The organism is Rhizobium sp. ERR 942 (genome assembly GCF_007828395.1).
GTDB lineage: Bacteria > Pseudomonadota > Alphaproteobacteria > Rhizobiales > Rhizobiaceae > Rhizobium > Rhizobium dioscoreae.
On sequence record NZ_VIUA01000002.1, the window covers coordinates 916132 to 1029881 of the forward strand.

Here is a 113750-nt window from a genome sequence, read left to right on the forward strand (position 1 = left end):
CCGGCTGCGCAAGATCCGCTCATGGCGTCCGGCCGGCCTGATTGTCATCCCCTGTGATGGCGCCTTTGGGGAACGCTTGCCGAACGGCTTCTTTGCGCCGGTGGTATTGGCCGACCGTATACCCGATGCGACCGGCTTCGATTTGATCGCGGTCGACAATGGCCCGGCTGCCGGCGCGATCGCCGCCCATCTCGACAGGCAGGGTTATGGTGATTGCCTGGTTCTGGGCAGCAGTCTTTCGATCACCAATGTTCGCGAACGCTGGGAGGGCGTGCGCGCAGCGGCCGGCCGTATGCATGTCGAAATGCTGGAAATCGGCATAGATGATGCCAATGGCGCGCAGCGCCTTGAGGAGCGTCTGCGTCAGCGCCCTTTGCCTGGCGCGCTGTTTTCGCTCGACCACGGCACGACGCTTCTGACGTACCGCACCATAGCGGAGATCGGGCTTTCCGTGCCCGGCGATCTCGCCTTTGCGAGCTTCGACGAGATGGAATGGATGAGGCTGGTCGCACCCGGCATTACGGCGGTGCGCCAGCCCGTTGAGGAAATGGCCGAGCAGGCCTGGGCGCTGTTGTTGCGACGCATGACCGGCTCCGGAGGAAAGCCGGTTACGCGGCGCCTGCGCTGCGCCGTCGAGATCCGCGGTTCGACGCCGCGGAGCCCGCTTGAGGAGGCGGGTAACACGAAACTGGGAGGAGAAAAATGGAAGTTACAAGACGAACCCTACTCGCCGGAATAGGTGGAGCTGTCGTCGCCGGCACTCTGGGCGGCACGATCGGCGTCGCACAGGCGGCCGAGCCGCAAGTCGGCGTCGTGGTCAAGATTGGCGGCATTCCATGGTTCAATGCCATGGAAGTCGGCATCAAGAAGGCGGCACCGGAATACAAGGCCAACGCCTGGATGGTCGGGCCGACGCAGGCCGATGCCGCCCAGCAGGTGCGTGCGATCGAAGATCTGATCGCCCGCAAGGTCGCTGTCATCGGCATCGTGCCGAACGACTCCGCTGCCCTCGATCCCGTTCTCGGCCGTGCGCGGGCCGCAGGCATCAAGGTGCTGGCCCATGAAGGGCCGAACCAGAAGGAAGCCGATTGGGACTTCGAGCTGACGACCATCGAAGGCTATGGCCAGGCCCATATGGACCTGCTTGCCAAGCAGATGGGTGAAGAAGGCAAATATATCGTCTATGTCGGTTCGCTGACGGTTCCCCTGCATAATGCCTGGGCCGATGCCGCGATCGCCTATCAGAAGCAGAAGTACCCGAAGATGGAAATGCTCGGCGACCGCTTCGGCGTGGCCGAGAGCCTGGATGACAGCATCAAGACCACGCAGGACCAGCTTCGCGCTCATCCGGATCTCAAGGGCATCCTGACATTCGGCTCGCAAGGTCCGATCGGTGCGGCGCGCGTTCTCGACGATCGCGAAAAGGCGAAGTCGATCGCGCTCGTCGGCGGCTTCTCTCCGGGGCAGGGCGTCAAATACGTCAAGTCTGGCACCATCCGTGGTGGCTTCATCTGGAATCCGATGACGGCGGGCGAAATCTTCGTTCAGCTCGCCTCCCTGCTGGCGGCTGGCAAGGAGCCCACCGACAATATGGAGCTGACCGGCGTCGGCAAGGTGCGTGTCTATCCAGACAAGAAACTCATCCAGGCCCAGAAGCTCGAGTCGCTCGATAAGGAAAATATCGACCGGCTCGTAGCGCTTGGTCTCTAAAGCATTTCCGGGAAAAGTGCGCAGCGGTTTTCCGTCAGGAATGCGTAAGGAACCAAGAGGATAGAGCTTTTCCGCGATGAGAAGAAAAGCGGAAAAGCTCCGACTGTTCCTCCCGAGGGCCGGCGGCAGGCTTCAAGCCGCCGCCGGCCGATTCATGGCAATCGGAGTGGCTCGATGAGCGACGAAATTCCGTTTCTGCGTTTGACCGGACTGTCCAAACGGTTCGGCGGCGTGCGCGCATTGGAAGAGATCGACTGGGACGTGCGGTCTGGCGAGATTCATTGCCTGGTCGGCGAAAACGGCTGCGGCAAGTCGACCCTCATCAAGACCGTGGCCGGCGTGCATCCGCCTTCGGCGGGTATGATCGAAATCGAGGGCGAGGCTGTTCTTCCGCTTGATCCAGCACGCGCCAAGGCTCTGGGAATTCAGGTGATTTTCCAGGACCTGTCTCTGTTTCCCAACCTGTCCGTTGTTGAAAATATCGCCATCGAAAGTCATCTCGACCGGCTGGTAAAACCGGTCAACTGGAAGCGAATGCGGGAGAAGGCAAGCGCTGTCCTTGCCAGGCTCGGCTTTGCGCTCAACCTCGATCTCGTGGTTTCCGATCTTTCGGTGGCCGAGCGCCAGATCGTCGCGATCGCACGTGGCCTAGCAGCCGAGGCACGACTGATTTTCATGGACGAACCGACAGCGTCGCTGACGCGGGCCGAGGTCGACCGCCTCTTGGGGATCGTCGGACGGCTCAAGGCGGACGGTATCGCCGTCGTCTTCGTTTCCCACCGGCTCGACGAAGTCGTCGAGATCGCCGAGCGGGTCACTGTCATGCGCGACGGCCGCAAGGTCGGCACCTGGCCCGCCGATCAAATGAATGAAAAGAAGATCGCTCATCTGATGACGGGGCTCGATATCGATCACGCGATCGTTGCCCGCAATATGGGTGAGGCGGCGCCTATTCTGGAAGTCCATGGTCTGTCGCGCCGCGGTGAGTTTGCCGATATCGATTTCACTCTGCGCCGCGGTGAGGTGCTCGGCATCTCCGGATTGCTGGGATCGGGCCGCACCGAGCTTGCACTGACGCTGTTCGGCATGCATCGGGCCGAAAGCGGCAGCATTCGTCTTGAGGGCAGGGAGCTTGTGCTTCGCTCCAATCGTGATGCCGTACGCGCGGGTATCGCCTATGTCTCCGAGGATCGTCTGAGCCTCGGCGTCATCCTGCAGCAGTCGATCGGCGACAACATCATGCTCGCGATCATGCGGGGCATGGCAAACCGGCTGGGGCTCATTCCCGATAAATCCCGCAGGCAACTCGCCGAGGATTGGATCAAGCGGCTCGCCATCAAGGTTCCCTCGGCCGATCGTGCCGTGCAGACCCTTTCGGGCGGCAATCAGCAACGTGTCGTGCTGGCGAAGTGGCTTGCGACGCGGCCGAAGGTGCTGATCCTCGATTCCCCGACAGTCGGCGTCGACATCAAGAACAAGCAGGGCATCTATGATGTGGTGGCCGAACTGGCCCGCCAGGGCGTCGCCATCATCCTCATCTCCGACGAGGTCTCCGAGCTCTTTGCGACCTGCGATCGCATCCTGCACATGCGCGCCGGCCGCATCGTCGGCGAAGCGGTGCCGGGCGACGTCAGCGAGGCCAACATGAAGGAGCGCATCTATGCGTGAGCACAGTCAAACGGCCGGACCATCCTTTGTCGCGCAATTGAAGCGGCGTCCCGAAGCGTGGCTTCTGGCCGTCATTGCCGTGGTCGTGATCGTCTTTTCCCTGACGGCGCGCGATTTCCTGACGCTCGCCAATATTATCGATCTGCTCGAAACCTATTCCGTGCAGGCGATCATGGCGATGGGCCTCTTCGTCGTGCTGGTTTCGGGCGGCATCGACATATCCTTCGCGGCAACCGCCTCCGTAGCGCAATATTGTGCGGCGCTGCTGGCAACGCAGTTCGGCTTCTCCGCGCCCATCGTTATCGGTTTTGGCCTGGCGATCGGCGTTGGCCTGGGCTGCCTGAATGCACTTCTGGTTCATTATGTACGCATCACCTCGATCATCGCCACGATCGCCATGATGAGTGTCAGTTTCTCGCTGCTGATGTATTTTTCCGGTGGCAAGTCGATTTATACGTTGCCGGATTGGTGGACGAACCGCATCGTCTTCTGGCGCATGGAAACGGCATCGGGCGACATCGTTCGCGTGACGTTGCCGATCGTCGCCATGGTGGTGGTGACCCTGTTCACCTGGGCATGGATGACGCGCTCATCGGTCGGGCGGCAGCTCTACGCAATGGGCGGTAATGCGGAGGCTGCACGGCGCATCGGCATGAACATCGGCCGGCTGCAATTCGTCGCCTATGGCTATCTCGGGCTGATGGCGGCGGTTGCCGGCCTGCTGCAGGCCCATCGGGTCGGCGAAAGCGTGCCCAACGCCATGTACAATACGGAGCTTGCGGTACTGTCCGCCGCTGTCCTTGGAGGTGCCAGTCTAACCGGCGGCATCGGCACCGTGCCCGGCGTGCTGCTCGGCATCGTGCTTCTGGCCGTGCTGCAGAATGGGCTCAATCTGCTCGGCGTCTCCTCCTATTTCTTCCAGATCGTCATCGGCATCACCATTCTGGTCTCGACCTCGATCACCGTTATCAGCTCGCGGCCGGGCCGCCGCCATCGCATCATCGCGGGAGCGTCGTCCAATGGCTGAGCCTCCGCTTCTCTATAACATCAACAACAGCCTGGCAGACCTGATGACGCGTATGCGGACAGGCATTCCCGGTGCCCCCACCGGGCTTGCCGTCCTTCTGGTCTTTCTGGTTGCCGGCTTCTCCCTGTTCATTCCGAATTTTGCCTCACTCGGCACGCTGCAATCCTTCATGTACCAGCTGCCGCTGCTGGGCCTTCTGTCGCTGGCGATGATGGCGCCGTTGATCACGGGCGGCCTCAATCTTGCGATCATCGCGACGACCAACCAATGCGCGCTGCTGATGGCCTTCATCATGCAGAGCCTGATCACGCCCGATAGCGGCACGGGAGCGGCGCTCGCCGTGATCATACTGGCGCTTCTGGCCGGCCTTGTGCTTTGCCTGCTCATCGGCCTTATCACTGGCACGCTCATTGCCTATACCGGCGTTCACCCCATCCTCATCACGCTCGGCACGAAATCGCTGATCGACGGCATCAGCATCTATCTGACCCGCGGCATGGCACTGTCTGGCATACCGGACGGCTTCAGCCGCATCGGGACGACGACGATAGTAGGAGTGCCGCTGATCTTCCTGCTGCTGATCGTGGTTGCTGTCATCGTCAGCCTCATATTGCGACGTACCGCCTTCGGCATCGCCTGCGCCATGATAGGTTCCAATATTGAGGCGGCGCGCTATTCGGCGATCGATACGCGCCGGGTTCTGGTTGGCGTCTATGCCATGTCGAGCCTGATCTGCTTCTTCGCCGCCCTGGTCATGCTGGCGACGTTCAATTCGGCAAGCGCGGATTATGCGCAATCCTATCTGCTGGTGACGATCCTTGCGGCTGTGCTTGGCGGCGTCGATCCCTTCGGCGGCTTCGGCACGGCCGGCGGGTTGATGCTGGCGCTGGCGATCCTGCAGGTCATCTCCTCTGGCTTCAATCAGTTCGGCCTCAGCAATTACCTGACTGTTGCGATATGGGGCGGCATTCTCATCTTCGTCGCTGCGGTTCAGACGGCTCGGCCCTACCTGATGTGGCTGCTGCCGACACGTTTCTTCGGTCCAAAATGAGCATCGTTGCGGTTTTCGACATCGGCAAGACGAATGTGAAGCTGTCGGCGGCAACGGATGACGGCCGCGTATTAGAAGCGCTGTCGACGCCGAATATCGTGAAGGATGGTCCGCCCTACCGCCATCACGATCTCGACAGTCTGGAAGACTGGCTCATCGATAGCCTGACGGAGCTGGGACGCAGGCACGATATAGGCGCGATCATTACCTGCGCGCATGGGTCCGGCGGCGTGCTGGTCGACCGACAAGGTGCTGCAATGCCGATGATCGACTATGAGCAGCCGATCCCCGCAGATGTCGATGCGCGGTACAGGTCAATTGCCGGCTCCTATCGCGAGAGGGCAAGCGCCATCATGCTGGGCGCGGCGCATCTCGCGCGGCAGATGCTGTGGCAGGAAATGTATTGGCCGGAGACCTTTGCCGCGGCCAGCGCCTATCTCGCCACGCCGCAATATTGGGCGTTTCGCCTGTCCGGCGTGCTGGCAAGCGAGGTGACGAGCCTGGCGGCGCAATCTCATCTGTGGGCATCGGCCGATGGCCGGCCGGCATCGCTCGTTGCAAGCCGCGGATGGCAGCGTCTCATGCCGCCGATGCGGCGGGCATGGGAAACGCTCGGCCCGCTGAAGCCTGAGCTTGCTGAGCGATGCGGCCTGAAAGCGACGACGCGTATCCTATGCGGCGTGCATGATTCCTCGGCCAATCTATACCGTTATCAGGCGGCCGATGTGTCTGATTTTACCGTTGTCTCCACAGGTACCTGGATCGTTGCATTGAGCGATCGCGGCGATGTCGATTTCAGCGTCGAGCGACCCGGCCATTCCTGCAATGCCGATGTCTTCGGAAACCCGACACCGGGTATGCTGACTATGGGCGGTCGGGAGTTTTCGACCGTCGCCGCAAAGGCTTCGGGTCCCGCCTCGTTGCAGGCCCTTCGGAGGATCGTGGCGTCAGGTACCTTTGCACTTCCGACATTCGGCTCGGACGACGGGCTCTTTCCCGGCACGGCCCACCGCGGCCGTCTCGAAGGCCCTCTCGCGGAGGAGGAAGGCGTCCGGTTCACGCTCGCAGTGCTCTATTCGGCGCTGCTGACAGCCGCCTGCATTCAGGACCTTCCGCCTACGGAGACGGTCGTGCTGGACGGCAATTTCGTCGTCGATCCCCTTTATGGCGCCATCGTCGCGGCCTTCCTGCATAATCGACGCGTGCTCGTCAGCCGCAGTACGACCGGAACGGCGACTGGCGCCGCCATGCTGGCATCCCATGAAAAGCGTGCCTCACCTGCAGCGCTGGCGGCCGAAGCCCCCGATATCTCCAGCCTTCCCGAACTTTCATCCTACCGGCAACGCTGGCAAACCCTGATCAAGACAATGGAGTGAGATCGTGACGACTTATGACGACAATGCCTTGCGCGAAGACATGGTGGCGATCTGCCGCCGGATGAACGCATCCGGCATCAACCAGGGAACGGCCGGCAACGTGTCGGTGCGGAATCCCAAGGGATTTCTGGTCACGCCAACCTCTCTGCCCTATGACATGATGCAGCCAAAAGACCTGGTGCAGATGTATTTCGATGGCAGCTACGAGGGCGAGCGCCGGCCATCGTCCGAGTGGCGATTCCATCGCGATATTCTCGCATCCCGCGAGGATATTGATTGCGTGCTCCATTGCCACTCGGTTTATGCGACCACGCTCGCCGTACACCACAAGACCATTCCGAGCTTTCACTATATGACCGGTGTAGCGGGCGGCACGACGATCCGCTGCGCTCGCTACGCCACCTTCGGCACCCAGGCGCTTTCGGATGCTGCGATCGAAGCGCTGCAGGATAGGCTAGCCTGCCTGCTCGGTCAGCACGGACAGATCTCGCTCGGGAAGACGCCGGCCGCCGCCCTTGCGCTTGCCATCGAGGTCGAAACCCTCTCCCGCCTTTATGTGCAGGCGCTGACACTTGGCGAGCCGCCCATTCTTGACGACGAGGAAATGGCGCGCGTCATCCAGCAGATGAAGAACATGAGCTATGGACAGGCGCCGGATTTGGATGGGGTCAACGATGTGGCAAAGCGGCGGCAATAATCCCTCATCGCCTTCAATCGTCTCGCCGCGAAGTCTTGACATGTGTGCGACTGAGTAGCACCTTAGGCGCCTGAAGGAGATTATCCCGTGAGCGTCAAGTCGTCGATATCGTTGACCGATCAGCAGGATGCATTTGCTCGCTCGCTTGTCGAGACGGGCCGCTATTCCAGCCTGAGTTCGGTTCTCCAGCAGGGCCTGGAACTGCTGCGACAGAAAACGGAAGCGGAAGCGGCCGAGACGGAAGGGCTGCGCAGGCTCATTCAGCGCCGCGTCGACGGACCGAAGATTCCGGCTCAGGACATGGAAGAGCGGATCGAGAGCATGATCGAACGCAAACGGCGAGCTCTTCGTGTGGAGCCTTGAATATTCCAGGGATGCCGAGCTCGATTTCGAACTGACCTTCGATCATCTGTTTGCGGCCTATCTCGATCTTGGAGACTCGTCTGGGGAAGCACTAGAGCGCGCGGCCAGCCGTATTGGCGAACTCCGTCGGGAAATCGATCGGTTGGTCGAGACCCCATATATCGGAACATTGCGGCCGGATATCTATCCTGGCATCCGCTTCCTGCGGCGCGACAAGGCAGCCGTCTGGTTTCTGCCGATCGAGGAACGCAAAACGATCGTCGTTGCGGCGATTTTCTTTGGCGGTCAGGATCATATCAGGCGGATGCTGGCGCGCATGCTGCAGCGATAATGCTTCAATTGTCTGCTCGAATGGGGTTTCCGGCTTCGAGTAGGGTCATTTCTTATTGGTTGCGACCCATTGGCTCCATCCTGATGCCACTTCCGCAATCTGCGTGTAATGTAGCCGCAATCTTTGGCTGTCAGTGGGGGCGAAGGACGGCAATCGCCGTCCTTTGGGGAAAAGTCATTGCGAATTCTGCTGCTTGAGGATGAGCCCGAAATGGCCCGCGCGCTGCTTGAAGCGTTGCGGCGTCGCGATGTGCTCGCCGACCATGTCCGAACGATTGCGGATGCCGATGCCATGGCCCGCGTTGGAACCTATGACGTCCTCGTGCTGGATCGTCGCCTGCCTGACGGCGAAGGACTGGATCTCGTGGCGGCGCTGCGTCAGCGCAAGCATCCCGTCCCGATCCTCGTGCTGACGGCGCTTGGCAGCGTCGATCACCGCGTCGACGGGCTCGACAGCGGTGCCGACGACTATCTTGCAAAGCCTTTCGCGATCGAGGAATTGCTGGCGCGCTTGAGAGCTCTCCAGAGACGAGGGCCGACGGTTTCCGACAGATATCTGACTTTCGGCAATCTGAGCGTCGATCCGCGCACCAATGAGATCTTCGTCGGCAGCGCGCTCGTCGAGTTCCCGCGACGCGAATATCTGGTGCTGGAGACGCTGATGCGCCGTCCGAATCGCATCGTGACGAGACCGAACCTGATCGAAGCGGTTTACGCCCTTGAGGACGAAATCGGATCGAACGCTCTGGATGCGCACATCTCGCGCATTCGAAAGAAGCTGCTTCTGGCCGAAGCCACGGTCGAGATAAGAGCGGTGCGGAACATCGGCTATCTGATCCGGGCGAAGGCATGAACCCGGAACGCAGCCGATCGCTACGCTGGGGACTGATAAAACGCCTGATCGTCCTGCAGGCCTTTCTTCTTGTTCTTTTCTTCGTCCTTCTCGTCGCCTGGCTCTGGATCATCAATCCGGAGCTGGAAGATGCCAATGAAGAGGCCGTTCGCGTTGTCGCTCAGCAGATTACAAGGGATGATGACGGGCAGTTGCAGGTGGCCGAGACGCAGGAGGTGATAGAGCTGAAGCAGCGCTATCCGGACCTCTGGTTCATGATCCGCGACCATAAGGGAGTACTCTTCCAATATGGAGAGATGCCGGCCGCCGCTCTCAATGAGAGCTTTCCGTGGACGATCGAGCGGGTGAGGGTAGAGGCAGCCAACGGGGTGCATGCCACGGTCGAAAACCGGGAGACGTCCATCGGCCAGCTGCAGATCATGGCGGCTACCGAACGCGGCTTTGACAATGATGGCTTGAATGTGTGGATCAACATGCGCGTCGAGATGGCCAGGGGACCCCATGGCGAAATCGAATGGCTCAAAGTATTGCCGGCGCTTGCATTCGTCACCTTGATCGGCGTCGTTCCCATACTGGCGTTGACGGGCGTCGCGACGCTGCTCGTCACGCCACGTGCCGTCGGCCGGTCGTTGAGCGGGCTGGTGGAGACGGCAACGCAGGCGCAGGCGATCGATTTCGACAGCCGTTCGGCCCGCCTCGAGCGCTCGAAGGTGCCGACCGAGATCATCCCTCTGGTCGACGCGTTCAACCATGCCCTCTCGAAGCTGGATGAAGGGTATAACAGGCACAATCGCTTTCTTGCCGATGCCGCCCATGAGCTGCGGACGCCGATCGCGATTGCACGGACACGGGCGGACCTTCTGCCCGATGCCGAAATCAGTCACCAGCTTCGGGACGATATCGACCGGCTGTCCCGCGTCGCCCATCAACTCCTGGAGATGCAGGCGATCGGCGTGGTCGAATTGCGTGCAGAGAAGAAGGATCTGAATGTGCTGGTCGAAACCATCGCCGCCGATCTTGCGCCGATTGCGATGGACGCCGGCTATGATTTCGACTTCGAGCCGAGCCCCGAGGAAGCGGTCTTCGTGATCCAGACCTCGACGATAGAAATGGCCGTGGTCAATCTGATCCGGAATGCGATCGACCATGCCGGAGGGAAGGGCTCGATCGTCGTTCGCGTCGGCGCCGGCGGCACCATAGATGTCTGCGACGAAGGTCCCGGCATACCGCTGGCGGAGCGCGGTCGCGTCTTCGAGCCGTTTCGCCGCATCAACGCCAGTTCATCCGGCGCGGGGCTGGGGTTGAATCTGGTCAAGAAGGCCGCCGAACTGCATGGTGGACGGGTTTCGTTTCTAGACACCGGCCATGGTTTTTGCGTGCGGCTGCAGATCGGCTCCATACCGCCGTCGGTCGTGGTGGCGGACATGGGCTGGCGACAACAGCGCTAAATGTCGATCCTAAATCGCGGATGCCGGCTATTGCAGCGCAAAATCCTGAAACTGTTTTTATTTTCTCAGCGGTCAGGGCTCGGATATTTGATTTTCCGACGCCGGGTTCCCTGCTAGGTTTCGGGGAGAGGCACCACCGGGATAAGGCATGTTGAAACTTTTATTGTCGGCTTTGTTCTTCCTGACGGCTGTCTGCACTTCTTTTCTTGCCTTCGGCGACACGATGGATCTTCGACTGCATAAGGCTGCCGCAACCGGTGACGTCGCGGCCATCCAACAATTGCTCGATAGCGGTGCGGCCATCGAGACGCAGGATGCAAAGGGCGCGACGCCGCTGTTGGTCGCGACGCACGGCAACAGGGTGGACGCTGCGCGAGCGCTGATCGAGGCGGGTGTCAATGTCGATCACGTGAACCGGCTGGGGTGGACTGCCCTGATCGAGGCCATCATTCTCGGCGATGGCGGTTCGCGTCATGTTGAGATCGTCAGGCTGTTGATAGATTCAGGCGCAAACGTCAATCTGGCCGACAATGATGGCGTGACGCCGCTGCGTCATGCCCGCAGTCGCGGTTATGATGGGATCGTGAAATTATTGGAGGTGGCGGGAGCGACGTAACGAGACGTTCCGACTTCCGGCACTATGCAATACCACGGGGAGGCACATGCCTTGGTCTCCCGAAACGATGAGAATGAAGGGCTTGGACAATGGAAAGAAAATACTATTCCTCTCTTGGCGGCCATCCGCCGCAGAGCGATCTGCTGACGGGGCGGGCCGTATTCACGGAGGCCTATGCGGTCATCCCCAAGGGAGTGATGCAGGATATCGTCACCAGCTATTTGCCCTTCTGGAACGATACGCGCTGCTGGGTGATCGCAAGGCCGCTTTCGGGTTTTGCCGAGACCTTTTCGCAGTATGTCATGGAAGTGGCGCCGGGCGGCGGCAGCGACCGGCCGGAGCAGGATGCCGAGGCCGAAGGCGTGTTGTTCGTTGTCGACGGCGAGATCGAACTCACCTTGCCCTCCGGCAAGCATGTTCTCCAGCCGGGCGGCTATGCCTTCCTGCCACCGGGCCTGAAATGGTCGCTGCACAACCGCTCCGGCGCTCATGCCCGTTTCCACTGGGTGCGCAAGGCATATGAGACAGTCGAGGGGCTGGCTCATCCTGAACCGCTCATCTTGAACGAGAAGGATATTACGCCGTCCGCCATGCCGGGCACGGAGGGGCGCTGGGCAACGACCCGCTTCGTCGATCCGTCCGACCTGCGGCATGACATGCACGTGACGATCGTCACTCTCCAACCCGGTGCTGTCATTCCCTTCGCGGAGACCCATGTCATGGAGCACGGCCTCTATGTACTGGAAGGCAAGGCCGTCTATCGCTTGAACCAGGATTGGGTCGAAGTCGAGGCCGGCGACTTCATGTGGTTGCGCGCCTTTTGCCCGCAGGCGTGCTATGCCGGCGGTCCAGGTCCGTTCCGCTATTTGCTCTACAAGGACGTCAATCGCCACATGACGCTTCGTCCCTTCGGCGCGCGCCGTTAAGCCATACGGTTTTACGACAAGCTCGGCGCCCATGGCGCCGGCTTAGGGTCATCGATACGGCCGGTCGTCAGCTTGCCGTCGCATCAGTTCGTGAGGCGCACGGCATCGCCGTCGGCCGAGGAACATTGCGACGAGATCGTATAGAAAAAGTCCTGTCGATCCCAACCGCCGCCATCTTCCCAGGCGTGCTTTTGTGCGGCCTGGCAGCCGAAATAATTCTCGATCGGCAAGGTGACGCCTTTGGGAAGTTGGCTACCGTCGACGAAGAGATAATTCGACGTATTCGGATCATCTGTCCGCAGGGTCAGATCGTATTTTGTGCCGGCCGAGTTCTTGCTGTTGCAGTTCACGGCGTTGTTGTTCGAGATGGTCGCGGCCTGGCCAGGCGGACAGCCATCATCCTTGACGTCCATCTGCAGTACGAGCTTGGTATATTGGCCCAGCGTAATCGGGCCGGACGGGACGGCCGTCATGGTGCCCTGGCCATCGTTGTTATGGGTTGTCGGCTGATAGGTTACGGTGCCGACCACGGTTTCGGCCGTTGCATTGGGTCTGACGACACGGATCGTGATGACTTTGTAGTACCATCCCTGCGCCTGTGTCGGGGTGATAGTCACGATGTCAGGCTTTGCCGGCGCCGTGGCTTGGGAGTTCACGCCGATGTCGACGCTGTTGATATTGACGATGCGCATCAGATTTGTCGGCACCGCTCCGGTCAAATTGACCGAAAGGATGCGTCCGTTTGCCGTGATAGTATAGCTAAGGTTGGCAGGTGTCGTGTCAGCATAGGCGGTGATGAAGCGTGTGGCTTCTGCCTGCGCCGCGGCAAGGTTGGTACCATCGAAGATCTTGCCGCCGGCCAGAGCGGCACCATCGGCGATTTCCTGCAAATTCGTTCGCTGATGTACCGCAGATGCGTAATCCATTGCCAAGCCTGCAGCTGCAGCCAGCGGGACTGCGATCAACGCCGTCAATGTCGCGAAATTGCCAGCACGATCCTTTGTCAGGCGGTCAAATTGCTGCAAAAAGCGAGTGCTCATTATTCCTACCAGAAAAAGCCTGAACTTTGGTCGGAGAATGGGCAAAATATATAAAGACGTGGTTTAGAAGGAGACTCAAGTTGTAGCCATAGGCAGCATTTTTATGCTGATGTTCAGGTGAAAAAGACTTTCTGATACTTTGATGATGCCGTGTCTACGGGGATTTATCTAGGGTAGATACTGAACATCTCGGCAATCTGCGGCACGCATTCGCCATACATTCTTGTCAATTCGGGTCGTCTGGTTTTTGCGCTTCGTCGTCAGCCGGCAGGCCGAGATCGATCAGCGTTTGGCTGATGTCCCGGCGCGCTGCGAGGTAGATCGGGCTGGTATTGCGAGCGGGCAGGGCGATATTCGCGGCTGTCGAGCCTGGCCTCAGTTCCAACCCCTTCGCCAGAGCTAGTCTGGCTTCGTCAATTCGGCCCAATCGTTGATAGGCGGTCGCCAAAAGCATATGCGCCCGGCCCGTCCCGGAGGTGATCGCGATGGAGCGTTGCAGCCATCCAATGGCATCTTCATTGCGATTGAGAAGAATATCCGCCCATCCCGCGCCCAGCAGCCACCATGGGTGCTGCGGTCGTCCGAATTTACTTACGGAAATTCTTCTTGACCGGTACTGACGTGCAATTCTCCAATACAACCTTAGAATAACGGGAAAGTAAGCTTTCCCGAATAAATGTAGTTCCCAGGCCTCAGAAGCTTCGCCGATGCTGCGGCGGATGGGAGCGTCATGCCGTCGATTAATATCATCGTGCCGAAATCCGCGCCTCGCCGCTGGCAGGAGATCGTGATCCGGCGCCTGCAGGCAGATGGACACGACATTGCCGTCTCGCACGCAGCCGGGCCGGAAGTGTGGCCGGCAGCGGTCAATGCCGCTTTGGCTCTCGAGCGAACGATCTTCCGCCGGCGCGATCCGGCGCTTGCCGCTCCTCTATCGGAAATTCCCACGAGCATTCGCATTCGCCCTGCTGCATTTCGGCTGGATCTTGCCGGCAATGCTGCGCCATCGGATATACCGACCATCACGTTGCAGTTCGACGGATCGCGGTCGGACCTCTCGGTCCCAATATCCGTCGCCGCCGGCGCCTTGCCCGCCATCGAAGCCGTCCTGGATGGAAAGAGGGTGATAGGCCGAGCGCGGCCGATGATCGACAAGCGGGAATCCGTCTCGCTCGGTGTCGAAGATGTCTTGGCGCGTGCTATCACGCTTGCCGTTTCCACCGTTCGTGCCCTTGCCGAAAACCGGCTCGCTATGAACGAACCCGTATCCACAGCGCCTGAAAACCCTGCTGCTGGAATGCTGGAGTTTGCATCTTCATATGCGGCCAGCGCCCTGCCACGCCTGAGTCGGGAGGTGATACGGCGCGCACGTTTTCGTCATGCGCATTGGCGCGTCGGCTATCGCTTTACCGACGGGCCGGGTGTGGCAAGCACCTGTGGCCTCGGCGAAGGCTGGTCGGTGTTGCCGGATGCGGGAGACCGTTTCTATGCCGATCCCTTTCCATTTCAATGGCAGGATCGTTCCTTCCTGTTCGTAGAGGATTATCCGCATGCGACAGGCAAGGCAGTCATCTCCGTCATACCGTTCGATGCCGCCGGGAAGCCTGGAGAGCCGCAATGCGTGCTGGAAGAGTCTTACCATCTCTCTTATCCGCAAGTCTTCGAACGCGACGGCGCAATCTGGATGCTGCCTGAAGCAAGTTCGGGCGGAAAGCTCGTCCTCTATCGCTCCATCCAATTTCCGGATCGCTGGGCCCCCGAAGCCGTACTCATCGAAGGCGAGATTTCCGATGCGACACTCCTCGAGCATGGTGGCCGACTCTGGCTGTTTGCGACTGACCGCGATGGTTATGGCAGCACCTCCGATACGCTCGCGGTCTTCCACGCGCCCCGGCTTGCCGGTCCTTGGACGCCGCATGTGCTGAACCCGATTCTTATCGATCGTCGCATGGCGCGCCCGGGCGGTGCTTTCGTCCGCGAGGGGGATGGCATCTATCTGCCGGTCCAAGACGGAACGCTCGGCTACGGCGGCGGGCTCGGTATCTCGCAATTGCTGGAGCTGGATGAAAAGACGGTTCGACTGTCCTCGCCCCGACCCATCGCGGCGCATGGTGATTGGCCCTATCCGAAAATCCATACGCTCAATCGCTCAAGCCGACTGGAGGTTATCGACGGGATTGCAGCCGTGCGGAAGTGAGCGGGAAAGAAGCAGCGCTTCGTAGCCGGCGCACATGCGCGCCGGCGAATATTGTTCCTTCAGCTGCCGTCCGGCAGCGGCAAGCCGAGCTGCAAGGTCGGGCCTGGCGATAAGTTTAGCAAGTCCATCAGCCATGCCCTTGGCATCGGCTTCGACGAAGAGCGCGGCGGCTTCGCCATCATCCGTGGTCAGCACTTCCCGCAGCACATCGAGCTTGCTGGTGACCACCGGCAGTCCGGAAATGGCTGCCTCGACGGCGGCAAGGCCAAAGGTTTCCGTCAAGGACGAAAAAGCATAGGCGTCTCCCGTTGCGAGGAATTCGAAGATACGCGAGGGAGGTACCTCGCCGACGAGATGCAGCCTGTCGGCGACGCCATTGTCCTTAGCAAAAGCGACGATCGCATCCTGCTCGGGGCCGGTGCCGGCGATAGCGATATGAATGTCGGGCAGATGGGCGAGGGCACCGACGAGCGCGATCTGGTTTTTCGATGGCGCCATGCGGCCGGAAGAGACGGCGAGCCAGACTTCTTGAGGAAGACCGAAGGCCGCACGCGCCGCCGCCTTGTCGAGGGCGATCGAGGGCGCAGAAACGCCGTGGTCAATGCGTGACGTCCGGCGCCGATAGGCTTTCGGGAAGGTGTCGAACTGTGCCTCCGTCCAGCGCGAATTGACGACGTTGGCATGATAGGCGCCGAGCGTGCCCATCAACTTGTCAACCTGCGTCAGGATCCCCCTGACGCCTCGGGTCTGCGGGGCGCCGCTCTGGTTTGCAATGATGAGGTGTGCACCGGCGAACCGCGCGCCGATGGTGCCGAAAATATTGCCGTAGTGCTGGAAGGTGATGACCGCCTCCGGCCGAGCTTTGCGCAAATAGACGGCAAGTCCAATCGCCGCCCGCATCTGGCCTGGAAGACCATGTGGCGGCTTGGTGAGGATGAAATCGGCGTATGGATCGCCGTCGTAGACTTCGGTTTTCCTATACATGAAGACTGTCCGCACATCATGGCCACGCGCGCGCAGTCCCTCGCCGACCATATCGGAAATCCGCTGTGCGCCACCGGCTTCCGCTTGTGTCTGGACCTGGATGATTTTCATGAGCGGCCTTTCAGGAAGGAGCGAGCGGCAAGCGCGTCTTCGCCGGCAAGAAAGCCGAGGATTGACGGGTTGATGCCGATGGTGCGGCGCGCGATGAACACGGCGGTCACGCACCAAACGATGATCGTACCGGCGATGGCGAGCGCTGCGCCGATCGGGCCGAGCCAATAGGTCAGCACCGCCGTTGCACAGAGCCCGAACGTGTTGACGATAACAAGCAGCTTGAAAAGCGCGTGCTGGAGGCCTGTCAGCTGCATGAGGATTTCGGTTGGCCCGCAGGCGGTGCCGATGGTAGCGCCGATGCCGAAGATGATCAGCGTCACCTGCATCGTCGGCGTGGCATAGGCGTGATTGAAGATCGACAGGATCAGGTTGCCGAAGACCAGGAAGGATACCAGTACGCATAAGGCGATGATGAAGCCGCCCAGAGCTGCGAGGCTGGTGATACGCTGCACATGTGCCCTGTCCCCAGTGTAGAAGGCGGCTGAGATCTGCGGCGCCAGCGCCTGGTTGATGCCGTTGAGTGCGAGGACGACCAGCCGCATCGTTCGATCCGCGACGAAAATCGCGCCAGCGGCCTCTGGGCCTAGAATGGCCGCGACAAGCAAGGTGCTCGCCTGGCTGAGCGCAGGCGGCAGCGCCGTGACGCCCCAGAGCCCGAACGTCACCGTCTTGAATTCATCCTTCTGTTCTTTCGTAAGCGGGCCGCGCTGCGCGCGCATCGTATCGCGAAAAAGCACGAATGTTTGCGGCGCGATCATGAGGAGCAGCAACCCGGCGGTCAGGTAGGTTGCGGTAACCGCGCTCATCCTCATCTGCATGAAATGGGCAAGCACGAAGACAGGGATTGCCACGGCCCGCCAAATGACATCGCGTGGCAGCAGCGCGAAGATAAGCGCATTCTTGGCGCGAAGGGCGCAGGCGACGAATTCCGACCAGCCGAGCGCGAAGGCCAGCACCATGGTCGCCACGCAGATCGCCAGCCATTCGGGCGTTTGTGTGCCGACGAATGGCAAGAAACCGATGACGAGAATGAACAGGCTGAAGCTCGCAAGTCCTATGAGCGCGACAAGGATGGAACGGGCCATCATGCCGTTTGCCGAATTCAGATCGTTATTGCCTGCATATTGCGGCCAGAACCTGAGCACTGCGCTTTGCTGACCGACGATGGCGAAGAAGGAGACTAGGCTCGCTCCGGCATAGGCGGCGCTATAAAGACCGAACTGCCGCTCATCGGTCGTCATGGCGACGGCGACGAACATCAGGAACGAAAGGCCGGCACTGGCGAGCTTGATGGCACCGGCAACGGCGCCGCTCCTGGCAAGCGCGCCGATCGACAAGCGCAGGTTGCTCGCAGGCGGCGGCGTTTCGGCCGATATCGTATCGCTGCTGCCAGCTTTCTCACCCAACGCAATGACCCTGTGTTGATTGCTGTCGACCAAATGGTCTGCAATGCCTGAAATAGAATGTATCTCTAATATCGTAAGTACTGATGCTTGCGCCAGAATGAAGTCGCAACATGGTTACTTGCGATGTCTCAAGTCGATCACACGCTCTGGTGTAAATTCAACGGATGATTAACATTATTCACTAATACTGAATTTAGTGATGTGCGATGAGCCGGAGACCCGCGGCCCGCGGAGAGGAACAGGATGAAGCCGTTTAACATTGACGAGCGCTCGCTTCCGCCGCTGTTCGATGTCGGTGCCGTGTGGACCATCCTTTGGCAGCGCTGGCTGACCGTGTTGACGTGCACCGTTGCCATGTTTCTACTAACGCTGGCTTACCTCGCCGTGGCAAAGCCGAGCTATACCGCGACAGCTTCCGTTATGATCGATCCGCGTGATCCGCGCGCGACGAATCTCAACAATGTCCTGCCCGGCATCGGCAGCGATAGCGCGGCCATCGCAAGCCAGGTGTTCGTCATTGAATCGCGTGACCTTCTGATGAGGGTCTTTGAGAGCGAGAACATCGAGAACGACCCTGAATTTTCGGCAGGCGGCCTCCTGTCGCGTATTGGTCTCGCTTCACATCCCACGAAGGATTCAATCTTCAAGAATTTCCAACGTGCCGTTACCGTAGAGCGTGCCGGGCTTACCTATGTCATCGATGTCAGTTTTGCATCCCGCTATTCCGACAAGGCGGCGCGGATCGCCAACGCCATCGTCAATCGTTATAGGGCCGGTCTGTCGGGCGAGCGGGAGACTGCAAACAGCGACGTGAACTCCCTGCTTGCGAGCCGGATCGGCAATCTTCAGAAGAACGTCAGCGATGCCGAGCAGGAAGTCGGAGATTTCAAGGTCTCGCATCAGATTCTGGATGCTTCCGCCGGAGGCACGCTGCAATCTCAGATCGACAAGCTTACGGATCAGCTGATCGGAGCACGAAGTGAGGCCGATCAGGCCAAGGATAAATATGCTCAGGCAGTCGCCGCAGGCACCTCGCCGGCTGGACTTGCCAAGCTTTCGGAAATCCTTTCCTCCGAAGCCACGGTCAAACTCCGTGAGAACTACAATCAGCGGGCCGCCGATCTCGCCAATTACGAGGCCATGTATCAGCCGCGTCATCCGATCGTTAAAAGATTGCGATCCGAGCTGGACAGAATGCAGGGTCTTATGGCCGTCGAGGCGCAGCGGATTACTCGGGAATTGAAGGCAAAGTCCGATCTCGCCACGCAGAACGTCGTAGCACTCCAGGCAAAGCTCGATGATCTCCGCCAGAAGCTGGACAGTTCGAATGCTGCGCAGGTGCAGTTGCGGCAGCTGGAGGCGAAGACGAAAGCGGCACGCACGGTCCTCGACGATTTCCTGAAACGCGCCGAGGAAACATCGCAGATGCAGGGCCTGCAGCTGCAGGAGGCCCGGGTGATCAGTGCCGCCGCTCCGCCGGTACAGCCGACCTGGCCGAAGCCGCTGCTCCTGTTGCCGGTCAGCGCCGCGCTCGGTCTGATCATCGGCTGCGGTCTTGCCCTGGTGCGCGGACCCAAACATCAGCCGGAACAGGATCCGACAGGCCCCATAAGACGTAGCCTTCTTGACGTCGAGCCCCATAAAGACCCTTCGCCGGAAATCGCAAAGACGGAGCCGGCGCCGGTCCATCTTGGTGAATATCGGCTTCCGGGCGTTGCCGGCATCGGTGCCTATCTCAGCATCCGCGCGATGCGAAGACGCTTTTTCCAGGCCGGAAACGAAGCTTTTTCGCGGGATGTGCTGCAGCTCATGCGGCGCATCATTCTGCATCTGAGAGAGCATCCGAAGCCCTATGTGCTGCTGGTCTCCTCGCTGCACACGCCGCTGGCGGCGAGACTTGCGGGCGCTATGGTCGGCCTTGGCCTCCAACAGGCCGAACAGAATGTGCTCGTGGTCGAGTTCGGAGACCTGCCTGGCTTGGGAGCGCCGGCGCGCAGCGGTAACGGCGTCTTCATCAGCGGGGCGAGCGGCCTGCGGACCGTCGTGTACAACAGGCCCGTGGCCGAGAATTCGGAACCGTCGGTGCGCCTTGGACTCGACGATATATTGACCACTGCCGGCTCGTTCGACTTCGTGCTTCTGATGGGGCCCTCCATCGTCGATGACAATTGGGATCCAGCGCTTTTCGCTGAAGCGGATCTCATGCTTTTTGCGCTCAACCCTGCCGAGGAAGCGGCGGAAATCGCCAATATGCTTCGTCAACGGCTCGACGCCGATCAGATTGGGCGCAGCGCCACGCTGACAATTGCGCCGGAGAACATCGATACGCGCCGTAGCCAGATGGTGCGACCCATCCGCTCGACTGACGATGGAGGGCAGGGTGATCGAGTCTCTGCAAGGGGATGAACGAGGGACGCGGCTCGCGATCGACGATGATATCACGCCGAAGCGCTCTCAAGCTGGCAGGCGGCTCTATTCTGGCTGCTCTCCCGGCTGCCGGCGCGGCGCGTGCGGCGGCCAGGCCCATCGTACCCTCGCGGGGCATCAATCTGCCCGGCTGGTTCGATAACAGCGATGGATTGGCGCCAAGCGAGCCGGTCCTCGAAAAGCTTCGCCAAGCGGGATTCGAGACGATCCGCTTGCCGATCAATGGCGATCTCTTGCCGGCAACTGATGCGGCCGCGCTCCGTCGCATCGAGGCCGGCGTGACCGACCTTAATCGGCTGGGTTTTTCGGTCCTTGTGGACATGCATCCCTCTGAAAGTCTGCACAAGGCTCTTCGTCAAGATTTCGAGGCCGGCTCGCAAAGGGCGGCCGCCGCCTGGATGGCGTTAAGCAGCGTTGTCGCGAACCTCCCGGATGATAAGGTCTATCCGGAGCTCTTGAATGAGCCGCCCATGCGGAGTGACGCGTGGCTGCAACTGCGGGATAGGCTTGCCGAGGTCGTACGATCCAAATGCCCGAACCATACGCTGATCTGGGGGCCATCGCCCTCTCAGGGCATCTGGGAAATAGGTGAGACACCACCCCTTGCCGACGATAATCAGATCGCTGCCATTCATTTCTATTCACCTACGGCCTTCACCCATCAATGCGAGACTTGGGATGCGTCGCCACTGGCGCGGATTTCAAATCTGCCTTTTCCGGCTACCATCGAAACGCCTCTCGTGCAGGAGAGCATCGGCAAGCTGCGCGCCAACGGGGATGAGCAGGCCGCAAACCTCATCGAGGAGCAATTGGCGACGCCCTGGACAGAAGCGGCGATCGCTTCCGAATTCGTGAGGCTGAGGCGCTGGTCCGAGACGCATGACTGCCCCGTCATGATGAATGAGTTCGGCGTGCTCAACTTCTGTGTCGATGCCGAAAGCCGCAGGTTCTGGGTTCGGGCCGTGCGGCAAGCGGCAGAGGCCAATCAGGTCGGCTGGGCCTATTGGGAGCTCGATCAGGGTTTTGGCATCATCGAGAGCCGGCGCAGCGCCGAAGGTTTTGACGTCGGCATGATCGCGGCACTTCTGGATGGCCGTCGCGGAGGCTGAAATGCTGAGGAATATGGCAGTGAGGAACGACAACTGATGCGGACGAATGGAGTTTGGCGATGAGCATTACGGGACATCGCGCCGGCTTCGCGGCGGGAGGCGTTAGTTCGCTGCGCTCGGATGCGGTCTTCCACCTCTGCATCGCCATTCTCGCGGTCATTGCTACCGTTTCAGCCTTCGCCGTCTGGACGCCTTTTGGGGTTGCCGCGACATTTGCCTTGACGCTCGTCCTGTCCGTCGCTCAGCCCGGCTGCATCCCGATCGTCATCGCCTGCTCCTTTCTCTACCAGAACCTCGTGGTCGCCTGGTTCACCCCCTTTGTGCCGGATCACAACACGTTCGATGCGCTGCGCGGCGCCAATTTCGTCATTCTCATGACTGCGTTTGGCGCCTTCGTTATGGCCTCTTTCCAATACCGCGTGCGGGCTCTGACAGAATTGCGGCCCTGGCTGATGTTCAGCTTTATGCTGTGCGGCATTGTTTGTTTCTATCTAGCGCTTGGGGCTGTTCACGGCGGACCGAAGGATGCCGTCATCTATTTCCGCAATACGATCACGCCGCTTGCATGCTTCCACATCGCAATTCTGGCAGCCAGTCTCTATCCCATTGATCTGCGCAAGGGCATCTTTTGGCTCTGCGCCATTGCCATCATATACGGCTATCTGGAACAGATCTTTCGGATGGATTTCCTGAGCCTGTTTCACGGCGATCTCTATATTCATCGTGGCCTAAAAGCTCAGATCGAGGCCGGTGTATGGGAAAAGAAGCTGCGAGAGACTGGCTTCGTGCTTCGCGGCATCGAAGACACGATGATGACGACCTTCTTCAACATCAAGCTGTTCAGTGACCTGTTTCCGCCGATCTTCCGCAATGGCGGCCCGAACTTTCACCCCATCAGCTACGCCTACGGCTTGAGCATCATGTCTGCCTGGCTCCTCTTCAGAGGCCGTTGGCTGCTGCCGATTGCTGCCCTGCCACTATTGCTTGTCATAGGCTCGAAAGGAGCGACGTTCATGTTGCTGGTGGCGATCGGTGCTCGATTGATCTATCGCCCCTCGCGCGCGGAACTGACGCTACTTGCCGTCATCGCGCTTGCCGTCGTCTGGACGGCCGCCGCTATCCTCTTCGGCGCCACCCATGGCGATTACCATGTTCTCGGCCTGATCGCGGGCGTTCGCGAATTCCTGCACAATCCGTTCGGACAGGGCCTCGGCATCGGCGGTAATCTTTCGAGTACGAGCCTCAATCTGGATTGGGACCGGGCACAGGACGAGGGTGTTGCATCCGTGCCCGTCGAAAGCGCGGTCGGCGTCATGCTCTATCAGATGGGTGTGGGCAGCTTTGTCTTCTTCGGTTTTCTTGCCGCGCTGGTCCTATCGGCACGCAAGCAGCTGATTGCCACCAGCGATCCGGATTTTCTCTTCGCTTTCGTCGCGGTCGTCACGATCGCATCCAATGCCGTATTGCAGGAGGAGGCATTCTTCTCTCCGCTTGCGCTCGGCTTCTGCCTCCTGCTTGTCGGTGTTTCTTTTGGAAAGCGCTGGCGCTCGCTCGGCATTTCGCGAAGAATGGTCAGCCAGTCGGGCGAACACATGCCATCGCCCTCGCCGTAATGCGGTTAATCTTCAATCGGCCTGAGCCAGCGTAAACTCCAAAATGCCGCCGATGGCTCATTATCAGAGATCAGGAGCCGAAGATGACGAGTTCCGTGAATGTCAGGTCACCAAGCGATGGCGGTTTCGGACCTTTGAAATATTTCGTCCCGCTTCCGGCGAAATAACGCCCGATGAGACCGGGCACCGGCCCGTTCGCATCGACGACGCAGAGAAATATGCCTTTTCGCAGGAGATGGCGCCCGAGCGCGCCGGCGCACCGGCTAAGCTCCTCAGGGGTGCGGCTGTAAATCACCTGGGCACTTGGAACGATGCCGTGGAAGATACGGCGTGTCTTGAACACGAAGGGAAAGGCTTCGTCACCGTCGACACAAATCAACGACAGGCATCCGAGCGCCGCATGCTGGAGAAGGATCTCCCTATCGCCTTCCGAGAGCATCGACATTTCCGGAAGATCGGAGCGGGCTTCAAGCACACGATAAGTCCGCCTCGCAGCACTCAGCATCGGCAGAAAGGCGAGCTGCCCGTCCGCATAGCGGCGAAAGCCGAGCGCTTCGTTGACCTTTATCGTCCCTGGCGCCGGAGAAACGTTGATGAAGGTGACGTTCTTTCGTCTGAGCGCCGCAATCACCATCTTGCCGGCGAAAGCGCGATATTCGGGATCGACGGACCAGCTCGACAAATTGCAGCGGAGCTCTTCTCCTTCCAATCCCTCGTGCCGAAAATAAAGCGCCAGCAGGACACCGACGATGCGTCCGGACATATCCAGAACGAAGCCGTATTTCGGCAGATCGGGCACGAAAGGCCGCTTTTCCATGCGCGCGACGGCGCGCTCCCAATAGCTTCGATCGCGTGTTGGAAAATTTCTGCGAAGACAATCGATGATGCCATCCCAATCGCTCTCTTCGATTGGTCGGCAAGTAAGTCCAGGAGGAAATGCGCCTAAAACTGCCATGATCAACTCCGTAATATTATCGGTATAGGATTGCGTTTTCGCATGTTGGAAACATGCACTATATTTCCCGAGACGGCATTTCGCGCTTGCGAGCCCGGCTATGCCATCGGTTCCGAGTTCAGTGCGGCGGATCGCAGTGCAGGCTTGGCGCGTATCGCCTTCGCCGTCAGCTGATGAAGCTTTGTCGCAAGAGCGGGGCTTATGTTTTCGATGCCGTATAGGATGCGTCGCCGCGTGAAATGGAACTGGCGGCGCAGATGCCACCCGACATCGGTCTTCGCCGTTAGATTGAAGTGGTGATCGGCCATTTGCACCGAACTGATGTCCATATCAAGCTTTTCTGGGTCGTCATAATAAGCGGCGATCTTGGTGTGATCGATGGCGGTTTCTGTCATCCATTGCGGGATATATGTGCAGCATAGACGCTCTACATCGGTCAGAAGCCGGCTGACGCCGAGTCCGCTTGCCGGACAGGAGGTCAGATAAGCATCTCCGATCAGCACGACGCCATCCTGCCGGCAATTGTCGGCAGCTGTTATATCGGTCAGCCAGCTATCGACCCGGCTGCTGATTTCAAAATCGCCAAAGGCGTCGACAAGTGACGGGAAGGCGGCCGTGAGCATCCCTTTCGGATCGTCATGCAGCGACTTGACCCATGGATCTCGCGGGTCTCGGAACAGAAAGAGATTGGCTCGTGTCGTTCCAGGGACTGGAAATAGATTGAGATGGTCGATTTCGTCGCCGTCGCCATGATAGGTCAGGGCCGTATGGCGAAATCTATTGGATCGCAGCGGACGAATGTTGAAGCCGAATGCCAGCGGGCGCCTATCGCTAATCTGTCGGTGCAGAATCCCGAGATCCCGGCGCAGGGTATCGCCCATGCCCGTCGCGACCACCAGCAATCGCGTGGTGATTTCGTCCTGACCAAGGATCGATATCCGTTGGTGCGCTGCTCCGATCCGCAAAGCGCGGACCTGGCCGACGACGAAATTCACCGTTTCAGGCAGCGCGCTCCGCATCGCCATGACGAGCCTGTTGTAGAAAAATCCATAGTGCTGGCCGTATGTCCGGTCCACCACGTGCCCCTTATGCATGTTGACGATTTCATCGAAGGGTACGGCGGCAGTCGACAGAGGTGCAAATAGCTGAAGTCGCTGAAGTTTTTCGATCGCCTCGCCGGCTATTCTTTCAACGCGGAATTCCTGGGGAAAGACGCGATGACGATCGATGAGTGTCACCCGATATCCCGCTCGGCCGAGCAGGCAGGCTGCTAGCGTGCCGGAAAGCCCGCCGCCGACAATGGCTATGTCTGTGTCCGTTTCGCTCGTCGGCAGTTCGGAATATCGCCTATTCATCATTTCGAATACCTCAGGATCGCATAGATGGCGTAGGGGTTGGTCGTCAGGTAGCGCCAGAACAGGCGGCGAGGTTCCATCAGCATCCGCCAGAACCATTCGAAACCGGCTCTCTGGATCCAGATGGGCGCCCTCTTCGTTCTCTCCGCCAGATGATCGAAGAGGCCGCCTGATGTCTTGATGATGCCGACATTGGCAAGTCGCGCAGCAAAATCGTGCACGAAAATCTGCTCGCGCGGCACGCCAAGGCCGATCCACAATATGTCGGGGGCGAGTGTGTTGATCTCGTCAAGCTTCCGTTCCAGGGCTTCTCCGGCAAGGTAGCCGTGGCAATGGCCCACGATGCGCAAGCCGGGATAGCGGGTTTGCACGGCGGCGACGGCTTCACGGTTTGCCGTCTCGGTCGCTCCCAGGAGATAGAAGCTTATGCCTTCCCTTTCGGCCAGTTTGGCGACATCGTGAAAGAGATCCGTTGTTGCCACGCGCTCGGGAAGCTGCACCCTGCAGAGTAAGCGTGAAGCCATCACGAGGGGTTGGCCGTCGGCCAGGATCTGATCCGCCTGCTGGAAGAGTTTGGCGATATTGGCATCGGCATGAACGCGTGCGACGACCTCGCCATTGGCTGACGTAAAATAATAGGGCCGGCTGTCGCGGCGGCGTCTGCGCGCGACATCGATCATGAAGGAAGCAGCATTGCGTCGATTGACGACAGTGATGGGCAACCCGCCGATCAACACGCTTGGAAGCGCGGGGGGATGGTCTTGCGCAGGAATGGCGGCTCCATGTTCGGGCGCGTCTGCCGGCTGCATTTGGCTCTCCTGATTTAAGATCTGCTCTTCGGAAACAAGATGCGCACCAGTAGCGTCCGACCCGTTGTGGTTGGGTTTTTGAACGCCATTCGTGATTGAGTAAGCTCTTCCTGAATATCTTTGAGAGTCTGTACCAATATCTTGCACAACCATTACCTCCGCTTGCGTAATGGTTAGCTAATATGAGTCGGAAAGTTAAGGCGTTTATTAGTATTCAGTTAATATGTAAATTTCTAAATAAATAATATGCGCATAAACTGAACTTAACGTGAAGTTAAATCTCTCGTCACACAGCGAGTATTTCAGAATTATTTCAACATGTTAATTGGTTGCTGAATAATTCCGTTCGCGTGGGAACATCGGAAGCATCGCAGCGGCTAGCTCATGGACGGAGGAGCGCGTCAGCTATTCCCCTCCCTTGAAGGGTTATGTCGCGCGTTCCAGATTCAAACAGTATACGACCTTAGCGTTAGTCTGCCTTCGGATGGCAGCGATGTGTAAAGGCCGGGACTGCTCGATGAGTACAATCATTGAGATCGTATATCCGTATCCTCTAAGTGACCGCCAGCGGGCTTGATTGCAATTGAATAACGCGTTATATAACAATTTATGTAAATGGAGGAATGGGGGTCGATTTGACTGAAGATATTGTGAGGGCGATGGGGTTCCTCTGTCTTGGCAGCCGGTTTCGCCGGATCGGCGAGCGTCTGCAGGCCGATACGCAGCAGATCATGGAGGAGCTGGGCGTCTCTTTACAGTCCGCCCAGTATCCATTTCTCGCCGCCATCGATCGCGCCGGGCCGCTGACGATCGGCGAACTTGCCCAGGCCGTCGGCATCACTCAGCCGGGCGCGACACGCACCGTCTCGCAGCTTCTGGAAGCGGGCTATGTCGACATGCAGGCCTCGATCGAAGACCAGCGCCGCCGTCTGATCTCGCTGACTTCCAGGGGGCAGGAGCTCGTCGACTATTCGAAAAAATTCGTCTGGCCGCGCATAGAACAGGCGGTCCGAGAGCTCTGCGGTGACCTTTCAGGGCCGCTATTGCAACAACTCGCCGCGATCGAGGACGGACTTGCGGAAGCTCCGCTCAGGCGACGCGGCACCCTCGGCAAGGAGCAGCAATGATGAGCCATGTTCTCGATCGTCCGATTTGGAGTGCTCTTGAAACTGTCCATGCATCACTGGCGGAGGGCAATGCGCTTGCCCGCCGCTATCCACCTTCCATCGTGCCCTTTGCGGCGTCCGCGGACAATTCGCCCGAAAGTCTCGAAGCCCTGGCAAAGCTGCCTTTGGGAGAAGAGGTCATGGCGATCGTCGAGGCGGAGCCCATCATCGTTCCTGAAGGGTTAGTGACCCATTCCAGTGCCAGGCTCGTGCAGATGATGGCGGAGCGCCCTTCCGAGCGAGTCTCGGACAGTCGGGTCGTGCCGCTGACGGAGGCCGATGCTACGGATATGCTAGCGCTTGCTACGCTGACGAAGCCAGGCCCCTTCACCTTGCAGGCCCAAAGCCTCGGCTCCTTCTGGGGCGTGAAGATCGATGGGCGCCTTGTCGCCATGGCAGGTCAGCGCATGCGCCAGACAGGATTTGCCGAGCTGAGCGGCCTCTGCACTCATCCCGATTTTCAAGGGCGCGGCCTCGGCACCTTGCTCTTCCGTTTCGTGGCTGGTGAAATCGCGGCCCGCGGCGAGACTGCCTATCTGCATGCTTATACCACAAACACGCCGGCCATCGGTCTCTACGAAGCGATGGGCTTCCGCATCCGCTCGGAGATGAACTTGTCAGTCGTCAAGCGGCAGCAGCTTTGATCTTCCGGTTGTCGCCGTAAGGGCGGTCACTGCTGTTGCAGCGCGAGCCTCAGGCCCAATGCCATATAGATTGTGCCGATGACCTTTCCCTGCCATCGGCCGATGGTGCGGTTGCGCCGCAGCCAGCCACCAATCGAGCCGGCACCGACCGCCAGAAGCGAGGTCACGCCGATGCTGAGGGTCACGAAAATGGCTCCCAGAAGCGCGAATTGCGCAATGACGGATCCGCTTTCCGGATGGATGAACTGCGGCAGGAAGGCCAGGAAGAAAAGCGCAGTCTTCGGGTTGAGTATCTCCGTGAAGAAACCCTGCCGGAATGCGCGCATGGGGGTAATAGCCTGCGCAGTCGGCAGATCGATGCTGCCGCTTTTCTCGATAAAAGCCTTGAAACCCAGATAGATCAGATAGATGACGCCGGCATATTTGACGATCTCGAAGGCCAGCGCGGATGTGGCCAGCAATGCCGACAATCCGAAGGTCGCCATCATCGTATGGAAGAGATCGCCGGCGGCTATTCCAACGCCCGTTGCCAATCCCACGCGCTTGCCGCCACTGACTGCCCTGGCGAGCGTGAGTAACGTGGCAGGTCCTGGAATGACCATCAGACCAAGCACCACCAATATATAAGTCGTCAAAACACCGAGGCTGATCATCGATCTCTCTAAAGTTGAGTGCCGTTTCAAAGTCCCCGCGACATGGAACTTTGTATCCGCCGTTGTTAGCTGGCTTGAAGACTAGTCGTTTTAGAGATCGTTGCAACGAACATGTTGGCGATGTCCGCTGGCGGGAATCCGGCCTCTTCGGTGATCTGGGCTTTCTATCGGCTGTTCTATTCCTCCAGCATTGCCATCTGGTCTATAGTACGGGGTCGATTTGCTTCCTGTGGTTAAAGACAGGTCGTCGAAATTGTTCATGGAAAAAGATCCCGACGGGATTTCAAGGTTTAGCGCTTCGCAATGGAGTTTGAAATTGAGCACTGCGTTCATGAAGGAAGAAAGCGCTGAAACGGCCGCCGAAACCGTGTTGCCCGACCGGCCGATTTCTCCGCATCCGAACCACGTCACCGAGGCGGGACTGAAGGCTCTGGAATTGCAGCTTCAGGACGCGCGCAAAGCCTATGAAGCAGCAAGCGCGATCGAGGATATCAACGAACGCCGGCGGCAGACAGCTATTCCATTGCGCGATGCGCGCTATTTCGCGGAAAGGGTCCGAACCGCCGAAGTCATGCCGGCGCCGGCCTCGTCCGAGGTCGTCGTTTTCGGAAGCACGGTCACCTACAGCCGTGAGGATGGCCGCGTGCAAAAATATCGCATCGTCGGGGAGGACGAGGCCGATCCCAAGGCGGGATCGATTTCCTACGTCTCGCCCGTCGCAAGATTGCTGATGGGAAAGACGGTTGGCGATATCCTGACCCTTGGCAAGGAGGAGCTGGAGATCACGGCGATCGAATAGCGGTCTTTCCGCGCGCCCTCTTTCTGCGCACGCCTGCGGTTTTCGATCAATGCGCCGGTTCGAACGGCGTTGCGATCGCGACCCTCGATGGTGCCACCTGAAAATCTGCCGGCAGCATCCGGTGATAGGCGAGCATGAGCTGACAGGCGCTACGGGCGTCATGGCGCAGATCGTGGTGAATGACGAAAGTGATCTCGCCGGTGGCGAGCAGCCCGATATTATCTTGATCGAGATCGTGGGCTGCAAAGACCGTGCATTCGCGCCGGGCCTCGGTGAAGGCTTTCAGGATGGCACGATTGCCGCCGCCAGCGGAGTAGACCGCGCGGATGTCCGGCTCGCGTTCCAACGCATCGCGGACGAGCAGTTCCGTCGTGCGGTCGACGCCGAACCCTTCGGAAATTCGGACGACTGAAAGATGGGGGAAACGCTCCGCAAGAGTATCGCGAAATCCGCGCTCACGCTCGTCCTCGCCGGCAAAAAGGCTGCTCGAGAGCGTCACCAACACTTTGCCCGCTCGTTCGCCGGCCATGCGGCCGAGCAGATAGGCGGCGGTCGCCCCTGCCATACGATTGTCCATGCCGACGTAGCCGATACGGGAATTTTCAGGCAGGTCGGTCACCAGCGTAACAACCGGGATCCTTGCTGCCATGAGTTGGGCAGCGAAATCGGCAATGGCCGGCGTCGACGCGGCCTTGAGCACCACACCGTGGCTGCCGCGCCGGCGTATGGCGCGCAGGATGGATAAAAGCTCGGCCTCGCTCATCGTCTCGGCCACATGAAAGCGCGCGAAAAATGATGCGGGCCGCATGCCGGGCAATTCCGCCTCGAAGGCCTCGCGGACGGCCGACGAGAAGCGCTGCGGCGTATCCATGACAACATCGATGACGAGCCGCCGCCCTGCCAAGCCCGATTGCACATATTGCCGCTCCAGCTCGGCAATCGCGGCTGCAACCCGCGTGCGGGTCACAGCACGGACGCCCTCGCGTTCATGCATGACACGATCGACGGTCGCGAGGCTGAGCCCAGCCTGTAGCGCAATATCTTTCAAGGGAAAGCGCGATTTCACGGTCACTCTTTCTGAGGTGTTTTTGAGGTGTTTTCCGTCTTTCTCATAGGCCGGTGCGGGACTACGATCAACCTCATAGTCCAACGTCATTTTGGGAGGAGAACACCATGGACGCTCAGACGCTCGCCAGCAGGCGCAGCCGGAAGGTCTGGCTTTCGGCCGATTGCGGCAATTACGATACTTTCAAAGGCCTGGTGGAAAAGACCGCCGATCCGGCCGACTGGCCATTGGCGGCGGGGATCGAGAAAAACATCCTCATCTATGATGGCGACAAGGTTCGCAGCGCCGTCGAGGATGAAGACGAACGTCGCGCCCTGATGGCCGAGTGGGTGGAAGCCTTTACCTCAGGCCCAGGCGTCGTCGTCATCAAGAACGCCATGCCGGATACGGCGGTTGTCGATCGCGCAACCACCGTATTCGAAGCCATCGTCCGCGAGGAGAAAGAGAAGGGCAAGGGCGCCGGCGATCATTTTGCCAAACCCGGCGCCAACGACCGCATCTGGAACGCACTGGAAAAGCATTGCCTGGCGGACCCGGAGAATTTTGCTCGCTATTACGCCTCGACGGCGGTCGCCATGGTGTCGGAGGCCTGGCTCGGCGTCGGCTATCAGATGACCGCACAGATGAACCGGGTCAATCCGGGCGGCACTGCGCAGAAGCCGCACCGCGACTATCACCTCGGCTTCATGTTGCCGCAGCAGATGCAGGCCTATCCGGGCCACATCCATGCCGTTTCGCCGCTGTTGACGCTGCAGGGCGCGGTCGCGCATTGCGATATGCCGCTCGAAAGCGGGCCGACGCTGTTCCTACCCTATTCGCAGACCTTCTTCGAAGGCTATATCGCCTTCGGCCGGCCGGAATTTCAGGCCTATTTCGCCGAACATCATGTGCAATTACCGCTGAAGAAGGGCGATGCCGTCTTCTTTAATCCGGCAGTCATGCATGGGGCCGGCGACAATGTCTCAAAAGACATCTACCGCATGGCCAACCTCCTGCAGGTGTCCTCGGCCTTCGGGCGGGCGATGGAGAGCGTCAACCGCAGCCGCATGTCTGTCGCAGTCTATCCGGCGCTGGTCGCCGCTCTCGATGCCGGTGCGCTGAGCCGCGCAGAAGCTGCGAACGTGATCGCATCGACGGCAGAGGGCTATGCCTTCCCGACCAATCTCGACAGCGATCCGCCCGTTGGCGGTTTGGCGCCGAAAACGCAAGCGGCAATCATGGCGGAGGCGATCAATGCCGGGACGGATGCGAAGCGATTTGCCGAACTCATCGCCGCCCATGCCGCACGCAGGGAGGCTTGAGATCGTATGAGCCGACTGGATGGAAAATTCGCCGTCGTGACCGGCGGCACGCAAGGCTTAGGCGCGGAAGTTGCCCGGCTGTTTGCCGAACGCGGCGCCGCCGGCCTGACGATCTGTGGGCGCAGCACCGCCAAGGGCGAGGCCAAGGCGCGTGAGATAAATGACCACTATAAAATACCGGTCGCTTTCGTTTCAGCCGATCTCGGTAAGGTGGACGATTGCCGCAAGGTCATCGCGACCGCCGTGGAAAAATTCGGCCGCATCGATGCGCTCGTCAATGTCGCCGCCATCACCGATCGCGGCACCATTCTCGACACTGATCCGGATCTGTTCGATCGGATGTTCGCCGTCAACGTGCGTGCCCCGTTCTTCCTGATGCAGGACGCGATCAAGAACATGATCGCCAACGGCATCGAAGGCACGATCGTCAATATCTCCTCGATGTCGGCGATGGCCGGGCAGCCTTTCATCAGCGCCTATTGCTCTTCCAAAGGCGCGCTCGATACGCTGACCCGAAATACGGCCTTCGGGTTGCTCAGGAACCGCATCAGGGTCAACGCGCTCAATATCGGCTGGATGTCGAGCGATGGCGAGGATCGCATCCAGCGCGAATATCACGGTGCCGCCGAAGACTGGCTGGCAAAGGCGGCCGCCGAACAGCCGTTCGGCCGTCTGGTCGATCCGGCCGAGGTCGCACGCGCCGTCGCCTTCCTGTCATCGGAGGAATCCGGCCTGATGACCGGCGCCACGATCAATTTCGATCAATCGATCTGGGGCGCCTATGAAGGCTCGCCGCATCCGGAGAAAGCGATGTAAGCCACGCAGATTGGCGGGAGGGAATACCCTTCCGCCAATGGGTAGGCACCACTCGTTCCTTCTCTCCATCGGGGAGAAGGGGTTATGTGGCAGCGACTTCACGTCACTGCAATGCCCTTAGGCGATGACCGGATGCTATATACCAGGGCGGATTGCCCACTGGTCTTGCCTTATGGCTTAAAAGCTCTTGATGGTTCCGTCCGACCAGATCATCTTGCCGCCGCGGATCGTGCCGTGCACCCGCGGTATCCGGCCGCGTTCTGCGATGACCAGATCGGCGCGCAATCCTTCGGCGATGCGGCCGCGATCATTCAGGCCCAGCGCCCTTGCCGGATTGGCGCTTGCCAGCGCAGCGGAGGCAGGAAGGCCGCCCTTGCCGACTTCCGCGAGCGCGATCACGGCCGGCAGAATGGCCGAGGGGTGATAGTCGCTCGCAAGGATATCGAGCACGCCGGCTTCATAGGCTTCCCGCGCGGAAAGATTGCCGGAATAGGAAAGGCCGCGCAGCGCGTTCGGCGCGCCCATGGCCGTTGCCAATCCCAGCCGTCTTGCTTCGGTGGCCGTCGCAATATTGATCGGAAACTCGCTGATTGCCGCGCCGAGGCTGTGCAGAAGTGCTGCCTTCTCGATGGTGTCGTCATCGTGAGAGGCAAGGACGACGCCATGTTCGCGCGCCAGTTCCGCCAAGCCGTTGATGATGTCCATGCTGTCGCCATGCTCGGAGCGGGCCGCCATGCGCTGTTTCACGAGTTCTGCTGCCTGTGCCTCGCTGATCTTCTTGGCCTTTGCCGTGTTGGTGATATGCAGCTCGATATCGCGATATTGTCCCTGGCCCGGCGTGTGATCCATCAGCGAAATCAGGTGCAATGCGCCGGCGTCGATCAGGGTCTTTGCCTCTCTCAGCGCAGGCAGGAAGGTCACCTCGAAGCGGCCATGGACGCGGTGGTCGATCAAAAGCTCTTCGCGCATCGACGCAAGCTTCTCGATCATGGCGTGGGTATGCTCGATGGAGCGGACATGGCCGTAAGTTGCCGGTGTGAAGGCGACGGCCGCATAGGCTGTCGTCACGCCGTTGGCAGCGAGCATCTTGTCGAGGTCGTAAACGCCGAGTTCGAGCGGCATGCGGACATTGACGCGCGGCTCCACACATTTTTCGATCATATCGCCATGCATGTCAACAAAACCGGGCAATAGAAACCGGCCGTGGCCGTCTATTTCAGCCCCGTCGACAGGCCGCTCGCTGATTTCAGCGATCAACCCATCTTCGATCCTGATGGCACCGCGCTCGATCACGCGATCCTGCAATATAATTTCGAAATTACTCAGCCACATCGTCTTGCTCGTCCTCGATCTTGATGGCTTCCAGATGAAGTTCCCGGTCGATCAATGCCCTTACATCCTCGGGATGATGAAAGACACCGATCATTGCAACGCCGGACGTTTTGAGCTGCGCCAATCTTTCGACCAGCGCCTTGCGGGCGGCATGATCGAGCGATGCGGTTGGCTCGTCGAGCAGCAGCAGACGCTGCGGCAGGATGAGCGCGCGAGCCAGATTGACCTTCTGCTGCTCGCCACCGGAGAAGGTCGAAGGATAAGCCGACCAGAGCTGCTTCTTGACGCCGAAAGCATCGAGCCAACGCCGCGCCTCGGCCAAGGCTTCGGAATGCGACGTGCCGGCAAGCCTCAGCGGCTCGGCCACGATCTCTTCGGCGGCAACGCGCGGGCGAGCATTGAGGAACTGCGTGACGAAGCCGATTTCCCGGCGGCGCAGCACGGCAATGTCGACATCGGCGGCTGTCGCGAGATCTATGATCCCTTCCTGCGTGTGATAATAGACGTGGCCGGCCCGCGGCAGGTAGGAGCGATAGAGCGTGCGCAGCAACGTCGATTTGCCAGCGCCGTTCTCGCCCTTCAGCAGAATGAATTCGCCTGTGTGAAGGTCGAAATCGATATTCTCGAAGGCAAACAGCGTGCGCTTGAGATGGTGCATTTCGAATTGCTTCGAAAGGCCCTGGACGCGCAGCACCGGGGGGGTGGTTTGCCGGGCGGAAACCTGAATGTTCATCTCTCGCGTTTCCTCAAAGCTTGGCGTGAACGAGCTGCTGCGTATAGGCGTGCTGCGGATCCTGAAAGATCTGGTCGGCCAGACCCTGTTCCACAACCTTGCCGCGTCGCATGACCATAACCCGGTCTGCCATCGTGCGTATGACGCCGAGATCGTGCGAGACCAGAACCATGGTGATCGAACGCTCGCGCTGCAACCGCTTTAGCGTATCGAGGACCAGCGCCTGAACGCTGACGTCGAGGCCGGTCGTCGGCTCGTCGAGCAGCAGGACGGCCGGCTCGAGCGCGATAGCCTTGGCGAGCTGTACGCGCTGCTGCATGCCGCCGGAAAGCTCGTTCGGTCGGGCATCCATGCGCTCGATCGGAAATTCCGACGCGTCGAGCGATTGGCGCGCCCGTTCGCGCAGCTCGGCAAAATTGCGATTGCCTGAAATCAGCAGGCGTTCGGCGACGTTGCCGCTGCTCGTGTGGTTCATCAGCAAGCCGAGATGCGGGTTCTGATAGACGATGCCGATGTGATGCGCCCGCAGCATTCGCCGCTCGAAGCGGTCGAGCGTAAAGAGGTCGCGGCTCTCGTGCCCGGGAAGAGCAAGATTATAGGTGCCTGTGTCGGGCGTATCCTCAAGGTTCATCATCCTCAGAAGCGTCGACTTGCCGGAGCCGGATTCGCCGACAATGCCGAGCACTTCGCCCGGATAAACAGTCACATCGACGCCGCCGAGCGCGGTGACGTCACCATAGTTGCGCGCAATGCCGCGCATGGTCAGGATAGGCTCGGCCAGCATCAGCCGCGGTGGCTGGCGGGTCAGCTCTGCCGTTTGAGTGGGGTCAAGCGCGGCCATCAGTCCATCCTTCCATTCTTGTACCAGGTCTCGCCGATCTCGACCGCTTCCGCTTCGGATTTGCGGATGTGCTTCACGCCGAAATGGCTGTCGGACAGTTCGTATTGCGAGGAACCGTCTTCCTGCGGAAGCTCGTTCATGAAGAAGCCGGTGACATTGCTGCGGTAGCAAGTCTTGTCCTGGTGATCTTCGACGCGGTACGGCACGTCATCGAAAACGAGCGGCTCGACGCGCGTATAGGGCGGCACGGCGAAAATGCGCTTCTCCCGGCCGGCGGACAGGATTGTCAGGTGGTCGGCCTGATTGAGCTTGGGCACGTCCCAGCGCGGGATCGGCGATGGCGTCATCACATGCCGGCCGTTGACCATGCTCGGATAGCTGGACCCTTGCATGATCCGTCCCGATTTGACGAGCTGTTCGTAGAGCACCAGCCACAGCTGCCCATAATCGGCATCGCCATGCATTTCGCGGGCGACGGACATATCCGGCTGAACGGGGCGCAGTGGTTCCGGGTTCGGAACCTGCAGCACCAGGACCTGATCCTCGCGCAGCTTTTCCTCCGGAATGCGGTGGCGGGACTGGATGATGGTTGCGGCCATCGTGTCTTCCGTCTCGACGGCGCCACCGACCCGCGCCACGAACTTGCGGATGCTGCTCGCATTCACTGAATCGTCTGATCCCTGGTCGATGACTTTGACGACGGATGTCGGCTTGAGCAGCGTCAGCGTCATCTGCAGCCCGCCCGTTCCCCAGCCGCGGGCGATCGGCACTTCGCGGCTCGCATAGGGCACCTGGTAGCCGGGAACGGCAATCGCCTTCAGGATGCGGCGGCGCATTTCGCGCTTGGCGGATTCATCGAGGAAACCGTAGTTGAAGGCCATCCAGGGCTTAGTCAATTCCTGAAGTTTCATAGCGCAGGCTCCTCCTGTTGCGGGGCGAGCTTTTCTGTCACGGCTGGCTTTGTGCCGGCAGCGTCCTTGTCCGTCTTGACGCGGCGCAGCGCGTCGAGGGTCGATTGGAACGTGACGTAATGCGGAAGCTTGAAGTGAATGCAGAAGCCGGAGCTTTCGACCGGCTCGGTGTGATAGAGCACGAATTCCTCGTTAGCAGCCGGGTGCGGGTCGGGCTGGTTGGAGGCAAGGTCGAGCGTTGCCGCCGCGATCACCTTTACCTCGTTCCAGCCAAAGGTCGCCGAAAAGCCCAGCTGCAATTCCTTCGCCTTGGAAATGACTTCGGTCTGGCTCACACGAACGCGGCCGGCGCTGAAGATTGTACCCGAGGGATGGCGCAGGCGAACTGGCGCATAGGCCAGACGCAGCTCGTTGACGGTCGGATGCACAGCGCTGTAGCCGCGCATGGTGGCATAGCCGAGCGCCAGCGTGCCGCCGGTGTCGGCGCGGGCCAAGCTCTGGAGCTTGTGGGCGCGCGCTGCCGGGAACAGCAGTGGCTCGCGCGTCAGATCGGGGATTTCCTCAGGCGCGACGGTTTCGACCGGATGGTCCAGAATAAGCCCTTGCGCCTTCTGCCAGCTGGTGAGCGACGGTTGCGTCGCCGGCGCCGGCTTGGCAGCCGGGATCACCGGCTCCGGGACATAATCGTTGCCCTGCAACACGTCGACCTGAAGCAGGCGGTGGGAGTAGTCCAGCGTCGGCCCCAATATCTGGCCGCCTGGAATATCCTTGAAGGCGGCTGAGATGCGGCGGACCGTCAGAAGATCCGGCTGATTGACGGGTTCGGCGACGGCGATGCGTGGCTGCGTCGTGCGGTAGGCGCGTAGCAGCAGGATCGCTTCGTAGAGATCGCCGCCGGCCTGGGCGAGTGCCAGCGCCGCAAGGTCTGGCTCATAAAGCGAGGCTTCGCCCATCAGCCGGTCGATGAGATAGGGAAGGCCGTTTCGAACCGCCTCGACGCGCTCGCGCGTGATCGGGCCGAGATCGGCGCGGAAAAGCCGTTCCGCCTGTTCGATGGCGTATTCGCCGCCGCGGGTTGCTACATAGGCCATCAGAGCACCTCGATTGTCGTGGAACGCGGAATACCAAGCATGCGTTTGCCGTCGACGAGATAGAGATCCCAGCCGAGCGGGTAACGGATTGCTTTGGCACGCATGTGCCAGAAGGCGGGATCGATACCGTCGATCTCGATCGTCACGCTGTCCTTGATGCCGGGGCCGGTGAGACGCAGTCGCTGTCCGGAGCCAAATTGCGCGGGGGCAAACAGCGTTGCGGCGTCATCGGGATACAGTAGGCTGCCGATGCGCAATGTCGACAAGGCTTCGACAGCTTCGGAGGAGCCGATAGCAGTAAAGACATAATCCGCATCGGCAAGCGGCATTCGTCTCGCACCGGTTGAGGTCATCTTTAGGTCCAGCGCCGGATCGCTTGTCACATGGAAGCTGCATTCGTGATCGAGCAGGCTTTCGGCGAGCGGCCAGAAGCCTTCAGCGGGTAGTTCACGCGGCTGCCCGGGCCGGCTCAGCGCCCACATGAGTTCTTCGAAGGTGGCGTTGGTGCGGGTATCGTCGAGGGTGGGCAGGAGATTGTTGGCCATGGTCAGAATGTCTCCATCTGCACGCGGGTCGCCTCGACTTTTTGCAGGAGCTGCCGGTCTTCCTCTTCCTGATGGCGCCGTTCGGCATTTAGGAGCTCAAGGATGAGAGCGGCCTGATGATTGGCAGCGATCGCTGCGTCGATCACAGCCATTCCCATGGCGTGTTCGAGATCCCGGCCGACCAGTGCGCCATAGCCTTCCACGGCGCGATCCGGCACGCGGATATGCGCTTCGGACACCAGAACTTCGCCGAGATGGAAGGCGGTGCTGCGAACGGTATCGATCAGCGGCAGCATGGCAAGACCGGTACGGTTCACGACGACATCGACCTCGCCGAGGGTGTCGAGCACCTTTTCGGCCGCAGCCTTGATGTGCGCCGGGCGGCTTGCGGCGAGAATGTCCAGTGCCTGCGCATGCGTATAGGATGCGTTGACCGGGTTACCAGTCTTCTCCTCAGTCATCATCTTTTCCTCGGGCATCAGGATTTGTTCGGGGAATGGGGCTCTAAAATATTCGAATGATTACTATAGTCATTCGAATGAATTGTCTATGGCATTTTGTCTTGCTCGAAGAGATTTTCGGGGTGCCGCGAATTCCCTAGGCGCTGCGCCGGCGCAGCCATTCCGCCGTGATGCGGCTTGCTTCCCGTGCAGCGGCCGCCGGTGCCTGCCCCTGCAGCAAGGCGAACAGGAAAGAACCGGCGAAACGGTCGCCGGCACCAATGGTATCGGTCGTGTCGACCTTTGTAGCCGGTTCGACTTCTACCGCCTGCAAGCCGTCAAACAGCGTAATCGGGCGCGTGCCGTCGGTGAGCACGAGCATCTTCAGGCGCGAACCGGCGATTTGGCCGGCCCTCTGCCAGGCGAGATTGAGATCATCCGGAATATCGTCGCGCGAGGAGATGACATAGTCTGCCGGTCGCGGCGTTGCCGGCCGCAACGGAAATTGCGAGAGGACGAGCGGCTGCGCGCCGATCTGTTCGACGAGGCTTTCGTCGAGCGCGAGCGCGTTGATATAGACGCCTGCACCCGACAGTTTGCCGGCTGCCGTCAGCTGCTGAGATCGCCCGGTCGGTGCGAGGATCGTCCGCTCTCCACTCGGCTCAAGGAAAATTTCCAGCGGTGCCGTCTCTCCGGGTGCCATCATGATGTATTCGGTATGGAAGCCGCTCGAGGAAAGGGATCGCAATGCGGTTTGCCCTTGTTCGTCCTGCATCAGCCTCGAAACGATCGCGACGTCCGCTCCCAATTCCAGCAATTGCAGGCCGGTATAAAAGGCGCCGCCGCCGAGGCGGGTCGTCCGGGACGAAAATTGTATGCGTCCGCCCGGAACCAGCGGTGCATCCAGCTGCCATATGCGATCGTGGTTTACCGATCCGATTACGATTACTCGGGGCATGCATCCGCCTATCTGTCATCAATGCCTGGTGCCAGCGCATCGACGATGAAACGCTGCGCCAGCAGGAAGATCAAGAGAACGGGGACGATCGACAACAGGCTTGTTGCCATCAGTGGTCCCCAGGCCCGCTCGGCGCCCTCCAAATCGGCGAAGGCGGCAATACCCGTCGTCAGCGTCTTCTTGGAGGCATCATCGAGTACGAGCTGACCCCAGAGATAGATGTTCCAGGCCCCCATGAAGGAAATCACCGAAAGGGCGGATATTGCCGGAATGACATTGGGGATGCCGATCTCGATGAATTGCCGCCACAATCCGCTTCCATCCATGCGTGCCGCCTCGAATATCGAAGCGGGAAGCGACCGGAAAGCCTGCCGCATGTAGAAGACATAGAAGCCGATATAGGGGATCGATGGGATGATCATCGCGCCATAGGTGTTGAAGGCCTGGAGCTTCACCACGGCGATATAGGTCGGAATGATCGCCAGCACGTTTGGAAAGGACATGGTGGCGATAACGAACCAGAACAGCGGCTGCCTCCCCTTGAATTCGAGTCGCCCGAAGGCAAAGCCGGCAGGCACGGAGAGAGCGAGCTTTCCGGCGGTGATCAGGGTGGCGGTCAGCATGGAATTCCAAAGCCACATCCAGATCGGATGACGGCTTGCGGCGATAGCGAAATTCGAAAGCGTCGGATTTTCCGGCCAGAAACGCACCGCTCTCGCCATGATCATGTCGTTTGGCGTGAAGGCCGCCGTCACCATCCAGACGAGCGGAAACACGGTGACGATGCAGATTGCCATGAGCACGACATGGAGCAGCAATCTGTGAAGCTTGTGACCGATATCGCTCATCTGTAGTGCACCCGCTTCTCGCTGACGCGGAACTGCAGCCAGGTGATGGCGAGCACGAGAACGATGATGATGACGGCAACGGCGCTTGCCGGCCCGAACTGGAAGAACAACAGACCCTGCTGCCACAGGAAATAGAGAAGGCTCGAGCTTCTGCCCGCCGGTCCGCCATGGGTCAGCACATCGATGACGCCGACAATGTCGTCAAGCACATGGAAGAAGGTCGTGACACTGATGAAAAAGGCCGTCGGCGTCATCAGCGGCAGGCTTATGTCGAAGAAATGCCGCGTCGAACCTGCACCGTCGAGCTCAGACGCCTCACGCAGCTGATGCGGCAGGTTCGCGAGCGCTGCCAGCCACAAAAGCATGTTGAGGCCGAAGGTCTTCCAGAAGGTGACGAGGCTGACACAGAGGAGCGCAAGGTTCGGATCCGTATGCCAGCGCGACGGTGGAAAGCCGAAATGGCCGAGCACCTCGTTGAAGAGACCGTTGACCGGATTGAAAAGCCAAGACCAGGCAACGCCTGCTACTGAATAGGCGACGATCGTCGGCAGGAACAGGCTGCCGCGATAAAGCCCTTGCAGCGGATTCTTGCGCACCGAATGCAGCATGACCGCAAAGATTAGTGGGATGACGATCTCGGCCGGGATGAGAACGACGCAGTAAAGCAGCGTATTCCAGGCCGCCATGCGGAAATCTGAATTGTCGAAGATGGACGCGTAGTTATCGACGCCGACAAAGCGGATGTCTGCCGACAGCAGATTCCAGTCGACCACCGATAACAACATCGACGCTATCAGCGGGCCATAGAGGAATATCGCCACGGAAAAAACGGCTGGCCCCACGAAGAGGTAGGGGGCCAGCGATCGAAGACGAAATGGCATGATGCGAACCTATGCCGAAATCAGCCCAGCAAGCTCGTCATGAGCGCCCTTGATACCGTCGGCAACCGTCGTTTCCTTGAGCAGCATACGCGAGACCCACTTGCGCCACACGGCCTGTCCTTCGAGGCCGCGCTTGCCGGGCCAGATCGTCTCTGCGGTCAGGCCATCGCCGAGCTGAGCCGCCGCCGGCTTCATGAACTCGTTGATGAGCGGAATGTCGTGCGTCGACGTGTTGAGGTAGCCGGTCTGAGACCAAAGCGTCTGGCCTTCCTTCGATGCGCAGAATTCGAGGAAGGCTAGAGCGGCCTCCGCCTGTTCCTTGTTGCGCGTGTAAATGGCAAGGAAATTGCCGCCGCTGTTCATCTTGCGCTGATGTCCCGGAAGCCCCGGGAATTTGGTCGTGACAGCCTTTGCCGCACCGAAGGGGAAGGTGACGGCGGCGGTCGAGCTGGTCGTGCAAATCGCAAGTGCGCCGGACTGGAACGCGGCCGTCTGCTCCTTGTCGCTGACGGGCAGCCAAAGCCCTTCATGGGCCGGGGCGCAATATTCGGTCATGCCGGCGATGGCTTCCGCGCTGTTTAGGGCTAACTTGCCATCGGGATCGATGATGAAGCCGCCGGCATTCTGGATGAAGGACTGGCTCGTCCATTCGTTGTTGGAGAGGGAGATCGGCGAGCGATAGGTCGGATGCTTGCCTTTCAGGGCCGCATCGAGCTTGCGGGCGCTTTCGTAGAGCCACTTGGTATCAGGCGTTTCCGGCAGATTGGGATCGAGGCCGGCAGCCCTCCACATGTCGCTGTTGATATAGGTGATCGGCGTCGACATCGCCCAGGGAAGACCGATGACGGCGCCGTCGATGGTGACCAGCGGTAGGACCGACGGGCGGAAATTGGCGAGGATTGCCTCTGCCTTTGCGGAATTGATCTCGCGAAGGTCGCGGGCGCCGAGCGTGCGCTTGGCGAAATAGCCGAACTTCCAGCCGGTGATCATCATGGCCGGCGGACGGCCGGCGGCGACGCTCGCGACCGCCTTGGCGGTCACGGCCTCATAGTCGCCGTCGAAACGGTTGGTAACGGTTATGCCGAGCTGCTTAGCATTAAAAGCGTCGACAACCTTCTGGAACGGCTTGTCGGAGCCCCAGGTGCTCGAAATCTCGATAGCCGCGTCGGCGGACCGGGCCTTGCCGGTCAAAGCGATCGATGTGCTGATGACTGCGGTCGTGCCCGCGATAAATAGACGACGATTAAGTCCTATCATCTTATCCTCAATATCCGAATGATTGATAAAACATTCGGATATTTACCTAGCGACGGCGGATGACACCCATATGAAGAGAAGCGTGGCGAAGCGCTAAAGCTCGAGGGTAAAAATTGACTTTGGCCGCTGTTTGTTGGATTTCCGATATCGGGCACAGATTGAAAATCGATGCTGTAGCCGATATATGACATTCGAATGACATGGTTGAATTCGGAAGGCAGGCATGGAGAAGAAATTGCTGCACGGGCAATGGCAACAGGTCGAGAGCGATATTGCGGAGGATATCCTGACCGGTCGCCTGTCACCAAAGGCGCAGCTTCCGACGGAATCCGACCTGATGGAACGTTTCGGCGTCGGACGGCACACCATACGGCGCGCCATTTCCCGTCTCGAAAGCCGGGGGCTCGTGCTGGTCGAGCAGGGGCGCGGAACCTTCGTCAGGGATAGTCGCCTCGATTATCGCCTGTCCGAACGCACGCGCTTTTCCCAGAACCTGCTCGATCAAGGCAGAGAACCGCTCGGTCAGGCCATTCATGAGGAGGTTGTCCCGGCTTCGGAATTGATCGCAGAGGCTTTGCGGCTTCCACTTGGTGAGCCGGTTTATCATATTGTCCGCCGCGGCTTTGCCGACGAGGAGCCGATCAACTATTCGCATGCTTACTATCCGGTGCGCCGTTTTCCAGGTTTCAACGAGGCGCGGCGCAGCGGGCGAAGCGTCACCGTCATTCTGGCCGAATACGGTATCCCCGACTATATCCGCCTGCGCACGGATATCGTCGTCCGTCTGCCGACAAGCGAAGAGGCGAAACAGCTCTGCCAGTCCATGTCTCAGCCGGTGGCTGTGTCGAGAAAGGTGGACGTCGATCTCAAGGGCACGCCGATTTCCTATTCGGAATCCGTCTGGCCGGGCGAGCGCGTGCAATTCTCCATCGACAACACCAGCCAGCTTCTGGACGTGCTTGCGCGCGGTGACGCGGGCTGAATAGACCGGTTCCGCGCGATTGGGTCTCTTCAGAGCCTGAATGACGCGTCTGCTGCGATATGCTAGTATCGGGCTTTCTCAGGCGCGCAGCGGGTGATGCGATGTTGGAGGCAGACAAGCTATTCGCTGGCTCGATTCCGGAAAATTACGACCGCCATATGGTGCCGTTGATTTTCGAGCCTTACGCGGCAGATATAGCCCAGCGAGCAGCGTCCTTGCGGCCCGACGCAGTGTTGGAAATCGCTGCAGGCACCGGCGTTGTCACCCGCGCATTGGCGCCGAAATTATCCCCCGGCGCAAATTACGTCGTCACCGACCTCAACCAGCCGATGCTCGATTACGCCGCTTCGCGGCAGGCTCCCGACAGCCGCATCACATGGCAGCAGGCGGATGCCCAGTCGTTGCCCTTCAAAAATGCATCTTTCGATCTCGTCTTTTGCCAGTTCGGCGCCATGTTTTTTCCGGACCGTATCTCGGCCTACCGCCAGGCAAAGCGCGTTCTGAAGCCCGGTGGACATTTCCTCTTCAACGTCTGGGACCGCATCGAAGAGAACATATTCGCGGATGATGTCACGAACGCGCTTGCCCGGATTTTTCCCAACGATCCGCCACGCTTTCTGGCGCGCACTCCGCATGGCTATCACGATGTGGATCGGATTCGCGGCGATCTCGAGAACGCTGGTTTCTCCGAAATTGCGATTGAAACGAGGGCCGAGCAAAGCCGGGCATCTTCGCCGCGCGTTCCGGCCGTAGCTTATTGTCAGGGAACTCTGCTCCGTAACGAAATCGAAGCCAGAGAAGCGGAGAAGCTGCAGGCTGCGACCGACTATGTCGCCGCCGCAATCGAAGCCAGACACGGTAGCGGCGAAGTTGCTGCTAAAATTCAGGCACATATCATCCTGGCGACGGCTTATCCTGCCTAACGTCTGAAATATTAACTGAAGAATAACTATAATCTAAAGCAGGGCTGCCGATTTATGCATGCGGCGACGAGTTATTATATTGTCGTGGATACCAAATGGAGATCTAGGGCAATATTCGCTGAGCTTTCCGGTGAGGTTTTATAAGGAAATACCTGAGGGACGAGATGCGGGCGGCAACGCCGGCAAATCCGCTCATATGCTCTTGAACCTTCAGGTGCTGCGCGCGCTCGCAGCCTCTTCCGTGGTCATCGCCCATGCTCTGCACGAAACAGAGATCCTTGCAGCAGCGACAGGACGTGCAGCGGTCGATGGCTCTGCCTGGAATCTCGGTTTCGGCGTCGACATCTTCTTCGTTCTTTCCGGCTTCATCATGACCCACACTGCAGCATCGGAGTTCGGCAAGAGCGGCGCTCCGCTGCATTTTTTTTTACGGCGTTGCGCTCGTGTCGTCCCCCTCTATTGGCTTTTGACGAGTATCATGTTGCTTGGCGCGCTCGCGGCACCCTCGCTGCTCGTCGTTCCCGTCGGCTCCATATCCCATGTTCTCGCCTCCTATTTCTTCATTCCGTCCGGGCGTGGCGTGGGGGAGATCAGGCCGGTGCTCGCGCTTGGCTGGACTCTGAATTACGAGATGCTGTTCTATGTGTTCTTCGCACTGGCGCTCCTTTTGCCGATAAGGGTGGGGGTCATCTGGCTGTCGGTGCTCATGGTCGGCATGGCGCTCGTCGGAAATCTCGTTGACCCCAGCCATGTCCAGATAGCATTCTGGACGAGCCCGATCATTCTGGAGTTCCTGTTTGGCGTCTATGTCGCTCTGATTTTCCGCAGCGGCGTGAGGATCGGCAAGGGTATTGCGTTCGGGCTCGTGGCCATAGGGCTTCTTGGCTTCGTTCATGTCTCCACGCTTTGGAACGATGCGGCCTTGCCGCAATTCCTGCGAAGCGGTTTGCCTGCGGCTCTGTTCGTTCTTGCGGCCGCAATCGGTCCTGTTTTGCCTCATAAGAGACCTGTACTCTGGAGTGTCGCTTTGGGAGATGCCTCCTATAGCCTCTACCTCGCCCATCCCTTTATCCTGCGACCCATGCGAGCCATTTGGGCGAAAGTGATCGGAGGGGCTCTGCCGCTTGGTTTGTTCGCTGGCTTCTCGACGCTCGCTGCTGCCCTGCTTGCCCTGGCGCTCTTCAGAGGTATCGAGAAGCCGCTTACGCGCCGCGTGCAGAGCGTCGTGCTCGGCTCGGCACGGCGCAAGCGGATATCGGCTGGGGCGCTCCCGGCAGCGGATACCGAGAGTGCCTGACGCTTTCAGGCGGTTCGCTTTTGGCGAAGGTAATCGACGTGGTTCAATGCCGCCGAGGCGATCGTGTCGAGCTGGGTCGCAGCACGGATCAGCGTGTGGCGGGTCGAGATGTCGGGCTTGCTGATCCAGTAGGAAAGATGTTGGGCGGCCGCGCGCGAGACTTTTGCAAGACGAGCCGGATCGCCGCGGCCGAGCTGACGCAGCACGACGTTCAGTGGTTTGGCAAGATGAGGGTGCTCTCTTGCCAGTTCGGCGAGCGTGATCGCAGCCTCGCCGATCGCAAGCGCGGCAAGCATTCCCCTTAGGTCGTCTTCCGCCTGTTTCTCGGGAACGCCGGCATTCGCTGCGGCCTGGCCCGCCAGGCGGTCGGCCGTCCTGCTCAGCCAATGCTCTCTCGTCCAATGGCCCGGAGACCGGCCGATATCCGCCAGATCGCGCAGCGTGGCGCGTTGCAGGCGCTGCCGCTTTGCCGGCAGGTTGGATGGAAAGAGCAGCGTGAAGACGAGTACGCCCGATCCCACACCAAGGATCAGCGCTAGGGCACCGTTCATGAAAGAAGCCGCATCGGCACGGCTGGTATTATCTGGGCCGACCAGATCCAGAAACAGAAAGGCAAAGCTCGTTGCCAGGGCGGCAGTGCGGACGTTGCGCATGGCAAGCCCGGTTGCAAACATGATGATGCCGATGACCATGGCCAGTTCGGTAAAGTCCGACAGCATCGGCAGGATGGCGAAATTGCAGATCGCTGCCGCAATCACCGCGACGAGCCCGCCCTTGAGGAAACCCATTCCGCCGACCACCGGATTGGGCCGGGTGGCAAACAGGGCGCAGATGACACCGAGAATGACAATGAAGCTCGGGCCGGATGGCCAGGCGGTTGCGATCCAGAACCAGGATCCGATGACGATGGCGACGAAGGTGCGAATACCGTTTTGAACTGCGTCGCGATGATCGACGTGGAAGGAGAGCCTTAGCCTTGAGGAGGGGGCTTTCTCGTCCGAAAACAGGGCCTGGCGCGTGAGTGCGCCATGGGCGGCTTCAAGCAGCCTGTCGAGGTGATCCAGGATCAGAAGCCGAGGCGGGATCGCATGATCGGAGTCAACAGCAGTTTCGGAGAGTGCAGTCCGAACATCTGCCCGCAATGCGGCAATGGTATTGGGAGCGACCGGTGATGCCGAGCCGATAGCGTCGAGTGCCATAGCTGCTTTCTCGACGAGAGGTTCATCGAGATCCGGTCGCTCCGCGAGATGCTCGCGCAGAGACTGGGCGATCGCCATCTGGGTCAGCATTGCGACTGCGGCGCCGCGTAGATGGCCCAAACGGCTGCGTACGGAACGGGAGCTTGCGGCGGCATATTCTGCAGCGGCATCCAGTTCCAACGCGCCCGTCAGTAGCCCTCGGAAACCCGAAGTGTTGCTCTGGCCGCGCAATGCGCGCGCGCAGAGATCGGAGACCTGGCGGAGATATGTTGTCAGGCGGTTCTGGGTCTCCTGCAGCGGCGTGCCAGGCGCGAAGACGGTGCTGAAAACCGCTTCTGTCATGATCCCCAGGGCGATGTAGATCACCCGTGCCACCGCAATGTCGAAGACCTCCAGCGGCGAACCGATGGAATCGAATGCGACGATAGCCGCGGTGTATCCTGCCAACACGGCACCGTAGGCGCGAAAATTGCGCAAGCCGGTGGCGAGCGCCGTGCACAGTCCCAGCCATAGGGCGAGCGACAGAATGAACAGCTCCGGCGCCTGCATGAAAAGCGCGACCATGGCCACCGCGGCAACGGCCCCGATGATCGTGCCCAAAATTCTGTATTGGCCTTTTGAAAGGCTCATGCCGCGGTTGGATTGAGCAACGATCCAGACCGTCATCGGCACCCATTTCGGATCGTCGAGATTGAGCAGGAAGGCGATGTAGAGCGCTACGAGCGAGGCTGCGGTCGTTCGTAGCGCGAAACCCACTGCCGGTCGCGTCAACCACGGTGGCAACGCAAGCCCATGTGCCAAGGAGCTGAATAGTCGTGCTGAGTTGAGAGGTGCCACGGTCATGCGCGTAGCCATAACGGTATGGACGAATAAGGATAATGGCGTAAATTCAAGATATATTGTTGCTGAAAACGGTAGAATATGGCCAGAGACCTCGAGAGCATTCGGATTTTTCTACGCGTTGCGGAACGCGGCAGTTTCACCGCCGCCGCGACACAACTGCGGCTGCCTTTGACGAGCGTCAGCCGCCGCGTAAAACAGCTCGAGGACGATCTCGGCGTTCAATTGTTGTATCGCACGACCCGGCGTGTATCGGTCACGGATGCCGGGCGCGACTATTACGAGCGCTGCATCAGGGCAGAGGAGATCCTGGAGGAGGCGGACCAGACAGCACGCGCGGTGCGCATCGAGCCGCAGGGTATGCTGCGCGTCCTCATGCCCTATACGCTCGGCCTGAGTGTCGTGGAGCCAAGGCTGGGCGAGTTTCGGCAGAACTATCAAAAGGTGCAGCTGGCCCTGACTTACGACAATTATCCCCTCGACCTCATCGAGCACGGCTTCGACGTGGCATTGCGAACGGGACCGCTCTCCGATTCCGGCTATTCTGTGCGCACGCTCGGTCGGTCTCGCGCCCACCTAGCCGCAAGCCCCGCCTATCTCGACAGGTTCGGCCGACCGGAACGTCCACAGGATCTCAGAGAGCATGCCGTGATGATGATGGGCGCCGGCACATCTTTGGCGACGGTGCGCTTGCTCGACGAAGCCAGCAATGTGGCCGAGGTCATCGTCAAGCCGATCCTGATGTCGAACGAGGTAACCACCATCATCCGCCAGGCCGTTGCCGGTGCAGGCATAGCGCTGGTATCGCCTCAACTGGCCGCGCAGCACTTTGCGCGCGGCGAACTCGAAGCGGTTCTCCCGCAATGGCAGCGAGCCGATGATATCGAGCTCAACGCACTCTTTCCAAGACGCGCTACGTCGGATCGAAAGGTGCGCAGTTTCGTCGATTTTCTCGCCGAAGTGTTCAAGGATTGGCGGGGGTAGCGGCTGCTCAATCCGCCCATTCCGGATCCGTCGTAAAAGCGATCGTCAGCCAGCGGTCCGGCCCTTCGTCGCCGATCGCTTCACCGATTTCGTCGCGGATATGGTCCCATTCCTCCAGCTTCTTCGTCGGTCCATCCGGTGGAACGATGAAGTAGAGTTCGATCTGCTTGCCGCGGCCGACCCGCGCGACATAGGAGCGGTAGGATAAGAAATTGTAGCGTCGAACTATGTCGGTCGCGACGCGATCGACATGTTCCCGAAGATCCGCAGGTGTCACGAGCAGGATGTCGGCGAATGCCTGCTTGATCGTTCCGATCGGCATGGGAATGACGATGAGGCAGACGAGAGCCAGAGCGACCGGATCGACATAAGGCGACATCCACTGCAGCTTCGTTCCCTGAATGAAAAAGCCGAAGATGAAGGCGAGGAGCAATGCGCCGCTGAGGCTGCCGGTCATGATCCAGGCCTTGGCGTCCAGTGCGATGAAATTGGATCTGAGCGTCTTGTTCGCGCGGTTGCCATAAGCCGCCATCAGGAAGGCGATGAACATGGTCAGCACCGCGTAGATGATGGCTTGATCGAAAGAGAGATGACGGCCGCCGGCCATGATGCTGCCGATGGCGTTGATCAGGGCATAGACCGCGGCTCCCATCAGGAGGACGCCATTGAGGCCAAGCACCATCGGCTCGAGGTGCCAGAAGCCCATGGTGAAATGCTTGGCGAATTTGCCGGCGGGTGTCGTGTTCGTCGCGGAGGATATGATCAGATTGGAAACGATCAGCGCCACGATCGTCATACTCGCATCGGTTAGCGCGTAGACGCCGTCAAAGACGATCGCATAGGAGCCGGAGAGAATGCCGAAGACGATACCGGCGATGGCCAGAACGAATGTCACGATGATGGAAATGCGCAGGACGCTTTGTTCGGTCGTCACTTCTTAATCCCCAGCTAAAGCGCGGCATGCATTTCGAATAATCTGGCATGCACGACAGACTTCTATCGCGTCATATGTCCCAAGCCAATCGAGATGGTTCAGTCATGAAATACCTCTTCAAGCGTAAGCTGAGAGGCACTCAATCGCCTCAGGATCGGCGTGGTCTGTCGTTTTCGCCCTGCCGTCTAAACTCGCTCGGCGTGACGCCCACCAGCTTCTTGAAGTCACGGGCAAAGTGGAATGGATCGGGGTAGCCGCATCTGGCGGCGATCTTGCCGATCTGCTCATCCGTTATCACCAGCAACCGCTTGGCGGCGTTTACGCGCTCGTGCCGCAGCCAGTCGATAGGCGTCGTTCCCGTTCTCTGACGGAAGCGTCGGAACAGTTGGGCTTGGCTCAGATTGGCGGCGGGCGCGAGCTCTGCAACCGTCCAGGCGCGTGACAGATCGGCTCGAACCGTCTCCATGACCCGCTGCAGGCGCTGAACGGCGCCGCCAACGTCACTATTGTAGGCTCGCTCCGATACCAATGAAGAGATCAACTGGGCGAGCAAGGCGAAGCACTGGCTCTCTGCAAAGAAGCCTCTTCCTTCCACTTCACCGAGGATTCCCTCAAAGATGCCTTGTAGATTGTGCACAGCCTTCATGTCGAAAACCGGATTGGCGACCACGCCAAGGCTGTCAAACAGGGTATCGAGCCCGTATCCGACGAAGCCCACCCATAGATAGGACCAGTGCGCATGGCGTGGCTCGCAGCGATGCGAATACAACATTGAGGAGTCCAGCCAGGCGATCGTCCCCTCATGCAGCAGGCTGGAGACTCCGTTGACCTGCAACAGGCCTTTTCCGCTGAGAGTAAGGATCAAAGTGTGATGGTTGAAGCGGTGGGCTATCGGCATTTCCGCTGGCGTGCAGATCCGGCGTCCGGCGGCGAGAAGCGTGTAGGGAAAGGCGCGGGACAACTTGCCCGGAGTCTGAAAGAAGACGTCGTCAAGGGGGAGGGTTGCTGGTGAAGTCGCTTTATCGGTCATGGCGACCTAACCCTATTGGGGAATGAGAGTTTTATCCATATGGCTGCGGTTGGCATCCATGTCTTTTCATGCCGTGCCGCTGTATTCTACGGTGATAAACCAGAATGGACAAAGGTCCTGATTATGCCGATGGCAACCCCAGCATTCGATCCGCTCAGCCAAGCGTTCACTGACGATCCCTATGCCGCCTACCGTGAGCTGCGCGCCACTCCCGGTCCCGTCTATTACGAGCATTTCGACATATGGCTGCTGTCGCGCTATCAGGATGTGGCCGTTGCCGCCGCTGACAAGACGCTCGTGCGCTCGCTCGAATTCTTTCTTTCCCCGGAGGAGATACAGGAGCAGAAGGTTCGGCAGAATTGGCACGACATGCCGAACCATTCGCGCTTCGTGCAATTCAGCCTTCTGGATTCCGATGGTGAAACCCATGACCGGCTGCGCCGCAAGGTGTTCCGTGAATTTACCCCGGCACTCGTTGCGCGCCAGCGCGGCATGATACAGGATTTCGTCGACCGCCTGCTCGACCGTCTCCTGCAGGCAGGTACGATCGATTTCGTCGAAGATCTTGCCTCGCAGGTTCCGGGCCACATCATCGGCTCCGTGCTGGGTGTGCCGGAGGAATATGCCGGGCAGCTGCGCAAGTGGTCGGAAGAGGTCGTGCAGTATTTCGATGTCGATCGCAGCGCCGAGCGCAAGGCGATCGCCGAACGCGCGACGACGGAATTCTACGAACTCCTCAAGGAACTCATCGCCGAGCGTGTACGCAATCCGCGCGATGATCTTCTCTGTCGGCTGACCGAGGCGCATGTTGCCGGCGAGCTGACCGAAGACGAACTCGTGTCCACCTGCATGCTGATCCTCATGGCCGGACATGGCTCGACCATCGATGTGCTGGGTAGTGGCATGCATGCTTTGATGCAATATCCCGATGCTCTGAGCAAGCTGCGGGAAACCCAGGCCGTGATGCCGACTGCCATCCAGGAAATGTTCCGCTTCGAGTCACCGCTGCCATTCTTTCATCGCTACCTGACGGAAGAAAAGACGATTGCCGGCACGCCGCTGCCTAAGGGCACAAAGATCGGCCTGCTCTATGGCGCGGCCAATCGTGATCCGGAGCAATTTGACTCACCCGATGTGTTTAATGTCGAGCGCACCCCTAACCGCCATCTGGCCTTCGGCGGCGGCGCGCATTTCTGTCTCGGCAATCATCTCGCGCGGCTGGACATGGAGATCATTTTCTCGACGCTCCTGCGACGCACCCGCGCGATAGAACTGCTGGATGACAGTCCCGCCTACAAGCGCGGGCTCTCGGTGCGCGGTCCGCAACGTCTGGATGTTCGTCTTATTGCCGCGTGAACGGGCTTACCGAAAAATATGGAGAATGCAATGTGTGAAATCGTGTTCATCGATTCCGCTGGTCGTGAGACGCGTGTTAAGGCACAGGAGGGTGAAACTCTGATGGCTGTGGCCGTCAGGAGCGGCATCGATGGCATCGTGGCACAATGCGGCGGCGCCTTGGCCTGCGGTACCTGTCATTGCTACATCGAGCAACCTCATCTCGATCTTCTGCCGCCGCCTTCCGAAGAAGAGGCGACGATGATCGAATTCATGACGGAGCCGGCGCCGAACAGCCGCTTGAGCTGTCAGATTCTCGCAAGCAGCGTCGTCGGCGGCATGCGTGTCGTCGTGCCGGATAGTCAGCATTAGGGACGGTTCAGTTTTTCACGGAATCTCTGAACCGCTCTATCTCTTTGGTTTCGCGCAATTCCGGACGGAAAACCGCTGCGCACTTTTCCTGGAATTGCTCTCGCAGCTGGCCTTCAGACGAGATGTCTGAGCTAGCGACCTCGTTCGAATTTTCAGAGTATCCGGCCTAAACCGGCTGTTCCGATGCCAGGAGATCGGCATAGTGGGCGCGAGCGACATCCGGGTGGGAACGCAAGCGGCTCTTCAGCTGGTTCTGACCAACTTCGCGGAAGATCGGGTTCAAGGGGTCGACCGAGATGCCGCGCTCCGATCGTTTCAGCTCTTCCGGCAACTCGATGACGGGGATCGTCGCATCCGGTCGGGAACCGAGGAAGAAGGCGACGGAGAAACGTTCGACGCCGGCAGGCGGTGCGATGACGTCATGCACGTCGGCGCGCACGAAGCCGTTCGTCGCAAGCTCAAGCAACTCGCCGGTATTGATGACGAAGGTGCCCGGCACCGGCGGTGCGTCGATCCAGACGCCGTCTTCCGTGCGCACGCGCAGGCCGGGCGTGGTGTCCTGGAGCAGCACGGTGACGAAGCCGCCATCCTTGTGAGCGCCGACGCCCTGATCCGTTTCGGCGACGTCGCGGCCGGGATAGCGGATGATCTTCAGAAGCTGCGAGGCCTGCGGCTCATAAATATCGGCGAAGACGTTTTCCTGCTGGCCGAGAGCTGCGGCAATCGCCTTCAGCACGTCGATGCCGATGCGCGTCACCTCGGCCTGATAGGCAAGCAGCAAAGGCTTGAGTTCCGGCAACGCCTCCGGCCACTGGTTCGGTCCCTGGAGGCGCCGCCAAGCCGGCGTGTCCGGACCGATCTCGAAGGGTGTACTTTCGGTGTTGATGTCGAGCTGCTCGCGCCAATCCTGTTCGCCGCGGGTACGCTCCTGGCCGGCGCGATTGTAGCCGCGGAAGTGCGGTGACTTGACCATCTCGATCTTGAGCTTTTCTTCCATGGGCAGCGCGAAGAAACGCTTGGCCGTTGCCACCACGTCGGCAATCAGCTTGGGATCGACGCCGTGCCCCGTCAGATAGAAGAAGCCGTGATCGTAAAGCACCGTGCGAAGCTCTGCGATAAAGGCCTGATGTTCTGCCGGCGAAGCATAGAGGCGCTGGAGATCAAGCGTTGGAAGTGATGCGTCGGAGCCAGTCGGCGTGGTATCGCGGGGCAATGAGATTTCCTCTTCGAAGCTCGTCTTTGTTTTCGGACCGCAACGCCGTCGCCTGCCGTGTCCGAGCCTGCAAATGGCTCTTATGGGTTTAACCAAGGCTAAAAGCCCATCGTTATCAAAGCAAAGAAGATAATCTCAAAGATCGCTGATCTTTTGGAATGGTTTTACGGTCGTCGTTCTCGCGACTGCCGCTTATCTGAATAGTCATCAAGGCCGCAGTTCACCCCAATTCCTTCGTAAGCGCATCCAGCTCATCGACACTGCCTATCCGTGTCAGCGCCTTGCCGGCATTTTGCGCTTCCGTGCACAGGCGGCGAATGTCGGGCATCCAGTCTTGCTCGATTTCCCATATGGTCCGGAACAGATCTCGCGTCGGTGGCATGGCCGAAAGTCCGCCGGGCGCGTTTTCGATCGTACCCGACTGCCAGGCGATCTGCCGCTCGGCCGCGAGCCAGAAATGCATCCAGAGCGGCATATCGATGAGGATGATCTCGGTCGCGCGATTTATCCGTGCCGGGATCGAATTCTTGTGCCCCAGGCCATCGATGACCCAATTCTCACCCGATAGGATCCTTTCATGCTGCTCGGTATAAGTCTCGATCGGTGTGGGAATCCAGCCTTCCTGCCAAAGCAGCCTGTCGATCTCGAAATGGGGAATCGCGTGGCGCTCGCTCAATTTGCGGGCGAGGGTGGATTTCCCACCGCCTGCATTTCCCAAAATGGCGATGCGCGACATTGGATGACGACCTGACGATTCGAGCCTATCGGAAACTCGGCAAACATGCCGGAGCTTTTATGAAGCTATTTCCTTGCTGTTGCAATTGATGCAGACGGCAGGAGACTCAGGCTGCGTCGCGCCGCACGAAATGCTGAATGCCAGCGGGATTGGTGACGATGAGGTTGCGTATGGGAGCTGGCACCAGGTCGAACCGGTCGAGCCCGACCAGCGTGGAAGGTGCCCAGCGAAATTCGAGGTCGGCATTGCCATCCTTCACCCGATGGACGATTTCCGTTTCGTGAAACGGAAATGGCTGCAGCAGCTCCGCCTCGTAATAGACGCTAACTTCGTGAACACGTCGTCCGGCAAATTCGAAGAAATTTTCGATGATGAAGCGTAAAGGTCCGATGGTCGCCTTGCAGCCGATTTCCTCTTCGATTTCACGGGCAAGTGTCTCGGCGCCTGCCTCATGAAACTCCACCCGGCCGCCGGGCAAAGACCAGAAGTTGTCCGTGAGCGCGCGGTGAATAAGGATATGATCACCGTGGCGGATCATTGCTCCGGCGCGCAATTGAAAGCGGGATTCTCCCGAATCCATGACGATCATGGTTCGTGCGGTTTCTGCCATGGGCGGCCTCCGATTGCGAGACGAGATGGAAATCATTTGCCAGATACCAGCATCCGGTTCGCAGATATAGTGAAGCAGTTTGAAGGTTGTTTTTCGTTTGCTTCGTTTCCCCTAATCTAGCAGGTCCTGGCGATGCGTTTCGTAAATCCAATCCCCTTCGTCAGCGATATCGAGCGTTCGAAGGCGTTCTACGGTGAGCTATTGGGTCTCAAGATCTTGAATGACTTCGGCAGCTTCGTGCTGTTTGAAACCGGCTTTGCGATTCATGATGGAAAATCGCTGGAGCAAACGGTCTGGAGGGAAAGCAGCGAAGCATCCGAACCCTATGGGCGGCGAAACATCCTTCTCTATTTCGAACATGAGGACGTGGATGCTGCCTTCGAGGCGATAGCGCCGCATGTCAATCTCATTCATCGCATCGAAAGGCAGGAATGGGGGCAGCGCGTATTCCGCTTCTATGATCCTGACGGTCATGCGGTGGAGATCGGCGAACCGCAACCGGACCTGATGGCCGGTTGATCCTTGCTGCCGTTAACCTGAAGCGACGGAGAATGGAAATGCGATCGCAGCATGTTCTCCAATGCGAGCCGGTTTGGCTGCACGCGAACTCAAGGCAATGTATGGTCTGCATCGCACCGATCATTGTTTGACATATCACATCATCATGAAACGGATCTCATGCTTATCGCCCAGATTAGCGACATTCACGCCAGCCCGACGAATGATAGCATGGCGCGGCTTGACCGTGCCGTATCCTGGTTAGCGGTCCTTCAGCCGGATTTGCTGGTGGTCTCCGGCGACCTGGTTGATGGGAATTGGCTCGAAGGCTACGGCCTTATATCGACGTCGCTCCATCGCCTTGCCTGTCGCTCATTGATCCTTCCGGGCAATTCGGACGATCGGGCCGTCATGCGGATGATCATGCCGCAACCGGATTATTGGCACGACCGGCCGGCAATGCATTTTATCGAACCCTGCGGCGGGTCTGTCATAATCGGGGTCGATACCTGCGTGGATGGCGAAGCCTATGGCGACGTCACGCAACATCTTTCCTGGTTGCGGCGGGCATTGGCGGGTAGCCCGAATGGCACGGCGTTGCTTTTCACCCACCATCATGTGTTCCCTTGCGGTATTCCCCCGTTGGATGCGGTCATGTGCAAGGGTACGCAAGCCTTGGCGGGTCTGCTGAAGAGCGGCATCAGACCGCCGGCCGCCATTTGTAGCGGCCATGTTCATCGGAGCATGTCGAGCCTGTTTGCGGGCATTCCGGCCTATACTTGCGGTTCCATATGCCCGGCCAATCCGCTGATGCTCGACGCATCTCGCGTGCCGCAAGCAGCGGACCCTCCCGCCTTGATGATTCATGATCTGAGACATGGTCATCTCGTCAGCAGTCATGTTTCGGTCTGAGGCAATTTCATCCTTGAGGCCGATATAGACCAGTTCCCAGGCGCCTGTGGCGCCGTGGTGGCATCTGCAATGGCACGGCGGTCGGCCGGCCAAGCGATGCGATGGCCCGTTTGGCCGGCCGCAATATTTCTCAACAAAAAAATGCACCGCCGAAACTGGAACTGGCCATACTGGCGAGGTCGTTCGCAGGAGGCTTGCATGGCGTTGTGCTTGCGACGGCGAAGCAAGAGGATCAAGCAATGAAGATCTACTACGCGGCACTGACAATGATGGCGGCATCGGCTGCTGCCATTGGAACTGTCAGCTCCTGTTATGCCCAGGTCGTATTCCATGAGGACCAATCGCCAACCTATTCTCCGGGAGAAGGTCAGCCGGAAGCCGATTTTCTGCAGCGATGGAACCGCCGCCACGAAGAACGTCGCGAATGGGGGCAGAACTCCGACGATTTCGGCCCGTTTGATGTCATTCGTCTCCTGGTGCGTCGGGGATATCGTGTAAAGGATGTGCAAGACGTCGGACCACGCTATCTGGTTCGAGCATGGAGAGACGGAGACGACTTGTTGGTGAGCGTTTCGCGTTCCGGCGAGATCGTCGGCGTGGTTCACGACCGCGGCTGAGGACGTCTATGACGGGCGAAAGGCAGTGCAGATGCATTGCCTTTCGCTCCTATCTCATTGGATCATACACATCCTGCGACCCTGCATCCGTCTACCTCGTTCGGGTCAGAAGATCTGCAGCGCCCTTGTCTATTGCAACATAGGAGGCCTTCAGATTTCCGAACGACGCTCCAAGATTGAGCGCGCCCGGATATTGCTTGGAGACATAGGCAAGCAACAGGCGGTTGGATGTCGAATCAAAGATCTCGACCGCATAGGTCGCCGAGCCGGTCATCGATCCCTGTTTTCCGCGCGCCGCCTGGACGGTATTGTAGACGCCGCCGGCGATATCGAGATGCGAGGCTGGGCCAAGCACGGTATTGGTCGCCTCCGCACCGGCAAGCGTCAAGCGCAGACGCAGCGTGCTAGGGCCAGGAATGGCGGTCATCGAATAGCGTTGGGCAAGTACACTGCTGAACTTGTCATGCATATAGCGCGCGAGGTTCTGCTTGTCCTCTTCGGGCATGTTTGCGAACTGGCTGTCCTTGCCTCTATAGATGGAGACAGGCTCGACGATGATCTTGTCATAATGGTTCCAGTTCACGACCACCTTGTAGCTGAACGGTGCCCGGCCGGAACTGTCGCTCGGATCAGGTCTCAATTGCGCCGCTGATGCGAGGCCTTGATAGACCATGGGTTCGGAAGTGGCGCAGCCTGCTGCAGCAAGGGAAATGGCCGCCAATGCAAGGCATGCGGGAAGGGACTTCATGGAGAGCTCCTGGAGTGTTTTTGCGATCTCCTTGTAAGGTTTGCCCTTGTTGGGTTGTGTTCGGATTTTTATGAAAATGTTGCGGCATTGCCGATGCCGGAATTGGCAGGCAGGCGTATCACGACGGCCAAGCCGCTCGGCTTGCTGTCGCGCAATTCAAAACTGCCTCGATGGCCGATGGTGATGATTCCATGTGCAATGGAAAGCCCGAGGCCGAAACCACCGCCATTCCCGCTCGGCGAACGCGCCTTGTCGGCCTTGAAGAAGGGCTCCAGGACCTTCGGCTTCAAGTCGTCGGCGATGCCGGGGCCATCATCGGCAACCGTGATGACGACCGAACCGTCCTCGTCCTCGGCAAGCGTGAGATTGATGCGGCCAGCATGGCGGGAAGCGTTGTCGATCAGGTTCGATATGGCTCTCGATAGCGCCCGCGGCCGGCAGATATAGGGCAAGCGCCGCGGTCCGGCGAAAGTGACCTCGATGCCGGTATCGGCAAAGTCATCGGTCACGGTTTGCAGAAGGCTGGACAGCTCGACTTTCTTCAAGGCCTCGACCTCGCCGCCGAGATAAGCGAGGCTTTCGTTGATCATGCCGGAAAGCATATCGATGTCTCTCAACATTTGTTGCCGCAAATCCGCTTGCTCGCAACGCTCAGTGCGCATTCTCAGTCGCGTCAACGGTGTGCGCAGGTCGTGGCTAATGGATGTCAGCATGCGGGTGCGCCCAGCGACCAGCTCGCGGATGCGTTTGCGCATGAGGTTGAGCGACGTTGCGAGGCTCCGCAGCTCGGCCGAGCCACGAACGTCGAAAGGTTCGTCAAGCTCGTCATCGGAGCGCACACCTTCGGCTGCCTTTGCCAGATTGACGATTGGTCTTCCGATCAGCCATGCGGTCAGGATTGCCAGAATGGCTGCGGGGGCAACGATCAGCACAAGATTGCCGACCACGGCGGGGAGGACCCATCGTGTCGTGGAAAATTCTGGCAAGGCAAATACCAGGCTGCCATCTCCGGCTTTGACCGTCAAAGTCTTCGGATTGTTCCAGCCCATGAAGCCATAAGGATCGAGAAAGAGATTGTAATCGAGCAGCCGGCGCACGGCGGCGGCGATATCCTGTGTCGTGATTGGCAAACCTTCGGTCTGTTCACCGGTCGCCCTCCAGACATTGACGCCTTGCGCCCTGAACCTTGAAAGGATGGCGTCTCCTTGCGCTTCATCTGCCGAAAGCGCGAACTCCTTTGCGATGGTTTCGATGCGGCCTGCAAAAAGTCCGACTTCGACACCTTTGTCGAACCGGCCGCGAACGAATGGTTCGGTGCCGGCCGTTATGGTCGTGACGATGGTAGCAAGCAAAATGGTGAGAATGGCGATCTGGGTGCGGACTGATGATCGGGATAGCCACTTCACGGCAGATACTCGACATTCGCGGCGAAAAGATAGCCCCCAAGCCGCACGGTCTTGATGAAGATCGGCTCCTTCAGATTTGGTTCTATCTTTTGCCGAAGACGGCTGATTTGCGCGTCAACGCTGCGCTCGACCGGCCCTGCCGTTCCCGCATGTGTCATCGACAGCAGCTGTTCACGGGTCAGGATCTGGTTCGGATTGTGACAGAAGGCAAGCAGCAGATCGAATTCGGATGTTGTCATCAGCACCTCTGCGCCCTCGGGGTCCACGATCCGCCTGCTTCTTGGGTCGATCATCCAGCCTGAAAAGGTCATCTTCGTAAGCGGCTTCCGCTCCGATGTCTCCGCACCATACGAAGCTCTGCGAAGAAGCGCTTTGATCCTGGCGACGAGTTCCCGCGGGTTGAACGGCTTGGTGACATAGTCGTCTGCTCCAAGCTCAAGGCCGATGATGCGGTCGATATCCTCCGTGAGCGCGGTCAGCATCAGGATCGGGATCGTTCCGGCCGACCTCAGGCGCCGGCAGATGCTGAACCCATCTTCTCCGGGCAGCATGGCGTCGAGAATGATGAGATCGAACGGGTGCCTTTGCAATATCCTGTCCATCTCCGCGCCGCTTCGTACGGGGGAAGCGCGCAAGCCATGATCCTTGATCAGCTCGACTAACATGGTTGCAATCTCGTTATCGTCTTCGACGACGAGAATATGATGTGAAGGCTCAACCGTCCTCATGCGCGCAACCATGTTTGTAGATCCTGATCCTTCGCCCGTTATCCGCGTGCCGGAGCAAACCTTACGCTGCCTGAAGGGGCTGGAAGATGGGTCGAGAGCAACCAGCGATCGATAGCTTTCGAAGGAAAATCTCGCAGATCATATCCTCGGCCGTCCATAGCAGAAGGAATTATAGCGGCGTGTTAGAAAATATTACAATATGTTGCAGGCGGTACCCCGTCGCTGCTGCGCAGAGCTGCCTCTTAAGGCGATCGGCGAGTCATGCGAGCAGGCAGTCGGAATGCCATCACTGACAAACCGAAGGCTGCGGAAACTGCATAAAAACCGCATATGGTGGGGATGGCGAAGATCTGAGCCATCCACTGCAAAGCCGGCGCGTTGCTTGCGTTACAAAGATCGATTCAGAACGACATTCTCTTCAGGACCTCATCCTTGCGGACGAAATGGTGCCAGAGCGCTGCAAGGATATGCAGGCTGACGATAGCATACAGGCAATAAGCACCATATTCGTGGATCTCGGCGGCGGCTCGCTCCAGGCCCTTGTCGTGTGACAGCAGGTTGGGCCATTGGAAGAGGCCGAACCATGGCAGATCATGGCCGCCGGCAGCAGATGTGGCGTAGCCTGCAAGCGGCATCAGGATCATCAAGATGTAGAGCAGGATATGCGCGCCGCGGGCGGCATAGTGATTGAAGACGCCAAGCGGCCGTTGATAGGCAGGTTCACCCAGCGAAAGCCTGAGCGGCAGGCGGATGGCGATGAGGAAAAGCGCCGTCATGCCGAGGGATTTGTGTATGTCGAGGAGGGCGCGACGCAGGGGTATGCCCGGGGTGAGGTAGGAACAATAAAGGCCGATGACGAGCGCTGAAATGATGACGATGGCCATGAGCCAATGCAGGAGCCGTTGCGACGATCGGTAGCGGGCGGTGGATGTTTCTGCTGTGGTCGCTGTCGTATTGGGCATGGGTTTCTCCGGTCGTCTTGGGGGTACGGCGCGGATGCGGTAATCGGCTGGAATATGGCTGAATTGAGGGCCTTCCCGTTCACCTTCCCGCGAGCGGACCTCCATCGGCTACGCGCGAGGTAACGCCGGCGAAAGGCTTCGGCTTGCATAAGCGACTTTATGGTCGGAAATTGTGCCGGCCGCGTCCAGCACTATCCGGCACTATTGTTCCGGCTTAGGCGGCGTCCGGTTTCTTTCGCCGGTGCTGGAAAGGATCTCGCAGCTTTCCGTATGCGTCGGCGCTGGCGCTTCGGCGACCAGGGCCTTCGTACAAATGCCGATCTCATGTCCTTCGATCCGGAAGAAGGCGATTCCTCCGGTCTCGAGCGCCAGGCGTAACTGCGCCTCCGTCGCCCGATGCAAGCTGTGGCGATTGCCTTCATAGTCACGGATCGTGCTGCGCGATACGCCGGAGCGGTCGGCAAGATCCGTCTGCGTCCAATCGAGGAAGCCGCGGGCTGCCCGGCAGAGCGCTGGTGTCAAAATCATCGCCATCTTACCTTGACGCAGGGTTCGAAGCTGCCCATATTGGGCGATATCTATCATATAGGACATAATACACCGGATTTCTAGGGGTTTTGCCGTCGTGGCAGTCTGGCGTGATCCGGCCAAGCGAAGGAATGGCGTTTTGGGATAACTGGCGAGCCTGTTTTTATTCTAGCACTTTTAGCTCTGCCGTTTATCGGAAGTCTTCTTTCCGTATGCCTCTTGCGCACACAGTCGCGGCGTGGCCCGGCCTGGATCGCCGGGACTGTCACATTTCTGGCGCTGTTGATTTCCGCAAGCTTCTATCCTGCCGTCAAGGACGGCGGCATCGTCCACTACAGCATAGAATGGCTGCCGCAGCTCGGGCTTGATTTCAGCCTCAGGCTGGATGGTTTTGCCTGGCTGTTTTCGCTTGTCATCACCGCCATCGGCTTTCTCGTCATCGTCTATGCCCGCTACTACATGTCGGAAGAAGACCCGGTTCCTCGCTTCTTCTCTTTCCTGCTCGCCTTCATGGGGGCGATGCTTGGCATCGTGCTTTCGGGCAATGTCATTCTGCTCTCGATCTTCTGGGAGCTGACCAGCATCTTCTCCTTCCTGCTGATCAGCTATTGGCACAATACCGCCGCCGCCCGCGACGGCGCCCGCATGGCGCTGACGATCACGGGGATCGGTGGGTTCTGCCTGCTGATCGGGCTGATCCTGCTCGGCCATATCGTCGGCAGCTACGATCTGGACAAGATCCTGGCATCGGGCGATATCATCCGTAACCATCCGCTCTATCTGCCTGCGCTGATACTGATCCTGCTCGGCGCGCTGACGAAGAGCGCGCAGTTTCCCTTCCATTTCTGGCTTCCGAACGCAATGGCGGCGCCGACGCCCGTCTCCGCCTATCTCCATTCGGCGACGCTGGTGAAGGCCGGCGTTTTCCTGCTTGCACGCTTCTGGCCGGTTCTCGCCGGTACCAATGAGTGGTTCTACATCGTCGGAGCCGCCGGTATCATCACGCTGCTGCTCGGCGCCTACTTCGCAATGTTCCAGCAGGATCTCAAAGGGCTGCTCGCTTATTCGACGATCAGTCATCTCGGTCTCATCACCACCTTGCTCAGCCTCGGCAGCCCCCTTGCGACGGTTGCCGCCATCTTCCACATGCTGAACCATGCGACCTTCAAGGCGTCGCTGTTCATGGCGGCCGGCATCATCGATCACGAGACTGGCACGCGCGACATGCGCCGTCTTAGCGGTCTGTTCCGCTATATGCCGTTCACCGGCGCGCTTGCGATCGTCGCGAGTGCCGCCATGGCTGGTGTTCCGCTGCTCAATGGTTTCCTGTCGAAGGAAATGTTCTTCGCCGAAGCGATCGAAACCCATGCCGATTCCATTCTCGATCGCATGCTTCCCTATGTGGCGACGCTGGCGAGCGCCTTCAGCGTTGCTTATTCGCTGCGCTTCATTCAGACGGTGTTCTTTGGCCCCGCGCCGACCGATCTTCCGATCGCCAAGCCGCACGAGCCGCCGCGCTGGATGCGCTTCCCGATCGAGCTTCTGGTCGTGGTATGCTTGGTCGTCGGCATCGTTCCGGCGCTTTCGGTGGCACCCTTCCTGCATGCGGCCGTTGTCAGCGTTCTTAACGCCGATACGCCGCAATACAGCCTCTCGCTCTGGCACGGCTTCAATCTGCCCGTTATCATGAGCATTGTCGCATTGGTTGGCGGTACGGTGTTCTATTTCGCCTTCAAGGATTATCTGTCGCGATGTGATGACGGCCCACCCATCTTCCGCCGCCTGAAAGGGCAGCGAATTTTCGAGCGGGTGCTGGTGGAAGTCTCCTGGCATTGGGCGAGAACGGCCGAAAAGCGGATCGGCACGCGCAAGCTCCAGCCGCAGCTTCGCTGGGTCGTCGTGACAGGGTTTGCTGCCGGCCTGCTGCCGCTTTACCTGTCCGGTTTCGAAGCGAAGCATTTTTCTTTTCTGGGTGCTGATCCGGTCTTCGCCGCGGTCTGGGCGATCGGTATTTGTCTGGCGATCGGCACCGCCTTCTTTGCCAAATATCATCGGCTTGCTGCTTTGGTGATGCTGGGCGGTGTCGGGTTGATTGTCTGCATGACATTCATCTGGCTGTCGGCGCCGGATCTCGCCATTACCCAGCTTCTCGTTGAGATCGTCACGACGGTTCTCATCCTATTGGGCTTGCGCTGGCTGCCGAAGCGGACGGAAGGGATTGACGATACGGTCGATTTGCGCGCCCGTTTCCGCCGCTTCCGCGATCTGGCGCTCGCCGTCATCTGCGGCGTCGGCATGATGTTCATTTCCTACGCCGTCATGACCATGCCCGTGCCCGATGCCATCGCGAATTATTTCCTCGAAAACGCCTATTCGAAGGGCGGCGGGCGCAACGTCGTCAACGTCATCCTCGTGGATTTCCGAGGCTTTGATACGCTGGGCGAAATCGCCGTTCTCGGCGTCGTCGCCTTGACGGTCTATGCGCTGCTGCGTCGTTTCCGACCGGCGCCCGACAGCATGGAAATGCCGGAGCAGCAGCGGATCCAGAACCGTTTCGACGAGGAACGGCCGGAGCGTTCAGCCGGCGATACCGTGCGCGACTATCTGCTGGTGCCCTCCGTCATCATGCAGTGGATGTTCCCTTTCGTGATCGCCCTGTCGGTCTATATCTTCATGCGGGGGCATGATGCGCCAGGGGGCGGCTTCTCGGCCGGCTTGACGCTCTCGATCGCCTTCCTGCTGCAATATCTGGCCGGCGGTACGCGCTGGGCGGAGGATCGCATTCGCATCCTGCCGCTGCGGTGGATGGGCGCCGGGCTTCTGATCGCAACGGCGACGGGTATCGGCGCCTGGTTCTTCGGCTATCCGTTCCTTACCTCGCATTTCCAGTATCTCGATGTGCCGTTGATCGGCAAAGTGCCGGCGGCAAGCGCACTGCTCTTCGATCTCGGCGTTTTCCTGCTCGTCGTGGGATCCACGGTTCTGATCCTCGTCGCGCTTGCGCACCAGTCGATCCGTATCAATCGCCTGCGGGCGCTTGATGCCGACAAGGCAAAGGGGGATTGATGGAACTCATCTTGTCCATTGCGATCGGTGTGATGACAGCCTGCGGCGTCTGGCTGATCCTGCGTCCACGCACCTATCAGGTCATCATCGGGCTGTCGCTGCTCTCCTATGCCGTCAATCTCTTCATCTTTGGCGTCGGCGGCGTGAAGACGAACGTGCCGCCGCTGCTTGGTGATGGCACGGCAACGCGCACCTTGGCCGATCCGGTTCCCCAGGCCCTGGTGCTGACGGCGATTGTTATCGGTTTTGCGACGACGGCCCTGTTCCTCGTCGTGCTGCTTGCCTCGCGCGGTCTCACCGGCACGGATCATGTCGACGGGCGGAGTGACCGGAAATGACAGGCTGGTCGCATCATCTCATCATCGCGCCGATCCTTGTTCCGCTGATTGCGGCCGCACTGCTTGTGTTCATAGACGAGCGTTCGCGCACGCTGAAGGCACTCATCAGCCTGGCGGCAACGCTCCTGCTGGTAGGCATTGCACTTGGACTCTTCCGTGCGGAGGGCGGATCGCCAGGGCTGGAGCGCGCCTATCTGCTGGGAAACTGGAGCGCGCCCTTCGGCATCGTGCTCGTGCTCGACGGCTTGTCGGCGCTCATGCTGCTGCTGACATCCATCGTTGCCGTCGCCGCGCTGATATTCTCCCTGGCGCGCTGGCACGCGGTCGGTGCGCATTTCCACACCATGTTCCAGTTGCTGCTGATGGGCGTCAACGGCGCGTTCCTGACCGGCGATCTCTTCAACCTCTTCGTCTTCTTCGAGGTCATGCTGGCCGCGTCCTACGGCCTTCTGCTGCATGGCTCCGGGCCGCTGCGTGTCAAGGCCGGCATGCATTACATTGCCGTCAACCTCGCAGCCGCATTGCTCTTCCTCATCGGCGTCAGCCTGATCTATGGCACGGCGGGAACGCTGAACATGGCGGATCTCGCCGTGCGCATTCCGGAAATGTCGGCCGACCGCCGCATGCTGATGCAGGCCGGCGCCGGCGTGCTCGGCATCGCATTCCTCATCAAGGCCGGCATGTGGCCGCTCTGCTTCTGGCTGCCGACGGCCTATAGCGCTGCTTCCGCGCCGGTTGCGGGCATATTCGCGATCCTCAGCAAGCTTGGCATCTACGTCATCCTGCGACTGACCATGCTGCTGTTCAGCGCCGGCCCCTCCGTGGGCTTCGGCGCGACCGTGCTTCTCTATGGCGGGATGGCAACGCTGATCTTCGGAACGGTCGGTGTCCTAGCGTCGCAGGCGCTTGGCCGGCTTGCCGGCTTCTCGGTGCTGGTCTCATCCGGCACGCTGCTGATGGTAATCGGCATCAATGACGGCTCCATCTCGTCCGGCGCTCTGATGTATCTCGTCAGTTCGACGCTGACGATCAGCGCCTTCTTCATGCTGATCGAACTTGTGGAGCGCGGGCAGGATGCCGGCGCCAGCGTTCTTGCCGTCACGATGGAGGCCTATGGCGATGCCGAGGAGAAGGAACCGGCCGAAGGCGATGGCGTGACCATGCCCGGCACCATGGCGATGCTCGGCATCTGCTTTGCCGCCTGCGGCATTCTGCTCGCCGGCCTGCCGCCTCTTTCCGGCTTCGTCTCCAAGTTCGCCATGCTCTCGGCCATGATGGGAACCGGCGCGATCGGCATTCCGCCAAGTGCAGCCGTCTGGACGTTGATCCTGCTCGTCATTCTCTCCGGCATAGCCGCGCTGATTGCCATGACACGGGCCGGCATACGCACATTCTGGAGCTCGCTGGAGGGCACGGTTCCCCGTGTGCTCGTCATCGAGATAGTCCCGGTCATGGGCCTGCTCGCCATGACGCTGGCGCTGACCGTCTGGGCGGGGCCGGTCATGCAGTATATGGATGCGACCATCCGCACGCTCAGCGATCCCAATCTCTATGTCGATGCAGTCCGTAATGCCGTGGTCGCGCCAGCAAAAACGGGAGGCCTGTGATGTTGCCTTATCCGCTTTTGGCACTCAGCCTGATCCTGATGTGGCTGCTGCTGAACGGCTTCACGCTTGGCCAGCTTATCCTCGGCATCATTGTTGCGGTCTTCGCTTCCTGGGGCATGGCGTCATTGCGGCCCGAAAAGCCGCGGCTGCGGAAATGGTATTTGCTGCCCAAGCTCTTCTTCCGGGTCGTTTTCGATGTCTTGAAATCAAATGCTCAGGTGGCCTCGATCATCCTGAGGGGACGCTCGCGCAAGACGACCCCGGGTTTCGTTGTCCTTGAGCTCAGGGTGCGGGATCAGATCCCGCTGGCGCTGCTTGCGGTTATCCTGACCAGCACGCCGGGATCCGCGTGGCTGGAATATGATTCCAACGACAACACCGTGCTGCTGCATGTCCTCGATCTCGAAAACGAGGCGCAATGGCGCGATACGGTCGCCAATCGCTACGAGAGCCTGCTGATGGAGATATTCGCATGAGCGCCATGATCATCCAGATATCCGTGGCGGCCGCGCAGCTGATGATCGTAGCGGCCATGGCGATCGCTTCCATCCGCATGTTTCGCGGCCCGCGTGCGCAGGATCGCATCATCGCGCTCGACACGCTCTATGTGAATGCGATGCTGTTGTTGTTGACCTTCGGCATAGGCACAGGTCGCGTCGTCTATTTCGAGGCGGCGCTCGTCATCGGCATGCTTGGCTTCGTTGCGACCGTTGCATTGGCGAAATTCCTGATGCGCGGAGAGGTGATCGAATGAGCACGCCGTTTGAAAACATACCTCTATGGGCCGCTATCCCCGTCGGTGCGCTTCTCATGATCGGCGCTTTTCTGACGCTCATCGGCGCCATCGGCTTTCTGAGGCTTGGAACATTCTACGAGCGCATCCATGCGCCGACATTGGGAACGAGCGGCGGCATCGGGGCAATCATGATCGCGTCGATGATCTTCTTTTCGACCGCAACGCGGACGCTCGTCATTCATGAATTGCTGATCGGTATTTTCATCACGGTGACGACGCCGATCACCTTCATGCTCCTCGCCCGCGCCGCGCTGCATCGCGATCGCGCCGAGCAGAACGGCAACGTTCCGCCCAAGCAGCCGCCCGAGGAGACATCGGTCGAAAGGCGCCCGTCGTAACGTTCAACCCATCCGCTCGATGCTCACAGCCAGCCGAGTGCGGTTGCCGCCCGGATTGCTTCGGCGCGGCGATGACAGCCCAGCTTGCGGAACAGATTTCCGAGGTGAAACTTCACCGTCACCTCGGAGACATTAAGGGTATGAGCAATGCGCTTGTTCGACATGCCGCTCGCGATCAGCTGAATCATCTGGACCTCGCGCTGCGAGAGACCGCCCTGGAGGGCTTTCGCCTGTGGCGAGTTCACGGAGCTTGCAAAGAGCGAAAGTGCGGTGCGGACCTCGGATGAGGTTTCGATGAAGCTGCGAATGCGCTGGTTCTTGAGAAGCGGCGAGAGAAAGATCCGCTCCTCGGAGAGCACGCCGTTGCAGCCAAGGCGCGTTGCGCCTTCAAGCGCCGATAGAAGATGCGCGCGCGTCGCAGCATTGTCGCGACGCTGGTAAGCGGTATAGCTTTGCCATAGCTGCAGGGCGACTTTCTCGCGGTTGGTGACTTTTGGGTTTGCGATCAGCGCGTCGATCTGGCGTGACAGATAGGGCCGCGGCGTCGAGAGACGCACGCTGTCGCGTAGCCATGCCATGGCATAGGAAATTTCGTCCCGGCGGGTCAGGCGCGTCAGCTCCTCGTTGGCGCTTTCCACCCAGTTACGGCCGATACGCATTCGGACGGCGGACAGCGTTGCCGCCGCGTCGCTCCAGCGATTGGCATTCTGGTAGGCGACGGCGGTGCGGATCTCCATCATGGCGTGAAACTGCAGGCCCTCCGACAGATGAATCCAGAGCCCGTCGAGAAAGCCGGGCCTGATCACCATCGGAAAATGGTCAGCCAGCACCTGCGATGCATAGTGAAGAGCGAACTGCATCAGGCTCGGCCAGATTTCTGCGGCGGCAAAATCATCGAATTCGTTTTGAACGAATTGGAGAAGATCGCGCGGCTGGCCGGCTTCGTAGGAGATACAGGCTTCGGCGAGCCGCAGCATACGGAATTCAGCCTCTGCTGCGTGCGGCACCTGTTCCAGTTTCTGCCGTGCTTCCTGGGCGGCACGACGCGCGAAAAGGGCATCGCCGCTCATCAGTCGAAGCACTGTCTGATGCAGATGGATGAAGAATTCCAGCAGCGGCTGGCCGCCCATATGGCCGAGATAGATCAAGGCGCGAGCTGCGGCAGCTTCCGCTTCTCGGAAATTCCTGCGGCGAATCTCGAATTCCAGCAGCGCGTTGTAGTAGGCGGCCCACTTGCCGTAATCGCCCATCGGATAATCCGCCATGAACTCGCCGAGGCGGGTAATCATTGCGTCCGTCGGCATCAGGTCCTCGGAAATCATGAGGTTGAGCCGGAACGTTCGCGCCGCGAAGGAAAAGCGCGATCCGCGCAGCAGGACCTTCAGCGGATCGAGATAATCCGAACCCAGATGTTTGCCGACGAGGTGGCGCACGCGTTGCAATTCTCCGAGCTTCAGGAGCGTGCGAGCCATGGCAAAAAGCACGACTTCATTGGTCGCGATCATCTCGTGGGAAAAGCGCATGATGATATCGCGAAAGGTCCCGAGGCTGTTTCGATAGATCAGCTCCAGACCCCGGGCACGCTCCAGAATCTGCGCCGCATGGGCCTCGTGCCCATGGTCGAGGAGCAGCGACATGGCGGCAAGCGCTCGTCCCGCCTGCTCGAAAGCGGAGGCTACCTCGATCACGGCGACGGTGGTTTCGAAGGTTTCCAGGCGTTCGCTGACGGCGTCTGTCAGGAGTGTCAGCAGTTCCTGATGTTCGTCCGGTGCCTCGATCAGGCGTGGTGGCAAAAGGCTCGTCCACTCCTCGACAGTGGCAGGAGATCGCGTTTCGAGCCAGATGGAAAGCAGCGCGGTCTGTCCCGGCGAAAGGTGGCCGAGGAAATTCTCGCGCAGATAGTCGATGGATAGGCGAGGATCCTTTTGGCGTGTCAGCGGCAGGAAAACCGGCCAGCCGGCATAATCCCTGATCAACCTGTTGGCTTCTTCGGCTGGCAGTTCCCCCAATTCCTCAACGGAAAATGTTAGATCGCCGGCGTCGAGCGTCACCGCACCTCGATGCAGGATGAGCCGCGCCAGCCCGCTTATGCGCTGATCGGGACGGCAGGCGATGACCAGAACCTCGACGGTCTCCAGGAGCTGAGCGGAAAGGCGAGCCGATCGAGCGGAAACCGGTATATCCCATAAGAGCCATCCATCCCTCACGTCGCTCATGCGCGGTTGCTGCAGGTTGCAAACCTCCTTGCCCATCGCCTTTGCAGCCATGGACAGGACTGTGCTCTTTCCGGCGCCCGCGGGGGCACGCAGGAAGATGACGCCGGCGTGTTCTGTCGCGATGCGATGGCAAAGATGGGGTCGGGCAATCAGTCTGTGCATGCGGGGGTTTGTAAGCGAGTATTGAAAAATAACCTATACCATAAGGCCAAAAAACTATACCCACAGCCAGTTGTTCATCGTCCGCAGATGAGGATTGTTGTTTGTCAGTTAGCTGACGAACAAGGAAACTCCCGTCGATGCAGCAACATCCGTTAGTCGCGATCCTGACGCGGCTTGGCACCTTCGTTCTGGTCATGATCGCGCTTTCCATCATGATTTTCGCGCTGGCGCGCGTCGTGCCGGGAGACCCCGCGCGCATGGCTCTCGGCCCGGCGGCAACGCAGGAGCAGGTCGATGCATTGCGTGTGCAGATGGGGTTGGACAAGCCGCTTCTGGTTCAATACGTCGACTATGTCGGCAAGGCGTTGCAAGGCGATCTGGGCATGTCGCTGGTCTCGCAACGTCCCGTCACGACCGATCTGGAGCAGACGGTGCCCGCCACCGTGGAACTGGTTCTCGTCTCCGTAGTCTTCATGTTCGTGGTGGCCATTCCGCTCGGTGTCATCACCGCACATTTTAGGGATCGTGCGCTGGATCATATCGGCCGCATCCTGTCCTTGACCGGTGTGACCATTCCGAGTTTCCTGTTTGCGATAAGCCTGCAACTGCTTGCTGCGCGCTGTCTGCCGAATTGGCCGATCATCGGCCGGCTCGATCATTCTCTGAGCTTTCAGCCCGGACCGACCGGATTTCTATTGATCGACGGCCTGCTGGCGGGACGTCTGGATGTGTTCGTCGATGCGCTTCAGCATCTCGTGCTCCCGGCCTTCGCGCTGGCCATGGCCGGCATCGGCCAGATTACCCGCATCACTCGTTCCTCCATGCTGGAGAACCAGCGCAAGGATCACGTTCTGACCCTGCAGAGTTTCGGTGTGCCGGAGCGGGTCATCATTTTCCGCTACCTTCTCAAGCTGTCGTCGATCGCGCCGTTGACGATCATGGGCCTCGAATTCGCGTCGCTGATCGGCAATGCCTTCGTCATCGAGATGGTGTTCGCATGGGGCGGCTTCGCCTCCTACGGGCTGAACGCCATCCTGCAAAAGGACCTCAATGCCGTGACCGCCGTGGTGCTGGTCGCCGGCCTGTTTTTCATCGTTGCGAACCTGGTGGTGGATGTCCTGATCTCGATGATCGACCCACGCCAACGCCGCAAGGAGGCACGCTGATGGCCGATATGAAGATGCTCGATGCATCCGACCGCGCGCTGAGCACCGGTTACATGATGTGGTATCGCTTCAGCCGCAATCCGGCCGCGGTAATCGGCACGCTGATCCTGATTTCGGTCTTCGTGCTGGCTGTGTTCGCACCGTGGCTTACTCCCTATCCGAAACATGTCGGCGCCGTGGTCGATTTCCGCGCTCGGCACGTGTCGCCGGATGCCGCTCATTGGTTCGGAACCGACAAAGTCGGTCGGGATATCTTTTCCCGCACGGTCTTCGGCATGCGCGTTTCACTGCTTCTGGTCATCGGCGTGCTTGGCATTTCGATGCCGATCGGTACCGTGCTCGGCCTTATCGCCGGCTACTTCGGCGGTTGGGTCGAAAAAATCATAACCGGCCTGACAAATGTGATGCTGGCAATGCCGCCGCTGGTCATGGCGCTTGCCGTGTCGAACCTGCTCGAGCCGAACCTGATGAACGCGATGATAGCCATCACGCTGCTTTGGTGGACCTGGCATGCGCGGCTGATCTACTCCGTTTCCAAGTCTATCGCGTCGGAAGACTATATCGAGGCAGCCCGCCTTGCCGGCGCCGGGCCGATGCATATCCTGTTCCGCGAAATCCTGCCGAATTGCGTGGCGGTCATCTCCGTCAAGACAACGCTGGATGCGGCCTTCGTCATCCTGTTCGGCGCCACGCTCAGCTTCCTCGGCTTCGGTGTGAAGCCACCCATTCCGGATCTTGGCTCCATGGTCGCCGACGGTCGCCAGTTCATGCCCGATTACTGGTGGGAGGTCGTATGCCCTGGTGCTGCGGTCTTCTACGTGACGCTCGGCTTCAATCTCCTGGGCGACGGCTTGCGTGACATGTTTGATGTGGAGAGCTAAGCGATGAGCGAGCCGCTTCTCAAGATCGAGGCTCTGAACGTCTCGTTCACGACCTACGGCCGCACCCGGCAGGTGCTCCGTGACATTTCCCTCACCGTCGCTGCCGGGGAGCGCGTCGCACTGATTGGCGAGACGGGGTCGGGCAAGTCCGTGACAGCAAAGGCAATCATCGGCACCTTGCCGAAGAATGCCGCCATCAACTCCGGCGTCATTTCCGTCGCAGGACGTGACGTTCTGAAAATGCAGCGAAGGGAACGCGAGGCGCTGAAAGGCACCGCCTTTTCCCTGATCATGCAGGACCCGCTCTCGTCCTTCAACCCGGTCTTCAAGATCGGCACGCACCTCGATGATATCATGCGTTTTGCGGACAAGCGTGATGGCATCCGCTCGTCGAAGGCCGAGCGGCGGACGCGAATTGCCGCGGTTTTGCGGAGGGTGCAGCTTGCTGACGCTGAGAGAGTGATGAACGCCTATCCGTCTGAGCTCTCGGGCGGCATGCGTCAGCGCGTTCTGATCGGGCTTGCGCTGTTGCACCAACCGAAGCTTCTGATCGCCGATGAGCCGGGCACTGCGCTCGACGTGACGACCCAGGATGAGATTCTCAATCTGATCAATCAGTTGGTGATCGAGGAGAACATGGCTCTTCTGATGATCACCCACAATCTCGGTGTCGTGCGCAAAGTTGCCGACCGGGTGGTGGTCATGCATCACGGCGATATCGTCGAGGCGGGACCTTGCCGCGAGATACTCACTGCCCCGCATCAACCCTATACGAAGGCGCTCCTCGACGCCGTGCCGCCGCTTTACGGCGAACGCGTGATCGATCTGTCGCAGAGCGACCGCGCGCCTATCGTCAGGGTCGAGGGCCTGAACAAGATCTATGGCCGGAAGCCAGGCTTTCATGCCGTTCGCGACGTGAACCTCACGTTGCGTCAGGGCGAAATCTTCGGATTGGCCGGCGAGTCCGGCTCAGGCAAGACCTCGGTTGCACGCATCATCATGGACCTGTCACGTCCGACCTCAGGCAGCGTCACCATCGACGCGCCGGCACCAAGGCGTGGCAGAAGGCTGACGCAGATCGTCTACCAGAACCCCGGCACATCGCTCAATCCGAAGCGCAATGTCCAGCAGACTCTTGCCTTGCCCCTGAGATCCATAGGTATGGATGGGCCAGCCCGCGAGGCACGGATGAAGCAACTGATGGATCTCGTGCGGCTGCCGCAATCCTATCTGGCAAAGTATCCGCACGAGCTTTCCGGCGGTCAGAAGCAGCGTGTGGCGATTGCGCGCGCGCTCGCGGCCGAGCCGAAGATCCTGATCCTCGACGAACCGACTGCGGCGCTCGACGTGTCGGTGCAGAAAACCGTGATCGAGCTCTTGCTGCAGCTGCGCGAGGAACTGGGTCTCACCTATCTGATGATCTCGCATGACCTTTCGCTGATGCGCAATTTCTGCTCGCGCATCGCCATCATGCTGCGCGGCGAGATCGTCGAGGAAGGGCCGACGCCAGAGGTCTTCGCCGCCCCCAATCATCCATACACGCGCGCGCTGATCGCGGCGATCCCCGTCGTTACCGACGAGGAGGAACGCCTGAAGCCCGTCGTGACCGAGGAGGAGCGCATGCGCTTCCTCGTCAAAACCACAGACTGATCGAAGAGGAGCCTGACGTGTATCGCGTTGGAATTGACGTCGGCGGCACCAATACGGATGCCGTCGTCCTGGAGGGAAAGACCGTTCTTGCTGGGGTCAAGGCCTCGACGACCGAAGATGTGACTTCGGGCGTGATCGAGGCGCTGGAGAAGGTTATCGATGCCTCGGGCATCGATCGGGCCCGTATTGCCGCTGTCATGATCGGCACGACGCATTTCACCAATGCGGTCATCGAGCGCCGCCACATGGATGAGGTCGCGGCCATCCGCTTGAGCCTGCCCTCTGGCGCCGGTCTGCCGCCGATGGTCGATTGGCCCGACGATCTGCGCGAGATCGTCGGCAATCACGGCTATCAGGTCAAGGGCGGCTACGAGTTCGATGGGCGCGAGCTTTCGCCGCTCGATGAAGACGCCATCGTGCGTATCGCAGGCGAAATCCGTGCAAAGGGTTTAAAGGCCGCCGCCGTGACCTGCGTCTTCAGCGGCATCAACGATGCCATGGAGGTGCGGGCCAAGGAAATCCTGCAGCAGCATTGCCCCGGCCTGCCTGTGGTGATGTCGAAGGACATCGGCCGTCACGGCCTGCTGGCGCGGGAAAGTGCGGCGATCATGAATGCGAGCCTGCTGTCGCTGGCGGATCGCACCGTCGCAGCCTTCGGCAAGGCGCTAACGGCGGCTGGTATACCATGCCCGTTCTACATCACCCAGAACGACGGCACGCTGATGGCCGCCGATGTCGTGCGTGCCTTTCCGGTGCTGACCTTTGCCTCTGGCCCGACCAATTCCATGCGCGGCGCCGCGTTTCTGACCGGGCTCAAGGACGCCGTCGTCGTCGATGTCGGCGGCACGACTTCGGATGTCGGGGCTCTCTCGCACGGCTTTCCACGCCAGGCTTCCACGACCGTCGATATCGGCGGGGTTCGCACCAATTTCCGCATGCCCGATGTCTTTTCGATCGGTCTCGGCGGCGGTTCGCTCGTCGTCAGGGGTGAAGCGGGCATTACAATCGGACCGAAGTCTGTCGGTTATCGGGTGCGCAAGGAGGCGCTCTGCTTCGGCGGATCGACACTGACCGCAACCGATATCGCGGTTGCCTCCGGCAAGGCCGACGTCGGTGACTGCGCCTTGGTTGCCAATCTCGACAAGGGTCTGGTCGATGGGGCCGTGGCAAAGATCAACGCCATGCTCGAAGCCTGCGTCGAACGCAGTCGAATTTCCTCGACGCCGGTGCCGGTCATCGCTGTTGGTGGCGGTTCAATTCTCATGCCCGACCGTATCGGCGATCTCGAAGTGATCATGCCTGAGAACTTTGCCGTCGCAAACGCGGTCGGCGCCGCCATCGCCCAGATCAGCGGCGAAACGGATCGCGTCTTCTCGCTCGTCAATGGCCGCACGCGCGAGAGCGCGCTTGCGGAAGCCGAAGCGGAGGCGCGCGAAAAGGCGATCGCAGCCGGCGCTCTCGCGGAAACCCTGGAAGTTATCGAGCGCGAGGATACGCCTCTTGCCTATCTGCCAGGCAACGCCACGCGCATCCACGTCAAAGTCGTCGGTGAAATGGGAGGCCATCATGCCTGAGACGCGCAAGCAGAAATATGATGATGCCGCTCTGCGCCGGCTGACATCAGAGGATCTCGATGCTTTGGAAATCGGGGCGGGCATCCTTGGCACCGGCGGCGGCGGTAATCCCTACCAGGGCAAGCTTCTGGCTCTGGAGGCGATGAAGGCGGGTTACGAGATGAAGGTTCTGGCGACCGACGCCATCGAAACGGACGCGCTCTGCATGTCGATCGGCGGTATCGGCGCACCGGTCGTCGGCGTCGAACGCATCCGTGAGGGACGCGAAGGGCTGCGCTGCCTGCGTGCCATGGAAGAACTCATCCGCACGCCGATCGATGCGATCGTCTGCGAGGAGATTGGCGGCGCAAATGCGATGAACCCGCTTGTGACGGCGGCGCTCGGCGGTCTTCCCATCCTCGATTGCGACGGCATGGGCCGGGCATTCCCCGAAATGCAGATGACGACCTTTTCGATCTATGGTCACAGCTCGACGCCTTCCGTCATGTGCGACCTGCATGGCAATGCGGTGATTTTCAGCCATGCCGTATCGGAAGTCTGGCATGAGCGCATGGCGCGCGCTTGCGTGGTCGCGCAGGGCGGCGCCGCCATGCTGGCGACGGCGCCGATGCAGGCTCACTATGTCCATCAGTATGGTATTCCAAAAAGCTTCACCAAGGCGATCGCGCTGGGCGAAGCAGTGATCCGTGCCCGCAAGGCGCAGGAAGATCCCATTGCCGCCGTCTGCGCGCTGGAAGGCGGACGGCGGGTGTTCAACGGCAAGATCACTGATCTCAAACGCCATCTGCGCGGCGGCTTCGTCGTCGGCGACATGGAGCTCGCCGGCTTCGATGATTGCAACGGCCAGACAGCGAACGTGGCGATCCAGAACGAATTTCTGGTCTTCCGCCGCGATGAGGTGATCGAGGTCTGCGTGCCGGATCTGATCGTGCTGCTCGATGTCGATACCGGCTATCCGATCACAACCGAAATGCTGCGCTACGGCCAGCGCGTCGCCGTCGTCGCCATTCCCTGCCACGAGCTGCTGCGCAGCGTTCGCGCGCTTGAGGTCGTCGGTCCTGCCGCCTTCGGCTATCCGGACATCACCTATTCGCCGCTGCCGGCTCCGGGCCAGAAGGCAGCCTAACCATAAGCGGGGCAGTTCCCGCATCAAAGAGGAGAACTAGAATGAAGATGGGTTCCAGAAATCTGCGTCTTTCCACGCTTCTGCTTGCGAGCGCCTTGGCGTTGCCGCTAACTTCGGTTGCTGCATCGGCGGCTGACAAGGTGTCGATTGCCGTCAACACGATGCAGATTTTCAGCTCGCTCGATCCGGCCAAGGTCACAGACTACACAGGCTATATGGCGATCGTGAACATGTATGACGCGCTGACGACCGTCGGCCCTTCGGGCGAGATCGTGCCCCATCTGGCAAAATCCTGGGATATCTCCCAGGATGGGCTGACCTACACCTTCCATATTCGCGATGACGCCAAGTTCCAGGATGGCACGCCGGTCAAGGCCTCCGACTTCGTCTGGTCGATCCGGCGCCTGATCGGCATCAACAAGGGTCCCTCGAACCTCGTCGTCGGCCTCGTGCAGCCCGACAATGTCACCGCGCCTGATGACAAGACCGTCGTCGTCAGGCTCGATCGCCAGTTCTCGCCGTTCATGGCCGTGACGCCGCTGATGATGGCGCTGAACGAGAAGCTGATCGAAGCCAATTCCAAGCCGGACGACAAATGGGGCGAAGCCTATGTGGGCGAGCATTCGGCCGGCTCGGGTCCCTACAAGCTTGTTAGCTACAATCGCTCCGCCGATATGGTGATCGCGCGCAATCCCGATTACTTCCTAGGCTGGACCAAGGGAACGCCGATCGACGAGGTGCGCTTCGTCCAGACGAGCGACGACGCCACCGTCAAGGCGCTTGCCGAAAAGGGTGAGCTCGGACTTTCTTCGCATGGTCTCGGCAACGACACCTATGAAACCATCGGCAAGATGCCGGGCTACAAGCTGCTCCAGTCGACGACGGCCGGCGGCTTCGTCATCAAGCTGAACAGCAAGGTCTATCCGACCGACGACGTGCATGTGCGCCGGGCAATCGCCTATGCCACCGACTACAAGACCATTCAGGAAGCGATCTATCCGGGCTTCGACATGACCGGCCCGCTCTCGACCGTGTTCAAGGATGCGCACAACGACGATATCCAGCCCGGCGTCTTCGACCTCGAAAAGGCGAAGGAAGAGCTCGCCAAATCCAAATATGCCGGTCAGAAGATCACGCTGGTCAACAGCTATGTCGCCTCGCTCGCTTTCGAATCCGAAGTGGCGCTGCTGATGCAGGCCAATCTCGAACAGATCGGCATCACGCTCGATATCAAGCCCGAGCCCTGGAACCGCATCGTCGAACTCTCCTCCAAACCCGAGACCACGCCGGCCTCGACACAGGTCAACATCTCGCCCAACTACCCGTCGCCGGATGCGATTTTTTATAATCAGTATCACTCCAAGGCTTCCGGCACGTGGATGTCGATGGAATGGCTGCAGAATCCCGAGGTCGATGCGCTGATCGACAAGGCGAGGTCGACCACCGATATCAAGGAGCAGAACGCGACCTACAAGGAGCTGCAGGTCAAGCTCGCCGAGCTGCAACCCGACGTATGGGCGGTGTCGCCAAACCGGCGCTATGCGGCGAACAAGTGCCTTCAGGGCTATGAGTTCATTCCCATGCAGAGCTGGGATCTGAACTTCTCGAACTTTCATTGGGACTGCAAGGCGAACTGACCTTCGCCTGCACATGACATAGACCCGGCCCCGTTCGGGGTCGGGGGAGCTACTGCCGAAGGTGAAACATGCTTCAGGAATTTTCCGAAGACAATATCGAGCCGCTCGCAACGGGAGCCTGGATTCTGGGAACCGGCGGCGGTGGCAATCCCTATATCTCGACCCTTAACCTTCGAAGACTCTATGCCGAGGGGCGTCGCGTGCAGGTGATGGATCCGATGGCGCTCGATGACAACGATATGGTTGCAGTCGTCTCGAAGATGGGCGCGCCGCTGGTCGGGCAGGAGCGTCTGAGCGATCCCGTGCATCTGGCGCGCGCCGTCGAGGTCATGGAGGATTATCTCGGCAAGCCCTTTCGCGCGATCATGAGCGTCGAGATCGGTGGCTCGAATGCATTGTCCTCCTTCCTTGCGGCCGCGATGCTCGGCCGGCCTGTTGTCAATGCCGATGCCATGGGACGCGCCTATCCCGAGGCGCAGATGACCTCCTTCGCCATTGGCAATCTGCCAATGTATCCGCTTTCCCTCGTCGACGTACGCGACAATGAGGTCATCGTCACGAAGGCCGCATCCTGGAAATGGATGGAGCGAATTTCGCGCAAGGTCTGCACGGAGGTTGGCTCGACTGCCGCCACCTGCAAGGCGCCGCGCACCGGCCGCGAGGTGAAGGAATGGGGCATTCATTACACCATAACGAAGGCTACGGAGCTTGGCCGCGCCGTGATCGAGGCGCGTGCCCGTCATGACGATCCGGTAAAGGCAGTTCTCGATCACGAGGGCGGCAAGCAATTGTTTCGCGGCAAGGTGATCGATGTGGCACGCGAAACCACAGGCGGCTTCCTTCGTGGGCGAACCGTGATCGAAGGTATCGATGCCGACAAGGGTTCGCGGATGGAACTGGCCTTCCAGAACGAGTGGGCCGTCGCCTTCCGCGATGGCGAGCCGGTGGCGATGACGCCGGACCTCCTTTGCCTGCTCGATACGATTTCCGGCAGCGCCATCGGCACGGAATCCGTGCGTTACGGCCAGCGCGTGACCGTGGTGGCTCTTCCGGCACCCGAACTCCTGACCTCGCCTGCCGGGATCGCTGCGGTCGGCCCTCGTGCCTTCGGTTACGACATTGATTTCAGATCGGTATTCGCATGAAACGCATCGGTATTGACGTTGGCGGCACCAATACGGATGCCGTTCTGATCGACGGTGAGACGATCATCGCTTCCATCAAGGTTCCCACCACGCAGGACGTCATGTCCGGGGTGAAGTCGGCCCTGAGCCATGTCGCCGGCCATGCCGGCGCGTCCAGTCGGCCGATCGACGCCGTCATGATCGGCACAACGCATTTTACCAACGCCGTTGTCGAACGGGCGCGACTGGAAAGGGTGGCTGCGATCCGCATTGCACTGCCGACCGGCGCTTCCCTGCCGCCGATGTGCGATTGGCCAGACGACCTGCGCGCGGCAGTCGATCCGCTCATCTTCATGGTTCATGGCGGTCATGAATATGACGGCAGCCCGCTCGTGCCGATGATCCCCGACGAGATCCGCGAAGCCGCGATGCAGATCCGCGATGCCGGCATCACGTCGATCGCGATATCCGCGACCTTCTCGCCGCTGACCGCCGAAAGCGAGGTCAAGGCGGCTGAGATCGTTCGGTCGGTGATCCCGGATGCGAGGATCACGCTGTCTCATACCCTCGGTCGGATCGGTCTGCTCGAGCGCGAGAATGTCGCACTTCTCAATGCGGCGCTGCAGTCGCTCGGCAGGACCACGGTGCAGGCGTTTTCGGACGCACTGCGCGAAGCAGGTGTTGCCGCACCCTTTTACCTGACGCAGAACGACGGTACGGTGGCGTTGGCGGATGTTGCGGCCGCCAATCCGGTTCACAGCTTTGCCTCCGGTCCGACGAATTCGATGCGAGGTGCTGCTTTCCTGACCGGCTTGAGCGACGCCATGGTGGTCGATGTCGGCGGCACTACTTCGGATATTGGCTGCCTCGTCGGCGGCTTTCCGCGCGAGGCCAACAATATCGTCCACATCGGCGGCGTGCGCACCTTATTCCGTATGCCCGATCTCCTGCCGATCGCCCTTGGCGGCGGAACGATCATCGATCCGGAAACTGGCAAGATCGGCCCGCGTTCGGTCGGCTACCGCATCCTGACGGAGGCTCGCGTCTTTGGTGGCAACACGCTGACGACTTCGGACGTCGCCGTCGCCGCCGGTCTGATCGAGATGGGAGACAGGGATCGTGTTCGCGATCTCGATCCGGCCTTCGTTAAGGCAAGCCTTGAACGAATCCGCGATATGGTGACGGACAGCTTCGACCAGATGAAGACGTCGGCAGAGGACGTACCGTTGATCGCCGTCGGCGGCGGCGCCTTCCTGATCCCGGAAAAGATCGCGGGAGCTTCCGAAGTTCTTCGTGTCGAAAATGCCGGCGTTGCCAATGCGCTCGGCGCCGCGATGGCGCAGGTGTCGGGCGAAGTCGACCAGGTGTTTTCGGGGTTGAGCCGCGACGAAGCCATCGCCAAGGCAGAAGCGGAGGCGCAGGATGCAGCCGTTGCTTCCGGTGCGAGCCAGGAAAGCGTGAAGACGCTCGAAGTCGAGGATATTCCGATTGCCTATCTTCCCGGCGGAGCGCGCCGCGTAAGAGTAAGGGTCATCGGCGATATCGCCTTCAACTGAAATGACGTCCCGATCAGGCTGATCGGGCGTTGGTGAGGAGAGCGGTGTTGGGCATAAAGGTTGCACCGGCGCCGGATCGGAGTGGAAAATGACGAAGATTGCGCTGGCTATTCACGGTGGCTGCGGTGTCATGCCCGAAGACAGCATGACGCCAGAGGAATGGGAGGGCGCGCGCCGCGACCTGGCTGCCGCTTTGCGTGCAGGCTATACACGGTTGCAGGCCGGTGACAGTGCGGTCGATGCCGTCGAGGCAGCTGTCGTGATCATGGAGGACAGCCCGCATTTCAACGCTGGCCATGGCGCAGCGCTCAACGAAAACGGCGTGCACGAGCTCGATGCCTCGATCATGGATGGGACGACGCTGGAGGCGGGCGCCATCAGCGCCTCTCGCGCGATCCGCAACCCGATCAAGGCTGCTCGCGCATTGATGCAGGATGGCCGTGCCGTCTATCTGACCGGCCCGGCTGCCGATCGTTTTGCCGAAGCCAAGGGGCTGCAGATCGAGCCGCAATCCTATTTTACCACACCGAAGCGGGTCGAGGCGCTTGACGCCATGAAGCGCCATGCCGCTGACGGCACCGAAGGAACCGAGAACGAAAAGCATGGCACGGTCGGGGCGGTGGCGCTCGATGCTGCCGGCCATCTTGCCGCCGCCACCTCGACGGGCGGCTACAACAACAAGCCTGACGGGCGCGTGGGCGACAGCCCGGTCATCGGTGCGGGCACCTATGCACGCGACGGCGTCTGTGCGGTGTCTGGAACGGGTAAGGGCGAGTTCTTCATCCGCTATGTGGTTGGACACGAGATTGCCTCCCGCATGGCCTATCTGAAGCAGGATATCGCGACCGCGACCGAGGGGTTGATCAACCACGATCTGGCGCCGCATCAGATCGGCGCCGGGCTGGTGGCTATAGATAATCAGGGTATTGCCGTCGCCCCCTACAATACGCCGGGAATGTTTCGTGGCTGGGTGACGCCGGAAGGCAAGGGTTTCGTCGCGACGCATGAGCGGGTCTACGAAATCGAGCTCTAAGGACGCTGCGGCTTAGCACCGCGCTGTGGGTTCACGGCATTTGTCGCTCGAGCACATAGCAACATTGAACGATGGTTTCGCTGCGCGCCCGCGAGAAAAGCTCCCTGCTGCCGACTTGGCGGAAGCCAAGTTTGGTCAGCACCTGTCCAGAGGCCGGGTTGTCGGATGCGTGACCGGATTCGAGGCTGAAGAGACCGACTTCGTGGAAGATGAAGCCGATCAGTGCCTGCGCCGCCTCGAAGGCATAGCCCTTTCCCCAGGCTTGCCTTTCCAGCCAATAGCCAAGGCTGCCCTTGCTGTCAGCAATGCCATCGACATCGACGACACCGATCATTCTTTCGGCTTGTTCGATGGCGAAGCGATAGGCGGAGCCTTCGGCCCATTCGCGCTCATGGCTGGAAAACCAATCTCTGATATCGTTTTCGTTCGGCGGGTATGAGGCGTTGCTCAGCATGCGCGTCACAGCCCAATCGCTCTGAATTTCGGATGCGCGTTTCGTATCGGCGGCCGATGTCGGACGCAGACGGAGGCGTGCTGTCTCTATGCAGGAGCGATGGATCAATCTTGCGGTTATCATATGAGGTGTCTTGCCGAATGAGAGATAACGACAGGCGGCGCCCGAGGCCACTATCTACGCACGAGGCGATAATGGGAACCGATATCGCCCGATTTTGTCTGGTCTCCATTTTTTAGCGTTAGACAATATATTGCCGCAATGGGCGCGCAAAAGCGCCGCCTCTTGCGGGCCTGGCCTGCAGGAAATATGGGACCGGCCGTGAGAGCGTTCCGTTTACGAGGGGCGAACCCCCTTTCGCGGTCCGGTCCTTCCCCGTCAATCCATGTCCTCACAGTCCTCGCTTTGGCGAGCAAATCTTGATGGCTATGATGCCGCCCGCTCCCGCGCGTGCCCAAGGAAGCCTGACGTCTGGTCGAGAACAGCCTCCATCGCGTGTCTGGCGGCGATACTGTCGCCTGCGGCGATTGCCTCGGCAACTGCGGCGTGGTTTTCGAGATTGGCCGCAAATGCACCGACCGTATGCGGGAAAACGGCATCGAGAATGGATTCGATCGCCTGGCGCAGGCTTTGCAGCACCGGATTATGCGTTGCTGCAAGGATCGACATGTGAAAGGCCTTGTCGGCGGCGACGGCTGCGATCGGGTCCTTCTGGTCCCGTTCCATGCGGCGATAGATGTCGAGGATCGCCTGACGTTCCAGATCGGTTGCCCGCAATGCCGCCAGCGCGGCGGCCCCAGGCTCGATGATCTTGCGGGCTTCGGCAAAAGCCATAAGCTCATCGTGCGAGATCCTTCCGCGCGACAGCCATGCGATCAATTCCCCATCGAGCCATTGCCATCGCTCTCGCGGTTCTACTCGTGTGCCCGTGCGCTGCCTGACGGTCACGAGACCCTTGGCCGACAATATCTTCGCCGCTTCACGTACGATTGGCTGGATCAAGGATTCGACCGGAAGCTATGATGTGGCGCTGACGCTGGTGGCTGCCGCGTTGATCGCGGGTGGCCTCCTCGGTATCGCAATCGTCCGCAAAGGTGCGCCGGCCCTTCGGCTTTCTAAACAATAAGGCGAAACGAGATGGCATTCGAACCTGAGAAACTGCACGGTATTCATGCGATCCTCTACGCGCTCTTCGATAAGGAGGAAAAGCTCGACAGGTCGGCGATGAAGCGGCAGACCGAGATTTGCGTGGCGGCAGGCGTGCATGGGCTTGTCGCGCTCGGCCTTGCTACGGAGGTCTTCAAATTGACGGCCGCCGAGCGCCGGACCGTGATGGAATGGCTTGCCGAGGACAATGCCGGCCGCCTGCCGCTCGCCTTCACTATCTTCGGCACTTCGGTTGCCGAGCAGGTCGAGCAGGTGCGGCACGCCGAAGCCGTTGGCGCTGACTGGGTGATCCTCCAGCCGCCACCGGTCGGCACTTTCGGCGCGGGCGAATATATTGGCTTCTTCGGCCGCGTCGCGGATGCGACGAACCTGCCGGTGGCGATCCAGAATGCCCCTGCCTTTCTCGGACGCGGCCTGACGGGATCGGATCTCGCGGCATTGCGCGCAGCCCATCCCAATGTAAAGGTGTTGAAGGCGGAGGGCTCAGCCATCGAGGTCAAGGTGTTGATGAAGGCGATCGGCGAGGGCGTGCCTGTTTTCAACGGTCGAGGTGGGCTGGAATTGCTTGACGGGCTGCGGGCAGGCTGTGCCGGCTACATTCTCGCTCCCGATCTCATCGACTATGCGGTCGACGCATACACCGCCTTTCGCGCTGGGAATGAGGTCCGTGCCGAGGAAATCTATCGTGCCATGCTCCCATCCGCCGTTGCCGTCATGCAGGGGATCGAGCACCTGATGTGCTACGGCAAGCGGCTGTTTGCCGAGCGGGCGGAGCTCACGGTTCGCGATCGCGCGCCTGCCATGCGTCCGACACCGTTCGGCGAGGAACTTGTCGCCTTGCATGCGAAGAGGCTCGGATCTTTCTGAAGCCGATCTGCTTCTAATTTTCGGATTGCGGCAATTCCAGCTTCTGGACCTCCAGCGCCTCGCGCAGGAGGTTCTTCATCTGCTCGGCAGCGCCCCGACCATCGGCGCCGGCAATGGCTTCATAAACATTCTGATGACGGCGTATCCAGCGTTCGTCTTCCTTTGCAGTCCGTTGCAGTCCCACCTTGAACACATGTTTCAGCCCCACTGAGATCAGCGACCCCAATGCCAGATAGAAGGCGTTGCCGGTCGCTGCCAAAATGGCGGTGTGAAATGCGAGATCGTGTTCGATCTTTTCTTCCGCGGTCGAGGCGAGGGTCATGCCAAGCAGGGCATGTTTCATTTTCTGCAGCATCTGCGGCGTCGCGCGTGCGGCGGCAAGCTCCGCCGCGGCCGGCTCGAAGGATTGCCTGAGTTCATAGAGATCGATACGTGCCCTCTCGCTGCCGTTTTCCGCGCCGAGCCTCCATGCGAGGACCTGCGGGTCGAGCAGAAGCCATTCCGAGTGATCGGTCACTCTGGTGCCGCTTCTCGGGCGGCTTTCGAGAAGGCCCTTGGCCGACAGGATCTTGATGGCCTCCCGGATGACGGTACGCGATGTCCCGAAATGATCGCAGAGCTCCTGCTCCGTTCCGATGGAGGCTCCCGCCGCAAGCGCGCCACCGACGATCCGCTCGCCCAGCGCGTGCACGATCGCGTCGTGGTATCTCTTGTTGGTGCCGAGGCTTGCATCATCGGCGTCCGAAGTCATCCCGGCCATCTGCCTTTCCCAAAAATCGAGACATGTCTAGCGTCTTCAGCCCGTGGTCACAAGCGCTACCGCGCTTGACCGCCATGGCTTATTTGTATAACAAAAAAATAAATTATAATACAAAGGAGGCCATCATGACCAAGGATCCAAAGCGGCGGTCGCAGGCGTGGTTCAGCGGAGTGGACAAGGATGGCTTCATCCATCGCTCGTGGATGAAGAATGGTGGCCTGCCCGATGATGTGTTCGACGGCCGCCCCGTCATCGGTATCTGCAATACGTTTTCGGAATTTACGCCCTGCAATGCGCATTTCCGCGAACTGGTCACGCATATCAAGGCCGGCGTCCTGGAAGCCGGCGGATTGCCGCTTGAATTTCCGGTCTTCTCCTGCGGCGAGTCCAATCTGCGGCCGACTGCGATGCTCTTCAGGAATCTTGCTTCCATGGATGTCGAAGAGGCGATCCGCGGCAATCCTATGGACGGCGTCATCCTGATGGCCGGCTGCGACAAGACCACGCCATCGCTGCTGATGGGCGCGGCAAGCTGCGATCTGCCGACGATCGTCATTTCAGGCGGGCCGATGTTGAATGGTAATTTTCGCGGCAAGCCGATCGGCTCCGGCACGGACGTCTGGAAATTCTCCGAGGAAGTAAGGGCAGGCACCATGAGCCGGCAGGAGTTCATGGATGCGGAAAGTGCCATGTCACGCTCGCCCGGCCACTGCATGACAATGGGAACGGCCTCGACCATGGCGTCGATGGTCGAAGCCCTCGGCGTTGCCCTGCCGACCAATGCGGCATGGCCTGCCGTCGATGCCCGACGGGCGCGGCTTGCCCGGATGACCGGGCGCCGCGCCGTCGCGATGGTCAAGGAAGATATGCGGCTTTCGAAGGTTCTCACGAGGCAGGCGTTCGAGAACGCCATCAAGATCAATGGTGCGATCGGCGGATCGACCAATGCCGTCGTTCATCTCCTCGCCATTGCCGGGCGTATCGGCGTCGACCTGTCACTGGAGGATTGGGACAGGCTCGGGCGCGACGTGCCGACGATCGTCGACCTCATGCCGTCGGGCAAATACCTCATGGAGGATTTCTGTTATGCCGGCGGCATTCCCGCCGTGATGAAGGAAATTTCCGACCTCCTCCATCTCGATGCACTCACCGTATCGGGGGGGAGCGTCGGAGATAATATTGCCGATGTCGTCAACCACAATCCGGACGTCATCCGCAGCGGGTCAAATCCGCTCGTCGACAGCGGGGGAATTGCCGTCCTCAAGGGCAATCTTGCGCCTGATGGGGCGGTGCTCAAACCATCGGCCGCATCGCCGCATCTGATGCGCCATCGCGGCCGCGCCGTCGTCTTCGAGACTATCGAGGATTTCCATGCCAGGATCGACGATCCGAACCTCGATGTCGATGAGAATTCCGTTCTCGTGCTAAAGGGGGCCGGTCCGCGCGGCTATCCCGGCATGGCCGAGGTCGGCAACATGGCTTTGCCAAGCAAACTGCTGGAGAAAGGCGTACGCGACATGGTGCGCGTTTCCGATGGCCGCATGAGCGGCACGGCCTACGGAACCGTGGTGCTGCATGTATCGCCGGAAGCCGCCGCCGGCGGTCCGCTGGCACTCGTCGAGCAAGGGGATTTCATCGCACTCGACGTCGAGGCCCGCACATTGGTTCTCGACGTTCCGGACCATGAGCTTGCACGGCGGCGCGCGGCCTGGAAGGAACCGGTGCCGGAAATGACCTCGGGATACCAAGGCCTTTACATTCGAACGGTCATGCAGGCCAATACCGGCGCCGATCTCGATTTCCTGGTCGGCGGACGCGGCGCCAAGGTTCCGCGCGAGAGCCACTAACTCATTTCATTCAGAGCGAATATGCCTACGTTCCTGGGCATCGCTATTCTTCATCGGTTACTTCATTTTCGAGGTGCGGAGCAATCTTCTGCTGACAAGGTTTGGTGCGAATAAACGGGTCGCGCATATCCCGGCGTCTGTGCGCTCGATCTCCCGATGTTCTCTTGTATGCCGGGAAACAGGGCGGCGAGCTGGTGCGCTTGTGCGGCTCTTTGGTTGCATAAAGTTGACGATATAATCTATAATTTTAATAGACAAAAGAATCGGGCAACGATGTTTCAATCATCGACCGCACAATGAAAGATCGTGCCCTGCGAAGCGCACCATCGATCATGCATGCTCTGCCTGCGAAGCGCTGAGCGGAGTTTTCAGAGCGGTCGGCAAGATCGGTGATCCTCACGATCGTTCCCGGGCAGCCTTCAGAACATTGTTTGGAGGCATATGCATGAACGATATCATAGTCCGGTCGTCATTGCTGGACCCGGCGGCGGAACCGCTGATCGATGGTCTTGCCAGCGAGTATGATAGCAGATATGGCGCCGTCAGCCGCCCGGGCGGCGCGCGCGCGGAAATCATGCGTTATCCGAGTGCGCTGTTCGCCCCGCCGCTTGGCGATTTTCTCCTGCTGCAGCGCGACGGTCAGACCATTGCCGGCGGCGCCTTCATGAGCCACGACGACGAAACCGCTGAGTTCAAGCGGATATGGGCGCATCCGGATCTCCGGCGTCAGGGACTGGCACGCCGCATCATGATCGCGCTCGAGGAGAGTGCCGGGCAACTCGGCTATAACAGGGCCTACCTTAGCACCGGCTTTCGCCAACCGGAGGCCGTGGCCTTCTATCTGTCGCTCGGCTATCGCCCTCTTTTCGACCCGACCGTCGACCCGAGCCTCTATCGCTCCCTGCCGTTCGAAAAGCATATCGGTAAAAAGGCGGGAGCACCCGGTCTGACACCGATCTATCCGCCTGCCGCCTCCTTTGAGGAGGCTACGGCGCGCGTGACTGCGCTCAAGGCCGGGCAGGAGCAGCAGATTATCGCCCGCCTGGCGGCTCACGAAACCTCCGCTGCGTGACGGGCATGGCGTCTCCGATGGCTATCGGCAGATCCTGACAAGAAATCGGATCTGCCTTCGAGTTCCACAATATCGCGAAACAGGACTTCACATGACGCATCCAAATGGTCTCAGGGTCGGCATCGGATTAGATATTGCCGCGCAAACCGCAATTCGCGCGACGCTCAGAAGAAATTCTGGCGGGCGCTTGTTGCGCGTTTCGACACGGTGGTCGATTTTGTGACGCTGGAAGACGGCTTTGCCCGTCTTGACGGCGACGGGCTGGATGCCGTGCTGCTTGCAAACTGGCTTGCCGCGAGCAGCAGCAATATCAGAATCATCCCCGGCGCAGCGGTCAATTTCCTCGAGCCGTTTCATGTCTCGACCGCCATCGCGACGCTGGATTTCGTAAGCGAGGGCAGGGCGGGTTTTCTGGTTCAGCATTATGATGGATCGAGGGCCGTGCATGCCCGGCAAGCTATTGGCGCCCTCAATGGCTTTCCTGCAGCGGGAAGCGCCGCCTTGCGTCAGGACGTGCTTGATGTCGTCGATGTCGTGCGGGGGTTATGGGACAGCTGGGAAGATGGAGCGGTCATTCGAGATAAGGAAAGTCAGCGCTTTCTGGATGGCTCGAAGCTGCATTACATCAATTTCAAGGGCAGTGGCTTTCAAGTTCTCGGTCCTTCGATCACGCCGCGCCCGCCGCAGGGACAGCCCGTGGTCGCGACAGCGTATCGTCATGGCGAGAACCCATCCGTGGCCTCGGCTGCCGATGTTGTCTTCCTCCATCCGGATCGCCTGGACATCGCCAATCTCATCAGGACGATCGGTACTGCGGACAAGAACAGGGTGCGGGCGTTCGTAGCCGACGTCGTGATCGATGCCGATCGTAAGCGCAGGCCATCCGGCCTACCCGTCCACTAGAAGCTTGGCGGCGTGCAGGCGCTGATGACTTCACAGGGATATGGCCCGACACAGCGGAAGCGATGCGGGCGGCGACTTTCGAAATAGTAGGCATCGCCCGGGCCGAGAATGCGGCGTTCGTCATCCACTGTCACCTCCAGGCGGCCAGTGAGCACGATGCCGCCTTCCTCTCCCTCGTGCACCAGTGGTACCTTGCCGGTATCGGCGCCCGGCTGATAGCACTCTTTCAAGATCTGAAGGCTGCGGCCGAAGAGGTTTTCGCCGATCTGCCGATAGGAAATCGGGCCCTTGCCGATTTCGACCAACTCCTCGGCCGCATAGAAAGCCTTTTTCGGTGCTTCCGGTTCGAAGGCGAAGAATTCGGCAAGGCCGATCGGGATGCCGTCGAGGATGCGTTTCAGCGCACCGACGGATGGATTGGCCGAATTGGATTCGATCAGCGAGACCGTCGAATTGGTAACGCCCGCGCGCTTGGCGAGTTCGCGTTGAGAAAGATTGTGCGCAAGGCGCAGATGACGCAGGCGATTGCCGATATCGACGGACATTGCGGTCTCGGGTTTCAGATGTTCGAAATATCGAAAACATCTCATGCGGTATAAGCAAAATCAATAAGTTAAATTCAGCAAGAAAAGGTCTTGTTCGAAACAGGAAAATCGCTGATGTCAGGGATAACGCAATGGAGGCGACCATGGACAAGATCACGCATTCCAACACCCCTGTTCTCGAAAATTTCTGGATGCCGTTCACGGCAAACCGGCAGTTCAAGGCGGCTCCGCGCCTGCTCGCAGCCGCCGACGGCATGTATTACACCGATGTCGACGGCAAGAAGGTGCTTGATGGGACGGCAGGCCTCTGGTGCGTCAATGCCGGCCATGGCCGCAGGAAGATCGCACAGGCGGTCGAGCGCCAGCTCTCCACCATGGACTACGCGCCGACCTTCCAGATGGGCCACCCGATCGCCTTCGACTTTGCGGCAAAGCTCGCTGCGCATGCGCCGGGCGGTCCGGAGGCCGGGCTCGACCGCGTCTTCTTCACAGGCTCCGGATCCGAGTCGGTCGACACCGCGCTGAAGATCGCCATCGCTTATCAGCGCGCCATCGGCCAGGGCACGCGCACCCGCATCATCGGCCGCGAAAAGGGCTATCACGGCGTCGGCTTCGGTGGAATTTCCGTCGGTGGCCTCGTCAACAACCGCCGCGTCTTCCCGCAGATCCCTGCCGATCACATGCGTCACACTCTCGATATCGAGCGCAATGCCTTCAGCAAGGGCCTGCCGGCCCATGGCATCGAGCTTGCGGAAGACCTCGAACGGCTGGTCGCGTTGCACGGGGCTGAAACGATCGCCGCCGTCATCGTCGAGCCGATGTCCGGTTCTGCCGGCGTCGTCCTGCCGCCGAAGGGCTATCTGGAGCGGCTGCGCGCCATCGCCGACAAATATGGCATCCTGCTGATTTTCGATGAAGTGATCACCGGCTTCGGCCGCTTAGGCACCCCGTTTGCAACCGAATATTTCGGCGTTGTTCCCGATCTTGTCACGGCGGCGAAAGGCATCACCAACGGCACGATACCGATGGGCGCCGTCTTTGCCAGCCGCAAGATCTATGATGGCCTGATGACCGGCCCGGAAAACCAGATCGAGCTCTTCCACGGCTATACCTATTCCGGCCATCCGGTCGCCTGCGCCGCCGGGCTTGCGACCATGGAAATCTACGAGGAGGAAGGCCTGCTGACGCGTGCAGCCGAACTGGCCGAGGACTGGCAGAATGCGCTGCATTCACTGAGGGGCCTGCCGCATGTAGTCGATATCCGCAATCTCGGCCTAGTCGGCGCCGTAGAACTCGCGCCGCGTGATGGCGCCCCGGGCACGCGCGCCTACGACGTCTTCGTCGATTGCTTCCAGAAGGGCCTGTTGATCCGCGTAACCGGTGATATTATCGCTCTTTCTCCGCCGCTCATCATCGAGCGCGCAGAGATCGAAACGATCGTCTCCATGCTTGGCGATGCGTTGAAGCGGGCGGCCTGATAATTTCTGGACCTGACCGGCGCGGACAGCGTCGGTCAGGCTCGACAAGGATCGCCCTGCACATGCAAGGTTGGCTTCGAACCATCGATCTTTCCAGGAGCGATCGTCTGGGCGATATGATCGCTGAAGTCATCGGCACCCATAAGGTGGATAGTGCGATCGATGCAGTCGGCTTCGAGGCGCCTGGTCATTCAGCCGCGAGCGGCCGGTGATCATGCTCAATCAAATGATGGAGACGATACGAGCCGCCGGTTCGATCGGTATTCCCCGGCTGTATGTAACGGAAGGTCCCGGTGCCGTAGACAGTGCCGCGAAACAGGGCGGTCTGTCTCTGCGCTTCGGTCTCGGCAGGGCAAAGGTACTATCCTTTCATACGGGACAGACGCCGGTGTTGAAATACAATCGCCAGCTCAAGCGGGCGATCCTGCAGGACAGGCTGCCGATTGCAGATATTGTCAACTCCAGGATCATTTCGCTCGAGGATGCTGCACAAGGATATGAGAGTTTCGATCGAAGTGCTGCAACGAAGTTCGTGCTGGATCCGTATGGCGAGCTGACGAAGGCGGTGTAGAGTGGAAGAACTCACAGGATCATGGAGTGATCCCGAGATGGATACGGACCGAGCGCAGAGGTTGCTATCTCGGGCCTCGGTCTCGTAGAGTCGAACGTATAGGAGTTTGCCGGACAACAAAGTGGCGGCAAGAGCCAGAGACGGCATCAACTATCCGTCGACACGCCCGCAAGGTTTGTGCACCGCCATAGAGCATTTCCAAGCAAGGATGCGCCGCAGCACGCCTTGCAGAAGTTTTCAGATCATGTCCGGAAATGGCCAATCGGGTCGGAAAATTTGCGAAAATTGAGTGTCTTTGCTCTCTAAAGGCGGCTGCAAAAGCCCGATTATCGACGATAATGACGTATTATGTTGCCATTATACATCTATCCTTTACATATATGCGGGCATCCATGCGGAGGAGCTTCGTCATCGCTTCTTAAGCAACGGCGGCTTGACAAAGAACGCTAACCTGAAGAGATCGGATCAATGGCAAACTTTCTTGAGAAATGGACTTCAAAAAAGGCTGATAAGCCGAAGGCTGGCGCACGCAATGTTGTCGATACATTTCGTGCTCGAGTAGCGGAACAGAAGGCATATCTGGAGGAGTACGAGCGAGACGCTGCAGGCTTCAAGAAGTGGCGCTCCACTTGGTTCCAGCGTGTTCCCGGTGGCTTTGGCGTGACGGTCGGCCGCGACTCCATCAATGCCGGTCGTGGATTGAGCTACGTCGTTGTCGACACGGTCAAGGACGTGGCTGAGTTTCTCGATGATCTGGCCTTTCATGCGGAGAATGATGTCGGCTTCCAGCAGGCTCTCGAGCAGAACCGCCAACGTCGCGTCGCACTCCTGAACGCGGCAAAGACTGGAGGCAAGGCAACGGCTTCGAAGACGAAGGCGAAGGCTGCCAAGCCCGCGGCAGCGGTAAAGTCGGCCGCCGCCAAGCCTGCTGCTACCAAGGCAGCACCAAAAGCTGCGGCGCCCAAAGCTACCCGGACAAAGGCTGCTTCGGTTGCTGCTCCCGCACCGACTGCTGCCGAGGCAGCAAAGCCGAAGCGCACGCGCAAGACGAAAGCTGCAGGCGCAGCAGAATAAGACTAAGAAGCCCGCTTCATGCGGGCTTTTTCTTGCCTGGGACATGCTGATGTCATCGAGGGTGTGTAGTTGCGCCATCGAACAAGCATCATGGCGGATGTATCTTCGACATTGCCGGCCCCAGGAGTTAAACTGAACCGGAAGAGAGAAGCGCGCTCAATAAGGTGACTATGCGGCTATTGGTGCTGACATATTGATTGGAACTCCTAGCGCATCGGATCGAACCTGCCGATGGTCGGTGATGCTGCCAACAGACCATGCAGCAATCGTTGTAGTGAGTGCTTCGGGGCAGCGGCATAAGATCGCTACAGGCAAATGTGTTGAGCAGGACTTCTCCTTGAGCTGAGCGATCGTGGCGAGTGGGCAATGACGCTCCGCTCGGAGAAGGTTCATTCCATTCCATGCAGCAATCCGAAAGGAGCGGGTACAAGCCGCCTCTTTCGGTCGACCTCACCTCTTCTCGCTATGGGCCTTGATGGCGGTCGCGACTTCGTCCTTCGCCGGCTACATCTACCCGAAAGCGCGTACGTTGCGGCGGATCGTCTGCGGCGGCTGGCCCAGCACGCGCAGGAATGCGCGACGCATGCGCTCGCGATCGGCAAATCCGACTTCGGTGGCGATTTCGTCCATCGAATGGCGACCGTCTTCGATCATCAGTCTCGCAGCCTCCACCCGCATGTTCTCGATCGCCTTGGCGGGAGATTGGCCGGTTTCGCTGCGGAAGACGCGGTTGAACTGGCGCGGGCTGAGGCTTGCCGCCTCCGCCAGCTCCTCGACCGATACGATCTTGCGCAGGTTTCGTCCGGCAAAGTCGAGCGCGCGTTGAACACGGTCGGACTTCGGCTCCAGCTCGAGAAGCGTGGAAAATTGCGATTGCCCGCCGGCGCGGCGGTGATAGACGACGAGCTTTCGGGCCACTGCTCGTGCCAGCTCCTCGCCGTGATCCTTCTCGATCATCGCAAGGGCGAGGTCGATGGTGGCGGTCATGCCCGCCGATGTCCAGATGGACCCATCGATGATGAAGATTTTGTCTTCATCGACCTTCAGCGCGGGGAAGCGATCCCGCAGCTCTCGCGCAAAGACCCAATGTGTCGTTGCGCGGCGACCATCGAGCAGGCCGGCTTCAGCCAGAGCAAAGGCGCCGGTGCATGGAGCCGCGACGCGCCGGGCGGATTTTGCTGCCCGACGGATATAGTCGAGGATCGCCGGAGATGTCGATGAAACTTCCGTCGCCGCGCCTATGAAAAGAGAATCAAAGGCAGCGTCGCCAAATGCCTCCGTTTCGACACAGAACCCCGCCGATGAGCGTACAGGCCCTCCTGTTTCCGATAGCAGCGTTACACGATAGAGCTCCCTCTCACTCGCCAGATTTGCAACCTCGAAGGCGGTCACTGCGGTAAATCCCATGACCTGAAAGCCGGGGAAGACGAGAAATCCGATGGAATGCATGGCAAAGCTCACGGCTGGAAAAGGTGCTTATAGCATTTATCGGTCGCAAACGGCATCAATTTTCCACGATTCGAGCCATTATTTACCGTTCTGAATGTCTGAAAACGTGGTGAATATGACATTTAGGTCATCGGCATTCGCGCGTATTGTTATCGCAGCGGGATAGTGACGCCGCAGGACAAGGAATGGAAACAATGACAAATTCATCGGGCAAAGCATTGGTAACGGGCGCTTCTTCGGGCATTGGCGCCGTCTATGCGCACCGGCTCGCCCACCGGGGCTACGACCTCATTCTGGTGGCACGCAATGAAGACCGGCTTTCGGCAATTGCGGATCGGCTGCGTACAGAGACTGGACGCAAGGTCGAAGTGATCGCCGCAGATCTCGGCTCGCCGAATGGGCTGCGGCGTATCGAGCATGTGCTGAAGACGGATGAAGCGATTACGCTTCTCGTCAACAATGCCGGCTTTGGCGGGGCGGCACCCCTGCTGGAGGCCGATGTCAATAAGATGCAGCAGATGATCGATCTGAATGTCACGGCGCTCATGCGGCTGACCTATGCAGCGGTGCCAGGCTTTGTTCAGCGTGGTGGCGGCTCCCTTATCAATATCGCGTCGATCGTCGCAATCGCACCGGAATTGCTGAATGGCGTTTATGGCGGCACGAAAGCCTTCGTCCTTGCCTTCAGCCAGTCCCTCAAGCATGAGCTGGCGGACAAGAATATTCGCGTACAGGCAGTTCTGCCCGGCGCGACTGCAACGGAATTCTGGGCGGTCGCCGGCGTCCCCGTTGAACATCTGCCATCGGAGATCGTCATGTCGACCGAGGATATGGTCGATGCAGCGCTGGTTGGCTTTGATCGGGGCGAGCTTGCGACGATCCCCGCTCTCGAAGACGTCGATCTGCAGAAGGCATATGAAGATGCACGGCAGGCCTTGAAGCCCAATCTTTCGCGCTCTACCGCAGCTCGACGTTATCAAATGAAGTAAGAATCTATCGAATGAATAGCGTGGCCGGCATTCACATCATGCCGGCCGGTCATTCAAAAGCCATAAAACTGGTGAGGCTCGGAAAGGCAAGACGGATCAACAGGATCCAAGCATCGGCTGCATAGGATATCACGTAATACCACTTATGCGTCAGGATCTATCCCAGCCAGTATCGACGTCATTCATCAGGACCTGAATGAGAAGGTTCGCCGCGACCAAAGCAGATCTGCGAGGTTCAATGCGATGTATTCCATCCAAGACCGCACTCCCGTCTCCATCGTCATTGCGAACTACAACTACGCGCATTTTCTGAGGCGAAGTATCGACAGCGCGTTGGATCAGGATTACGACGATGCCGAGGTCATTGTAGTCGATGATGCATCGACGGATGCGACGGTTGACGTCATCGCCTCCTATGGCTCTCGAATAAAGACATGTCTGCGTGAGGTGAACGGTGGACATGCTGCAGCATTCAACACCGGCTTCGCATCCAGCCACGGCGAGATCGTGCTGTTTCTCGATGCGGATGATTATCTCTATCCGAATGCTGTATCAGAGGTTGTTGAAGCCTTTGAAGAGAAGACAGCCCAGGTGCAGTTCAGGCTGCATATCGTTGATGAACAGATGCATGTAAAGGATGTATTTCCGCCGGTAGAACTGCCCTTCGATTCCGGCGATGTCACTCCGGAGTTACTGCGGAAAGGCCGCTATCAGACGACGGTCACCAGCGGTCTTGCGTTCAAGCGTTCGGTGCTGGACAAGGTCATGCCGGTCCCGGAACCGGAGTTTCGCCAGGGCGCCGATGGATATCTTGCCACGGTTGCGCCGCTCCATGGTGAAGTGACCTCCATCGAAGATTGCCTCGGCGCCTATCGCATACATGGCGCCAATCATTCCGTCTTTGCCGAAAAGCTCGGTCAGCGCGCACGCTGGCGCATAGCGCATGACTTCCGCCGGTTGGAGGCCCTGTCGGATCAGGCAACGGAGATCGGATTGGACATGCCCGATGATGCCGGCCTGCGCGATCCCGTCCATCTGGAGGAGCGTCTGGCATCGCTTTGCATCGACAGGGACCAACATCCTGTTGCGAATGATTCCAGGCTCTCTCTTGCTATGGCCGGCGCGGTTGCCAGTCTCAAGATGAATGCGTCGCGAAAGCGTCGCCTGATGCTGGCCGGATGGTTTCTTTCGATCGGTGTCCTGCCTCGGGATATGGCAAAGACCATCCTCTCGTGGAAGCTTGTGGCCTCATCCCGGCCTCCGTTTCTGCTGCGTCTCTCGAAGACCATCAGGCATGCAATGGGATAACTGGATTCCGGGAGATATGGAGCATCTCGCGCCAATGGATCGACCGTGATCCTACTTGGCAATGCCTGATTTGCGCGAAGGTCCCATCAATGCGTCGACCACGGCTTGATGATGGATATTCCTGTCATAGCGGCTGTCGGTTGCAAGCTGCATCAAGCCGGCAAAGGCGCTTTTGGCGGGAGGTTTCTTGCCCTCGCCGCGGAGATAGGCAATCAGCCGGCGATAATTTGCATTCGTCTTGATCTCCAGCGGATTGCCGGCGCCCATCTTCTTCAATGGCCACCACGACCAGCCAATGCCGTTTCTTTCCTGCAATGCGACGGCGCGGGCATACCAATCATTATTGTTTTCGCCGGATTCACCGTTCCATAGCGGCATATCATATTGCTCGCGCAGTTTCAGGAAGGGTTCGATCGATTCCTGCGTCGTTGGGGTCCAGTATTTGTGGAAGCTGAGCGCCGTATTGCGATCGTCGATCGGCAATATGCCGGCATAATTGTTGCCCCAGCAATTGCCCTCGATAATAAGCATATGGTTGGTGTCGATCGCGCGGATGGCGCGAATGGTACGCTGATAGATGTCACGCAGCGGCCGGTTTTCGGTCTCGCGGCAGCCGCCCTTATCTTTCTTGTCCTGAAAACCCCAGTTCGGCTCGTTTAACAGATCATAGCCCGCGATCGTCGGCTCGTCCCTGTAGCGGCGCGCGATCTCGCTCCACAGCGCAATCATCATTGCCTGGTTCTTATCGCTGTGCCAGAGAGACGGCTTGTTCGGATTGCGATCGGAAATGGCGATGTCGTGACCCTGGCCGCCAGGTGCCGCATGCAGGTCGAGGATCAGGTACATGTCATTGGCTTTCAGCCAGCGGATCAAAAGGTCGATCCGCCGAAAGCCCTCCTCGTTCCAGACAATGTTCTTGGACGTGTTCTTGCCGTGCTTGTCCTCGATGAACAGGTTCCAGTGCATCGGCAGGCGTACGCTGTTGAAGCCCCATTTGCCCATCGCGTCGATATCGGCTTTCGTTACCGCATTCTCGCGCCAGGATCGATAGAATTGCTCGGTCCTTTTCTCGCCGATGACTTCGGAAATGCGGCGGCGAATGATGTGCTGCGCCTTCAGATTGGAAAGCCCCATCATATAGCCCTCTTGCACCATCCAGCCGCCGAGGCCGAGACCGCGCAGGATGAGGGGATTGCCCTTGCCGTCGACGATCCGCTGATGATCGGCGCGAACGAAACCCTCGGCCTGTGCCGGCGGTGCAAAAGACCCCAGGCAGAGAATGGACAGGCTGGCGAACAGCAGCAGAAAATGCCTCATGAATCCCAACTCGCGTGAAACTTTGGCGCCATGTGGGCAAGGTAGCGCGCAGAGGGCCAAAATCTCGTGACAGCATCTAGGCCGGTCGCTCCAATGGCGCGCCGAAGATGATTTCCTGATAGGCAGCAAGCAAGGCAGGTTCCTCAATGGAGCCATGATGGTGGAGCTGATGCCAGACGCCGTCGATCCGGGTGAACCAGCGTGTCGTGCGGATGCGAAGCTCGATATTCCTGTCGGCGGTGACGCAACTTCCCCGCTCCCGGCCAACGAATAGATGCCAGTCGTCGCCGCCCTGGCTGGTAAAATCATGGAATGCGACTTGGACTCTCGCCTTTCCACCAAACAGCTTCGCATAGCCTTCACGGATCGACGGCCATCCACGCCGGATGCCTCCGATCGGATTGTCCATGCTTGGCTTGTCGCCATCGGCCCAGTTGGCGGCGAGTGCGTCCAGGTCGCCGGCATTGAAGGCGCGATAGAAGCCGATGAGCGCATCGAGCGCACCACCATTCCCCATCATGTTTTCGCTGCCGGTAATTTCAGTCAAAAGCTTTATCATGTCATGTTCTCCTATTGTTAGGCGTCGGGACCTTGGGCATTCTCCTGAGGAGCGCGGACCAACACCGCAATGGTGAGGTCGATCGCCAAAGCGAGAACCATTGCGCCGGCTCCGATCAAGAAGAGGACCCTGTAGTTTCCGCCGGTTCGGGCGAAGATGAAGGAAAGTCCATAAGCCGCGGCCGCCTGAAACAGGGCAAAGAATACGGTTGCCAGGCTCCATGCGACCTTCTGCTGCGCCGGATGGTGCGGCAGCAATTCCGCGATCCTCCCGAGTATCAGGGGAACCGTACCGGTTACGAAGGCGCCGACGATCAGGCTTGAGGCGATGAGCCAAGCCTGCCCGAGACCAAAGGTGGGAATGGCGACTGCGATGGCCTCGAGAAGGAAGGCGAACCGCAGCGCTGCGGCAAAACCCGTGCGATCGGCCAAATGGCCGGCGAGGATGGGGCCGATGGTCGCGCCGAGGCCAAACAGCACCCAGTATTCCGCGCCGATCTGCAAGCCCTCTCCCAAGCCGCGGGCAACGAAATCCACGAGGAAGATCATATGCGGAACCCAGCCGGCGGCATTCAAAGCATATTCGATGTAGAGCGCGCGCAGCGTCCACTGTTTCGGGATATGCGTGGCATGATGGCTTGTGGCGGTGTGGGCAGCGATTTCGCGCGGCCATCCGACCCACGCGATAATCGTAAGCAGCAGCGATAAGGCGCCGAGGCTGAGCCATGTCTCACGCAAGCCCTGTCGCAGCAGCAGGGGCACCAATGTGCCCGATAGTGCGACGCCAGCGCCGATGCCCATGAAGATTATACCGCTGGCAAGCCCTCGGCGAGACGGTGCGATCAGCGGCAGGACGGTCGGCGCTGCCAGAACCATCAGGGCGCCGCCGGCAAGGCCGGCTGCAAAACGCCACGCAAAGAACCATGGAAAGCTGATAGGAAAGGCGCAGGCGAAGAAGGCTGCCGTTGCGGCAAGCATCATGATCCTGAGCGTCAGGACCGTGGAAGTACGCGCTGCGATCGTCCGCCCGAGCAACGCGCCGAGCAGATAACCGGAAAGATTTGCGGCACCGAGATAGGCAGCCGCCGGGGCTTCGAACCAATTGTTATCGACGATGGCGGGCAGGAGTGGCGTATAGGCGAAACGGGCAAGGCCGATACCGATCAGGCAAGCGCAGAATGCCGACAGGATGGCACGCCATGCCATATGAGCATCATGATGGTTCCTGTCGGTTTCGTGCGTGGCGGTTTCGGTCATGGGAACTCTCTCAACTATCTGTACTTGAGAGAATACGCCGTGCATTATATCATAAAAAATGAATTATTATGAGAGCAGTTATCTCTATTGGAGATAAGAGGAAGATGGACCTATCCGATCTTAGGGTATTCGAAGCAGTATCGCGGCACGGCAGCATGAACCGGGCAGCACAGGAGCTGCATACCGTTCAATCGAATGTGACAGCGCGGATCCGGGCATTGGAAGAAGAGCTGGGCGTCAGCCTGTTCCAGCGGCATGCCAGGGGCGTGTCGACCACGCCGGCCGGACAGCGAATTCTGCCATTTGTCGGCCGCATCACCAAGCTTCTGGCCGATGCCCGCACCGCCGCCAGGGATGATGGCGAGCCGGCCGGGACGCTTTCCCTCGGCAGCCTGGAGACGACCACGGCGCTGCGATTGTCGCCGCTCCTCGGCCAATTCGCCAAGACCTATCCACAGGTGCGCCTCGTCGTCGCGACCGGTACGACCCGCCGGCTGATCGACGATGTCGTTTCATGTCGGGTCGAGGGTGCCTTCGTGGCAGGTCCCGTCAGCCATCCCGATCTCGAGCAGGAGGTGATCTTTAAGGAAGAGCTCGTCCTTGTGACATCGCCCGCAATTCGCGGAATGGAAGATTTGGCCGGCATTGTCGATCTCAAGACCATCGTCTTCCAGATCGGATGTTCCTATCGGCAGCGGCTGGAGTCGCTTCTTGCCGATATGGGTATCGTCACCTCGAAGCCGCTGGAGTTCGGCTCTCTCGATACGATCGTCAGCTGTGTTTCGGCCGGCGTCGGCATCACTCTCCTTCCGAAAGGCGTCGTCGCTGCCACTGTCCGGGAGGGCAGGGTTGCAATCCACGAGCTCCCGCCGGAGCGGTCGCTGGTGGATACGCTCTTCGTGCGCCGGAAGGACGCCTATACGTCCAGTGCGATGACCGCGCTTCTCGATATGATCCGATCAACCCGTCCGACTAACTTGAAGCCATGATCTCCTGCCAGGCGCGATAGGCCGAAAGCACGGTTTCCATCTGCGCGGTATGGCCGGCGATGAATGCGTCGCCGTAAATGGTCTCGTCCGGATATTCGGTGATCAAGGTCATGGGCACCGTGTGGCGGTCGTCGATACTGGCGAGGCACGGGAAGCCGTTGATGATGCGGAAGCCGGTTTCGCCGGCATGGATTTCATAGAGTGCGATCTGGCGGTCGTTATAATCCAGCAGCCCCGGGATGGCGCCGAGGTGCCTGGTGACCTTGTCCAGAAGGTGCTCTGCCTGAGCCGCCCAGCCGGAATGATAACGGGCAATCAGGAAAAAGCCCTTCGGCAGCGTCCACATGGCGAAATTGCGTGGGACATAACCGGAGAGCGGCCGCGTCCATTCATGCGCCGGATAGCCATGCAGGTTGACGTGCAGCCGCGCGCCGCTCAGCCTTTCCGCCTGGAAGCGGATTTTCTTTTCGAAGAGATAGGGGCCGGCAGTCTCTTCGGTCCGATATTCGAGATCGTCGCCAAGCGCGGTGTAGCGGGCGGCATGATACATGTGGCGCGGGCTGTCTTGGCGCAGACGCTGATGAAGGGCGTAGCCATCCGGATTTTCCAGCGGCGAGATGGTGAAATGCGCACCTTCGACCCCTGCCAGCCGCCGCGCTGCCCGCAGCGCGCCCGCGCCGCCAGTCGTCTCGTTGGCGTGCTGCCCGCCGCTGATCATCACGGCCGCGTCGCTGCCCTTGATGTAGCGCGCTCGAACTGTGCGGCCAGAGCGTGTGACGGCCTCGAATGCTTCGCCGCCGATCTTGTTAAGCTCGGCCTCGATCTGCTGCACAGCAAGTGGTTCCGTTGCCATCTCGATCTGCTGTTCCGGGCCATCCCAATAGCGAGCCGTCAGTGGTTGCGTTTCCACTTGGACGGAAATCTGGCCAGAGGACTGCAGGATTTGCGGAACGATCTGCCCCGGCTTCAAGCCACGGTCGCCGAGGGGGCGGCCGGATTTCTTCTGGAAGAATTCGAGCAGCGAGAAATAGAAGTCTTCATGCAGCGCCTCGCGAAGGCTCATGACTTCGTCGCCGACGGGCAAGGCCTCGTCCAGCGCCGGCAGGGCAACGCGAATGTTCAGTTCCTCGAAATAGGGTTCGCTTGCGCCCCAGTCGAAGCGTGTGACCGCGGCAACGGTCTCCTCGAAGAGTTGTTCATAATCGGTGGCGAGCCGGTTGCCCGTCGCATTGCCGTCCGGCACGAGCCAGCCGGTCGGAGAAACGCTCGTTTCGCCGGCGGCATCGATATGGACGCGATTCGGCGCCAGCACCTTCAATTGGCGCTCTTCACCGGCTTTGCTTTTCAGCAGAACGTCATAATGAAAGTTGATGTCGGCTCGCGCGGTAAAGGTGATTTTGCGATTTCCCACCATTGCCGCGAGCGGATAGGCTTCTAGGCGGAAGCGATTGTCAGGTGCGTTGGGATGAACCGGGTAGCGGATCTCGATCGCATTCACATCATGCAGGTCGATTTCCTCGATGAAGGCATTGATCAGCGGCTTGTAGGCGCTGCGAATGCGAGCCTTTATACCTTTTTCCGCGAGCGTACGCTCAGCCTGCTGGCGGCTCTGACGATCATCGAAAGTCCATGCCTCGAAGTTCTGGCCAGGCTTCGCATCGGCAACAAGGCGCGATAGCGTGCGCTCAAAACGTCTCTCGAAAATCACGGTCATGATATCTACCTTGTCGTTCTGCCTGTTGGGTCGAGGCTGTCGCGCAGCCAATCGCCGAGGAGATTGAGACCGAGCACGGTCAAAAGGATTGCGACGCCCGGGAAAAGGCTCACCCACCACGCCGTCTGCAGATAGGTGCGGCCATCGGCCAGCATGCCGCCCCAGCTCGGAATTGTCGGGTCGACGCCCAGTCCGAGGAAGGTCAGGCTGCTTTCCAGGAGAATGTTGGTGGCGATGTTCAGCGTCATCAATACGATCACCGGTCCGATGAGGTTCGGCAGCAGGTGCTGGAAGATGATGCGCCAGTCTTTGACGCCGATCGCGCGTGCCGAGAGGATGAATTCCCGCTCGCGTAGGCTGAGCACGGAACCGCGCACGAGGCGCGCATATTGCACCCATTGCGATACGATCAGCAGGATGATCGTGTTGGTGAGACTGCCGCCGACAATGGCGATGAAGGTGATCGCCAGCAGGATGAAGGGCATGGCAAGCTGGACGTCGGCAAAGCGCATCAGCAGCATATCCCAGATGCCACGATAGTAGCCTGCGGCAAGCCCCACAAGCACGCCAAGCACAACGCCGCCAAGGACCGAGGTCAGGCCGACGGTCAGCGAAATCTTGCCGCCTGCTACGACGCGAGCCAGCACATCGCGGCCAAGGGGATCGGTGCCGAAAGGATGGGCGAGGCTGGCGAAGGGCCTTGCAAGCCTTGCCATCAGATCGATCTTTTCCGCGCCGCCTGGAAAAAGCACGTCAGAGAGCAGCACGGCAAGGCAAATGACAGCGGTGAGCAATACACCGAATATGAATTCGAAGCTGTAGAAGCGCGAACGGTGAGAAACTGTGGCGGCCATCAGCGTTACTCCGTGCGGATACGGGGATCGACGAGGCCATAGGCGATGTCGACGAGGAGATTGACGCCGACGATGAAGAGCGCCAGCACGGTGATTACGCCCTGCAAGACCGGGTAGTCGCGGGCGCCGACGGCGTCGAATGCCAGCGTGCCGAGGCCGGGCCAGTTGAAGACGCGCTCGATGACGACGATGCCGCCGAGCAGCCCGCCGAACTGGATGCCGAAATAGGTGATGAGCGGTATCGCGCAATTGCGCAGCGCGTGCTTGTAGAGCACCTTGCTTTCGCTAAGGCCCTTGGCGCGCGCGACCATGATATATTGCGATTGCAGCGTTTCCAGCATGGCGGTGCGCACCAGGCGCACATTGGTCGCCGTCAGGATGACGCCCATCGTTACGGCCGGCATGACGTAGCTCGAAATGCCGACCATGCCACTCGGCGGCAGCCAGCCGAGCGTGATGGAAAACAATAGCACCATCATCAGCGCCAGCCAGAAGTTCGGGAAGGAGAGGCCGAGGAGCGAGAGAACGCGGATCACCTGGTCCGCCGTCTTGCCGCGTGCCGTCGCCGCCTTGATGCCGAGTGGGATGGAGAGCGCGATCGATACCACCATCGAGATGAAGGCGAGCAGCAGCGTGGCGGGCAGGGCATTGGCGATCAGTTGCGAGACCGGTGTACCGCCGGTGAAGCTGCGGCCGAAATCGAGCGTCAGCAGCCCCTTCAGGAAGGTGAAATACTGCACGAGGAAAGGTTGATCCGTGCCAAGGGCTGTGCGGATGCGGGCAAGGTCGTCTTCGGTCATGCTGCCGCCGCCCTGAAACATCATCACGGCAGGGTCGCCGGTGAGGCGGATGGCGAATGAGACGAGAAGGGTGATGGCGATCACGACGAAAATCGCCTGAAGCAATCGCTTGATGAGAAAACCGGCCACGTTCTTACCCTGAGAGCTTTCGCATGACGCCGCCGGCCGTGCCGGCGGCGTCATGCTTGATGATTAGTCGACGGTGACTTCGTTCAGCTTGATGCGGGTATCCGGAGCGGGCACGAAGCCCTTGACGCGCTTGCTGACGCCGTAGATCGCATTGCTGTTGTAGAGCGGCAGTTCGAGCGCCTTATCAGCGACGTATTTGCCGATGTCCTTCAGCACCTTTTCGCGCTCGGCGCGATCGGTGAGGGGGCGCTGCGATTCCAAGAGCTTGTCCAGAGCGGCATCCTTTTCATACGGATTCCACTTTTCGCCGGAGTGATACATCGAATAAGCAGTGTTGTCGTAATCGAAGGTCCAGCCGCCCCATTTCTGCTGGAACATCGCGCCGGTCTTACCCTGCGGGATGATGTCGTTCAGCAGAACGTTGGTTTCATACGGCTTGATGGTGGCGGTGAGGCCGACCATCTGCAGATAGCTTGCCACGACCTGCGCCACCTCGTTCATGGTCGCGTCGTTGCCCCGAATGTCGATCTGCAATGTCGCGCCCGGCTTCACGCCGGCTTCGGCGAGCAGCTTCTTGGCGCCAGCGGGATCATAGGGAAGCGGCTTCAGATCGGCATCGTAGCCGAAGGAAAGCGAATTCTGGAAGCTGACGATCTCGGTTCCTTGGCCAGCAAGGATCGACTTGACGATCGTGTCGCGGTCGACGGCCATGATGATGGCCTTGCGCACACGCGGATCGGCGGTAATGCCGTCGCGGGTGTTGAAGCGCAGTGCATCGACCGTCGGGCCGGGAACGCTGGCGATTTCCAGCTTGGAGTCACCCTGAATGACCGGCAGCATGCCGATCGGGATGGTCGGCGGGATGACGATATCGACGCGGCCGGCCTGAAGCTCGGCAACGGCGGTCGCCGGCTCGCTGATGAAGCGATATTCCAGTTCGGACAGCTTCGGTGCGCCGCCCCAGTAATCCGGGTTGGCTTCGAGCTTGATGTTCACCTTCGGCGTATAGGAGACGAATTTGAAGGCGCCGGTGCCGACCGGATTGAGGTTGAAGTAATCCTCGCCCTTTTCCTTGATATATTTCGGCGGCACGATCATCGCGCCATAGCCGGCAAGCTTCGTCAAAAGCACCGGATCGGGCGTTTTCAGCTTCATATCGACCGTGTAGTCGTCGATGATATCAACGCTTTCGATAGCCGTGTAGTTCGAGCGCTGCGGTCCCTTGGCGCCCTGTTCGCCGAGCAGGCGGTCGAAGGTGAACTTCACCGCTTCGGCATTGAAGGGCTCGCCGTCATGGAATTTCACGTTATGGCGGAGCTTGAAGCGGATACGCTTGCCCTGATCCAGCTCTTCCCAGGATTCGGCAAGACCCGGTACCAGCTTGAGATCGGGGCCACGATAGGTAAGGCCGTCGAAGATGTTGGTCGAAACGGCAGCCCATGCCACGAGGAACGTGTCGATCGGGTCCCAGCTGCCGGGATCCTGCGACGACGAAACCGTCAGCTTGCCGGCCGCGAAGGCCGGAGCGGCGCTGATCGCGACGCCTGACATGACAAGTGCCGTCAGAGCGGTCTTCAATCCCCATTTTATTGTTTTCATTGAACCTGTTTCCTCTTCAGATCGATGCAGTGGTTGGTGGTCGTTCAGGCACTCTTGGCGATGAAGTGGCCTGAGGTGATTTCCTCGTGAGCCAGGACCGGCGGCTCGTCGCCGACGCGGCGGACGGGATTGGGGATCTCGCCTTCCAGCAGGGTGGTTCTGCGCTCCTGCGTCGGATCGGCGATCGGCACGGCCGAGAGAAGGCGTTGCGTATAGGCATGCATCGGTGTTTCGAAGACTTGGCGGCGACTGCCGATTTCCATGATCTGGCCGAGATAGAGGACGGCGACGCGATGGCTGATCTTCTCCACGACGGCCATGTCATGGCTGATAAACAGATAGGCGAGCCCGCGTTCCGCCTGGAGATCCATCAAGAGATTGATGATCTGGGCCTGGATCGACACGTCGAGCGCGGAAAGCGCCTCGTCGGCGATGATGAGCTTGGGATCGGAGGCCAGGGCACGGGCGATGCAGACACGCTGGCGCTGCCCGCCGGAAAACTCGTGCGGATAGCGATCGGCATGAGCCGGCGTCAAGCCGACGCGCTCAAGAAGTTCGTCCACTCGGCGGCGAACCTCCTTCGATCCGGATATGATGCCATGGGTGTTGATCGGCTCTGCAATCGAGAAACCCACCGTCTTGCGCGGATCGAGCGAGGCGAAGGGGTCCTGGAAAATATACTGCACGTCGCGCCGCAGGCGGAATCGCTCCAGTGCCGACATGGCGGCAAAACTCTTGCCGTTGAAGGTGATTTCGCCGGAGCGCGCTTTCTGCAGTTGCTGGATGGTGCGGCCGATCGTCGACTTGCCGGAGCCGGACTCGCCGACGAGGGCCAGGGTTTCACCGGGATGAATATCGAAAGCGACCTTCTGGACGGCACTGCAGCGATGCGTGACCTGGCCGAATATATTCTTCTTGATATCGAAGCGCACGAAGAGATCGCGCACGGACAGGAGCGGCTGCTGGTCGTAGCGGGCAGTATTCTGGACCCGTTCCTCACCGACAATCTTCGGCTCGCCGCCGTCGAGGACGGTCAGTGGCATGCGCTTTGGAAAATCCTGACCGGTCATGCTGCCAAGCTTCGGCACTGCGGCGAGAAGCGCCTTCGTATAAGGGTGCCTGGGATTGGCGAATATCTCGCGAACCGGGCCTTCCTCGACCTTCTTGCCCTTCCACATGACTACGACATCGTCGGCCATTTCGGCCACCACGCCCATGTCGTGGGTGATGAAGATCATGCCCATGCCGAGATCCTTCTGCAGGTCCCGCATGATGTTGAGGATCTGCGCCTGGATCGTCACGTCGAGGGCAGTCGTCGGCTCGTCGGCGATCAGCAGATTCGGGCGGCAGGCAAGCGCCATGGCGATCATCACGCGCTGGCGCATGCCGCCGGAAAGCTGGTGCGGATAGCGGTTCAACAGTGCCTGCGCATCCGGCAGACGCACCATCTCCAGCAGGCGCTGTGCTTCCGCCATTGCGGCGGACTTGCCGATCTTCTCGTGAAGGAGAAGGACCTCGCAGATCTGGTCGCCGATGGTGAAGACCGGATTGAGCGAGGTCATCGGCTCCTGAAAAATCATGGCGATCTCCTTGCCGCGAACCGTGCGCATCTCCTTCTGCGAAAGCTTCAGCAGATCCTTGCCGTTGAAGAAGATGCTGCCGGTCTCGAAGCGTGCGCCCATCATATCTGCAAGGCGCATGATGGAAAGCGAGGTCACGGATTTGCCGGAGCCGGATTCGCCGACAACTGCGAGCGTTCGCCCCGGCTGGACCGAAAAGGAAAGTCCTTCGACGACGCGGTTTTCGCCAAACCGCACAGTCAGATCCGCGACAGACAGAAGCGGATTGTTGTCGCCTGCAGCAGCCGTCATGCGCTTACCTCGATATTGTGCAGGTCGTTCATGGCATCGGAGACGATTGCCGTGTCACACTTTGCGTCGATGATGCAGGTGCGCTCACCGGGATCGCCGCCACAGCCGGATAGTAGCATGTTCATGCGGACACCCGTTGCGGCCTGGCAAAGGCTGGCGATGTTTTTCTACAAAACAGGCGTCTTATGAACATCTGTATCCGCGTTCCCATTATATTTGTTAGGCATGAGATAGCATCAAACAACAATCCGGTCTATATTGTTCAACAATTTTCGTGTTGCCAATCAAAAATGGGGACAAACCTGCTAAAATCGTCCAGCGGACTTGCCGTTGGGGTGGTGCGACTGCTGCAGACAAGCATGAGAACGCTGTACGCTTCTCAGCAAACGCCTGATATGGCCGGACATCGAAGACGATTGAGTGCAGGCGCCGGGAGAGCAAATGAAGCAGACAAATCTTGCGAGCATCGAGCCGCCATCGGTCGCTGAGGCGGGGCAGACGCTGGCGGAACTGACGGCCGCCCGCATCCGCGAGCGCGTGATCAGCGGTGTGCTATCGCCGGGTAGCCACCTGTCCGAAGCAGCTCTTTGCGAGGAGCTACAGGTCTCGCGCAACACGCTGCGCGAAGTCTTCCGGCTGCTGACGAAAGAGGGCGTGCTGCGTCACGAAGCCAATCGCGGCGTCTTCGTGTCCACGCCGAGCATCTCCACGATCATGGATATCTTCCATATTCGCCGGCTGATCGAGTGTTCGGCGCTTGCCAACGCGCATCATCGCCATCCGAGCGTCGACAAGATGCGTGCTGCCATCGAGGCTGCCGTGCAGCATCGCGATCGTGGCGAATGGCTGGAGGTCGGCAGCGCTGATATCGCCTTTCATGCCGCGATCGTCGAGCTTGCTGATAGTCCTCGGCTTTCAGCCTTCTATGCGCAGATCTCGCTTGAACTGCGCCTCGTCTTCGGGCTGATCCGCGATCCCGAATATCTGCATGCTCCCTATGTCGGCCAAAACGCGACCATTCTTGCGCATCTGGAGGAGGGGGCGCCGGCGAGTGCTGCCGACGCGCTGGAGAAATATCTGTTCCAGGCCGAACGCTTCATTCTGGCAGCCTATTCGAGAGCAATGCCGGGCTGAGTCCGGTTACTATAATTGATATGATGAATGGTGTGGACAATCTCTGCGAGATGGGTCCAAGCTCCATGTAACCATTTGCCTCCTGATCCGCTTTGATCGAAGGATATGCAACACCCCGGACGTAGGCGTGAGGTCCATCGGACAGCAGAATTCGCTTTTGCTGCAATCGATCAGGGCGTCCCGCCGATCAACCGGCAAACTCGTTTCGACAACCGTTAAGACGGATGGGGCTATGGACGCGCAATCCCCGACGACCTCCAGCAGGGCCACGGCGATCCGGCAGTATGGGTTTCGCCGCTGTATCGCGGTGCGACGCTTGCGCTGTTTCTCTCCGGGCTTGCAACATCAGCCTCGCTGCCGCAGATCGTTCTTTTCCTCGTCAAGGAACTTGGGGCGTCCTTGCCAATGGCGGGGCTCTATTATCTCACCGGTCTCACCGCACCGATTGCCGGCTATCTTGTTGGTAGCTATTCCGACAGAACTGGAAGGCGTCTTGGTCTTTTTCGGCTTTGTGCCGTTGCCGGCGCTGTTGGTTGGGCGGGGATCGCCCTTTCGACGCAACCATGGATGCCGTTCGTGATCGGCACCGTCATTCTGGGTTTTTCCGGATCTGCCACCTCGCAGCTCTTCACCGCCATCCATGACGATCTCAAAGTCAAGGGTGCCGGTGCGAATGACAGCGTCGTGGCCATAATCCGCATGGCTTTGACCGCGGGCTGGGTCATCGGGCCGTTTCTTGGCGCCTGGTTTGCTGTCGAAATCGGGCTTCGCGCCATGTTGTGGGGAACGGCGATCTGTTTCTTCGCGCAGATCCTGCCGCTCGGAACACTACATGCGCTTGTTGATCCGGGGCAGCGAGCCGACAAGAAGACCGATGCCGTTGGTCACGTCGACTGGTCCGAAATGCTGCCGCTGCTGGCCTTTACAGCTCTCTACGTCCTCGTCTATGCCGGCGAGCCGATCAAATACGGATTCCTGCTGCTCTATATGCAGGACCAGCTCAAGCTTGATCCCTCCATTCAGGGCTCGGTGATAGGAACGCAGCCATTCATCGAACTCGTCCTTATGCCCTTCAGTGTCGTGCTGGCGCGACGGATCGGCATCTTATGGATGATGTGTGTCGCCGCGATTTGCGGCGTCATGGCCAACCTCTGTTTTGCTGCCTGGCCGACGGCCATGGGCATGTTTGCCGGCCAGATTCTGATGGGCGGAGTCTGGGGCCTCTACATGGTCCTCGGACTGATCGTTGCTCAAAGATTGCTCCCGAATGCAGTCGCGACGGCTTCGGCGATCTTCATGAGCTCCTCGGCGCTCGCCAGCGCCCTTGGCGGCGGTGTAGGAGGTGTCGGCGTTGCCTATCTCGGGCTTCCGAACGTTTTCTACCTCCCGGCGGCATTCTCCCTGGTAGCGGCGATCGGCCTGGCGGCCATGGCTCGTTCGGGCGCCATCAAATAGGGATTTCATGCCATAGGACAGGCATTATTTCATTCCGAGAAGCTCCAGCCAGCGTCAAATCTGCTGCAAGCCCTTCGCCATGATTTGGGGTGCTCTGCCAGATCCCGGATCCGCCTATGACTTGCATCCCCGCCTTCGGTTTCGCCATCGCCGCCACATCGCGTAGCCAACCGATTGTTCGCCTTGCTGAAAATATGATTGACTGAAGACGATCGATTGGCTAAGTGATAAAGTCATCTGATGACTTGATGAAATCCAATCATGCGCGCTCTGACCAAAACGACGCTTGCAGATACGGCCGTGGAGGCAATTCGCAGCGAGATTACCGGCCGTCGCTGGCTCGTTGGCGAAAAGCTGCCCAACGAGGCCTCCCTCTCGTCCATGCTGTCTGTGAGCCGCGGCACGGTTCGTGAGGCGGTGAGGGTCCTGGTGTCCCAGGGCTATCTCGAGACGCGGCAAGGATCCGGGACCTATGTCCGGTCGAATACAGATGTTGGTCGGCCACTGGACATGGCACGCCGCGCCGGATTGAGAGACCAGTTCGAGGCCCGGCTTGCGCTGGAGGTCGAGGCAGCAAGGCTTGCCGCCTTACGTCATTCCCCTGAAGCCGTTTCGCAATTGCGCGCCTTGCTGGTTGCTCGCGGCAACTATGCCGGCGGCGACAAGGCGGCGTTCATCGAGCGTGACCTTGCCTTCCACAAGGCTGTCGTCGCGGCCTCGCAGAACAGGGCGATGATCGAAATCTACGAGTTCTTCTCTCTATCGATTGCCGAGACCATCGAGGCGACGCTCGGCGAGGATATCCCCGAGCCGGATATGCAGGCGCATATCGCTATCGTCGACGCCATCGAAACCGGCAGCCCCGAAGCGGCCGATAGAGCTGTGCGCCGCTTCATGGCCCCCATCGTCGCTACACTTGATCGGTTGCTTATGTCATGACCATGTCCTCGCAAAATCTCGCCTCCGTCGAATTGATCGATGCCGAGGCTGATGAAGTTCCCGCGCCGCTGCCGCATGGAGGCAAGTCGCCGATCGGCAGGTTTTTGCTGGGTGCGAGCCTTGTGCTCATCGCTTTCAATCTGCGGCCGGTTTTTTCCAGCGCATCGGCGCTCTTGCCGGAGATACGGACCGGTCTTGGCCTCTCTGCCTTCGGCACCAGTATTCTTACGACCTTGCCCGTCATTTGCATGGGGCTGTTTTCACCGCTTGCGCCAAGGCTGGCGCAGCGCGTGGGGACCGAGCGCGTCCTGCTCGGTGTCATTCTCCTGCTCGCGCTGGGCACGGCGCTGCGAGGCTTTTCTTCGATTTCGCTGCTGTTCTTGGGCACCGCATTGGCCGGCGCCTGCATTGCTATCGGCAATGTCCTGTTGCCGGGCGTGGTCAAGCGCGATTTTCCCGATAAGGCGGCGCTTATGACGGGTTGCTATACGATGGCGCTATGCGCGGGAGCTGCAAGTGCGGCCGGCTTCACGCTTCCCGTCGAGCATGCTCTCGGCGGTTCGCTTGGCGGCGCGCTGGCCGTCTGGGCCTTGCCTGCCTTTGCCGTCGGACTTCTCTGGCTGCCGCAGGTAATCGGTGCGCGCAGCCAGGCGCGGCGCGCCGGCTTTCGTGTTACCGGTTTGTGGAGCGACCGCATCGCCTGGCAGGTAACGCTTTTCATGGGACTGCAATCGGCGCTCGCCTATTGCGTCTTTGGTTGGCTGGTGCCCATTCTGCGTGAACGTGGTCTCGACGGCGTGACGGCTGGCGTCATCGTATCTGCCTCGGTCATGGTGCAGGCGGCCGCCTGCTTGGTGGCGCCTCATATCGCCGTCAAGGGTAGAGATCAGCGCGCGATCAATGTCATCCTCTGCACAATTGCCGTCGTCGCCTTGCTGGGGCTGCTCTTTGCTCCGCTCTGGACGGTCTGGTTCTGGGCCGTGCTTCAGGGCATCGGGCAGGGCGGATTGATCGCGGTGGCGCTGACTGTCATCGTATTGCGTTCGCCCGATGCGCATGTTGCCGCGCATCTCTCCGGCATGGCGCAATTCGTGGGTTACCTGCTTGCTGCGATCGGTCCGCTTGTGGTCGGCATGATTCATGGTTGGACTGGAGGCTTCGCATGGAGTTCCATCCTATTCCTGCTGCTTGGCCTCGGTGCCGCGATCAACGGTTGGTTCGCCGGCCGCGCCATCACGGTCAATGCCAGGACGATCGAAACGTCCTAACGGCCGCGAGCGGATCGCATCCAGGCCGGCGAGCGAAATCATGAGGTGCCAGCCCACTGCCAAGGGGCGGTCCTGAATTTATACCCCAGCCCATGATCAATTTTGTTCATGCAAAAAGCAAACCGCCCGTTCGAAAAGCGGGCGGCATGGTTATGGTGCGTGACGAAACGATCCGGATTAGCCGGCCTTCCGTTGGCGCCGTGGTGGTTCGACCGCCGGAGGAATGTCGCTCAGGTTTTTCGTATGGCCCAGGAGAGCCTGCTTTGCCAACGTCGATCTTGTGGCTGCATAGGACGCCGAGACCATCGGATAATCCGCGGGCAAGCCCCATTTCCTTCGATATTCTTCGGGCGTCAGACCGTATTTGCTGTTCAGGTGCCGTTTGAGCGACTTGTATTTTCCGCCGTCTTCGAGGCAGATCAGATAGTCGTCTGTTATGGATTTTTTGATCGGCACGGCGGGCTTCAACAGCTTTTCCACCGCCGTCGTTGATGAGGCGGCCTGCTGAGAGCCTGTCAGTGCAGAATAAGTCTCCGTGATGAGCCTGGGTAAGTCTTCCGGCGTTGTCGCATTGCGAAGTACGTAGGCAGAGACAATCTTGCTCGTGAGCTCAATATACCTTTCATGGCTGGCAGTATTTTCCCTTTTCATTTTCGGCCTCACGCAATGTTTTTTATTTATGTATCCAATGTTGTTTTTGCTTTCAATAAAAATTGACGTGACTTTGGATATTCTTTGTCCTTGGTTTATTTTCATAGTAAACATCAGGCGATAGAAGTTTAGAACTGTTATATTCTCACTTTACCACAATATTCAAATTGCACGCCTTCAGGAGATGCGAGGCGCCGGCGTTCAAATATCTGTTTGCCAAGAACGGTGCGGGACCTGCCGGCTTTCGCCTTGCCTGGGTTGGATGTCAGTCACATCGTGGATGTGACCGTTGCCGGTGGAATGGCAGGACATGATGTTCGGTCAGCGGCGCCATGGTAATATCTCCCGGATCTTGGGGTGATACCCAGCGGATCTCTTCGATCTCTGCCGCTGCCGTGATTGCCGTATCGCCCACATGCAGCTGGAATATATCTGCAACGACGGTATGGTCTGGCTCGTTGGCAGCTGGCGCCTGGAAACCGCCAAGAAAAATCAGATCCTTAGCCTCTGCGGTAAGCCCCAGCTCTTCGAAGAGTTCCCTGATCAGCGCCGTCTCCGGCGTCTCCTGCGGCTCCATCTTGCCGCCGGGTTGCATGAAGGCAGCGGTACCGCGCTTGCGCACGAGCAATGTCTTCCCGTCCGGGCGCAACACCAGAGCCGCCGCAATGCGTATCGTTTTCGTCATGTCTTGATCTGATCGGATTCGCGGACGAGTTTCAACACTGATAATGTCTGCGCATAATTCGACGGCGTTCGACACGCGGACACCTTCGCTGTTACGGTTTCATCAGGTGCTGGCGGAAAAATGCGACGACCGCGGCGTTGAACTGCCTATGAAACGCGATGCGATCGAACCCCGGCGCGTCGATGCAGGCATCGGACGATGGGTGTATTTCCGGGCAGGGCGTCAGAAACGACAAATGCACGGCATTGGGGACGATCCGAAAATCAGGCTTTTCCGGCAATAGGCGCGCAAGCGTCGCGACATTTTCGGGAGATGCTCCACCACCTCCTCCAAGTTCCGAGCCCCAAAGCTGAAGCGGAACTCTGACATCTTTCACGCTGTCCACAGTCTGGAAGGCGATGCTCAGCGGGTCGGCTACAACGACTGCCTTGATACGGGGGTCGTGGGTCAATGATTGTGGTAGCGGTTGTCGCCGCGGAGACTGAGCATGGTCCGCTGGCGGGCAGCCGGCTGCTTTCGGATCTGAACAGCGTGGAGGCAGCTTGGTAAAATCCGGATTGGCTCCC

Annotated in this window: 108 protein-coding genes and 2 pseudogenes (2 of these 110 only partly in view); 61 read left to right on the top strand and 49 right to left on the bottom strand. The window is 59.6% G+C overall.

Annotation, left to right across the window (positions count from 1 at the left end; translation table 11 throughout):
• The 13 genes from FBZ97_RS11090 to FBZ97_RS11150 form a co-directional block, all read left to right on the top strand.
• Positions 1–739, top strand: partial view of a LacI family DNA-binding transcriptional regulator gene (locus FBZ97_RS11090; RefSeq protein ID WP_145319408.1) — the 3' portion only. The gene continues 332 nt to the left of window position 1, outside the view; 739 of the gene's 1071 nt are visible here — the last part of the coding sequence; its start codon lies off the left edge, out of view; the stop codon is at positions 737–739.
• Positions 703–1710: a substrate-binding domain-containing protein gene (locus FBZ97_RS11095; protein WP_113329390.1), complete on the top strand. Its 1008-nt coding sequence runs from the start codon at positions 703–705 to the stop codon at positions 1708–1710. Before FBZ97_RS11090 ends, FBZ97_RS11095 begins: the two co-directional genes overlap by 37 nt.
• A gap of 174 nt (positions 1711–1884) precedes the next feature.
• The gene (locus tag FBZ97_RS11100; protein WP_145319411.1) at positions 1885–3378 is read left to right on the top strand and encodes a sugar ABC transporter ATP-binding protein; all 1494 of its coding nucleotides are present in this window, start codon (positions 1885–1887) and stop codon (positions 3376–3378) included.
• Positions 3371–4405 carry an ABC transporter permease gene (locus FBZ97_RS11105; RefSeq protein ID WP_145319413.1) on the top strand — a complete coding sequence of 345 codons (1035 nt, stop codon included), beginning with the start codon at positions 3371–3373 and terminating at the stop codon, positions 4403–4405. Before FBZ97_RS11100 ends, FBZ97_RS11105 begins: the two co-directional genes overlap by 8 nt.
• Positions 4398–5456, top strand: coding sequence for an ABC transporter permease (locus FBZ97_RS11110; RefSeq protein WP_145319416.1), 1059 nt, complete (start codon positions 4398–4400; stop codon positions 5454–5456). The genes FBZ97_RS11105 and FBZ97_RS11110 overlap by 8 nt, the downstream gene beginning before the upstream one ends.
• On the top strand, positions 5453–6832 hold the full coding sequence (locus FBZ97_RS11115) for an FGGY family carbohydrate kinase (protein ID WP_145319418.1): 1380 nt from the start codon (positions 5453–5455) through the stop codon (positions 6830–6832). Before FBZ97_RS11110 ends, FBZ97_RS11115 begins: the two co-directional genes overlap by 4 nt.
• A 40-nt stretch (positions 6833–6872) precedes the next feature.
• Positions 6873–7529, top strand: coding sequence for a class II aldolase/adducin family protein (locus FBZ97_RS11120; RefSeq protein ID WP_069610444.1), 657 nt, complete (start codon positions 6873–6875; stop codon positions 7527–7529).
• 87 nt (positions 7530–7616) lie between these two features.
• Complete coding sequence (locus FBZ97_RS11125) at positions 7617–7892, top strand: type II toxin-antitoxin system ParD family antitoxin (RefSeq protein ID WP_095437326.1); 276 nt, start codon at positions 7617–7619, stop codon at positions 7890–7892.
• Positions 7879–8223, top strand: a complete 345-nt coding sequence (locus FBZ97_RS11130; RefSeq protein WP_145319422.1) for a type II toxin-antitoxin system RelE/ParE family toxin — start codon at positions 7879–7881, stop codon at positions 8221–8223. Before FBZ97_RS11125 ends, FBZ97_RS11130 begins: the two co-directional genes overlap by 14 nt.
• 177 nt (positions 8224–8400) lie before the next feature.
• Positions 8401–9075 (top strand): response regulator transcription factor, encoded by a 675-nt coding sequence (locus tag FBZ97_RS11135; RefSeq protein ID WP_145319425.1) that lies wholly within the window; start codon positions 8401–8403, stop codon positions 9073–9075.
• Complete coding sequence (locus FBZ97_RS11140; protein WP_145319428.1) at positions 9072–10523, top strand: HAMP domain-containing sensor histidine kinase; 1452 nt, start codon at positions 9072–9074, stop codon at positions 10521–10523. Before FBZ97_RS11135 ends, FBZ97_RS11140 begins: the two co-directional genes overlap by 4 nt.
• A gap of 148 nt (positions 10524–10671) precedes the next feature.
• Entirely contained in the window at positions 10672–11139 is a 468-nt protein-coding gene (locus FBZ97_RS11145) for an ankyrin repeat domain-containing protein (RefSeq protein ID WP_246661736.1), read from the top strand.
• Between the two features lie 89 nt (positions 11140–11228).
• Positions 11229–12065, top strand: a complete 837-nt coding sequence (locus FBZ97_RS11150; protein WP_145319431.1) for a bifunctional allantoicase/(S)-ureidoglycine aminohydrolase — start codon at positions 11229–11231, stop codon at positions 12063–12065.
• A gap of 83 nt (positions 12066–12148) precedes the next feature.
• Here FBZ97_RS11150 and FBZ97_RS11155 read toward each other — a convergent pair whose 3' ends face one another.
• Positions 12149–13105: a TadE/TadG family type IV pilus assembly protein gene (locus tag FBZ97_RS11155; RefSeq protein WP_145319434.1), complete on the bottom strand. Its 957-nt coding sequence runs from the start codon at positions 13103–13105 to the stop codon at positions 12149–12151.
• Between the two features lie 226 nt (positions 13106–13331).
• A complete protein-coding gene (locus FBZ97_RS34380; protein ID WP_156090754.1) occupies positions 13332–13490 on the bottom strand; it encodes a hypothetical protein in 159 nt (52 codons plus the stop codon).
• Between the two features lie 345 nt (positions 13491–13835).
• Here FBZ97_RS34380 and FBZ97_RS11160 point away from each other — a divergent pair, with 345 nt between their 5' ends.
• Positions 13836–15302 carry a hypothetical protein gene (locus FBZ97_RS11160; RefSeq protein WP_145319437.1) on the top strand — a complete coding sequence of 489 codons (1467 nt, stop codon included), beginning with the start codon at positions 13836–13838 and terminating at the stop codon, positions 15300–15302.
• On the opposite strand, the gene FBZ97_RS11165 is transcribed toward FBZ97_RS11160, so the two are convergent.
• Entirely contained in the window at positions 15255–16397 is a 1143-nt protein-coding gene (locus tag FBZ97_RS11165; RefSeq protein ID WP_145319440.1) for a glycosyltransferase family 4 protein, read from the bottom strand. The genes FBZ97_RS11160 and FBZ97_RS11165 overlap by 48 nt on opposite strands.
• Positions 16394–17806 (bottom strand): lipopolysaccharide biosynthesis protein, encoded by a 1413-nt coding sequence (locus FBZ97_RS11170; RefSeq protein ID WP_145319442.1) that lies wholly within the window; start codon positions 17804–17806, stop codon positions 16394–16396. The genes FBZ97_RS11165 and FBZ97_RS11170 overlap by 4 nt, the downstream gene beginning before the upstream one ends.
• A 243-nt stretch (positions 17807–18049) precedes the next feature.
• Between FBZ97_RS11170 and FBZ97_RS11175 the strand changes: the two genes are divergently transcribed.
• The 3 genes from FBZ97_RS11175 to FBZ97_RS11185 are packed head-to-tail and all read left to right on the top strand — an operon-like array spanning position 18050 to position 22955.
• Positions 18050–20212, top strand: coding sequence for a GumC family protein (locus FBZ97_RS11175; RefSeq protein ID WP_145319445.1), 2163 nt, complete (start codon positions 18050–18052; stop codon positions 20210–20212).
• Positions 20213–20238: 26 nt separating this feature from the next.
• On the top strand, positions 20239–21342 hold the full coding sequence (locus FBZ97_RS11180) for a cellulase family glycosylhydrolase (protein ID WP_246661737.1): 1104 nt from the start codon (positions 20239–20241) through the stop codon (positions 21340–21342).
• A gap of 59 nt (positions 21343–21401) precedes the next feature.
• Entirely contained in the window at positions 21402–22955 is a 1554-nt protein-coding gene (locus FBZ97_RS11185; protein ID WP_145319451.1) for a hypothetical protein, read from the top strand.
• A gap of 70 nt (positions 22956–23025) precedes the next feature.
• Here FBZ97_RS11185 and FBZ97_RS11190 read toward each other — a convergent pair whose 3' ends face one another.
• From FBZ97_RS11190 to FBZ97_RS11200, 3 genes are all read right to left on the bottom strand, one after another.
• Positions 23026–23772 carry a hypothetical protein gene (locus tag FBZ97_RS11190; protein WP_145319454.1) on the bottom strand — a complete coding sequence of 249 codons (747 nt, stop codon included), beginning with the start codon at positions 23770–23772 and terminating at the stop codon, positions 23026–23028.
• Between the two features lie 236 nt (positions 23773–24008).
• Positions 24009–25268, bottom strand: coding sequence for an NAD(P)/FAD-dependent oxidoreductase (locus tag FBZ97_RS11195; protein WP_145319457.1), 1260 nt, complete (start codon positions 25266–25268; stop codon positions 24009–24011).
• Positions 25265–26074 carry a WecB/TagA/CpsF family glycosyltransferase gene (locus FBZ97_RS11200; RefSeq protein ID WP_145319460.1) on the bottom strand — a complete coding sequence of 270 codons (810 nt, stop codon included), beginning with the start codon at positions 26072–26074 and terminating at the stop codon, positions 25265–25267. Before FBZ97_RS11200 ends, FBZ97_RS11195 begins: the two co-directional genes overlap by 4 nt.
• 635 nt (positions 26075–26709) lie before the next feature.
• Between FBZ97_RS11200 and FBZ97_RS11205 the strand changes: the two genes are divergently transcribed.
• Positions 26710–27201 carry a MarR family transcriptional regulator gene (locus FBZ97_RS11205; protein ID WP_145319463.1) on the top strand — a complete coding sequence of 164 codons (492 nt, stop codon included), beginning with the start codon at positions 26710–26712 and terminating at the stop codon, positions 27199–27201.
• Positions 27201–27884 (top strand): GNAT family N-acetyltransferase, encoded by a 684-nt coding sequence (locus FBZ97_RS11210; RefSeq protein WP_145320041.1) that lies wholly within the window; start codon positions 27201–27203, stop codon positions 27882–27884. The genes FBZ97_RS11205 and FBZ97_RS11210 overlap by 1 nt, the downstream gene beginning before the upstream one ends.
• Before the next feature lie 26 nt (positions 27885–27910).
• On the opposite strand, the gene FBZ97_RS11215 is transcribed toward FBZ97_RS11210, so the two are convergent.
• The gene (locus tag FBZ97_RS11215) at positions 27911–28537 is read right to left on the bottom strand and encodes a LysE family translocator (RefSeq protein WP_183808737.1); all 627 of its coding nucleotides are present in this window, start codon (positions 28535–28537) and stop codon (positions 27911–27913) included.
• Positions 28538–28853: 316 nt separating this feature from the next.
• Between FBZ97_RS11215 and greA the strand changes: the two genes are divergently transcribed.
• On the top strand, positions 28854–29336 hold the full coding sequence (gene greA, locus FBZ97_RS11220) for a transcription elongation factor GreA (protein WP_145319466.1): 483 nt from the start codon (positions 28854–28856) through the stop codon (positions 29334–29336).
• Positions 29337–29382: 46 nt separating this feature from the next.
• On the opposite strand, the gene FBZ97_RS11225 is transcribed toward greA, so the two are convergent.
• Positions 29383–30402 carry a LacI family DNA-binding transcriptional regulator gene (locus FBZ97_RS11225; RefSeq protein WP_145319469.1) on the bottom strand — a complete coding sequence of 340 codons (1020 nt, stop codon included), beginning with the start codon at positions 30400–30402 and terminating at the stop codon, positions 29383–29385.
• A 107-nt stretch (positions 30403–30509) separates the two neighbouring features.
• On the opposite strand from FBZ97_RS11225, the gene FBZ97_RS11230 reads away from it, so the two are divergent.
• Together FBZ97_RS11230 and FBZ97_RS11235 are read left to right on the top strand one after the other, a co-directional pair.
• On the top strand, positions 30510–31703 hold the full coding sequence (locus tag FBZ97_RS11230) for a phytanoyl-CoA dioxygenase family protein (RefSeq protein WP_145319472.1): 1194 nt from the start codon (positions 30510–30512) through the stop codon (positions 31701–31703).
• 6 nt (positions 31704–31709) lie between these two features.
• The gene (locus FBZ97_RS11235) at positions 31710–32519 is read left to right on the top strand and encodes an SDR family oxidoreductase (protein WP_145319475.1); all 810 of its coding nucleotides are present in this window, start codon (positions 31710–31712) and stop codon (positions 32517–32519) included.
• Positions 32520–32696: 177 nt separating this feature from the next.
• On the opposite strand, the gene FBZ97_RS11240 is transcribed toward FBZ97_RS11235, so the two are convergent.
• The 11 genes from FBZ97_RS11240 to FBZ97_RS11290 all read right to left on the bottom strand — a co-directional run bounded on the left by FBZ97_RS11240 (position 32697) and on the right by FBZ97_RS11290 (position 42356).
• Complete coding sequence (locus tag FBZ97_RS11240) at positions 32697–33851, bottom strand: alpha-D-ribose 1-methylphosphonate 5-triphosphate diphosphatase (RefSeq protein WP_145319478.1); 1155 nt, start codon at positions 33849–33851, stop codon at positions 32697–32699.
• Positions 33838–34584, bottom strand: coding sequence for an ATP-binding cassette domain-containing protein (locus tag FBZ97_RS11245; RefSeq protein WP_113350837.1), 747 nt, complete (start codon positions 34582–34584; stop codon positions 33838–33840). Before FBZ97_RS11245 ends, FBZ97_RS11240 begins: the two co-directional genes overlap by 14 nt.
• A gap of 13 nt (positions 34585–34597) precedes the next feature.
• Entirely contained in the window at positions 34598–35425 is an 828-nt protein-coding gene (locus FBZ97_RS11250) for an ATP-binding cassette domain-containing protein (protein ID WP_113350838.1), read from the bottom strand.
• Positions 35425–36336 (bottom strand): alpha-D-ribose 1-methylphosphonate 5-phosphate C-P-lyase PhnJ, encoded by a 912-nt coding sequence (locus tag FBZ97_RS11255; protein ID WP_145319482.1) that lies wholly within the window; start codon positions 36334–36336, stop codon positions 35425–35427. The genes FBZ97_RS11250 and FBZ97_RS11255 overlap by 1 nt, the downstream gene beginning before the upstream one ends.
• The gene (locus FBZ97_RS11260) at positions 36333–37427 is read right to left on the bottom strand and encodes a carbon-phosphorus lyase complex subunit PhnI (RefSeq protein WP_145319484.1); all 1095 of its coding nucleotides are present in this window, start codon (positions 37425–37427) and stop codon (positions 36333–36335) included. The genes FBZ97_RS11255 and FBZ97_RS11260 overlap by 4 nt, the downstream gene beginning before the upstream one ends.
• Complete coding sequence (gene phnH / locus FBZ97_RS11265) at positions 37427–37972, bottom strand: phosphonate C-P lyase system protein PhnH (RefSeq protein ID WP_145319487.1); 546 nt, start codon at positions 37970–37972, stop codon at positions 37427–37429. Before phnH ends, FBZ97_RS11260 begins: the two co-directional genes overlap by 1 nt.
• Positions 37973–37974: 2 nt before the next feature.
• Positions 37975–38433 carry a phosphonate C-P lyase system protein PhnG gene (locus FBZ97_RS11270; RefSeq protein ID WP_113350841.1) on the bottom strand — a complete coding sequence of 153 codons (459 nt, stop codon included), beginning with the start codon at positions 38431–38433 and terminating at the stop codon, positions 37975–37977.
• Between the two features lie 136 nt (positions 38434–38569).
• The gene (locus tag FBZ97_RS11275) at positions 38570–39370 is read right to left on the bottom strand and encodes a PfkB family carbohydrate kinase (RefSeq protein ID WP_186449481.1); all 801 of its coding nucleotides are present in this window, start codon (positions 39368–39370) and stop codon (positions 38570–38572) included.
• Positions 39371–39378: 8 nt separating this feature from the next.
• On the bottom strand, positions 39379–40218 hold the full coding sequence (locus tag FBZ97_RS11280) for a carbohydrate ABC transporter permease (RefSeq protein WP_246661738.1): 840 nt from the start codon (positions 40216–40218) through the stop codon (positions 39379–39381).
• Positions 40215–41099, bottom strand: coding sequence for a sugar ABC transporter permease (locus FBZ97_RS34705; protein ID WP_145319492.1), 885 nt, complete (start codon positions 41097–41099; stop codon positions 40215–40217). The genes FBZ97_RS11280 and FBZ97_RS34705 overlap by 4 nt, the downstream gene beginning before the upstream one ends.
• 9 nt (positions 41100–41108) lie before the next feature.
• Positions 41109–42356 carry an extracellular solute-binding protein gene (locus FBZ97_RS11290; RefSeq protein ID WP_145319495.1) on the bottom strand — a complete coding sequence of 416 codons (1248 nt, stop codon included), beginning with the start codon at positions 42354–42356 and terminating at the stop codon, positions 41109–41111.
• A gap of 223 nt (positions 42357–42579) precedes the next feature.
• Here FBZ97_RS11290 and phnF point away from each other — a divergent pair, with 223 nt between their 5' ends.
• The 3 genes from phnF to FBZ97_RS11305 all read left to right on the top strand — a co-directional run bounded on the left by phnF (position 42580) and on the right by FBZ97_RS11305 (position 45558).
• Complete coding sequence (gene phnF / locus FBZ97_RS11295; RefSeq protein ID WP_145319498.1) at positions 42580–43338, top strand: phosphonate metabolism transcriptional regulator PhnF; 759 nt, start codon at positions 42580–42582, stop codon at positions 43336–43338.
• A gap of 101 nt (positions 43339–43439) precedes the next feature.
• The gene (locus FBZ97_RS11300) at positions 43440–44261 is read left to right on the top strand and encodes a class I SAM-dependent methyltransferase (protein ID WP_113329357.1); all 822 of its coding nucleotides are present in this window, start codon (positions 43440–43442) and stop codon (positions 44259–44261) included.
• 130 nt (positions 44262–44391) lie between these two features.
• Positions 44392–45558 carry an acyltransferase gene (locus tag FBZ97_RS11305; RefSeq protein ID WP_246661739.1) on the top strand — a complete coding sequence of 389 codons (1167 nt, stop codon included), beginning with the start codon at positions 44392–44394 and terminating at the stop codon, positions 45556–45558.
• A gap of 5 nt (positions 45559–45563) precedes the next feature.
• Here FBZ97_RS11305 and FBZ97_RS11310 read toward each other — a convergent pair whose 3' ends face one another.
• A complete protein-coding gene (locus FBZ97_RS11310; RefSeq protein ID WP_186449482.1) occupies positions 45564–47600 on the bottom strand; it encodes an FUSC family protein in 2037 nt (678 codons plus the stop codon).
• Between the two features lie 78 nt (positions 47601–47678).
• Here FBZ97_RS11310 and FBZ97_RS11315 point away from each other — a divergent pair, with 78 nt between their 5' ends.
• Positions 47679–48581 carry a LysR family transcriptional regulator gene (locus FBZ97_RS11315; RefSeq protein WP_113329355.1) on the top strand — a complete coding sequence of 301 codons (903 nt, stop codon included), beginning with the start codon at positions 47679–47681 and terminating at the stop codon, positions 48579–48581.
• A gap of 7 nt (positions 48582–48588) precedes the next feature.
• Here the strand turns inward: FBZ97_RS11315 and FBZ97_RS11320 are convergent, their stop codons facing one another.
• Complete coding sequence (locus FBZ97_RS11320) at positions 48589–49515, bottom strand: cation transporter (protein ID WP_145319504.1); 927 nt, start codon at positions 49513–49515, stop codon at positions 48589–48591.
• A gap of 148 nt (positions 49516–49663) precedes the next feature.
• The gene (locus FBZ97_RS11325; protein ID WP_246661740.1) at positions 49664–50545 is read right to left on the bottom strand and encodes an AraC family transcriptional regulator; all 882 of its coding nucleotides are present in this window, start codon (positions 50543–50545) and stop codon (positions 49664–49666) included.
• A gap of 123 nt (positions 50546–50668) precedes the next feature.
• On the opposite strand from FBZ97_RS11325, the gene FBZ97_RS11330 reads away from it, so the two are divergent.
• Positions 50669–51901, top strand: coding sequence for a cytochrome P450 (locus FBZ97_RS11330; RefSeq protein ID WP_145319507.1), 1233 nt, complete (start codon positions 50669–50671; stop codon positions 51899–51901).
• 30 nt (positions 51902–51931) lie between these two features.
• Positions 51932–52252 (top strand): 2Fe-2S iron-sulfur cluster-binding protein, encoded by a 321-nt coding sequence (locus FBZ97_RS11335; RefSeq protein ID WP_145319510.1) that lies wholly within the window; start codon positions 51932–51934, stop codon positions 52250–52252.
• Positions 52253–52418: 166 nt separating this feature from the next.
• Here FBZ97_RS11335 and FBZ97_RS11340 read toward each other — a convergent pair whose 3' ends face one another.
• The 3 genes from FBZ97_RS11340 to FBZ97_RS11350 all read right to left on the bottom strand — a co-directional run bounded on the left by FBZ97_RS11340 (position 52419) and on the right by FBZ97_RS11350 (position 54811).
• Entirely contained in the window at positions 52419–53465 is a 1047-nt protein-coding gene (locus tag FBZ97_RS11340) for a 2-oxoglutarate and iron-dependent oxygenase domain-containing protein (protein WP_145319514.1), read from the bottom strand.
• A gap of 220 nt (positions 53466–53685) precedes the next feature.
• Positions 53686–54201, bottom strand: a complete 516-nt coding sequence (locus FBZ97_RS11345) for an adenylate kinase (RefSeq protein ID WP_145319517.1) — start codon at positions 54199–54201, stop codon at positions 53686–53688.
• Between the two features lie 106 nt (positions 54202–54307).
• Positions 54308–54811 carry an NUDIX domain-containing protein gene (locus FBZ97_RS11350; protein ID WP_145319520.1) on the bottom strand — a complete coding sequence of 168 codons (504 nt, stop codon included), beginning with the start codon at positions 54809–54811 and terminating at the stop codon, positions 54308–54310.
• Between the two features lie 132 nt (positions 54812–54943).
• On the opposite strand from FBZ97_RS11350, the gene FBZ97_RS11355 reads away from it, so the two are divergent.
• The 3 genes from FBZ97_RS11355 (at position 54944) to FBZ97_RS11365 (ending at position 56838) form a co-directional block, all read left to right on the top strand.
• Complete coding sequence (locus tag FBZ97_RS11355; protein WP_145319523.1) at positions 54944–55330, top strand: VOC family protein; 387 nt, start codon at positions 54944–54946, stop codon at positions 55328–55330.
• Positions 55331–55489: 159 nt separating this feature from the next.
• The gene (locus tag FBZ97_RS11360) at positions 55490–56221 is read left to right on the top strand and encodes a phosphodiesterase (protein ID WP_145319525.1); all 732 of its coding nucleotides are present in this window, start codon (positions 55490–55492) and stop codon (positions 56219–56221) included.
• Between the two features lie 101 nt (positions 56222–56322).
• The gene (locus FBZ97_RS11365; protein ID WP_246661741.1) at positions 56323–56838 is read left to right on the top strand and encodes a hypothetical protein; all 516 of its coding nucleotides are present in this window, start codon (positions 56323–56325) and stop codon (positions 56836–56838) included.
• Positions 56839–56929: 91 nt separating this feature from the next.
• Here FBZ97_RS11365 and FBZ97_RS11370 read toward each other — a convergent pair whose 3' ends face one another.
• The 5 genes and pseudogenes from FBZ97_RS11370 to FBZ97_RS11390 all read right to left on the bottom strand — a co-directional run.
• Positions 56930–57586 (bottom strand): DUF3313 domain-containing protein, encoded by a 657-nt coding sequence (locus FBZ97_RS11370; protein ID WP_113350849.1) that lies wholly within the window; start codon positions 57584–57586, stop codon positions 56930–56932.
• Positions 57587–57654: 68 nt separating this feature from the next.
• Positions 57655–58992: an ATP-binding protein gene (locus tag FBZ97_RS11375; protein WP_145319528.1), complete on the bottom strand. Its 1338-nt coding sequence runs from the start codon at positions 58990–58992 to the stop codon at positions 57655–57657.
• The gene (locus FBZ97_RS11380; RefSeq protein ID WP_233788651.1) at positions 58989–59720 is read right to left on the bottom strand and encodes a response regulator; all 732 of its coding nucleotides are present in this window, start codon (positions 59718–59720) and stop codon (positions 58989–58991) included. The genes FBZ97_RS11375 and FBZ97_RS11380 overlap by 4 nt, the downstream gene beginning before the upstream one ends.
• A 401-nt stretch (positions 59721–60121) precedes the next feature.
• On the bottom strand, positions 60122–60682 hold the full coding sequence (locus tag FBZ97_RS11385; protein WP_145319530.1) for a cytochrome b: 561 nt from the start codon (positions 60680–60682) through the stop codon (positions 60122–60124).
• A 309-nt stretch (positions 60683–60991) separates the two neighbouring features.
• Positions 60992–61276: pseudogene (locus FBZ97_RS11390) on the bottom strand (helix-turn-helix transcriptional regulator); the annotation flags it as partial.
• A 78-nt stretch (positions 61277–61354) separates the two neighbouring features.
• Between FBZ97_RS11390 and FBZ97_RS11395 the strand changes: the two are divergent.
• Genes FBZ97_RS11395 through mnhG form a run of 6 tightly spaced genes read left to right on the top strand, consistent with a single transcriptional unit; the run spans position 61355 to position 67355 of the window.
• On the top strand, positions 61355–64276 hold the full coding sequence (locus FBZ97_RS11395; RefSeq protein WP_246661757.1) for a monovalent cation/H+ antiporter subunit A: 2922 nt from the start codon (positions 61355–61357) through the stop codon (positions 64274–64276).
• Entirely contained in the window at positions 64276–64614 is a 339-nt protein-coding gene (locus FBZ97_RS11400; protein WP_113329342.1) for a Na+/H+ antiporter subunit C, read from the top strand. Before FBZ97_RS11395 ends, FBZ97_RS11400 begins: the two co-directional genes overlap by 1 nt.
• Complete coding sequence (locus FBZ97_RS11405; protein WP_145319539.1) at positions 64611–66221, top strand: monovalent cation/H+ antiporter subunit D; 1611 nt, start codon at positions 64611–64613, stop codon at positions 66219–66221. Before FBZ97_RS11400 ends, FBZ97_RS11405 begins: the two co-directional genes overlap by 4 nt.
• Complete coding sequence (locus FBZ97_RS11410; protein ID WP_145319542.1) at positions 66221–66697, top strand: Na+/H+ antiporter subunit E; 477 nt, start codon at positions 66221–66223, stop codon at positions 66695–66697. The genes FBZ97_RS11405 and FBZ97_RS11410 overlap by 1 nt, the downstream gene beginning before the upstream one ends.
• On the top strand, positions 66694–66975 hold the full coding sequence (locus FBZ97_RS11415) for a K+/H+ antiporter subunit F (protein WP_068393522.1): 282 nt from the start codon (positions 66694–66696) through the stop codon (positions 66973–66975). The genes FBZ97_RS11410 and FBZ97_RS11415 overlap by 4 nt, the downstream gene beginning before the upstream one ends.
• Positions 66972–67355 carry a monovalent cation/H(+) antiporter subunit G gene (mnhG, locus tag FBZ97_RS11420; RefSeq protein ID WP_113350858.1) on the top strand — a complete coding sequence of 128 codons (384 nt, stop codon included), beginning with the start codon at positions 66972–66974 and terminating at the stop codon, positions 67353–67355. The genes FBZ97_RS11415 and mnhG overlap by 4 nt, the downstream gene beginning before the upstream one ends.
• A 23-nt stretch (positions 67356–67378) precedes the next feature.
• On the opposite strand, the gene FBZ97_RS11425 is transcribed toward mnhG, so the two are convergent.
• Positions 67379–69733: a LuxR C-terminal-related transcriptional regulator gene (locus tag FBZ97_RS11425; RefSeq protein WP_145319544.1), complete on the bottom strand. Its 2355-nt coding sequence runs from the start codon at positions 69731–69733 to the stop codon at positions 67379–67381.
• A 137-nt stretch (positions 69734–69870) separates the two neighbouring features.
• Between FBZ97_RS11425 and FBZ97_RS11430 the strand changes: the two genes are divergently transcribed.
• The 9 genes from FBZ97_RS11430 to FBZ97_RS11470 all read left to right on the top strand — a co-directional run bounded on the left by FBZ97_RS11430 (position 69871) and on the right by FBZ97_RS11470 (position 81480).
• Complete coding sequence (locus tag FBZ97_RS11430; RefSeq protein WP_145319547.1) at positions 69871–70899, top strand: ABC transporter permease; 1029 nt, start codon at positions 69871–69873, stop codon at positions 70897–70899.
• On the top strand, positions 70899–71780 hold the full coding sequence (locus FBZ97_RS11435) for an ABC transporter permease (RefSeq protein ID WP_145319551.1): 882 nt from the start codon (positions 70899–70901) through the stop codon (positions 71778–71780). The genes FBZ97_RS11430 and FBZ97_RS11435 overlap by 1 nt, the downstream gene beginning before the upstream one ends.
• A 3-nt stretch (positions 71781–71783) precedes the next feature.
• Positions 71784–73430 carry an ABC transporter ATP-binding protein gene (locus FBZ97_RS11440; protein ID WP_145319554.1) on the top strand — a complete coding sequence of 549 codons (1647 nt, stop codon included), beginning with the start codon at positions 71784–71786 and terminating at the stop codon, positions 73428–73430.
• A gap of 17 nt (positions 73431–73447) precedes the next feature.
• On the top strand, positions 73448–75004 hold the full coding sequence (locus FBZ97_RS11445) for a hydantoinase/oxoprolinase family protein (protein ID WP_145319556.1): 1557 nt from the start codon (positions 73448–73450) through the stop codon (positions 75002–75004).
• Positions 74997–76130, top strand: a complete 1134-nt coding sequence (locus FBZ97_RS11450; protein ID WP_145319559.1) for a DUF917 domain-containing protein — start codon at positions 74997–74999, stop codon at positions 76128–76130. The genes FBZ97_RS11445 and FBZ97_RS11450 overlap by 8 nt, the downstream gene beginning before the upstream one ends.
• Positions 76131–76171: 41 nt before the next feature.
• A complete protein-coding gene (locus FBZ97_RS11455) occupies positions 76172–77767 on the top strand; it encodes an ABC transporter substrate-binding protein (protein WP_145319562.1) in 1596 nt (531 codons plus the stop codon).
• A 68-nt stretch (positions 77768–77835) separates the two neighbouring features.
• The gene (locus tag FBZ97_RS11460; protein ID WP_145319565.1) at positions 77836–78912 is read left to right on the top strand and encodes a DUF917 domain-containing protein; all 1077 of its coding nucleotides are present in this window, start codon (positions 77836–77838) and stop codon (positions 78910–78912) included.
• Positions 78909–80447 carry a hydantoinase/oxoprolinase family protein gene (locus FBZ97_RS11465; RefSeq protein WP_145319568.1) on the top strand — a complete coding sequence of 513 codons (1539 nt, stop codon included), beginning with the start codon at positions 78909–78911 and terminating at the stop codon, positions 80445–80447. Before FBZ97_RS11460 ends, FBZ97_RS11465 begins: the two co-directional genes overlap by 4 nt.
• An 88-nt stretch (positions 80448–80535) precedes the next feature.
• Positions 80536–81480: an isoaspartyl peptidase/L-asparaginase gene (locus tag FBZ97_RS11470; RefSeq protein ID WP_145319571.1), complete on the top strand. Its 945-nt coding sequence runs from the start codon at positions 80536–80538 to the stop codon at positions 81478–81480.
• A gap of 31 nt (positions 81481–81511) precedes the next feature.
• On the opposite strand, the gene FBZ97_RS11475 is transcribed toward FBZ97_RS11470, so the two are convergent.
• Both FBZ97_RS11475 and FBZ97_RS11480 read right to left on the bottom strand, forming a co-directional pair.
• The gene (locus FBZ97_RS11475) at positions 81512–82057 is read right to left on the bottom strand and encodes a GNAT family N-acetyltransferase (protein WP_145319574.1); all 546 of its coding nucleotides are present in this window, start codon (positions 82055–82057) and stop codon (positions 81512–81514) included.
• A 303-nt stretch (positions 82058–82360) separates the two neighbouring features.
• Entirely contained in the window at positions 82361–82768 is a 408-nt protein-coding gene (locus tag FBZ97_RS11480; RefSeq protein WP_145319578.1) for an FCD domain-containing protein, read from the bottom strand.
• Between the two features lie 121 nt (positions 82769–82889).
• Here FBZ97_RS11480 and FBZ97_RS11485 point away from each other — a divergent pair, with 121 nt between their 5' ends.
• The gene (locus tag FBZ97_RS11485; protein ID WP_145319581.1) at positions 82890–83060 is read left to right on the top strand and encodes an MFS transporter; all 171 of its coding nucleotides are present in this window, start codon (positions 82890–82892) and stop codon (positions 83058–83060) included.
• An 11-nt stretch (positions 83061–83071) separates the two neighbouring features.
• Positions 83072–83968 carry a dihydrodipicolinate synthase family protein gene (locus tag FBZ97_RS11490; protein ID WP_145319584.1) on the top strand — a complete coding sequence of 299 codons (897 nt, stop codon included), beginning with the start codon at positions 83072–83074 and terminating at the stop codon, positions 83966–83968.
• A gap of 13 nt (positions 83969–83981) precedes the next feature.
• Here the strand turns inward: FBZ97_RS11490 and FBZ97_RS11495 are convergent, their stop codons facing one another.
• Positions 83982–84728: a FadR/GntR family transcriptional regulator gene (locus FBZ97_RS11495; RefSeq protein WP_145319587.1), complete on the bottom strand. Its 747-nt coding sequence runs from the start codon at positions 84726–84728 to the stop codon at positions 83982–83984.
• A 125-nt stretch (positions 84729–84853) separates the two neighbouring features.
• On the opposite strand from FBZ97_RS11495, the gene FBZ97_RS11500 reads away from it, so the two are divergent.
• The 3 genes from FBZ97_RS11500 to FBZ97_RS11515 all read left to right on the top strand — a co-directional run bounded on the left by FBZ97_RS11500 (position 84854) and on the right by FBZ97_RS11515 (position 88550).
• Positions 84854–86575: an IlvD/Edd family dehydratase gene (locus FBZ97_RS11500; protein WP_145319590.1), complete on the top strand. Its 1722-nt coding sequence runs from the start codon at positions 84854–84856 to the stop codon at positions 86573–86575.
• 445 nt (positions 86576–87020) lie between these two features.
• Complete coding sequence (locus tag FBZ97_RS11510; RefSeq protein ID WP_113350869.1) at positions 87021–87647, top strand: GNAT family N-acetyltransferase; 627 nt, start codon at positions 87021–87023, stop codon at positions 87645–87647.
• A gap of 219 nt (positions 87648–87866) precedes the next feature.
• Positions 87867–88550, top strand: a complete 684-nt coding sequence (locus FBZ97_RS11515; protein WP_186449483.1) for an LLM class flavin-dependent oxidoreductase — start codon at positions 87867–87869, stop codon at positions 88548–88550.
• Here the strand turns inward: FBZ97_RS11515 and FBZ97_RS11520 are convergent.
• Positions 88547–89095, bottom strand: a complete 549-nt coding sequence (locus tag FBZ97_RS11520; protein WP_069610031.1) for a cupin domain-containing protein — start codon at positions 89093–89095, stop codon at positions 88547–88549. The genes FBZ97_RS11515 and FBZ97_RS11520 overlap by 4 nt on opposite strands.
• A gap of 143 nt (positions 89096–89238) precedes the next feature.
• Between FBZ97_RS11520 and FBZ97_RS11525 the strand changes: the two genes are divergently transcribed.
• From FBZ97_RS11525 to FBZ97_RS11535, 3 genes and pseudogenes are all read left to right on the top strand, one after another.
• Entirely contained in the window at positions 89239–90573 is a 1335-nt protein-coding gene (locus FBZ97_RS11525; RefSeq protein ID WP_145319596.1) for an aspartate aminotransferase family protein, read from the top strand.
• Between the two features lie 83 nt (positions 90574–90656).
• Positions 90657–91144: pseudogene (locus FBZ97_RS11530) on the top strand (formaldehyde dehydrogenase, glutathione-independent); the annotation flags it as partial.
• 468 nt (positions 91145–91612) lie between these two features.
• The gene (locus FBZ97_RS11535; protein ID WP_145319599.1) at positions 91613–92218 is read left to right on the top strand and encodes a hypothetical protein; all 606 of its coding nucleotides are present in this window, start codon (positions 91613–91615) and stop codon (positions 92216–92218) included.
• Positions 92219–92728: 510 nt separating this feature from the next.
• On the opposite strand, the gene FBZ97_RS11540 is transcribed toward FBZ97_RS11535, so the two are convergent.
• Complete coding sequence (locus FBZ97_RS11540; RefSeq protein WP_113329321.1) at positions 92729–93667, bottom strand: GlxA family transcriptional regulator; 939 nt, start codon at positions 93665–93667, stop codon at positions 92729–92731.
• A gap of 194 nt (positions 93668–93861) precedes the next feature.
• On the opposite strand from FBZ97_RS11540, the gene FBZ97_RS11545 reads away from it, so the two are divergent.
• Positions 93862–94656 (top strand): SDR family oxidoreductase, encoded by a 795-nt coding sequence (locus tag FBZ97_RS11545; protein ID WP_145319601.1) that lies wholly within the window; start codon positions 93862–93864, stop codon positions 94654–94656.
• A 243-nt stretch (positions 94657–94899) separates the two neighbouring features.
• Positions 94900–95964, top strand: coding sequence for a glycosyltransferase (locus FBZ97_RS11550; RefSeq protein WP_145319604.1), 1065 nt, complete (start codon positions 94900–94902; stop codon positions 95962–95964).
• Positions 95965–96015: 51 nt separating this feature from the next.
• Here the strand turns inward: FBZ97_RS11550 and FBZ97_RS11555 are convergent, their stop codons facing one another.
• The 3 genes from FBZ97_RS11555 to FBZ97_RS11565 form a co-directional block, all read right to left on the bottom strand.
• Positions 96016–97281: a glycoside hydrolase family 5 protein gene (locus FBZ97_RS11555; RefSeq protein ID WP_145319607.1), complete on the bottom strand. Its 1266-nt coding sequence runs from the start codon at positions 97279–97281 to the stop codon at positions 96016–96018.
• Between the two features lie 76 nt (positions 97282–97357).
• Positions 97358–97840, bottom strand: a complete 483-nt coding sequence (locus tag FBZ97_RS11560) for a nuclear transport factor 2 family protein (RefSeq protein ID WP_145319612.1) — start codon at positions 97838–97840, stop codon at positions 97358–97360.
• 17 nt (positions 97841–97857) lie between these two features.
• A complete protein-coding gene (locus FBZ97_RS11565) occupies positions 97858–99096 on the bottom strand; it encodes a YbfB/YjiJ family MFS transporter (protein ID WP_145319615.1) in 1239 nt (412 codons plus the stop codon).
• A gap of 104 nt (positions 99097–99200) precedes the next feature.
• Between FBZ97_RS11565 and FBZ97_RS11570 the strand changes: the two genes are divergently transcribed.
• Positions 99201–100085, top strand: coding sequence for a LysR family transcriptional regulator (locus FBZ97_RS11570; protein ID WP_145319618.1), 885 nt, complete (start codon positions 99201–99203; stop codon positions 100083–100085).
• Here FBZ97_RS11570 and FBZ97_RS11575 read toward each other — a convergent pair.
• From FBZ97_RS11575 to FBZ97_RS35050, 6 genes are all read right to left on the bottom strand, one after another.
• Positions 100069–101799 (bottom strand): M14 family metallopeptidase, encoded by a 1731-nt coding sequence (locus FBZ97_RS11575; RefSeq protein WP_145319621.1) that lies wholly within the window; start codon positions 101797–101799, stop codon positions 100069–100071. The genes FBZ97_RS11570 and FBZ97_RS11575 overlap by 17 nt on opposite strands.
• Before the next feature lie 5 nt (positions 101800–101804).
• On the bottom strand, positions 101805–102653 hold the full coding sequence (locus tag FBZ97_RS11580) for an ABC transporter permease (protein ID WP_113329314.1): 849 nt from the start codon (positions 102651–102653) through the stop codon (positions 101805–101807).
• 5 nt (positions 102654–102658) lie between these two features.
• On the bottom strand, positions 102659–103582 hold the full coding sequence (locus FBZ97_RS11585) for an ABC transporter permease (RefSeq protein ID WP_145319624.1): 924 nt from the start codon (positions 103580–103582) through the stop codon (positions 102659–102661).
• Between the two features lie 63 nt (positions 103583–103645).
• A complete protein-coding gene (locus tag FBZ97_RS11590) occupies positions 103646–105181 on the bottom strand; it encodes an ABC transporter substrate-binding protein (protein ID WP_113350878.1) in 1536 nt (511 codons plus the stop codon).
• A gap of 44 nt (positions 105182–105225) precedes the next feature.
• Positions 105226–107052: an ABC transporter ATP-binding protein gene (locus FBZ97_RS11595; protein WP_145319627.1), complete on the bottom strand. Its 1827-nt coding sequence runs from the start codon at positions 107050–107052 to the stop codon at positions 105226–105228.
• Complete coding sequence (locus FBZ97_RS35050; RefSeq protein WP_281406123.1) at positions 107049–107177, bottom strand: hypothetical protein; 129 nt, start codon at positions 107175–107177, stop codon at positions 107049–107051. The genes FBZ97_RS11595 and FBZ97_RS35050 overlap by 4 nt, the downstream gene beginning before the upstream one ends.
• 316 nt (positions 107178–107493) lie before the next feature.
• Here FBZ97_RS35050 and FBZ97_RS11600 point away from each other — a divergent pair, with 316 nt between their 5' ends.
• From FBZ97_RS11600 to FBZ97_RS11615, 4 genes are all read left to right on the top strand, one after another.
• Positions 107494–108186, top strand: a complete 693-nt coding sequence (locus tag FBZ97_RS11600) for a GntR family transcriptional regulator (RefSeq protein ID WP_145319630.1) — start codon at positions 107494–107496, stop codon at positions 108184–108186.
• Positions 108187–108483: 297 nt separating this feature from the next.
• Positions 108484–109641 carry an MFS transporter gene (locus tag FBZ97_RS11605; protein WP_246661758.1) on the top strand — a complete coding sequence of 386 codons (1158 nt, stop codon included), beginning with the start codon at positions 108484–108486 and terminating at the stop codon, positions 109639–109641.
• Between the two features lie 261 nt (positions 109642–109902).
• On the top strand, positions 109903–110580 hold the full coding sequence (locus FBZ97_RS11610) for a FadR/GntR family transcriptional regulator (RefSeq protein ID WP_145319633.1): 678 nt from the start codon (positions 109903–109905) through the stop codon (positions 110578–110580).
• Positions 110577–111848 carry an MFS transporter gene (locus FBZ97_RS11615; RefSeq protein WP_145319636.1) on the top strand — a complete coding sequence of 424 codons (1272 nt, stop codon included), beginning with the start codon at positions 110577–110579 and terminating at the stop codon, positions 111846–111848. Before FBZ97_RS11610 ends, FBZ97_RS11615 begins: the two co-directional genes overlap by 4 nt.
• Positions 111849–112025: 177 nt before the next feature.
• Here the strand turns inward: FBZ97_RS11615 and FBZ97_RS11620 are convergent, their stop codons facing one another.
• From FBZ97_RS11620 to FBZ97_RS11630, 3 genes are all read right to left on the bottom strand, one after another.
• Complete coding sequence (locus tag FBZ97_RS11620; RefSeq protein ID WP_145319639.1) at positions 112026–112499, bottom strand: MucR family transcriptional regulator; 474 nt, start codon at positions 112497–112499, stop codon at positions 112026–112028.
• Positions 112500–112764: 265 nt separating this feature from the next.
• Complete coding sequence (locus tag FBZ97_RS11625; RefSeq protein ID WP_145319644.1) at positions 112765–113184, bottom strand: NUDIX domain-containing protein; 420 nt, start codon at positions 113182–113184, stop codon at positions 112765–112767.
• A gap of 91 nt (positions 113185–113275) precedes the next feature.
• Positions 113276–113750, bottom strand: the 3' end of a protein-coding gene (locus FBZ97_RS11630; RefSeq protein ID WP_145319645.1) for a dienelactone hydrolase. It continues 509 nt past the right edge of the window; 475 of the gene's 984 nt are visible here — the last part of the coding sequence; its start codon lies beyond the right edge, outside the window — the gene reads right to left on this strand; its stop codon occupies positions 113276–113278.

Bases quoted from the DNA above. Each gene is read 5' to 3' on its own strand.
- FBZ97_RS11095 (WP_113329390.1), top strand. From the start codon at position 703: ATGGAAGTTACAAGACGAACCCTACTCGCCGGAATAGGTGGAGCTGTC.
- FBZ97_RS11100 (WP_145319411.1), top strand. From the start codon at position 1,885: ATGAGCGACGAAATTCCGTTTCTGCGTTTGACCGGACTGTCCAAACGG.
- FBZ97_RS11105 (WP_145319413.1), top strand. From the start codon at position 3,371: ATGCGTGAGCACAGTCAAACGGCCGGACCATCCTTTGTCGCGCAATTG.
- FBZ97_RS11110 (WP_145319416.1), top strand. From the start codon at position 4,398: ATGGCTGAGCCTCCGCTTCTCTATAACATCAACAACAGCCTGGCAGAC.
- FBZ97_RS11115 (WP_145319418.1), top strand. From the start codon at position 5,453: ATGAGCATCGTTGCGGTTTTCGACATCGGCAAGACGAATGTGAAGCTG.
- FBZ97_RS11120 (WP_069610444.1), top strand. From the start codon at position 6,873: ATGGTGGCGATCTGCCGCCGGATGAACGCATCCGGCATCAACCAGGGA.
- FBZ97_RS11140 (WP_145319428.1), top strand. From the start codon at position 9,072: ATGAACCCGGAACGCAGCCGATCGCTACGCTGGGGACTGATAAAACGC.
- FBZ97_RS11145 (WP_246661736.1), top strand. From the start codon at position 10,672: ATGTTGAAACTTTTATTGTCGGCTTTGTTCTTCCTGACGGCTGTCTGC.
- FBZ97_RS11150 (WP_145319431.1), top strand. From the start codon at position 11,229: ATGGAAAGAAAATACTATTCCTCTCTTGGCGGCCATCCGCCGCAGAGC.
- FBZ97_RS11155 (WP_145319434.1), bottom strand. From the start codon at position 13,105: ATGAGCACTCGCTTTTTGCAGCAATTTGACCGCCTGACAAAGGATCGT.
- FBZ97_RS11160 (WP_145319437.1), top strand. From the start codon at position 13,836: ATGCCGTCGATTAATATCATCGTGCCGAAATCCGCGCCTCGCCGCTGG.
- FBZ97_RS11165 (WP_145319440.1), bottom strand. From the start codon at position 16,397: ATGAAAATCATCCAGGTCCAGACACAAGCGGAAGCCGGTGGCGCACAG.
- FBZ97_RS11175 (WP_145319445.1), top strand. From the start codon at position 18,050: ATGAAGCCGTTTAACATTGACGAGCGCTCGCTTCCGCCGCTGTTCGAT.
- FBZ97_RS11180 (WP_246661737.1), top strand. From the start codon at position 20,239: ATGATATCACGCCGAAGCGCTCTCAAGCTGGCAGGCGGCTCTATTCTG.
- FBZ97_RS11185 (WP_145319451.1), top strand. From the start codon at position 21,402: ATGAGCATTACGGGACATCGCGCCGGCTTCGCGGCGGGAGGCGTTAGT.
- FBZ97_RS11190 (WP_145319454.1), bottom strand. From the start codon at position 23,772: ATGGAAAAGCGGCCTTTCGTGCCCGATCTGCCGAAATACGGCTTCGTT.
- FBZ97_RS11195 (WP_145319457.1), bottom strand. From the start codon at position 25,268: ATGATGAATAGGCGATATTCCGAACTGCCGACGAGCGAAACGGACACA.
- FBZ97_RS11200 (WP_145319460.1), bottom strand. From the start codon at position 26,074: ATGCAGCCGGCAGACGCGCCCGAACATGGAGCCGCCATTCCTGCGCAA.
- FBZ97_RS11210 (WP_145320041.1), top strand. From the start codon at position 27,201: ATGAGCCATGTTCTCGATCGTCCGATTTGGAGTGCTCTTGAAACTGTC.
- FBZ97_RS11215 (WP_183808737.1), bottom strand. From the start codon at position 28,537: ATGATCAGCCTCGGTGTTTTGACGACTTATATATTGGTGGTGCTTGGT.
- FBZ97_RS11230 (WP_145319472.1), top strand. From the start codon at position 30,510: ATGGACGCTCAGACGCTCGCCAGCAGGCGCAGCCGGAAGGTCTGGCTT.
- FBZ97_RS11235 (WP_145319475.1), top strand. From the start codon at position 31,710: ATGAGCCGACTGGATGGAAAATTCGCCGTCGTGACCGGCGGCACGCAA.
- FBZ97_RS11240 (WP_145319478.1), bottom strand. From the start codon at position 33,851: ATGTGGCTGAGTAATTTCGAAATTATATTGCAGGATCGCGTGATCGAG.
- FBZ97_RS11245 (WP_113350837.1), bottom strand. From the start codon at position 34,584: ATGAACATTCAGGTTTCCGCCCGGCAAACCACCCCCCCGGTGCTGCGC.
- FBZ97_RS11250 (WP_113350838.1), bottom strand. From the start codon at position 35,425: ATGGCCGCGCTTGACCCCACTCAAACGGCAGAGCTGACCCGCCAGCCA.
- FBZ97_RS11255 (WP_145319482.1), bottom strand. From the start codon at position 36,336: ATGAAACTTCAGGAATTGACTAAGCCCTGGATGGCCTTCAACTACGGT.
- FBZ97_RS11260 (WP_145319484.1), bottom strand. From the start codon at position 37,427: ATGGCCTATGTAGCAACCCGCGGCGGCGAATACGCCATCGAACAGGCG.
- phnH (WP_145319487.1), bottom strand. From the start codon at position 37,972: ATGGCCAACAATCTCCTGCCCACCCTCGACGATACCCGCACCAACGCC.
- FBZ97_RS11270 (WP_113350841.1), bottom strand. From the start codon at position 38,433: ATGACTGAGGAGAAGACTGGTAACCCGGTCAACGCATCCTATACGCAT.
- FBZ97_RS11275 (WP_186449481.1), bottom strand. From the start codon at position 39,370: ATGCCCCGAGTAATCGTAATCGGATCGGTAAACCACGATCGCATATGG.
- FBZ97_RS11280 (WP_246661738.1), bottom strand. From the start codon at position 40,218: ATGAGCGATATCGGTCACAAGCTTCACAGATTGCTGCTCCATGTCGTG.
- FBZ97_RS34705 (WP_145319492.1), bottom strand. From the start codon at position 41,099: ATGCCATTTCGTCTTCGATCGCTGGCCCCCTACCTCTTCGTGGGGCCA.
- FBZ97_RS11290 (WP_145319495.1), bottom strand. From the start codon at position 42,356: ATGATAGGACTTAATCGTCGTCTATTTATCGCGGGCACGACCGCAGTC.
- phnF (WP_145319498.1), top strand. From the start codon at position 42,580: ATGGAGAAGAAATTGCTGCACGGGCAATGGCAACAGGTCGAGAGCGAT.
- FBZ97_RS11300 (WP_113329357.1), top strand. From the start codon at position 43,440: ATGTTGGAGGCAGACAAGCTATTCGCTGGCTCGATTCCGGAAAATTAC.
- FBZ97_RS11310 (WP_186449482.1), bottom strand. From the start codon at position 47,600: ATGACCGTGGCACCTCTCAACTCAGCACGACTATTCAGCTCCTTGGCA.
- FBZ97_RS11315 (WP_113329355.1), top strand. From the start codon at position 47,679: ATGGCCAGAGACCTCGAGAGCATTCGGATTTTTCTACGCGTTGCGGAA.
- FBZ97_RS11325 (WP_246661740.1), bottom strand. From the start codon at position 50,545: ATGACCGATAAAGCGACTTCACCAGCAACCCTCCCCCTTGACGACGTC.
- FBZ97_RS11330 (WP_145319507.1), top strand. From the start codon at position 50,669: ATGCCGATGGCAACCCCAGCATTCGATCCGCTCAGCCAAGCGTTCACT.
- FBZ97_RS11335 (WP_145319510.1), top strand. From the start codon at position 51,932: ATGTGTGAAATCGTGTTCATCGATTCCGCTGGTCGTGAGACGCGTGTT.
- FBZ97_RS11345 (WP_145319517.1), bottom strand. From the start codon at position 54,201: ATGTCGCGCATCGCCATTTTGGGAAATGCAGGCGGTGGGAAATCCACC.
- FBZ97_RS11350 (WP_145319520.1), bottom strand. From the start codon at position 54,811: ATGGCAGAAACCGCACGAACCATGATCGTCATGGATTCGGGAGAATCC.
- FBZ97_RS11355 (WP_145319523.1), top strand. From the start codon at position 54,944: ATGCGTTTCGTAAATCCAATCCCCTTCGTCAGCGATATCGAGCGTTCG.
- FBZ97_RS11360 (WP_145319525.1), top strand. From the start codon at position 55,490: ATGCTTATCGCCCAGATTAGCGACATTCACGCCAGCCCGACGAATGAT.
- FBZ97_RS11365 (WP_246661741.1), top strand. From the start codon at position 56,323: ATGGCCCGTTTGGCCGGCCGCAATATTTCTCAACAAAAAAATGCACCG.
- FBZ97_RS11370 (WP_113350849.1), bottom strand. From the start codon at position 57,586: ATGAAGTCCCTTCCCGCATGCCTTGCATTGGCGGCCATTTCCCTTGCT.
- FBZ97_RS11380 (WP_233788651.1), bottom strand. From the start codon at position 59,720: ATGAGGACGGTTGAGCCTTCACATCATATTCTCGTCGTCGAAGACGAT.
- FBZ97_RS11385 (WP_145319530.1), bottom strand. From the start codon at position 60,682: ATGCCCAATACGACAGCGACCACAGCAGAAACATCCACCGCCCGCTAC.
- FBZ97_RS11400 (WP_113329342.1), top strand. From the start codon at position 64,276: ATGGAACTCATCTTGTCCATTGCGATCGGTGTGATGACAGCCTGCGGC.
- FBZ97_RS11405 (WP_145319539.1), top strand. From the start codon at position 64,611: ATGACAGGCTGGTCGCATCATCTCATCATCGCGCCGATCCTTGTTCCG.
- FBZ97_RS11410 (WP_145319542.1), top strand. From the start codon at position 66,221: ATGTTGCCTTATCCGCTTTTGGCACTCAGCCTGATCCTGATGTGGCTG.
- FBZ97_RS11415 (WP_068393522.1), top strand. From the start codon at position 66,694: ATGAGCGCCATGATCATCCAGATATCCGTGGCGGCCGCGCAGCTGATG.
- mnhG (WP_113350858.1), top strand. From the start codon at position 66,972: ATGAGCACGCCGTTTGAAAACATACCTCTATGGGCCGCTATCCCCGTC.
- FBZ97_RS11425 (WP_145319544.1), bottom strand. From the start codon at position 69,733: ATGCACAGACTGATTGCCCGACCCCATCTTTGCCATCGCATCGCGACA.
- FBZ97_RS11430 (WP_145319547.1), top strand. From the start codon at position 69,871: ATGCAGCAACATCCGTTAGTCGCGATCCTGACGCGGCTTGGCACCTTC.
- FBZ97_RS11435 (WP_145319551.1), top strand. From the start codon at position 70,899: ATGGCCGATATGAAGATGCTCGATGCATCCGACCGCGCGCTGAGCACC.
- FBZ97_RS11440 (WP_145319554.1), top strand. From the start codon at position 71,784: ATGAGCGAGCCGCTTCTCAAGATCGAGGCTCTGAACGTCTCGTTCACG.
- FBZ97_RS11450 (WP_145319559.1), top strand. From the start codon at position 74,997: ATGCCTGAGACGCGCAAGCAGAAATATGATGATGCCGCTCTGCGCCGG.
- FBZ97_RS11455 (WP_145319562.1), top strand. From the start codon at position 76,172: ATGAAGATGGGTTCCAGAAATCTGCGTCTTTCCACGCTTCTGCTTGCG.
- FBZ97_RS11460 (WP_145319565.1), top strand. From the start codon at position 77,836: ATGCTTCAGGAATTTTCCGAAGACAATATCGAGCCGCTCGCAACGGGA.
- FBZ97_RS11465 (WP_145319568.1), top strand. From the start codon at position 78,909: ATGAAACGCATCGGTATTGACGTTGGCGGCACCAATACGGATGCCGTT.
- FBZ97_RS11470 (WP_145319571.1), top strand. From the start codon at position 80,536: ATGACGAAGATTGCGCTGGCTATTCACGGTGGCTGCGGTGTCATGCCC.
- FBZ97_RS11475 (WP_145319574.1), bottom strand. From the start codon at position 82,057: ATGATAACCGCAAGATTGATCCATCGCTCCTGCATAGAGACAGCACGC.
- FBZ97_RS11480 (WP_145319578.1), bottom strand. From the start codon at position 82,768: ATGGCTTTTGCCGAAGCCCGCAAGATCATCGAGCCTGGGGCCGCCGCG.
- FBZ97_RS11490 (WP_145319584.1), top strand. From the start codon at position 83,072: ATGGCATTCGAACCTGAGAAACTGCACGGTATTCATGCGATCCTCTAC.
- FBZ97_RS11495 (WP_145319587.1), bottom strand. From the start codon at position 84,728: ATGGCCGGGATGACTTCGGACGCCGATGATGCAAGCCTCGGCACCAAC.
- FBZ97_RS11500 (WP_145319590.1), top strand. From the start codon at position 84,854: ATGACCAAGGATCCAAAGCGGCGGTCGCAGGCGTGGTTCAGCGGAGTG.
- FBZ97_RS11510 (WP_113350869.1), top strand. From the start codon at position 87,021: ATGAACGATATCATAGTCCGGTCGTCATTGCTGGACCCGGCGGCGGAA.
- FBZ97_RS11520 (WP_069610031.1), bottom strand. From the start codon at position 89,095: ATGTCCGTCGATATCGGCAATCGCCTGCGTCATCTGCGCCTTGCGCAC.
- FBZ97_RS11525 (WP_145319596.1), top strand. From the start codon at position 89,239: ATGGACAAGATCACGCATTCCAACACCCCTGTTCTCGAAAATTTCTGG.
- FBZ97_RS11535 (WP_145319599.1), top strand. From the start codon at position 91,613: ATGGCAAACTTTCTTGAGAAATGGACTTCAAAAAAGGCTGATAAGCCG.
- FBZ97_RS11540 (WP_113329321.1), bottom strand. From the start codon at position 93,667: ATGCATTCCATCGGATTTCTCGTCTTCCCCGGCTTTCAGGTCATGGGA.
- FBZ97_RS11545 (WP_145319601.1), top strand. From the start codon at position 93,862: ATGACAAATTCATCGGGCAAAGCATTGGTAACGGGCGCTTCTTCGGGC.
- FBZ97_RS11550 (WP_145319604.1), top strand. From the start codon at position 94,900: ATGTATTCCATCCAAGACCGCACTCCCGTCTCCATCGTCATTGCGAAC.
- FBZ97_RS11555 (WP_145319607.1), bottom strand. From the start codon at position 97,281: ATGAGGCATTTTCTGCTGCTGTTCGCCAGCCTGTCCATTCTCTGCCTG.
- FBZ97_RS11560 (WP_145319612.1), bottom strand. From the start codon at position 97,840: ATGATAAAGCTTTTGACTGAAATTACCGGCAGCGAAAACATGATGGGG.
- FBZ97_RS11565 (WP_145319615.1), bottom strand. From the start codon at position 99,096: ATGACCGAAACCGCCACGCACGAAACCGACAGGAACCATCATGATGCT.
- FBZ97_RS11570 (WP_145319618.1), top strand. From the start codon at position 99,201: ATGGACCTATCCGATCTTAGGGTATTCGAAGCAGTATCGCGGCACGGC.
- FBZ97_RS11575 (WP_145319621.1), bottom strand. From the start codon at position 101,799: ATGACCGTGATTTTCGAGAGACGTTTTGAGCGCACGCTATCGCGCCTT.
- FBZ97_RS11580 (WP_113329314.1), bottom strand. From the start codon at position 102,653: ATGGCCGCCACAGTTTCTCACCGTTCGCGCTTCTACAGCTTCGAATTC.
- FBZ97_RS11590 (WP_113350878.1), bottom strand. From the start codon at position 105,181: ATGAAAACAATAAAATGGGGATTGAAGACCGCTCTGACGGCACTTGTC.
- FBZ97_RS11595 (WP_145319627.1), bottom strand. From the start codon at position 107,052: ATGACGGCTGCTGCAGGCGACAACAATCCGCTTCTGTCTGTCGCGGAT.
- FBZ97_RS35050 (WP_281406123.1), bottom strand. From the start codon at position 107,177: ATGAACATGCTACTATCCGGCTGTGGCGGCGATCCCGGTGAGCGCACC.
- FBZ97_RS11600 (WP_145319630.1), top strand. From the start codon at position 107,494: ATGAAGCAGACAAATCTTGCGAGCATCGAGCCGCCATCGGTCGCTGAG.
- FBZ97_RS11610 (WP_145319633.1), top strand. From the start codon at position 109,903: ATGCGCGCTCTGACCAAAACGACGCTTGCAGATACGGCCGTGGAGGCA.
- FBZ97_RS11615 (WP_145319636.1), top strand. From the start codon at position 110,577: ATGACCATGTCCTCGCAAAATCTCGCCTCCGTCGAATTGATCGATGCC.
- FBZ97_RS11620 (WP_145319639.1), bottom strand. From the start codon at position 112,499: ATGAAAAGGGAAAATACTGCCAGCCATGAAAGGTATATTGAGCTCACG.
- FBZ97_RS11625 (WP_145319644.1), bottom strand. From the start codon at position 113,184: ATGACGAAAACGATACGCATTGCGGCGGCTCTGGTGTTGCGCCCGGAC.